Raw genomic sequence first — 115,343 nt, forward strand, 5'->3', positions numbered from 1 at the left:
GGACTGGCGCCGGGAAGCCGCAGGTGCCCTGCATCCGCCCGGGCAGGAGCGGTCGCCTTACTGTGCTGGAACGGTGTCACTTTTTCGCCAAACCGATTTCGGCGCCATGACAGGCCCATTCGCGTTCAAAACACTTGCAGAAGATGAAAAGCCGCATAGTGTTAGCGTATGACAGAGCCCATTGATCCCAAGACATTCGCCCTGTTGCAACGCGTCATAGACGCGCGTTGCGATGACCCTTTCGCCATTCTGGGGCCGCACAAGGTCGGGCGCAGCCGCTGTGTCACCGCCTACGATCCCGGCGCGACGGCCATGTCCGCGGTGGTCGCCGGCAAGCCCCATGTGCTGGACCCGATCCAGCAGCTTCCCGGAATCTTTCGCGGCGTTGTGCCGGGCACCAAGCCCTATGTCCTGCGCGGCCAGAGCGAGGACGGCGCCACCTGGGAGGTTGAGGACACCTATCGGTTCGGGCCGGTTCTGGGGCAGATCGATGAATACCTGCTGGGCGAAGGCACGCACCGCAAACTGTGGCAGGTGCTGGGCGCGCATGTGCGGGAACATCAGGGCGCCAGGGGCACGTCATTTGCTGTCTGGGCACCGAATGCGCGCCGCGTTTCGGTGGTCGGCGATTTCAACCACTGGGACGGACGCCGCCATGTGATGCGGCGGCGCGGGTCGACCGGCGTCTGGGAAATCTTTGTGCCCGGGGTTGGCGACGGCACTGTCTACAAATACGAAATCGTCGGCGTGCATGGCGCGGTCATGCCGCTCAAGGCGGATCCCGTGGGCTTTGGATCGCAGCACCCGCCGGAGAATGCGTCGGTGGTGCGCGACATATCCGGCTATGGCTGGTCCGACACCGACTGGATGGCGACACGCGCCGCGAACAATTCGCGCACCGCGCCGATCTCGGTCTACGAGGTGCATCTGGGATCGTGGCGGCGCAAGGATCACGGTCGGCCAATCTCGTACATCGAAGCGGCCAGTGAACTGGTCGGTTACGTCAAGGACATGGGCTTTACCCATATCGAACTGATGCCGGTCAGCGAATATCCCTTTGACGGTTCCTGGGGGTATCAGCCGGTGGGCATGTTCGCGCCCACCATCCGCCACGGGCCGCCGCACGAATTCCGCGACCTGATCAACGCCGCCCACCAGGCCGGAATCGGTGTGCTGCTGGACTGGGTTCCGGGGCACTTTCCGACCGACGCCCACGGGCTCGGCCGCTTTGACGGCACGGCGCTTTATGAACATGCCGATCCGCGCGAAGGGTTCCACAACGACTGGAACACCCTGATCTACAATTACGGTCGGCGTGAGGTTGCGAACTACCTGACCTCGAACGCGCTGTACTGGCTGGACGAATACCATGTCGACGGCCTGCGCGTCGATGCCGTCGCGTCGATGCTCTACCGCGACTATTCCCGCAAGGACGGCGAATGGGTTCCCAACAAGGACGGCGGGCGCGAGAATTACGAAGCCATCTCGATGCTGCAGGAAATGAACGTCTTCACCTATGGCGAGATGCCCGGGATCATGACCGTGGCCGAAGAATCCACTTCGTTCCCCAAGGTGTCAGGCCCGGTTTATGACGGTGGGCTCGGGTTCGGGTTCAAATGGAACATGGGCTGGATGAACGACACGCTCGAGTACATGAAAAAGGATCCGCTCTACCGCAAGCATCATCACCACCAGATGACCTTTGGCCTGCACTATGCCTTTTCCGAAAACTTCATCCTGCCGATCAGCCATGACGAGGTCGTGCACGGCAAGGGGTCGATGCTGGACCGGATGCCGGGCACCGAATGGGAAAAGTTCGCCAACCTGCGCGCCTATTACGGCTTCATGTGGGGCCACCCGGGCAAGAAACTCCTTTTCATGGGCCAGGAATTCGCCCAGGCCCAGGAATGGAACCACGATGGCGAACTGGACTGGCGCGCGGCCCAGACGCCGATGCACAAGGGCATGCAATCGCTCGTGCGCGACCTCAACGCGCTTTACGCCGCGACTCCGGCCCTGCACGTCAAGGACTGCGATCCCGGCGGCTTCCAGTGGATTGAATCCAACGATGCCGATGCCTCGGTCTATGCCTGGATCCGGCGCGGCAATCCCGGTGATGCCGAGGTTGTGGTGCTGTGCAACATGACTCCGCAAGAGCAGAGCGCCTACAAGATCGGCCTGCCCTCTGCGGGAACATGGCGCGAGGCGTTGAATTCGGATGCCGGGCAATATGGCGGAGGGGACCGCGGGAACATGGGCGTGGTCACTGCCGTGGACGAACCAAGCCACGGTCAGGCGGCCAGCGCCTCGGTGGTTCTGCCGCCACTGACGACGATATTTCTGATCAGGGACTGAACGGACGACAGCTTTTCGGTCTTGCACGATAACAAGGTGGCCCTCCGGTGCCGCCGTATGAGGGAGGGGACCAACATGAGATTATCAACCACCCGGCTCGCCAGCCGGTCCATGGCCTTTGTGCTGGCCGGTGGGCGCGGGTCACGGCTCAAGGAACTGACCGACCTCAGGGTGAAACCGGCGGTCTATTTCGGCGGCAAGTTCCGGATCATCGACTTTGCGCTGTCAAACGCGCTGAATTCTGGCATCCGCAAGATGTCGGTCGCCACCCAGTACAAGGCACATTCGCTGATCCGTCACTGCCAGCGCGGCTGGAATTTCTTCCGGGCCGAACGCAACGAATTCCTCGATATCCTTCCTGCCAGCCAGCGCGGCGGTGATGAGGCGTGGTATCGCGGCACCGCCGATGCGGTGACCCAGAACATCGACATCGTCGACAGCTATGACGTCGATTATGTCCTGATCCTGGCGGGGGATCACATCTACAAGATGGATTACGAACTGATGATCCAGCACCACGTCGATTCCGGCTCGGATGTGACCATCGGTTGCCTCACAGTGCCCCGGTCCGAGGCCTCGGCCTTCGGCGTCATGGCGGTCGACGACAACGACGTGATCACCTCGTTTCTGGAAAAGCCGCAGGATCCGCCGGGCACCCCGGACAACCCGGATGTGACGCTGGCGTCGATGGGGATCTACGTCTTCAACTGGAAGTTCCTGCGCGACCTGCTCATCCGCGACTCCGAGGATCCGAATTCCAGTCATGATTTCGGCAACGACCTGATCCCGGACATCGTCAAGAACGGCAAGGCTCAGGCGCATCGCTTCACCAACAGCTGTGTTCGCACTACGCCGCAGTCTCCGGCCTACTGGCGCGACGTGGGCACGGTCGATGCCTTCTGGAAGGCCAATCTGGACCTCACCGACTTTACTCCCGAGCTGGACATGTGGGACACCGACTGGCCGATCTGGACCTATTCGGAATCCGTCCCGCCCGCCAAGTTCATCCACAACGAGGCCAAGCGCCGCGGCGTCGCCGTCAGTTCGCTGGTGTCGGGGGGCTGCATCATCTCGGGCACGGAAATCCGCAATTCGCTGCTGTTCACCCAGGTGCACACCAACTCCTACGCGTCGCTGGATCAGGCGGTGGTCCTGCCTTATGTGCGGGTCGCCCGCTCGGCACGGCTGAGCAAGGTGGTGATCGACCGTGGCGTGCACATCCCCGAAGGTCTGGTGGTGGGCGAGGACCGGGACGAAGACGCCAAGTGGTTCCGCGTCTCGGAGGGGGGCGTGACCCTGATCACCCAGCAGATGCTGAACAAGCGAGCCGCGGCGCAATGACCAGGGTCCTGTCGGTCGCATCCGAATGTGTTCCTCTGGTCAAGACCGGCGGCCTGGCGGATGTGGCGGGCGCTCTTCCGGGTGCGCTGGCGGCCTGCAATGTCGACATGCGCACCCTGTTGCCCGGCTATCCCGCTGTCATGGCGGGGAGCGCGGGCGCGCAGGTGGTCGCGGACCTTGGCGATCTGTTCGGCGGACCGGCCACCGTGCGCCGCGCCGGGCTGGGCGACCAGGTGCTGTACGTTCTGGACGCGCCGCACCTGTATGACCGGGCGGGGTCGATCTATCTTGGCCCGGACGGCAAGGACTGGCCCGACAACCCTGAACGCTTTGCCGCGCTGTCCTGGGCGGCCGCCCATATCGCGGCAGAAGGTATCGAGGGCTGGAGCCCCGAAGTGCTGCATCTGCACGACTGGCAGGCCGGGCTCGCCCCGGTGTATCTGCACGGAATGGGCGCGGCCGGTCGCGTCGGCACGCTGCTCACCATCCACAACATCGCCTTCCAGGGCCTCGCCCCGGAAAACCGGCTCGAGGCGCTGCGCCTGCCACGGTCCTGGTACAACCCCGGCGGCATTGAATATTACGGCCAGATATCGGCGCTCAAGGCCGGGCTCATTGCCGCGGACAAGATCAGCACCGTCAGCCCGACCTACGCGTCCGAACTGATGACACCCGAGTTCGGCATGGGTCTGGATGGCGTGCTGCGCGACCGCCAGGCGGACCTCAGCGGCATCCTGAACGGCATCGACCTCGATGTCTGGACACCGCCTTACAACAGCCCGGGCGGCAAGGCGCCGATGACCCGCGCCCTGCGCGAAGAGCTGGGACTGCCCGAATGTGACGGTCCGCTCTGCGTCGTGATCTCGCGGCTGACCGAGCAGAAGGGGCTGGACCTGCTGCTCAACGTCCTGCCGACCCTGCTGGCGGCGGGGGGACAGCTGGCGCTGCTTGGATCGGGGGATGCCCGGCTCGAAGCCGGGTTCCGCGATGCCGCCGAACGTCACTCCGGTGTCTCCGTGCGCATCGGCTATGACGAGGCGCTGGCGCATCGGCTGATAGCCGGCGGTGATGTCATTCTTGTGCCGTCCCGCTTTGAACCCTGCGGGCTGACCCAGCTTTACGGTCTGCGCTTTGGCACCCTGCCGCTGGTCGCGCTGACCGGCGGACTCGCGGACACGGTGATTCCCGCAAGCCCCGCAGGACTGGCCGCCAGAGTGGCGACAGGCTTTCAATTTGCCCCTGTGACAGCAAACTGCCTGCGCGGGGCCCTCATGCAGATGTGTGCACTCTGGCAATCCCCGCAGGATTGGCAGAAGATGATGGAGAACGCGATGGCACATCCGGTCGGCTGGGATCAGTCGGCCCGGACCTATGCCGCGCTCTATCAGACGCTCAAGAAGGTCACATGATCCAATCACCAGCACTGGCCGCCGGCCATTTTGCGCCTCTGGGGGCCACATTCGATGGCGAAGGCGTGAATTTCGCCGTCTTTTCCGAACACGCCACCCGGATGACGCTCTGTCTCTTTTCTGCGGATGGAATGACCGAAACCCACCGCATCGACCTGCCCGAACGTGATGGCGATGTCTGGCATGGCTATGTCGCCGGCCTGAAACCTGGCCAGCTGTACGGGCTGCGCGCCGATGGCCCCTACGCACCCGAAGAAGGCCACCGTTTCAATTACAACAAGCTGCTGACCGACCCATATGCCAAGCGGCTGACCGGTCATCCCAAGTGGCATGACGCCTTGATGGGCTATACCGTCGGGCACGAGGATGAAGATCTCAGCTTTGACACCCGTGACAGCGCCAAGTACATGCCGCGCTGCGTGGTCGAGGACCCGAGCTTTGCCTGGGGCAACGATGCGCCGCCCAACACTCCGATCCAGCGCAGCATCATCTACGAAGCCCATGTCCGCGGCCTGACCGAGCTGCACCCGGATGTGCTCAGCAAGGGGGGGTTCCTGGCGCTGGCCTCGGATCCGATCCTCGAACATCTGGTCGCACTGGGCGTCACCGCCATCGAACTGCTGCCGGTCCACGCCTTTATCAACGACCGCTTTCTGGTGGAAAAGAACCTCACCAACTACTGGGGCTACCAGACGCTCGGCTTCTTTGCGCCGGATCCGCGCTATCTGACCAAGAACGCGCTGTGGGAATTCCAGCACATGGTCGCGCGGCTGCACAGTGTCGGGATCGAGGTCATCCTTGACGTGGTCTACAACCACACCGGCGAGGGCAGCGAACAGGGCCCGACGCTGGCCTTTCGTGGCCTCGACAATGCCAGCTATTACCGTCTCGCCGACGACAAGCGGTTTTACATAAATGACACCGGCACCGGCAACACGGTGAACATGGATCACCCTATGGTGCTGCGCATGGTGATGGACTCCCTGCGTTACTGGGTCGAGGTGATGCATGTGGACGGTTTTCGCTTTGACCTCTGCTCGACCCTGGGGCGCACCGCCACCGGGTTTGATCGCAATGCCGCGTTCTTTCAGGCGCTGCGGCAGGATCCGACGCTGGCAAACGTCAAGCTGATCGCGGAACCCTGGGACATCGGGCCCGGCGGCTATCAGGTTGGCGCCTTCCCGCCGCCGTTTTCGGAATGGAACGACAAGTACCGCGATTGCGTGCGCAAATTCTGGCGCGGCGACGCAGGACAGGTGGCCGAACTTGCCGACCGTCTCACCGGGTCGGCACCGCAGTTCGACCATTCCGGACGCCCGGCCACCGCCTCGGTCAACCTCATCACCGCGCATGACGGCTTTACCCTTGCCGATGTCACATCCTACGTCGAGCGGCACAACGAAAAGAACGGCGAGGACAACCGCGACGGCCACGGATCGAACCACTCTGACAACTTCGGTGTCGAGGGTCCGACCGATGACGCGACAATCAACTCCGCCCGTGCCCGCCGCCGCCGCAACATGCTGGCCACGCTGCTGCTGTCACAGGGCACGCCGATGATCCTGGCCGGGGATGAGTTTGGCAATTCGCAACAGGGCAACAACAACGCCTATTGTCAGGACAATGAAACCGGCTGGCTCGACTGGGCCAATGCGGATCACGACCTGATGGCCTTTGCCACACGGCTCATCGCCTTTCGCAAGGCGCATCCGATCCTGCGGCAGAAACGGTTTCTGCACGCCCGGGAACGTATCGTCGACGGGATCGAGGATCTGTTCTGGTGGCGCGCCGATGGCGAGCACATGCAGCAGGACGACTGGAATTCCGCGGACTTGCGGTTTCTCGCGGTCGAGATGCGCACCGCAAGCGGAACCCCGAAATACGCTGTCCGCGAAGAGGCGATCCTGCTGGCCTTCAACGCCGGAGAGGCGGTGGACATGACGCTGCCCGAGGCGCCGGAGGGCAAGCGCTGGGTGCTGCACCTCGACACCGCCAATCCCGAACATCTGCCCGCACCGGCGAACGAGCCGACTTATGCGATGGCCGCTGAATCCGTGGTCGCCATGGTGCTTGAGGCACGGCGTGACTGATGCCTTCACAGAACTGGCCGCCAGTTTCGGAGTCGTCCCGCAGTTTGTCGATCTGACCGGCACCACGCGGACCACTTCGCCGGACACGGCGCGCGCTCTGATCGCGGCGATGGGCCACCGGGTGGAAAGCGCGACCGAGGCGCAGGAACTGGCCCGGCACATCGCCGCACAGGCGCAAGGCTTGCCGCGCTGGCAGGTCTGCCAGCCGGGAAAACCCGCCACCCTGCCCCTGCCCGAGGATGCCGACTGGCAGATAACCTGCGAGGACGGACGTGGCATCGAGGGGCGCGGTCCGGTTCTGCCCCCCCTGCCGATGGGGCGTCATGTCCTGCGCAATGGTGCGGCGCAGACCACCCTCCTGGTGGCCCCGGCGCGGCTGCCGCTGCCCCCCCGGCTCTGGGGTCTGATCGTGCCGCTGGCCGGTCTGCGCACCAGCGCGCGCGGCGGTATCGGCGACTATTGCGACCTCGGCGCGCTCGCGCGGGGACTGGGCGGTCACGGCGCGGCCTTTCTGGGCATAAATCCGGTGCACGCCGGTTTTGGCTGCGATCCTGCGGGGTTCAGCCCCTACACGCCGTCCCACCGCCGCCGGCTGTCGCCCCTGCACCTGCATGCCGAGGAAACGACGCTGCCGGGGCGCCCCCTGATCGACTTTGGCACCGAGATTCCGGCGCGCCTTTCGGCCCTCGAGGAGGCGTATGCCGACTTTGTCGAAAATGGCGACTGCGCCGCCTTTGAAGCCTATCTGCTGCGGGACGGCGCGTCCTTGCAGACCTTTGCCACCCATCAGGCCCTGTCCGAACGCCACGGCGCCTACTGGAACCTCTGGCCCGAGGACCTTCAGGACCCCGGCAGCACGGCAGTCCGTCAAGCCGCGCAAGAGCTGGCCCCCCGGGTGCGGTTCCATGCCTGGCTGCAGTGGCGGGCCGAAGACCAGCTGGGCGCCGCCGCGCAGGCGGCCCGCGATGGCGGCATGGCCCTTGGCCTTTATCTTGACCTGGCCGTCGGCACCCATCCGCACGGCGCCGAAACCTGGGAAGACCGGTCCAGTTTCGCCTTTGGCGCCGCGCTGGGGGCACCGCCCGATGCCTTTTCCAAGGACGGGCAGAACTGGCAGCTTGCGCCGTTCAACCCGCAGGCGCTGATCGACGGGCACTTTGCCGCGCTCGCCGAAACGCTGCGCTGCCAGTTCCGCAGCGCCGGGATGCTGCGCATTGACCACATCCTGGGGTTTGACCGCGCCTTCTGGGTGCCTGACGGCGCACCGGGCGCCTATGTGCAGATGCCTCTGGACGCCATGCTCGCCGTGGTGCGGATCGAAGCCGCCCGCGCCGGTGCAGTGGTGGTCGGCGAGGATCTGGGCAACATCCCGGACGGCTTGCAAAAGGCGCTGGCGGCCTCTGGCATCCTGGGCTGCCGTCTGACGATCTTTGAGCAGAATGGCCGCAAATCGCCGCGGTTCCGCAGCCCCAGGGCCTATGCCCAGGCCAGCATCGCCAGCTTTTCCACCCACGACCTGCCCACCTGGGACGGCTGGCGGCAGGGGCACGAAATCACACTGCGCCACACCCTCGGCTCCATCGACGACGCCACCGCCGAGGCCGCGCGGGCCTGGCGCGCGGGCGAAGTCGCCGCCCTGGACCGCGACACCGGCGGACCCGGCGCCGGCTCGCCGGCGGACGTCAGCCGGATGCACGACCATCTGGGCCGCAGCGCCTCGCGGGTTGCAGCGTTGCAGATCGAGAATATCCTGGGCATCCGCGATCAACCCAACCTGCCCGGCACCGTGACCGAGTATCCAAACTGGCGCCAGCGTCTTCCGGCGGGACCGGATGCCATACTGCAAGACCCCCGGCTGGCAGACGCCGCCGCCGTGATGAAACGCCACGGGCGTTAGGAGGAGACGACCATGACCATTATGACCATCCCGACCAAGCCGATCGAAGGGCAGAAGCCAGGCACCTCGGGCCTGCGCAAGAAAACCCGCGTCTTCATGGGGCCGCACTACCTCGAGAATTACCTCCAGGCGACCTGGGACGGTATCGGCGGCGTTGCGGGCAAGACGCTTGTCCTGGGCGGCGACGGGCGCCACTTCAACGACCGCGCCGCTCAGGTGATGCTGCGCATGGCCGCCGCCTCGGGTGCGAAAAAGGTCATCGTCGGGCAAAACGCGCTGCTGTCCACGCCTGCCGCGTCCCACCTGATCCGCAAGCGCAAGGCGGATGGCGGCATCATCCTGTCTGCCAGCCACAACCCCGGCGGCCCGGACGGCGACTTTGGTGTGAAATACAACGTCGCCAACGGCGGCCCGGCCCCTGAAGGTGTCACCGAAAAGATCTTTGCCGCCACCACGACCATCACCGAATACAAGATCGTCGAAGCGCAGGACATAGACCTCGCCACCATCGGCACCTCGCACCTGCTCGACACCGAGATCGAGGTGGTCGACCCGGTGGCCGATTACCAGGATCTGATGGAGCAACTGTTTGATTTCCCGGCGATCAAGGCACTGTTTGCGGGTGGTTTTCGGGTCAGTTTCGACGCCATGCACGCGATCACCGGCCCCTACGCCAAGGCCATCCTCGAAGACACCCTCGGTGCCGCGCCGGGCAGCGTGACCAACGGCGTGCCCCTGCCCGACTTTGGCCAGGGCCACCCCGACCCGAACCCGATCTGGGCCAGGGACCTCATGCAGACGATGTTCGCCGACGACGCGCCGGACTTTGGCGCCGCCTCGGACGGCGACGGCGACCGCAACATGATCGTCGGGCGGGGCATCTATGTCACCCCGTCGGATTCGCTCGCCGCGATTGCCGCCAATGCCAGCCATGTGAAGGCCTATGCCGGCGGGCTGAAGGGCGTCGCCCGCTCGATGCCGACCTCCCGGGCGCTCGACCGGGTCGCCGAAAGCCTTGGCATCGACTGCTACGAGACTCCCACCGGCTGGAAATTCTTCGGCAACCTGCTGGATGCCGGCCGCGCCACCATCTGCGGCGAGGAAAGCGCCGGCACCGGGTCGGACCATGTGCGCGAAAAGGACGGCCTCTGGGCGGTGCTGTTCTGGATCAACATGCTGGCGGCGCGCAAGATCTCGGTCGCCGCGTTGATGGCCGAACACTGGAAGACCTTTGGCCGCAACTACTATTCCCGGCACGACTACGAAGCGGTGGACAGCGTCGCGGCCCAAGCCCTGGTCGATGATCTGCGCAAACGTCTGCCGGACCTGCCGGGGACGACGGCGGCCGGGCTAAGCGTGGAGTCGGCGGACGAATTTGCCTATGACGACCCCGTTGACGGTTCGCGCAGCGAAGGCCAGGGCCTGCGTTTCACGCTGGACGGCGGCGGGCGCATCGTGTTGCGGCTTTCGGGCACCGGCACCGAAGGCGCCACCCTGCGGGTGTACCTTGAACGGGTCGAAACCGATGCGGACCGGATGCACGATGACCCGCAGGAGGCGCTGGCCGGGATCATTGCCGCCGCAGAGGCGCTGGCCGGGATCAAGCAACGTACCGGGCGAGACAAGCCTGACGTGATCACCTGAACACCAATGACAGGAGGGTGCATGCCCCTCAACGACCGTATCTCCTTTGACGAAACCGCGGCCCAGGCCCGGGCCGACGCCTGTCACAAGATCCTGATGACAGCGGAAACCCGGTTCGACGGCGAACAGCAGATCGCCCGCCACCTTGGCGGGCAGATCGACGGCGGGACCGCCTGTTTCGGCTTCTGGGTGCCGGAGCTGGCGGAACACCGGGTGCCGGGGGGGGATGTGTTTCTTGAGGTGCTGGCGCCGTTGACGCCGCTGGACCTGACCGTCGCACATCAGGATGTGGCGTTCGAGCGGGCATACATACCCGTCATCCGGCTGGACGAGCACTGCTTTACCGCCGTGCGTGGCATGGTGGCCGGCAGTCGCGGCCGGATCGGCGATTTCTACGCCCTGACCTGGCGCGACAGCAACGACGTCTGGCATCGCATCCTCGACCCGCTGGCGATGTCCCTGCCCTTTGGCGTGATGGCGCCGGCAGAGCTTTACGACGTCGCCGCCATGCAGTCCGCCCGCACCGACGCCGCCTATTTTCAGGCGCTGAAAGGCGCGGTGCCGCACAAGTTCGGCCCCCCCACCAACATCCTGCAGATCCACGTGCCCTCGGCCACGGCCGGCGGCACCATCGCCGCGCTTACCCGACAGTTCGAACGCCTGGCAGAACGTGTGTCACGCGGTCTGCCGCTGGATCCCGCCGACCAGTTGTTCACCGGCTATGACTCGGTGCAGCTGCTGCCGGTCGAGCCGACCACCGTCTATGAAACCGGTCCCGATTTCTGGCAGGAATCCCAGGACACCGACACCGGTGTCACCGTGTCGCTGCTGCGGCCCGACACCACCAACTGGGGCTATGACATCGTGATTTCGGGCATGGCCACGGTGAACCCGGTGCTGCTGGAAAGCGGTCGCCCGGACGAGCTGGTCGACCTTGCCTGTGTTCTGCACAACTTTCCCGGCAAGCCGAAGAAACTGGTGTTCGACGTGGTGTTCGGCCATTCGGACAATCAGGGTCTGAACGCGCTCAACCCGCATTTCTTTGCCGGGCCGAACATGTACGGCCAGAACCTCGACTACCAGAACCCGGCGGTGCGGGCGATCCTGCTGGAAATGCAGCGGCGCAAGGTGAATTTTGGTGCCGACGGCGTGCGTGTCGACGGGGCACAGGATTTCAAGTTCTGGGATCCGCAGGGACAGCGCATGGTGCATGACGACGACTATCTGCAAAGCATGGCCGATATCGTGCAGCAGGTCGCGGGCACGGAATACCGTCCGTGGTTCATCTTCGAGGACGGTCGTCCCTGGCCGGACGAGGACTGGGAGCTGAGTTCGACCTACCGATCGGTGATCGAGACGCAGCGCGACGACGATGTGTTCCAGTGGGGGCCGCTGACCTTTGCCCACAACACGCCGTTTCTCTACACCTTCTGGCTGGGCAAGTTCTGGCGCATCCGCGAATGCCTGTCGGTCGGGTCGAACTGGATTTCCGGCACTTCGAACCACGACACCCTGCGCCGGGGCACCCAGGTCAGCCCCGAGATGAACATCAACACCGGGCTCGGGCATTCGCGGATGGAAATTCTCGACAAGGCGTATGACAACCCGGCTGTGCACACCCTGACCTATGCCGCCCTGCCCGGTGTGCCGATGGATTTCCTCAACGCGATGGCGCGCGGGTCATGGGGGTTCATCCGCAATCAGGACGACAAATACGGCGTCAAGGTCGTGGCCGAAGAGGCGATCAGCCTCAAGTGGCAGGTCGATGAGTACAGCTATTCCATCCCCTCGAACTTTCGCCGTCTCAAGGAATTCGGCTTTGAAACCCGCGCCGATCTGGCCCGGTTCTGCGAATTCCTGCCGGCGCTGGTGGTGGTGACGGAATACGACCTCGAGGACATCGCGCGCCTGCTCAACGCCACCGACCCCAGGCTTGCCGGGCCGCACTACACGGTCGCCACCCTGAAACAGGTGGCGCGGGCCTGGATGGACGACATGCACGACTACTGCAACATCTCGCATTCCCTGCCTGGGCTGGACCCGGTGCAGTCGGCCTACACGCTGTCTTTGCGCGAATTCCGCCGGGCGCGGCCGTGGCTGCGCGACAATTACGGGCCAAAGGACCATTTCGGCTATGTCGAGCCACTGAACGGCCGCACCCTGTTCACGGCACTGCGGCATGGCCCCGATGGCGAGCAGGTCTACAGCGTCCTGCACATGGAGGGCAAACCCACCACCGACATCGACCCGCTGCGGCTGGGCGTGCCCGGCACCGAAGGCTTCGGCTGGCAGTGTGCCTTGCGCGCGCCCGGGATCGGATCCGACTACCTGAGCGGGCCGATCGTGCTGCGCGACTCGATGGCGCTGGTGTTCACCCGCAAGGGCTGAGGATGCTGACCGGCCCGCCCGGGTCTGGTCGTCTCAGATCGCGACACGCCGCACCCCGGCCACCGGCAGCGTCCCCGCGACGGTGTCGACCGGATGCGGAGCGTGGTTGAACCAGAACCTTTCGGTTCCGGTGTCGCGGACGCGCACGCCCTCCGGCAGGTCCAGGGTTTCCAGCCCGGCCAGATCACACAACTCTGACAGCAGCCGGTGCAGCGCCGCCGCGTCGCCCCATCCGCCCATGTAGGTCACATGCCCGGCCCGCTGTGCCACAACGGCCCCGTCCTCGCTGGTCAGCACCGCCGGGGCCGTGCCTTCCAGCTGTTCCAGCCAGCCGGTCACCGCACCTCCGCCTGCCAGAGTCACCGGCATATCGGGCCGCAAGCTTTCCAGCCGGGACACCGTCACCCCCAGCCCCGGCCAGTCCGGCGGCAGCGGCACGGGCAGAGTGAAGTCAGCGTCCCGCGCGGCGGTGCGCGGGCCGATCAGCACCTGCGCATTGCAGGCGTTCAGTGCGGATTTCAGATCCTCCGGGACAACGATCAGACCCGGCGCCAGAACAAGCGCATAGCCAGCGAAGTCCCGGGTTGTCGGCGGCAGGATATCCACCGACAGCCCCAGCCGCCGCAGTGCCCGGTAATGCGCCAGCACGAGATCGAAATAGCTCAGCCCGGCGCCGTGCGGCTGGATCTGCCACATCCATTCCGACCCATAGTCGAACACCAGCGCCACCGGCGCCTGCGTCTGTGCCACGTCCGGGGCGTCGGCCAGCTCTGCCGCCACCGCTTCCGCCTCGTGGAACGCCTGCGCCGCAACGCCATCCGGGCGCAGCATCCCGGCATGCAGCTGCTCTTGTGCAAAGGGCGCCTGCCGCCAGCGGAAATAACACACCGCCTCGGCGCCGTGGGCAAATGCCTCCCAGGTCCAGAGCCGCACCATTCCCGGCAGCGGCGCCGGGTTGTAGGGGGCCCAGTTCACCGGCCCGGGCTGCTGCTCCATCACCCACCAGCGACCATGGCCCTGCCGGTGCGCGCCCTGCGCCCGCCCGACCGCACGATAGAGGTCATGGTGAAAGGCCTGGAAATCCGGATCGCCCTGACGGGCGTAATGGCGCTGCTGCGCCGGAGTCGCGCCGACCCGGTCTTCGAGAAAGCCCAGCGGATAACTGTCCCAGGTCGCGATATCGAGATCGGCGCCGGTGGCAAAGTGGTCAAACTCGGTCACCCGCCCCATGTAGTTGTGACTGACCGGCGCGTCGGACAGACTGCGGATGATGTCGACCTGTGCGCGGTTGAATGCCACCACCTGATCCGACGAGAACCGCCTGAACGCCAGCACATGCGCCGGGTTTGGTTCGGTCACCGTCAGGTTGGGCAGGTCGATCTCGTCAAATCCGGCATAGTCCATCGACCAGAACACATTGCCCCACGCCCGGTTCAGGGCTGCGATGTCGCCGTCGTTGCCCGCCCCGGGATAGGCCCGGCGCAGCCAGCCCCGGAACGCCGCACGCGCCGCGTCCGAATAGCTGATCGCGGTGTCATGACAGCCATATTCGTTGTCGGTCTGCCAGGCCGCCACATGCGGATTCCGGCCGTATCGTTCTGCCAGCAGGGTGACGATGCGCCGACACTCCCCCAGATAACCGGGATGGGAAAAGCAGTAGTGCCGCCGCGATCCGAACCGGCGCGCGCGCCCCTCGGCATCCATCGCCAGCATGTCGGGGTGGCGCGTCAGCATCCAGCGCGGCGGGGTCGCCGTCGGCGTGCCCAGCACCACCCGCAGCCCCGCAGCGCCCAGCACCGCGATCGCCTCGTCCAGCCAGTCAAAGCGCAGCTCGCCGGGTGTCGGCTCCAGACGGGTCCAGGCGAATTCGCCGATCCGCACCCAGGTCAGGCCGAGGTCCGCCATACGCGCGGCATCGTCCTCCCAGATGGCGCGCGGCCACTGTTCGGGATAATAACAGGTGCCCAGCGTCCGCTTCATGCCGGTCACAGCACCACGCGATGCGCGGCCAGCCCCCGGACACTGGTCGGCACGCAAAAGGTCTGACCGGCCAGCGGATCGTTCCCGGCTGCGCCCTGCGCCGCCGATGTGACGAACAGCGTGCTCAGATCCGCGCCGCCAAAGGCCGGACAGGTGGTCTGGGCCGCCGCGACTCCCAGCGCCGTCAGGAACCGTCCGTCCGGCGAATAGCAGGCCACGCGCCCGGCGCCATACTGCGCATTCCAGACATTTCCCTGCCCGTCACAGACCGCGCCGTCCGGGCGCAGTTGTTCGTCGCGCAGGTCCAGCCAATCCTCGGGGTCGGCAGCGGGCCAGCCCTCCTGATCCAGCGTCACCCGCCGGATGATGCCGGTCGGCGTGTCGGCGAAATAGGCATAGGCACCGCCGGGGGCAAAGCAGATCGCGTTCGAGATCGTTATATCCGGATAAAGCAGGCGCAGCGTGCCCTTGTAGAACCGGTAGATTGCCCCCGCTCCGGGCTGCGCGGCCTTGCCCATCGTGCCGATCCAGAAACCGCCCCAGGGATCGGCCCGCCCGTCATTCGAGCGCGTCACCTGGTTGTCCGCCTCCAGCGGGCAGATGTGGGTCTGCGTCGCGGTCGCGGTGTCGAAACTGAACAGATCGCTTTCAGAGGCGATCAGCAACCGGGTGTCATCAATCCACCCCGCGGCCGAGACCATGCGGTCGAAATCCCAGTGCCGCTGGCCCTGTGCGTCGCGGGCATAAAGCCGTTTGCCAAGGATATCGCACCAGTAAAGCACTTGGGTTTCGGGGTGCCAAAGAGCGCCTTCGCCCAGCTGACACGCGGTATCGCTGTAGATCAGGTGGGTCATGCGCCTGCTCCGGCATCATAGGCGGCGACGATGTCCCGGGCCCGCGCCGCGATATCAGCCACGGTGCGGCCCGGCACGTACAGACCTGTGCCGATGCCAAAGCCGGTGGCCCCCGCCGCAAACCAGTCGGCAAAGTTCGCCGCCGCCACGCCGCCCACCGCATAGGTCCTGGTGCCCTTCGGCAGCACCGCCGCCATCGCCTTCAACCCTTCGGGCCCGATCAGCGAGCCGGGGAAAAGCTTGATCCCGTCGGCACCATTGCGCAGCGCCATAAAGGCTTCGGTCGGGGTCATCACCCCGGGATAGGACAGCAGTCCGGCGGATTTGGTGGCCACGATCACCCGCTGATTGCAGTCGGGCGAGACCACCATATGGGCGCCGATCTGCGCCAGGCGCAGCACTTCCTCGGGGGCGAGGACGGTGCCGGCTCCGATGGTCGCGTGGTCTGCGAAACCGTCCAGCATCGCCGTGATGCTGTCGAACGGATCCGGAGAATTCAGCGGCACCTCGATTTTGGTTATTCCGGCGTCGATCAGGGCCTCGGTCACGGCGGCCGCCTCGGGCGCGGTGATACCGCGCAGGATGGCGATGATTTCACGGCTCATGTGGTTTCCTCTTTTGCCTGGGCGGCCTTCAGCCCCTCCAGCGTCATACGTTCGGCGTCGGCCAGGGTCACGGGCACGGATTGCGCCATCAGCGCCGCGCGATAGGGGGCGGCGATGGCCGTATCCCCAAGCAGCGCCACCTGCTGGCCCAGCCAGTAGGGTTTTGCCGCCGCGAGTTCCGCGCCAATCAGCAATCCCGAGAGCCGCGACCGGGCTGCCGTCCCGTCAAGATCGTGCAGCAATGCCTCGGCGCGCAGGCCAAACAGGCTGGCGGCCAGGGACTCGGGGCGCGACATCACCCTGTCCACGGCGTCGGCAAATGCACCCTCGTCCCAGCCGCTGGCTGGCACCGAATGGCGCAGAACCGACTGGCGCGACAACAGCGCGAACAGCTCGCCGGTCATGAAGGTGCGAAAGCTGACGATCTCTCCGGCCGAGACATGTGCCCATTTGCAATGGGTGCCCGGCAGGCAGATGATGCCGTCATACCCTGGATTGAGCGCCAGGAACCCCGCGATCTGCGTCTCTTCGCCCCGCATCACATCTGCGGGGTGCTCTTGCTTCACGCCGGGCAGAATGCGCACCCGCAGGCGCGGATCGGATGTGCCCACCAGCCGTGTCTGTCCCGCCGAAGGCGGTTTGCAGGGAACAGTCGCGTAAGGGGCTTCGGCCCAGCCCTGCCGCGACCCCGCCATACCGCAGATCATCACCGGGGTGCTCTGCCCCTCGGGCAGAGCCTCGCCGATCAGAGCCAGCAGGGCCGGTTCGAATCCGTCCGGCTCGAGCTTGCCCATGCCGTCGCCGCTGTCGCGGCGCGCAATCACCTCGCCGCCCGCGCCCATGAGCCAGACCCGCAGATGCGAGGTGCCCCAGTCCGCCGCAATCCATGTCACCGCGCCGCTCATCCCGTCACCACCACGCCGCCATCGACGGCCATCAGCTGGCCGGTCATCATCCGGCTGGCCTGCGAGGCCAGAAACAGCGTCGCCCCCACGATGTCTTCGGGCAGGATCTCCTGCTTGAGACACTGCCGGTCCAGCTGGGCCGCCAGCGCCTCGGGGGTGACCCAGAGGTCGCGCTGCTTTTGTGTCATCACCCATCCCGGGGCCAGCGCGTTGACGCGGATGCCGTCTGCGCCGAATTCCCGTGCCAGCGACCGGGTCATCGCGGTGATGCCGCCATTGGCCGTGGTGTAGGCGGGGTAACCCGCGTTGCCCATCATGTAGCTGATCGAAGAAAAGTTCACGATCGCGCCATGCCCCGCCGCCTGCATCCCGGGCAGCACCGCCTGTGCGGCAAAGAAGTAGGCCTTGAGATTGATCGCCTGCGACCAGTCCCAGAATGCCTCGTCCACGTCCAGTGTCGCATGCCGTCGGTCGTTGGCGGCATTGTTGATCAGGATCGTGATCGGGCCCTGGGCTTTGGCGACATGGTCGATGGCGCCGCGCAACGCTGCCATGTCGGTGATGTCGCAGGGCACAAAGACCGGCGCGGTGCCGTGCCTGGCCTCCATTTCGGCGACGAACTCGGAGGCATCCGAACGCTGCACAAAGCCGACCCTGGCGCCCTGCGCCAGGAACCCGTCGGTCAGGGCCGCGCCGATCCCGGAACCGCCACCGGTGATGAACACCGACGCGCCCTTGAGATCATGAAAGGTGGCCTGTGACATCAGTGGCTCTCCCGCGTGACAAGGCGGGTATCCTTGCCCACCAGAAAATCCAGATCCGCGCCCTTGTCGGCTTGCAGCACGGTATCGACATACATCTTTGCGTAGCCGCGGGTGTAATGCGCGGGCTCCGGCGTCCAGGCGGCGCGACGGGCGGCAAGCTCGGCGTCGGAGACCAGCAGGTCCAGGCTGCCCCTGGCTGCGCTGACGCGGATCCTGTCGCCGGTCCTGACCAGCGCCAGCGGTCCGCCGGCCTGCGCTTCGGGCGCGACGTGCAGGATCACCGTGCCAAAGGCGGTGCCCGACATGCGGGCATCGGAGATCCGCACCATGTCGCGCACCCCCTGCTCGACCAGGACCCGCGGGATCGGCATGTTCCCCACCTCGGGCATCCCCGGATAGCCGCGCGGCCCGCAGCCCTTGAGCACGAGGATGGTATCGGCGGTCACCGGCAGGTCGGGGCGGTCGATATTGGCCTTCAGGTCCTCGATGCTCTCGAATACATGGACGGCCGCCTCGTGTTCCAACAGGGCTTCGGTCGCCGCCGAGGGCTTCACGATGGCGCCGTCTGGGGCCAGATTGCCCCGCAGCACCCGCAGCCCGGCGGCAGGTTTGAGAGGGGCATCAAAGGCCCGGATCACATCGCGGTTCCAGCATTCGGCGCCGTCATGATAGGCGGCAATGTCGCCGCCAAGAACCGTGCGCGCCGGACGCAGAAGATGGCTGAGTTCCTTCAGCACCACCGGCATCCCTCCGGCATAGCAGAAATCCTCCATCAGATACTGGCCTGACGGCATGCAGTTCACCAGCAGCGGCACCCCGGAACCGATCTCGAAATCCTGCAGGGAGAGGTCAATGCCGACACGGCCCGCCAGCGCCAGCAGATGCACCACCGCGTTGGTCGATCCGCCAACCGCCGCATTGGCCAGAATGGCGTTTTCGAACGCTTCCTTCGTCAGGATGTCCGATGGCTTCAGATCCTCGTCCACCATTTCGACGATGCGCTTGCCGGTGAGATGCGCGAGCGCCATCCGCCGGGAATCCACCGCCGGGAGGGCGGCGTTTGTCGGCAGGCTCATGCCCATCGCCTCGACCAGCGATGACATCGTCGACGCGGTCCCCATCGTCATGCACACACCCTTCGAGCGGGACATGCCGCTTTCGGCGTTCATGAAATCCTGCAAGGTCATCTCGCCCGCGCGCACCGCTTCGGAGAATTTCCACACATCCGTGCCCGAGCCGATGTCCCTGCCCTGCCATTTGCCGTTCAGCATCGGACCGGAACTGACCACAATGGCCGGCAGGTCAACCGAGGCCGCGCCCATCAACTGCCCCGGCGTGGTCTTGTCACAGCCCCCGAGCAGCACGACGCCGTCGATGCCATAGGCGCGGATGCTCTCTTCGACATCCATCGCCAGAAGATTGCGGAACAGCATCGCCGTCGGCTTCATCTGCGTCTCGCCAAGGCTCATCACCGGGAACTCCACCGGCACGCCACCGGCCTCCCAGACGCCGCGCTTGACGCCTTCGGCCAGATCGCGCAGCCCCGAATTGCAGGGTGTGAGTTCTGACCAGGTGTTGCAGATTCCAATGATCGAGCGGCCGTCAAAGGCGTGGTCCGGATAGCCCTGGTTCTTCATCCAGGACCGGTGGATGAACCCGTCCTTGTCCAGCTTGCCATACCATGCGGCGCTGCGCCGTTTCTTCGTCATTCTGCTTTCCTGCCTTCAACGACCCACATGGTGAGAGGATAGCACCACGGCAGGGTCAGACCGTGTTGCATGAGGTACGCCCCGGACAGCGTCACATCAAAGGATTTCAGCAGCGGCGTGCCACGCGACAGCGCCACCGCCTCGGCCCGGTTCACCAGCGTGATGTCATACCGCGCCTGTGGCTCCAGCCCCGCCAGCGGCAGCGGTCGCGGTCCGATCTGCTCGGACGCCGCGATCTGCGCCGCAAAGACCACAAAGCGGCCGCGGTCCCGCGCGATCTGGATTTCCGCCAGCACCGCCGGATCGGCACTGTCGAGCCGCAGGATGTCGGCCGCCATGCGCCAGTCGCGGTTGTCCTTCCACCAGCGCGTCACCTGTGTCAGCACCGTCGCCTCTGCGGGCGTCAGTTCGCGGGGGTCCATTTCGAACCCCATCTGCCGCTGCGCCGCCACCCAGGCGCGGAACCGCATGTCGATCACCCGGCCCGAGGTGTGGCAGAGCCGTGGCCCCACGTGGCTGCCGGTCACCGCCGCGGGCAGGAACAAGGCGGCCTCATGCTGGATGCGCGCCCGCTCAAGTGCATCGTTGCTGTCGGACAGCCAGACCCGGGCGCACCGTTCCATGATGCCGAAATCGATCCGCCCGCCACCGCTGGCGCAGGTTTCGATCTCGACGTGGGGAAACGCCGCGCGCAGCCGGTCCATCAGCGCATAGGTGCCGCGCGCCTGCGCCGCATCCGGCATCGGCAGCACCCGGTTGTGATCCCACTTGACATAATCGATCGGATAACGCGCCAGCAACGCAGCGATCCGATCGTACAGATAATCCCGCACCTCGGCACGCGCCATGTCCAGAACGCGCTGCTGCCGCCCTTCGATCTGATCGTCCGGACCGAGGATCCAGTCGGGATGGGCCCGCGCCAGATCGCTTTGGCGATTGACCATTTCCGGCTCGAACCAGAGGCCGAACGACAGGCCCAGGGTCTCGAGATGCGCGATGAACGGCTCAAAGCCCTCTGGCCACTTGCGCGGATCGATCTGCCAGTCCCCCAGGGAACTGGTGTCGTCGTCGCGCATTCCGAACCAGCCATCATCCAGAACAAAGCGTTGCGCCCCCAGATCGGCGGCGCGGCTGGCAATGTCCTTCAGCTGCGCCAGATCGTGGTCAAAATACACTGCCTCCCAGCAGTTGTAATGGACCTTGCGGGGCCTGTCCGGCGCGGGCCAGGTCACCACCCTGTCGCGCAGATGCCGCTGGAACGCCGTCCCGACCCCGTTGAGCCCGCTGTCCGACACCGTCAGGAACAGCCCCGCGGTCTCGAAGCTCTGCCCCGGGGCCGTGTCGGTGCCCGCCGCATGGCCAAACTGCACCTGACGGCGCCCGTCCGGCAGTTCTTCGGCCAGCATCCGGTGTCCGCCGGACCAGCCATAGTGCAGACCGTGCACCGTTCCGCGCGTGTTGGTGGCACCGTCACCGGTGAGCAGCAGCCCGGGGAAATGCGCATGATCGCCGCGTCCCAGACGGCTTTCCCGCAGGTGCACACCGGGGCGCCAGGCCAGGCGGTTCAGGCGGAACTCGCCGATCCAGCGCCCCGAGACGTCGATCATCGACCCGTTCTGCGGCGCCGGCAGCACCGGTGCGGCGAGCCAGTCGAGCCGCAGCGGCCGGTCGGCGTGCAGTGCCGCGCTGGCGCGGATCACATGGGTGTCGGCAAACACATCAAACCGCGCCTCATGCAGCAGCCCTGCCGCGTCGTCCCGGTGCCGCAGGACAAGGCCGTCCGCGATGTGTTCGGCACTGTGAAACACGAACCGCGGGTGGATCGCTGCCCCGTCCAGCCTACGCACCACCATCCCCGGCTGTCCCGGGAAACTGCGCGCCGCCTCGGGGCACAGGCTCAGCGGCGGCAGCGCGTCGATCATGCCGCCGGTGACATCTCCGACCGCCAGTCCGGCCACTGCGCCAAGATCCTCGTCCGCGGGCAATGCGCGCCCCCAGTAGACGATCCCCACCATCTCGCCGTCGGGCGCCGCCAGAACCAGGGTCTGGCGGCCGTCATCCAGCCTCCAGCTCTGCATCACTTGACGGCTCCCAGCGTCAGACCGGCGATGAAATGCTTTTGCATCAGGAAGAACATCGCCACCGGAGGCAGGGCCGCGACGATGCTGCCCGCCGACATCAGGTGGTAGGCGGCGCGGTACTGCGCGTTGAAGCTGGTGATGCCGGCCGTGACGGGCTGGGATTCCGCGCCCTGTGTCAGCACCACGGCCCAGAAGTAGTCGTTCCAGATGAAGGTGAAGATCAGCACTGCCAGCGCCGCGATCGCCGGCTTCATCAGCGGCAGGACCACGTACCAGAAGATCCGCCACTCGGCCACGCCCTCGACCCGTGCCGCCTCGATCAGTTCGAACGGCAGGGCGCGGATGAAGTTGCGCATGAACAGGGTACAGAAGCCCGTCTGGAAGGCGACATGGAACAGCACCAGGCCGAGTTTGGTGTTGTAGAGCCCGAGGTCCAGCGTCAGATCCCGCACCGGGACCATCAGGATCTGGAACGGGACAAAGTTGCCGGCGACAAACATGAAGAAGATCCACAGGTTGCTGCGGAAGCGGTAGATGCCCAGCGCAAAGCCGGTCATGCAGGACAGGGCCACGGCCCCGATCACCGTCGGCACGGTGATCAGCACCGAGTTCATCAGATAGCGCGGCATGTCGCTCTCAAAGAACACCTTGCCGTAATTCTCGAACCCGGCAAAGCGCGACGGCACCCCCCAGTAATCGCCGTTCGTGAAATCCACATCCGGCTTGATCGAGAACATGGCCACCGCGATCAGCGGCAGCAGCCAGGCCACCAGCATGACCGGCAGCAGCCCCTGGTAGCCCAGTTGCCAGCTGCGCGGGGCCTTTTCGATGGGTGTCGGAAACATGTCTCAGACCTCGTGCAGGGTGTCGGTGTTGCGGAAGTGAGTATTTGGAAAGAGAAGAAATGCAGGTGCCGTGACCCAGGTGCCGACCGGCGCATGTGCGATCCGCCCGCGGCGGTGGGGCCGACAGGTCATCGTCCCGTCTCTTCGCGGTACATCGACCAGAGGAAGTAGGCGATGAAGACCAGCATGATCAGGAACAGCACCACGGCGATGGCGGCGCCATAGCCCATGCGGAAGCCGTATTCCGACAGGGCTTTTTCGAACATGTAGAACGAGAGCACCCGGCTGGATCCGAACGGGCCGCCATTGGTCATGATCGAGATCAGGTCAAAGCTGCGCAGGGCGCCGATGATCGTCACGACGAAGGCGATGAAGGTCGCGGGACGCAGTTGCGGGATGATCACGAACCACAGCATCCGCCAGCTGCGGGCTCCGTCCAGGCGCGCCGCCTCGACCTGTTCGGGATCGACGGCGTTCAGGCCGGTGAGGTACAGGATCATGCAATAGGCGGTCTGCGGCCACAGGCCGGCGGCGATGATGCCGTAGGTCACCAGTGTCGGATCTCCCAGCACATTGATCGGTCCCAGACCGACCCAGCCCAGCAGGATGTTCAGCAGTCCGAAGGTCGGATCGTAAAACCAGGTGAACACCAGGCCCACGACGACCTGAGAAATCACGAAGGGAAAGAAGAACAGCGATTTGTAGAGCCGGATGCCGGTCACCGTCTGGTTCAGGAACAGCGCGATGAACAGCCCCCCGGGGATTGCCAGAAGGTAGAGGACCAGCCATTTGAAGTTGTTCCACAGAGAGGTTTCAAACGCCCGGTCGCTGCCCAGATCGCGGTAGTTCTTCAGGCCGACATATTCCGGCGCCCCCAGCCCGTCCCATTTGTAGAGTGACAGGTTGAAGCTCTGGAACACCGGAAAGATCACGTAGAACAGAAAGAACAGCAGTCCCGGGGCAAGGAACAGCCAGGGCGCGATCGCCTGGGCATTGCGTCTGCGCGGCAGAGGCGCCGAGGTTGTGGGAAGGGTCGCATGGGTCATGGCTGGAGTCCTGTGACGGAGTCGGGGTCCGGGCAGCGGCGGTCCGGCGGGCAATACCCGCCCGGACACATCCGGCCCGGACGCGCCGCAGGGCGGGGGTGCCCCGCCCCACCTGATCAGTAGATGCTGGAGCGCGCGCTTTCGAGCCGCTGCAGGATGTCCTCGAGGTTGTCCGGGATCACCATGAACTCCTGAAAGCCTTCCATCGCCACCGCGGCCATTTCCGCCGGGGCATCGCGGTCGAAGAACTGCGCCACGCCGCCCGGGCTGTTGGACGAGAGCATTTCGAAGCCCTGCTTGAGGAACTTGTCGTCATCCACCGACGACGCCGCATTCACCGGCAGCTGGCCCAGCGCATCCCCCGCGTTGATGATGGTCTGGTTTTCGGCTGACACCACAAAGCGCAGGAAGGCACGCGCGGCCTCCTTGTTCCTGGCATTGGTCGGGATGTGGAACGTGTCGGTGGGGGCATCCTCGGCCAGCGCCACGTCGGGGTTGATGCGCACGAACTGGTAGAAATCCAGCTTGTCGTCATCAAGCCCGGCCTCGCGCAGCGGTGCGACGGCGAAATTGCCCATCAGGTAGGCCGCGGCATCGCCGTTGACCATGAACGGCAGCGCCTCCTGCCAGGAATAGGACTGGTGGTTGTCGATGAAGGCGCCCATGTCGATCAGCTCGCGCCAGTTGGCAAAGGTCGCGCGCACTTGGTCCGAGGTCCAGCTTTCCTCGCCATTGGTGAGCGCCGCGTGGAAGTCGTAGCCGTTGGTGCGCATGTTGAGGTAGTCAAACCAGCCGCCCGCCGTCCACAGGAACTTGGTGCCAATGGTGTAACACTTCACACCATTGTCGAGCAGGGTCTGGCAGTTGGCCTTTTCCTCGGCCCAGGTGGCGGGCTCGGTCAGGCCGTACTGATCAAAGATGTCTTTGCGATAGTAAACGCCCCACTGGTAGTAGGTATAGGGCACGCCCCACTGCTTGCCATCCAGCGTCATCGCGCCCTTTGTCGAGGCCAGGTTGTCCGCGATTTCAGGCTCGGCCCACAGGTCCGAGATATCGTCAAACAGGTCCGCGCTCACATAGGGCCGCATGCGGTTTGCCGCGTACCAGTTGGTCACATCCGGCGCGTTGGCGGTGAGGAAGTTGCGGATCTGCGTCTTGAACGCCTCGCGGTCGATCACCGTCAGCTCGACATTGAGGTCGGGGTGCATTTCGCCAAAGCGGGCCACCATCCCCTCCATGACCGCGCGCGGCGCCGGGTTGGACATATCCGAAAAGATCACAAGGTCGCCCGACAGGGCATGTGCCTCGGCGAAGGCCATCGGCGCTGTGGCAAAGCCGAGCGCCAGCGCGGCGGCTGTGGTTCTGAACATGGGTGTCATTGGGTCTCCTCCCCAGAGTTTCCAAAATCGTTTTTGTTCCATTTATTGAAACCTTGTTTTGTATATTGAAAACATAACCCCGACTCGCCTATGCTTGTCAACAGCCGAGTCACCCAGGGCCCGGAAACGGAGGAACGTCATGACAGTGGAAACCGCGCAGACCACGGCGGGTGATGGCACGGTCGGCAAGGCGCTCGAAGTGCTGGACCGCGTGGCCTCTTACGGGCGACCGGTGCGGTTCTCCGAACTGCTGGCTGACGCGCCCTACCCCAAGGCGACGCTCTACCGTTTCCTGCAGACGCTCACCAATCAGCGCATGCTGGCCTATGATCCGGATCGCGGAACCTATGTCCCCGGGATCCGCCTGGTGCGGCTGGCACATGCCGCCTGGGCGCAGTCCTCGCTGGCGCCGATCGCGCGCACCCATCTGGACCAGCTCAGCGCCAGCGTCGGGGAAACCGTGCATCTGGCGCAGTTCGACCATGCCCAGGTGCTGTATGTCGACAAACGCAATGCCCGCCAGCCAGTCGAGATGTTCAGCCAGGCCGGCAAGGTCGGCCCGGCCTATTGCACCGGCGTCGGCAAGGTGATGCTGGCACATCTGCCGGGCGACGAGCTGGACCGCGCGCTTAAGCAGCAGTCCTGGCACCGGTTTACCGAACACACCTTCTGTGACGCCGAAACGCTGCGGGTTGAGCTGACGGCGATCCGCGCCCGCGGCTATGGCTTTGACAACGAGGAACACGAGCCGGGAATCATCTGTGTCGCCGTGCCTGTCCTGACCGCAGGCGGGCGGGTGCTGGGCGCCCTGTCGGTCACCTCGACCACGGCACGCACCGACATTGCCCGGCTGGGCGAACTGGCGCCACAGCTGACGACAACGGCCCGGAACATCGCGCAGGAGGCGCAGACCTGGGCCTTTCCGCAATCCGACACACGACATCAGGGAGGAGCCTGAAACATGTCTCAAGTGACACTGAGCGGCGCGACCAAGCGCTATGGCGAAGTTGAGGTGATCCACGGCATCGACCTCGCCATCGACGACGGAGAATTCTGCGTCTTCGTCGGCCCGTCGGGCTGCGGCAAGTCGACCTTGCTGCGCATGGTCGCCGGTCTCGAAGAGACAACCGCCGGCCGGATCGCCATCGGCGCCCGTGATGTGACCCGGCTGGATCCGGCAGAGCGCGGCGTGGCGATGGTGTTCCAGACCTACGCGCTCTATCCGCACATGACGGTCGAAGAGAACATGGGCTTCGGGCTCAGGATGAACAAACACCCCAAGGCCGAGATCCGCGAAAAGGTGGCCGAGGCCAGCCGTATCCTCAAGCTGGATCCCTACCTCAACCGCAAGCCCGCCGCGTTGTCCGGTGGCCAGCGCCAGCGCGTCAGCATCGGGCGGGCCATCGTGCGCGGCCCCGAGGTGTTCCTGTTCGACGAGCCGCTGTCGAACCTCGACGCCGAGTTGCGGGTGGAAATGCGGGTCGAGATCGCGCGTCTGCACAAGGAAATCGGCGCCACCATGATCTATGTGACGCACGATCAGGTCGAAGCGATGACCCTGGCGGACAAGATCGTGGTGCTGCGCGGCGGCCATATCGAACAGGTCGGCGCGCCGATGGATCTTTACCGCGATCCCGACAACCGGTTCGTCGCCGGGTTCATCGGCTCACCGGCGATGAATTTCCTGTCCGGAACGGTGACGTCCGCAGGGGTCAGCCTGCCCGGCCTGGATCTGACCCTGCCCGCGCCCGCCTCGGCCCGCAGCGGCCAGCAGATCGAGGTCGGCCTGCGCCCCGAACATCTTTCGGTGTCCCGGGATGGGCCGCTGACGGTGGACCTGACAGAGAGCCTGGGCGGTGTGTCCTATGCCCATCTTCTGACGCCGGGCGGCGAAAAGCTTCTTGTCGAGGAACGGGGCGACACCCGGTCGCGGACAGGTGACAGCCTTGGGGTGACGGTGGACCCCGGCAAGGTGCTGTTTTTCGACGCCAACAGCGGCAAGCGCCTGCGCTGACCCTCCGGCCGCCGCCCGGCAGCGCGGCGGCCGTTTCTCGGCGCCCCTGAGCGACACCACGGGCTCCGGCCCGGCACCCGCCCTTTTCCGGGGGCTATCCAGTCAGGTATTCCAAGCACATAGAACCGCAATCGCCCTGGTCCAAGCTGTCCTGTTTCCCGGCAGGCGCAAGGCCTTGCCAAGGGTCCGGTTCGGCATGGCCCGAAGATGCTTCACATCGGTGTTTCACATCGGGCGGAATGGCAGCCGGGTCCCTGGTGCGCCCACGACCCGAGACCGCGGCTGTCCCCGTCGGCGGCACCGGGCCGTTGCCGCGATGCTCACTCCGCCAGAGGCACCATGTCCACGGCATGGCGGCTTTTCTGCCCGCCGGACGAGCGCACCGCCCCCTTGAGCGGTGCCACGTCGGAGTAATCCCGGCCGACGGCCACGCTCACGTGGTCAGCGCCGACCATCAGGTCGTTGGTCGGGTCATACTCGACCCAGCCCAGTTCCGCGCCGCACCAGACCCGGACCCAGGCGTGCATCGCATCCGCCCCTTCCAGCCGGGGTTGCCCCCGGGGCGGCTCGGTGCGCAGGAAACCACTGACATAGCCCGCCGGGATGCCATGCGCCCGCAGCCCGGCGATCATGATATGACTGAAGTCCTGGCAGACACCATGACGGTTGCGAAACGAGTCCGACGGCGCCGTGTTCACATCCGTCGCCTCGGCATCAAAGCGCATCTCCCGGTGCAGTGCGCGCCCGACGTCGCACATCGCCGCCAGCACGGTGCCGCCCTCGCGCAGAATGCTGCCGACGAACCGGGTGATCGAAGCGTCGAAACTCACCCGGGGGGACGGCGCGAGATAGTGGTGCGGGCTGTCGGGCGCAAGTCCGGGCATGGCGGCCAGTTCCTCGGCCAGACGCCGCCGGTTCGGCGACAGGTCCAGCTGGGGGGGCCGCGCCATCCGCTCGACCCGGGATTTCAAATGCACGGTCAGCCGGGTCAGCGGTTGCTGAAACCCGATTTCGGTGATGGCGTTGCCAAAGAAATCGGTCCAGTCGGCCCGCTCCTGCGGCCGCGGCTCAAAACTCACCTCGCCGGACAGCCGCCGCTGTTCGTTGGGGCGGTTCAGCGGCAGCACCCGCAGCACGTTGCGCGCCTGCACCGAGGGGGCGGCATAGGTGTAGCTGATCGAAAGGCTTATGTCATACAACATGGCGTCACGTCAGATAGGTCCGGGTCAGAAGGTCCGAGATCCGCCCAAGCGAACGGGCTGTCGCATTCAGCCGGTCGGTGTCCAGCCGCGCCGGATCGGCGACGGAAAGACGGGTTTCGATCCGCAGGATCGCGCGGGCCAGTTCCGACAGCTCGCCGTTGACTTCGGCCCCGGGCAGTTCGGCGACCAGGCGCCGGACCGAACTGACCTGATAGCGTACCGACCGGGGGTTGCGGTGGTCCAGCGCCAGCAAGTCGATGACGGTGTTGCGGTTGGTCTCGATCAGATAGCGGCGGCGGTGCGTCATCACCGAATCCCCGACCTCGATCGCAATGTCAAAACTGCCTTCCGGCGCGGTGGGTGCGGCAAAATCCGCCAGCATCCAGGCCATGGCCTGCGCCCGTTCCAGCGCCCGCCCGATGCTCAGAAACCGCCAGCCGACAAACCGGTACATGTTGTCATGCACCAGACCGCCGAAGCCGGCCGTACCGCGCAGCATGAAGCTCATCGCCCGCGCCGCCTCGTCGCCGGCCATCGGCACCCGGGCGCCGGCGATATCCGCCTCGAGCGAACGCAGCGCCAGCCAGCCGTCAATCGAGAACCGGTCGCGCACCTTGGCGGCGCAGCGGATGGCGCTGCGCAGCTGCTCGAGGATCTCGCCCGGGACCGGCTGGTCCAGACTGATCCCGGTGCGTTTCAGATAGCTGGCGATGCGCGCCACACGCGGATCATCGGGCACCCCGGTTTCGGCCAGCCGCATGTGGTACGAGCGCACCAGACGGATCAGCCCTTCGGCGCGCTCCACATAACGCCCCATCCAGTACAGGTTGTCGGCCGCCCGGCTGGGCAGCAGGCTCGGGGTGGCACGCTGGAACTGCCGGTCGACAGTGGAAAACCGGTCTGCCGGCACAGCGCGGTCCGAGACGATCCAGACATCGGCCACCGAGCCGCCGCGCCGCAGGGCCAGCGCCGTGGCGTCCCCACTGGGGCCGATGCGGGCGTAGCCTCCCGGCATGACCGACCAGCCCTGCGCGGTGCGCGCCGCAAACACCCGCAGCATCACCGGTCGCGGCACCAGCTGGCCATGCTCGTACACCGGTGTTGTCGACAGGCTCACCGCCTCCTGCCCGACCAGCCCGCCGCCCTGCGCCGCCAGTTGTTCAGAGATATCGGCAAACCGCCCGTCCGGAAACCGGCCGGCGATGATGGTGCGGTCTTCGACCTCGAACGGCAGGTCCTGTGCCAATGCATTGCCGATGGTCATGCGGTGCGATTGTGCCTGCACATAGGCGCGCTCCTTCGGCGCACCGCACCACCAGGTGGCGATGTTGGGAATCGCGAGCGGCTGGCCCAGAAGTTCCCGCGCGATCCGCGGCAGGAATGCCAGAAACGCCCGCGTCTGCAACACGCCGGTGCCCAGCGCATTGACCGTCGACAAATGGCCCGAGCGGATCGAGTTCACCAGCCCGGGTGTGCCGATCTGGCTCTTGTCGTTCAGTTCCAGCGGATCGACAAACGCCGCGTCCATCCGCCGCCAGAGCACGGACACCGGTTTGTTGCCCGCCACCGTGCGCACCATGGTGCGCCCCTGCTCGACCACCAGATCCTCGCCCTCTAGCAGCATCATCCCGAGAAACCGGGCGATATAGGCATGTTCGAAATAGGTCTCGGTGCCGATGCCGGCAGTCAGGATTGCGGCACGGCTTTCGGGTTGCGAGTCAAACCCCTGCAACACCTCGCGGAATTCACGAAAGAATTCCGACAACCGGTGGATGGTGCCATGCGGAAACGGATCCGAAAAGGCGCGCATCGTCGCCACCCGGTTTTCCAGCGCGAACCCCGCCCCCGACGGTGCTTCGGTCCGGTCCCCGAGAACAAACCACGACCCATCCGGGTTGCGGCCCAGTTCAAAGGCGACAAAGTTCAGGAAATGCCCCGAAGGCGGGTTGATGCCGACCATCGGGCGCAGCCAGGCCGGGTTGCCCGCCACCAGTTCGGTGGGCAACATGCCGCGCCGGACCAGATCGCCGGGGCCATAAAGATCCGCAACCACCCGTTCCAGCAGATCCGCCCGTTGCCGCAGCCCGGCGCTGATCTGTTTCCATTCGGCTTCGGCCAGCAGCACCGGAACATGGCTCAGCGGCCAGTCCCGTTCGGTCGAGCCTTCCTCGCGGTAGTGACGAAAGAACACGCCGGCGTCGCGCAGATACCGGTCGCCCCGGTTGAACCGGCGGGCAATGTCTTCGGCCGAGAGCCGGGCAAAGCGCTGGAGGAAGGGGCGCCAGACCGGGCGCGGCTGCCCGTCCGCGCCGATCATCTCGTCCGAGACGCCGGGTGGCACGCGATACCCGCGGATCAGCGCGGCGACAGGGTCGTGTTCGCTTGCCACACCGACGGTCACCGGTTCAGATGCCCGGTGCCCGACGCAGGTCCAGCGTCATCGGGAACTCGGGATGGGTCTGATCCTGCGGCGGCCAGTAGGCGCCCGGCGTATGGCCCAGCGGCTCGAAGCGGGCCAGCCGACGGGCCTCGGCCTCGTTGCCATTGACCGGAAAGGTCTCATAGTTGCGCCCACCCGGGTGCGCCACATGATAGACACAGCCACCCAGGGCGCGGCCCGACCATTTGTCAAAGATGTCAAAGGTGAGCGGCGCATCGACAGGCAGCGTCGGGTGCAGCGCCTCGGCTGGCTGCCAGGCCTTGAACCGCACGCCCGCCACCGACACACCGCTGGTGTCGGTCCGGCGCAGCGGCACCGCGCGACCGTTGCAGGTCACGCCATACCGTTCGGGATTGGAACACGTCAGCTTCACCTGCATCCTTTCGACAGATGAATCGGTATAGCGCACTGTGCCGCCGATTGCACCGGTTTCCCCCAGCACGTGCCAGGGCTCCAGCGCCTGCCGGATTTCCAGATGCGCACCTTCATATTCAACCTGTCCGCAGAACGGAAACCGGAACTCGGACTGCGCCACGAACCACTCCGGGTCCAGCTTGAATCCGTGGGTGTCGAGATCCTTCAGCAGATCCATGAAATCCTGCCAAAGGAAGTGCGGCAGCATGTAGCGGTCATGCAGTTCCGTGCCCCAGCGCACCGGCGTGCCATGGATCGGCGCATTCCAGCAGCGCGCGATGATCGCCCGGATCAGCACCTGCTGCGCAAGGCTCATCTTCGGATCCGGCGGCATCTCGAAGCCGCGGAATTCGACGAGACCCAACCGCCCTGTGGGCCCATCGGGCGAGAACAGCTTGTCGATGCAGATCTCGGCGCGATGGGTGTTGCCGGTGACATCCGTCAACATGTTGCGCAGCAGCCGGTCCACCAGCCAGGGCGGCGGCGGCGTGCCGGTGCTCGGGTCCGGAATCTGGCTCAGCGCGATCTCGAGCTCATAAAGCGTGTCATGCCGCGCCTCGTCGATCCGGGGCGCCTGACTGGTCGGACCGATGAACAGGCCGGCAAACAGATAGGACAGCGACGGATGCCGCTGCCAGGTCAGGATCAGCGATTTCAGCAGATCGGGGCGGCGCAGGAACGGGCTGTCGTTGGGCGTCGCGCCACCGACAACCACGTGGTTGCCACCGCCGGTGCCGGTGTGGCGGCCGTCGATCATGAACTTGTCGGCACCCAGACGGCACTGGCGCGCTTCTTCATAGATGGCTTCGGTGGTGGCGACGACATCGTCCCAGTTGTCCGCCGGGTGGATGTTCACCTCGATCACCCCGGGGTCCGGGGCGACGCGGATCACGTTGATGCGCGGATCGTGCGGCGGCGCATAGCCTTCGATATGGATCGGCAGGCCCATCTTCCTGGCCGTGCGCTCGGCGGCGGCGATGAGGTCGAGATAATCCTCGACGTCTTCGACCGGCGGCATGAACACGCAGAGCTTGCCATCGCGCGGTTCGACCGTCATCGCGGTGCGCACTGCCCCGCCGACCGGGCCAAGCTCCTGCTCGATCACGTCCTGCACCGCCTTCTGTTCCGCCGGAGCCGACACCGGCTGCTTGCGGTCCGCCGAAACTTCGGGGGTGCCGGGGTCGCCCTGATCATAGTCGGGCAGCGGGTCGCGCGGACTGCTGGGATCGGTGATGTAGGTATAGGGATAGGCGGCGGGCGGCACATGGGGCAGCGCCCCCAGCGGAATACGGTAGCCAACGGGACTGTCCCCGGGGACGAGGTAGATATGCCCGCGCCGCAGGTTCCACTTTTCGCTGCGCCACTTGCGTCCCGACGCCCTGGACTGCCAGCGCTGGATCGGCAGCACAAAGCCCGACGGTTCGGTCAGACCGCGCGCAAACACCCGCGCGATGCGATAGCGCTCCTCGGGGTCCTTCAGCTTTGAATTTTCCGGCGTGACGTTCTCGGGCAGGTTGCCTTCCTTGATGATCCATTCGGCGGGATCCTCGTAGGCGGGCACGGCCATGTCCGGCGCGATGCCCAGCTCTTCGGCAAACTGGGCAATGAACTGCCCGGCCTTTTCCGCATCCGCCCCGGTCTCGGCATTTTCCAGCGCCACCAGATCGGCATCGGCCCAGATCGGCTTGTTGTCCTTGCGCCAGTACAGCGAGAAGGTCCAGCGCGGCAGCGTCTCGCCCGGGTACCATTTGCCCTGCCCGTAATGCAGGAAACCGCCGGGCGCAAAGCGGTCGCGCAGACGGCGGATCAGCTGATCGGCGAGCCCGCGTTTGGTCGGGCCGACGGCGGCAGTGTTCCACTCGGCGCTCTCGTAGTCGTCGATTGACACAAACGTCGGCTCGCCCCCCATGGTGAGGCGCACATCGCCGGTCTCGAGCGCGGTGTCGACCTGCTTGCCCAGCGCATTCAGGCGCTGCCAGCTTTGCTCGGAGAACGGTTTGGTGATGCGAGGATGTTCGGCGACGCGGGTCACCGACATGTCAAATTCGAACTCCACCTGCGGCGTGCCCGCGGCCTGATAACCGCCCGAGATCGGCGCGGCATTCTGGTAGTGCGGCGTCGCGGCGAGCGGAATGTGCGATTCGCCGGCAAACAGGCCCGACGTCGGATCCAGCCCGATCCAGCCCGCGCCGGGCAGATAGACTTCGACCCAGGCGTGCAGGTCGGTAAAGTCGTGATCCGTTCCCGACGGCCCGTCCAGCGCATCCAGGTCCGGTTTCAGCTGGATGAGGTAGCCCGACACGAACCGCGCCGCGAGGCCCAGATGGCGCAGCACATTGACCAGAAGCCAGCTTGAATCGCGGCACGACCCCAGCGCCTTTTGCAGAGTCTCCTCGGGTGTCTGTACCCCCGCCTCCATCCGGATGGTGTATTCGATGTCGCCGGCGACCTTGGCGTTCAGCATCACCAGCCAGTCGACGATGCGGGTCTTTTCTGTCGGGATCTGCTTGATGAAATCGGCCAGCATCGGGGTCGCGGGCTCGGCCCGCCGGTAGATGGACAGATCGTCCACCAGTTCCGCGGGATAGGCGAAGGGATAGAATTCCGCCTTATCCTCGACGAAAAAGTCGAAGGGGTTGTACACCGACATATCGGCCACCACGTCGACCTCGATCTTGAACTCCCGCACCGGTTCGGGAAAGACATACCGCGCCAGCCAGTTGCCATAGGGGTCCTGCTGATGGTTCACGAAATGCGGCTGCGGCGACACCTTGAGGGAATGCGAAATGACCCGCGTCCGGCTGTAGGGCGCCGGGCGCAGCCGGATGATCTGCGGCCCCATGGTGACATTGCGGTCGTATTTGTAGTGGGTAAGGTGGTGGATGCTTGCGTAAATGGCCATCTGAATCGGCTTCCCCTGATCATTGCGGTCACCATTTCAGGTAGATCGGGCATTTGCATCCCCCCATTGTGACACAATGCCGGTTTTGCAGGCTTTTGCCGGTTTGCCGCCCTTCGCTTTGCCGGATTATTGGTCAGCGCGACCCGCCCGGAGGCACGGCGTCCCGAAGCCTGGCAGACTTCCCCTTCAGGGTCCGGCCGGTCCCGGGCGTCGGCAAAGACACCGTGACCGACGCCGGGACGCTCCCGCCGTGTCAGATCTTCGGCGGGTCGGACAGCTCATCGGCAAAGTGACTGAGCAGCTTGTGCTTGAGGATCTTGCCCGACGCCGAGGCGGGCAGCGACGCAACCAGAAGAATGCGGCTGGGACGCTTGTAGTTCGACAGCCGACCGGCCACGAACGCCTTCAACTCCGTCACTTCGACTGCGCCCGGCCGGGTCACCTGGACAAACGCCAGGATGTCTTCGTTTCCACCCTCGGTGACGCGCCCGATCACCGCCGACTGCACCACCGCCGGATGGTCGTTCAGCGCGGCCTCGACCTCGGGCGGGTAAACGTTGAACCCACCCCGGATGATCAGTTCCTTGCAGCGCCCGACGATATGCAGATGCTGGTTTTCGTCAATCTTTCCAAGGTCTCCGGTGCGCAGCCAGCCGTCGGCGTCAACCACTTTGGTGGTTTCAGCGGGGTTGCGGAAATAGCCCTTCATCACATGCGGGCCCCGGGTCAGGACCTCGCCCACGCCCGGCTCACCGCCCATCGACGGGTCCAGCGCAATCTCGACGCCGGGCAAGGCCGGGCCCACGCTGATATCTGCCAGCCCGGGCGGGTTGCGTGTCCCGGACACGCCAGCCGTGCTTTCGGTCATGCCATAACCGTTCTGCAACGCGATCCCGTAGAAGCTTTCGGCCCGACGCTTCCAGGCCGGATCCAGCGGCGCCGCCCCCGAGGACACATAGCGCAGGGCCGGGCTGTCCAGTGTGTCGTGCCCGTTCTCAACCGCATAGGCCATGAGCAGCGCGTGCATCTGCGGGACCGCCGGCAGAACCGTCACCCCGTCACGCAGCGCCTGATAAAGCGCCCCCGGGCTGAACCGCGCCGCAAGCTGCACCGTCGCCCCCGCATGTGCCGAGGCCATCAGCATCGACGCGACGCCGAACACATGGCTCAGCGGCAGGGCGCCATAGACCCGGTCGCCGGGCCCCAGATCGCGCAACACCGCCGACGCCTGCGCCGCGAACAGCAGGTTGCCGTGGCTCAACATCACCCCCTTGGGATCACCGGTGGTGCCGGTGGTATAGAGCAGCACCGCTATGCCGTCGGGTCCGGCGGCCGTCACTTCGCGGCTCGCCCCCTGCCGCGCCAGCAGATGCACCCGCCCGGCGCCGGTCTGCGCCACCTCGGCGCCCAGACGCTCCGCATGGTCCAGCGCCTCCTGCGACACGGCGCTGGTGAACATCACCAGTGCCGGATCCGCATGCGCCACGATCTTTTCCAGCTCGTGCGCAGCCATGCGGGCATTCACCGGCACCACCCAGGCACCGAGGCGACTGGCAGCATAGATCGCCACCGCCACCGCAAGACAGTTCTCGGCCACCACCAGCACCCGGTCGCCGCCTCTGACCCCGAGCAGAGTCATGAGGTCAGCACAGGCGACGGTCTGTTGCGCGTAGTCCGCCCAGTCCACCCGGCGGCCATCGCCGTCGATCACGGCTGTCTGTGCCGGGTACGCCCTCGCGTTGCGGTCCAGCAGTTCATGTATCCGGTTCATCGCCGTCATTGTGCAGCCTCCTGTCGGGAAATCCGGGCCTGCGGGCGCAGCCGGGCCAGTGCCGCGAGCGCCTCTTGCTCCAGTTGTGCGATGATATCCGCCAGCGGTGCGGTGCGCTCCAGCAGCCCCAGCGCCTGCCCGGCCGACAACATGCCGTGGGATGTATCGCCGGTCTCATAAGCCCGCCGACCGATTGTACCGGCGACATGCGGCAGCAGCGCCTCGATCCCGATATCCGGAGTCTCTGCCTCCAGAGCGGTGACAATGGCGGTGGTCTGGTTCTTCAAGGTGCGGATGGTGTTGCGCACCGACCCCATGGTCAGCGCCGTGTCACGCTCTCCGGCCGCCACCAGCGCCGCCTTGTAGTCGTCATGCGCGGCAATCTCGTCCGCGCCCAGCAACCGGGTGCCGATGACCACGCCGGCAGCCCCGCCCGCCAGTGCCGCGACAATCTGACTGCCCGCGCCGATGCCGCCGCCCAGCAGGAACGGGATGGTGAGCCGTCGCTCGGCCAGACCGACATTGACCATGGTGCCGACCAGATCCATGCCCGGATGGCCACCACATTCGGCGCCGACGATCGCCACCATATCGACGCCGATCGCCTGTGCCTTCTGTGCGAACCGCAGCGAAGGCACCTTGTGGATCACGGTGATGCCTGCGTCCTTCAGAACCGGCAGGTATTCCTCGGGATTGCGCCCCGATGTCTCGACCACCGTCACGCCCTCGTCGGCGATCAGGCGGAACACATCCGCGGTCTTTTCCCCCGGCACCAGCTTGGGCAGCATCGACACGTTGACGCCAAAGGCATGGCCCCCGGCCAGATCGCGGCAGCGCCGGATCTGCGCCCGCAGCGCCGCCGGTTCCGGAAAGCTTGCGGCGGTCAGGAACGACAGCACCCCGGCCCGCGCGCCCGCCGCGACATAGTCTGCATCCGACAACCACATCAGGCCTCCGGCCACCAGCGGCAGCCGCAGGTCAAACGTCCGGGTCAGCGGCGTCTCGAAGGCGGGATCGGCGGGGATCATGGCCGCGCCCTCAGCGACTTGAAATCGGGGCGGCGCTTTTCCAGAAAGGCGCGGATGCCTTCGGATGCCTCCTCCGAGCCCAGCGCCGCGGCCATGGCATCGCGCTCATGGTTCATCTGCGTCGGCAGATCGACATGCCGGGCGGTCGACAACAACCGCTTGATCCGCTGCATTGCAACGCCGGGTCCGGCGGCGATCCGGTCCGCCAGCGCCAGGGCCGCCGCCCGGGATCCAGACGGCGGGGCAAGGTCCGACACCGCGCCCAGATCAAACAGCCGCTGAGCCGCGACCGGTTCGCCGAGCAGTGTCATGCGGGCCACGACCGCACGCGGCAGGGCATCCGACAACGTGCCGGTCAGACCACCATCCGGCACCAGTCCCGCCTTGACGTAAGCGGCTGTAAACCATGCGTCTTCGGCCGCCAGGATGAAATCGCAGGCAAAGGCCAGCGACACTCCGGCGCCCGCGGCACCGCCGTCCACCGCCGCGATCACCGGCTTGGGACAGTCGCGCAGCGCATGGATCACGGCGTGCAACGCGTCGATATGCCCGCGGCGCTCGGCCTCGCTCAGCGTGCTGCGTTCGGACAGCACGTTGAGATCGCCGCCCGCGCAGAAGAACCCGCCCTGCCCCCACAGGATGACCGACGTGATCCGGTCCTCGGCCCCGGCGCGCGCCGTCGCGTCCAGGATCGCGGCATACAACTCCGGGCTCAGGGGATTGCGCCGCTCCGGAAAGGCGTTGACCACCACCAGACGGTCGCCCAGATCCTGCACAAAGGCACGTGGAGTCATGTTGCCGCCTCTCTCAACTTGTCCTGTGGCACGCGCTTGAACACGCCGGTGGCGGTTGCGATCAGGGTGCCGTCGTCGGCCACCAGTTCGCCGGCGATGAACAGCAGCGACCGCCCGCCGCCGGTCACCGTGCCGGTGGCCGTCACGCGCTGCCCGGCCCGCGCGGCGGCCAGAAACTGCGTGGTCATCGACACCGTCAGAAACGGCGCGCGGCCCGCCGGGTCTACCGTCAGACTGCCGGTCGCGCCCATCGCACTGTCCAGCAGCAGGCTGGCGATGCCGCCATGCAGCACCAGATGCCGGTTGGTATGGTCCTCGTCCAGATCCAGCCAGACGCGTGCGCAGCCATCCGGCTGGCCGACGTCGATGACATAGCCCAGTGATCGCTGGGTGCCGGTTTCGCCCTCGATCAGCGTCATGTCAGGCTGCAGACAGACGGATAAAGCGTTCCAGATGATAATCGGCGTCCCCAAGGCGGTGGTCCACCATGGTCAGGCGTTTGGCCAGATGCGCCAGCGCGTATTCCTCGGTCATGCCGATGCCGCCGTGCATCTGGATCGATTCCTCGACCACCAGGCGCCCGGCCCGGCCGATCAGGTTCTTGGTGGCGCTGACATGGCGTTCGCGGGTGACGCGGTCTGCATCCAGATGCCCGGCAAGGTTGATCACCGCCGAGCGAGCCTGTTCGATCTCGATCAGCACATCCGCCATGCGGTGCTGCAACGCCTGAAACTTGCCGATCGGTTTGCCGAACTGCTTGCGGGTCTGCAGATAGTCTGTGGTCAGGGTCCGGATGCTTTCCATCAGGCCCAGCGCCTCGGCGCTGATCGCCGCCACGGCGCGGGCGTTGGCACGCTCCAGCGCCTCCCAGGCACCGCCTTCGGGACCGACAAGCGCGTCTTGCGGCACCTCGGTGCCATTCAGATCCAGCTCTGCCGCCCGGCCTCCGCCGTTGAGCGGATAATCCCGCGCCTGCACCTTGTCCACCGGCAGCAGGAACAGCGAAATGCCAGAGGTGTCGCGCACCGCGCCGCCGGTCCGCGCGCTGAGCAGCACGTGGGTCGCAAACGGCAGCGCCGCCACCAACGCCTTGCGCCCCTGCAGGGTCCAGCCGGTGTCGCTGGCGGTCGCAGTGGTCGTCACATGGCACGGGTCATAGCGTCCGCCCGGCTCGGCATGGGCAAAGGCCACGCGGGCATCGCCGGCGATGATCTGCCCGATCAGGTCGTCCCGGCCCAGCGCCGCCAGCAATCCGCCCGACAGCACCCCCATTTCCAGCAGTGGCTCGAAGGTTCCGGCGCGGCCCAGCTCTTCGAACACCAGCGCGATGTCGAAACCGGCGCCGCCAAAGCCGCCCTGTTCTTCGGAAAACAGCGCGCCGATCACGCCCATTTCAGCCAGACCGGACCAGAGCCTGTCCGACTGGCCGGTGGCGGACTGGCTGGCCGATGCCAGCAGATCCGCAGTGACCGTTTCGCGCAGATAGCGGCGCAGGCCGTCCTGCAGCATCTGGCGTTCGTCGGTAAGGTCAAAGTTCATCGCTCAGAGCTCCAGAATGGCTTTGCTGATGATCGTGCGCTGGACCTCGGAAGATCCGCCGTAGATCGACAGCTTGCGGTTGTTGAAATAGGCCTGCGTTGCGGGCATGGCGTATTCCGGCCCGACCGGTTCGACATTGGCGCCTTCGTCCAGCGCCTCGGACACAAACGGCATTGCGTAGGGCCCGACCGCCTGCCGGGTCAGGGCGTTGATTTCCTGGCGGATCTGCGTGCCCTTGATCTTGAGCATCGAACTTTCGGCCCCCGGCGCCTGCCCCGCCGCAGCCGCGGCCAGAATGCGCAGGTTTGTGGTCGCCATCGCCATCAGGTCGATCTCGACCTGCGCCACCTTGGCGGCAAACAGCGGGTTCTCGATCAGCGTCCTGTCACCGTCGCGCTCGAGTCCGGCGATGCGTTTCAGGCTGGCCAGTCCGGCCTTTGCGAAACCGACCCCGGCGATGTTGGTGCGCTCGTGCGTGAGCAGGTACTTGGCGTAGGTCCAGCCCTTGTTTTCCTCGCCCACAAGGTTGGCCACCGGCACCCGGACATCGTCAAGGAACACCTCGTTCACCTCGGGCTCCCCGTCCAGCAGGACGATGGGGCGCACCGTGATGCCGGGCGTGTCCATGTCGATCAGCAGGAACGAGATGCCCTCCTGCGGTTTGCCGGTCGTCGCGGTGCGCACAAGGCAGAAGATCATGTTGGCGTACTGGCCCAACGTGGTCCAGGTTTTCTGGCCGTTGACGACATAGTGGTCGCCGTCGCGCACCGCCGTGGTCTTGACGCTGGCCAGATCCGACCCGGCGCCGGGTTCGGAATAACCCTGACACCACCAGTCGTCGCCGTTCAGGATCCGCGGCAAGTACTGCGCCTTCTGCGCCTCACTGCCGAATTTCTGCAACACCGGCCCCAGCATTGCCAGACCGAAGGGCACGATGCGCGGCGCATGCGCCCGGGTGGTTTCCTCTTCGAAGATGTGCCGCTGCACGGCGTTCCAGCCGGTGCCGCCATGCTGTTCGGGCCAGTTGCCCGCCAGCCAGCCGCGGGCGTTCAGAATGGCGTGCCATTCCTCGTAGTCGGCCTTGGTCAGGCGCTTGCCGCCTGCCACCTTGTCCGACAGCCGCGTGGGCAGGTTCGCGTCGAGAAAGCTGCGCACCTCGGCGCGAAAGGCCTTTTGTTCATCCGTGTAGTTCAGGTCCACGATCCGGCCTCCTTCAGAAGATTTCAAACAGGCCGGCCGCACCCTGGCCGCCACCGATACACATGGTCACGACACCCAGTTTTGCCCCGCGCCGCTTACCTTCGATCAGCAGGTGGCCGGTCATCCGCGCACCGGTCATGCCAAACGGGTGCCCGACCGAGATCGAGCCGCCGTCGACGTTCAGCTTGTCGTTGTCGATGCCCAGAAAATCGCGGCAATAGAGCGCCTGACTGGCAAAGGCCTCGTTCAGCTCCCACAGGTCGATGTCGTCGACCGTCAGCCCGGCCCGCTCGAGCAGGCGCGGGATGGCGTATACCGGGCCGATGCCCATCTCGTCCGGCTCGCAGCCCGCAACGGCAAAGCCGCGGAACCGGCCCAGAGGCTCGAGCCCGGCCTTCGCCGCCTCGCCCGCCTCCATCATCACCAGCGCCGCCGCGCCATCCGACAGTTGCGACGCATTGCCCGCGGTGATGAACTTGCCCGGCCCCTTGACCGGTTCCAGTTTTTCCAACCCCTCCAGCGTGGTGGACGGGCGGTTGCATTCGTCCCGGCTCAGGGTTTCCTCGACTTCGCTGACTGCGCCTGTCGCCTTGTCCGTGACCGCCTTGGTCACGGTGATCGGTGCGATCTCGGCATCAAAGCGGCCCGCCGCCTGTGCCGCGGCGGTGCGCTGCTGACTTTGCAGGCTCAGCGCGTCCTGCGCGGCACGGGTGATGCCATACCGTTCGGCAACGATGTCCGCGGTGTCGATCATCGCCATGTACAGGTCGGGCTTGTGCGCCTCGATCCAGGATTCGCGTGAATGCCGGACGGGCGGCTGCACCATCGAGATGCTTTCGACCCCGCCGACCAGCACCGCCCGGGCCCCTTCCTGCGCGATCATGTGTCCGCCCATCGCAACCGCCTGCAACCCGCTGGCGCAGAACCGGTTGACCGTGGTTCCGGCGATGGATACCGGCAGCCCGGCGCGGATCACCGCCTGCCGGGCGATGTTGCCGCCGGTGACATATTCCGGATAGCCGCACCCCCAGATGCTGTCCTCGATCAGGCCCGGGTCGATGTCGGCCCGCGCCACGGCCGCCGCCGCCGCATGTCCAGCCAGCACCGCGCCGTGGGTCATGTTGAAGGCGCCGCGCCCGGCCTTGCCGATCGGGGTGCGCGCGATCGAAACGATAACGGGATCTTTCATGTGTGTTCTCCTTCAGCCCGCATTCAGGCTGTCAAATGTCCGGTTCTGCGCCACCAGCCGCATCAGCAGCGGCGCCGGGTGCCAGAAGAACGGATCCTCCTGTGCGAAGCCTTCGATATCCGCCAGCAGTGACTCCAGCCCCTGCATGTCGGCCCATTTCATCGGCCCGCCGCGATGGCGGGGAAAACCGTAGCCCGAGAGCAGGGTCACATCGACATCCAGCGGCCGCTGCGCGATGCCCTCGTCGACCACCCGCGCCGCCTCGTTGACCATGGCCGCCATGTAGCGCCGCACGATCTCGGCCTTGTCAAAGCTGCGCGGCGTGATGCCCGCATCGGCCCGCGCCTCTGCGATCAGCCTGTCGACCTCGGGGTCGGGTGTGCCCTGACGCCCTTCGTAGATGTAGTAGCCGCGGCCGGTTTTCTGCCCCAGACGTCCCAGATGATACAGCGCGTCGGCCCAGACCGGCACAACGTCCTGTGGATCGCGGGTCGCGGCCTTGCGCTGTCGGGTCAGGAAACCGATGTCGAGACCGGCCAGATCGGCCACCGCATAGGGCCCCATGGCAAAGCCGAAGTCAGTCAGCGCCGCGTCGATCTGGAACGGGCTGGCCCCGGCCAGAACCATCCGGTCGGCAGCGGCGCGGTAGTGCGACAGGATGCGGTTGCCGATGAACCCGTCACAGACCCCGGCGCGCACAGCCACCTTGCCCAGCGTCTTTGCCAGCGCGAATGCCGTGGCCGTCACCTCCGGCGCGGTCTTGTCAGCGACGACCACCTCGAGCAGCTTCATCACATGCGCGGGCGAGAAAAAATGCAGCCCGACCACATCCTGTGGCCGCGAAATGCTGGCCGCAATTTCGTTGATGTCGAGATAAGAGGTGTTGGTGGCCAGCACAGCGCCGGGTTTGCAGACCCGGTCCAGCTCGGCAAAGACCTTTTTCTTGACCGACATGTCCTCGAACACGGCTTCGATCACCAGATCGACATCGCTCAGGGCGTCATACGAGATGGCGGTGGTCAGCGCCTGAGACAAAGCCGTGTCCCGCATCGCCTCGCTCAGCTTGCCACGCTTGACGGCGGCGGCAAGATTGCCGCCGATGGTGTCCCGGGCCTTGGCCGCCGCAGCCGCGTCGCGTTCGATCAGTGTCACCGACAACCCGCGCAACAGTGCGGCCGTGGCGATGCCCGCCCCCATGGTGCCGCCGCCAATCACCCCGACCCGCGCCACCGGGCGTGGCGCCACGCCCGCGATCTCGGGCAGATGTGCGACCCTGCGCTCGGTAAAGAAGGCGTGAATCAGGCCTTCGCGCTGTGGCGTCTCCATCATCTCGCGGAATTTCTGACGCTCGATGGCCAACCCGTCGCGCAGGTCTGTGTCGCAGGCCGCCTCGACCGCCTCGACCGCGGCGAGCGGCGAGACAAGCCCCTTGGCCGTGCGGGCCAGCCTGCTCCGGATCGCGGCACTCGCTTCGGCATCCGGCGCCGGACGCGGCATCGCGGACACGGGCCGCGCCGGGGCGCCCTGCTCGAGCAGGTCGGTGGCATAGGCCTTGGCCTCAGCCACAAGCGCGCCGGCACCGATCCGGTCGATCAATCCGCAGGCCAGCGCGTCCTCCGGGCTGACCGGTGTGCCTGACGACACCATTTCCATGGCCTTGGCCAGCCCGGTGAGCCGCGGGGTTCGCTGTGTCCCGCCCGCGCCGGGAATCAGACCCAGCGTGACCTCGGGCAGACCCAGTTTGGTACCCGGCATGGCAAGGCGATAGTGACAGCCCAGCGCCACCTCGAGCCCGCCGCCCAGCGCCGCGCCATGCAGTGCGGCGATGACCGGCTTGGGGCAGGCTTCGATCCGGTCGATCACCTCGGGCAGCCAGGGGTCTTGCGGCGGCTTGCCGAATTCGGTGATGTCCGCACCGCCGATGAACAGACGCCCCGCACCGTGGACGATGGCAATATCCGCCGCTGCGTCCTGTTCAAAGGCATCAAGCGCGCTCACGATACCGATGCGCACAGCATGGCTGAGCGCGTTCACCGGGCCGTTGTCGATACGGATCAGGCCGATGCGGCCGTCGCGTTCATACGTCACGGGTTGCGTCATGGATCCCCATTTCCTCAACGTTTCACCGATGCATTGACCGGCATAATTTCAACATGCTGCACAGCGTTCCACCGCACAGCCAAACTCCGGATCAGCTCCGCATCGCGATGGACGATCCCTGCCCCATCATCCGCTCGAGTTCGCGCACCGCCTCGTTCAGTGCCGGGCCGACCTCTGCGCGCATCCGCTCCAGGCTGAGATCTGCCGGCATGGCGCCGCAGGTAAAGATCACCGGCTCGCTCAGGTCGCGCGAATGGAACGGGCGGGCGACCGCATGAATGCTGGTGGCGAAGTACTCGGCCGGGTCAGCGATCACCGTGCCGCTGGCCAGCAGCTGCGCATACCCGTCGCGGCGGATCACCGCGGCGCGCTCGGGTGTCAGTCCGCGGTCGCCGTCGGCTTCGGCCACGGCGCGCTCGAACATCTCTTCGGACAGGGCCGACAGCATCGCGTGTCCCGAAGACGACCCGTTGAACGGCAGCCGGTGCCCGACCTCCAGCCAGAGCGAGGCCAGGTTGCGCGGCCGCCAGGTCTTGACGATCAGCAGCTTGTTCTGGTCCCGCACCAGCAGCAGCGCCAGCGTGCCGGTCTCGTCCGCCAGCCGCTGCATTATGCTGCCCGACAGATCGACAAAGGAAATCGACGAGGCCGCCACATTGCCCAGCGCCAGCAGCGCCGGACCGGGGCGATAGCGGTCGTGACGGCGTGCGTGATTGAGATAGCCCAGCGATTGCAGGGTGAAGGTCAGCCGCGACACCGTCGACTTGGGCAGGCCGGTGCGTTCGGAAATTTCGGCATTGCCCAGCCCGTCATCGGACGGACGGAAGGCGCGCAACACCGCCAGCCCCCGGGCCAGTGTGGTGGCAAAACGGCGGTCGGTTTCCTGTTCGGTGCGCATCTGCATCTCCTTGTGCGGTGCGTCCATGATCTACATCGACCCCGGAATGAGAAGCGAAATCACCGGAAAGGCCATGATCAGGATCAGCACGATGACATCCACCGTCAGGAACCGCAGGATACCCGCAAAGATCCGGTCGATCGCAACCTCCTTGCCCACCACCCCGGCGATGACAAAGACGTTGAGGCCGACCGGCGGGGTGATCAGTCCGATTTCAAGCAGCTTGATCACCACCACCCCGAACCAGATCAGGTCAAAGCCGTAGGTTTCCACCAGCGGCACCATCAGCGGCAGGGTCAGCACCATGATGCCGATCGGATCGAGGAACATGCCCAGCAAAAGATAGATCACCGCGATGGCCGCCAGCAGCATCACCGGCGACAGCTGTGCGTTGGTGACTGCCTGCACGATGTCACCGGCGACACCGGTCAGGGCGATGAACGCGACAAAGATCTTGGCCCCCGCCGCGATCAGAAAGATCGCCGTGGTTTGCACGCAGGTCTCGCGCAGGGCTTCGATCAGGGCGCGAACCGTCAGTTTGCGCTGGGCAAAGCCGATGGCGATGGCCGCCGTGACACAGACCGCCGCCGCTTCGGTGGCGGTGAAGAACCCGCCGTAGATGCCGCCGACGATGATGGTGAACAGTGCGATTGCGGGCCAGGCGTCCAGCGCGGCTGCAAACTTTTCCCGGGTGGTGATGACGCCGACAAAGCGTGGCGCCGCCGAAGGGTCGCGCAGCACCCAGACGTAGATGACGAGGATAAAGCCCAGCAACGACAGGATACCGGGCAGGATGCCGGCCAGAAACAGGGACGAGATCGAGGTTTCGGTAAAGATCCCGTAAATGATGAACAGCACCGATGGCGGGATCAGCGATCCCAGCGTGCCTCCGGCCGCAACCGACGCCGTCGCCAGCCGCTTGTCATAGCCCATGCGCAGCATTTCGGGCGAACAGATCCGCCCCATGGTCGAAGCGCAGGCAATGCTGGACCCGGTGATCGCCGAAAAGCCGCCGCAGCCGACAACCGAGGCAATGGCGACGCCGCCGGGAATCTGTGCCAGCCAGACCCGGGCCGCATGATAGATCTTGGTGGTGATGTCGGCACGGTAGGCAATGTGACCCAGTGCCACGAACAGCGGGATCATCGACAGATCATAAGAATGGATCAGATCGAAGGAATTGGAGAATACCAGCGAGGTGGTGGGTCGCATCGCCCGCTCTGGCGCAAACGCCCCGGTGCGGAAGGCGAACATCACAAAGGTACCCACCGTCGCCACAGCCGCGAGCGCAAAGGCAATCGGAACGCGCAGTCCCAGCAACAGGATGACGGCGGCAAAGGCGCAGAGCCCGACAAGTGTTCCGTCCATCCGATTATTCCCCTGTTCCGTAGCCGGTTTCGCTCAACGGCGCACCGCGTCGCATTGCCCGGAAATCTGCCAGCACCATCAGCAGCAGCCGCAGCCAGCAGAACGACATCCCGAGCAGAAAGATCACCCGCCCCGGCCATTTCGGCAGCATCAGCTCGCCAAAGAAAAATCCACCCGAGGTCATCGCATGCGCGGCCTCGCGCCAGCCGGCATAGATCAGCGGCGCCAGGGCCAGCAGTCCAAAGACCGAGCCAAGCACCACCAGCGCCTTCTGCCCGGTCGGGGGCAGCCGATTGGCGACAAATTCCACTGCGATATGGGCCCGCTGGGCCGTGGTCACCGCCAGCGGCAGAACGATGGCCGCCACCATCAGTTCGCGCACCATGACAATTGCGTCCGGCACGCCCGAATTCAGGAACACCCGCAACAGCACCGTGGTGGTGATCAACGCGCCGAGCCCCATGACCGCAACGACGGCCAGATCAAGCAACAGCTGTTCAATGCGTCGCAGCATGGACACCTCTGATCGCAAAATGTGGACATGGCGGGCCCGCCGCAGGGCGGGCCCGGTTCACTTCAGCCGCGTGCCCAGGGATAGCCCTGCGTGTCACGGATGCCCTGATACTTTTCGATCAGGCCGCGGTACTCTTCCAGCAGGGCGGCACCGTCCAGCCCCGCCTGCCCGGCGCGTGTCACCCAGTCATCGAGGAACTGCTTGCTGGTCTCGACCAGTTTGCCGCGCTCTGCTTCCGGCAGCTCGATGATCTCGACGCCGGCCGCCTTCATGGTTTCGACGGCCTTGTCGTTGTCGGCGGTGATCAGTTCGCCCAGCGTATCCGCCATGCCTTCACCAGCCGTCAGCAACGCCTCCTGCACCGGGGCGTCCAGAGCGTCGAACGACTCCTTGTTGATGAACACGCCCAGCGCCCCGACCTGACCCCAGTTCAACATGGTGTAGCTGTCGATGACCTCCTGCTGCTTGAGCGCGGCCATGGCATAGGAATACCCCTGCGAGCAGTCGATCAATCCGGTGTCCAGACCCTGATAGGCGTCATAGATCGACATCGGCACCATGTTGGCGCCGAATTCGCGGAACGTGTCGCCATAGGCGCCAACGCCGCGCACCTTCAGACCCTTGATGTCGTCGACCGTGCGGATCGTCGCCCCCTTGCAGCCGATGTGTACGGCCGAGGTGGTGAAGGTGCCGAGGTAGACCAGGTTCATGTCCGCCAGGTTTGCCTTGATGGCGTCGTTGTTGCGCATCAGCTCGTCCGTGGCCTTCATCCCGACCCAGGCGTCCGGGTTCTGTACCGGCAGGTCCGCGATGCCATAGGCCACCATTTCCTGCGGAAAATAGACCGCGATGATGGTGCCGAGATCTGCGACGCCATCGGCGATGCCGTTCAGTGCGGCGTCCGCCTTGAACAAGGCGCCCCCCCACTGGATGTCGAGATCGAGCGCACCGCCCGACAGTTCGACCGCCTTGTCAGCAAAGGCCTGCAGCGCCACGGCGCGGGCGCCGCGGTTCGGACCTGCTTCGCCGACGAACAAGGATTGTGCCTGTGCGGCGCCGGTCATCGCGATCAAAGCAGATGCCGTCGCGCCAAGTAGAAAACGCTTCATAGTGCCCTCCAATTTCCACTATGCAGAATTTATTTCTGACATGCAGTCTTGTAGCCGTGATTTCCCGATGAATCAACTGGTCTGTGCAAAATCCCCGAGCACTCTGCAAAAGCCTGCGCGAACCGAACCTTACGTCAGCTTTCCGGGACCGGCGTGCCCCGGAATCCCCCGGGACGGCGATTCGCCGGGATCGGTGCCGGGCCGGGAGTGATCCCGCCGGTCCTGCCCGGGCTAGCGGCGACGAACCGCCCATGTCGGTGCGCACCCGGAACCGCCAGGGCGGGCTGCAAGTTCTGCAATCACCGACTTGAATGTGGAGGATGAAATGAAAACGTTTGTGCTTGTCTCTGCGCTGGTACTGTCAGCCGAGGTCGTGTCCGCGCAGGACACCGACCCCGAGGTGGCATACAACAATCACTGCCGCACCTGTCACACGCAGAACGAGGGTGACAATCGGCTTGGACCCAATCTGCACCAGATCATCGGCCGCGAGGCGGGTTCGATCGAGGGATATGCCTTCAGCGACGCGCTGGCGGCGTCAGGCATCACCTGGGACGAAGAAACCCTCGGGTCCTGGATCGAAGACCCGGACAGCGTCGTCGTCGGGCACAAGATGAAGCCCTATCCCGGTGTCACCGACCCTGAGACCCGCGCCGCCATCCTCAGGGCGCTGCAACCTCAGGAAACTCTGCCGGCGCAACCGGAAGGTTCGGCGGATCAGACCGATAGATAGGCATCGCGGATTTCCGGCTGCGCCTGAAGCGCGGCCAGCGACCCGGCGAACTTCTGCGTGCCGCTTTCGATGATGACCACGGAATCCGCAACCGCCTGGGCAAAATGCAGGTTCTGTTCGGACAGCAGCACAGTCAGCCCCTCCTGCTTGAGCTGCAGGATCACACGGGCCATCTGTTCGACAATCACCGGCGCGATGCCTTCGCTGGGTTCGTCCAGCAGCACCAGCGCCGGATTGCCCATGAGGGTGCGCGCGATGGTCAGCATCTGCTGCTCGCCCCCGGACAGCGCCTTGCCACGGTTTCCGCGCCGCTCGGCAAGGTTGGGGAACAGCTCGAACAGCATCTCTTCGCTCCAGGTCACGCAGCCATCGCGCGGGGGCTGCCGGCCAACCTCGAGATTTTCCAGCACCGTCAGCTGGGTAAAGATCCGCCGTTCCTCGGGCACATAGCCCAGCCCCGCCTTGGCCACCCGATGCGGCGCCCAGCCGGTGATGTTCTGGCCCTGATAGCTGACACTGCCGCCGCGTGGCTGCACCATCTGCATGATCGACTTCATCGTCGTGGTCTTGCCCGCACCATTGCGCCCGAGCAGGGCCACGACCTTGCCGCGCCCGACCTCGAAGCTCAGATCGTTCAGGACATGCGCCTTGCCGTAGAAGGCGTTGACATTTGACAGCTCAAGCATGGCCCGTCTCCCTTTCCGGCGTGCCTGCCGGCCCGTCCGCTGGATTGAACAGCATCCCGCCGCCCAGATAGACCTCCTGCACCTGCGGGTTGTTGCGGATCTCGTCGACCGTTCCGTTGGCGATAAGCTGGCCGCGGTTCAGCACCATGATCCGGTGCGCATGGGCAAAGACCACGTCCATGTCGTGTTCGGTGAACAGACAGCTCACGCCCTGATCGCGCACGATATCCGCCGTCAACTGCATCAGCGCGATGCGTTCGCGCGGCGCCATGCCGGCGGTCGGTTCGTCCATCAGCAGCAGCTTGGGTTCATGCGCCAGCGCCACGGCCAGTTCCAACCGCTTGAGATCGCCATAGGCCAGCACGGCGCAGTGGCGGTCGGCCTGATCGGCCATGCCGACGGTGTCGAGCAGCGCCAGCGCCCGCGCGCGGTAAAGTCTGTGCGCATAGGGCAGCATCGAATAGATCCGCCGGTGATGGGAAATCAGCGACATCTGCACATTCTCGACCACCGTCATCGAACTGTAGGTCGCGGTGATCTGGAAGGTCCGCCCCACGCCCTTGCGCCAGATCTGGCGCGGCGCGAGACCGGTGATTTTTTCCCCGTTCAGCCGGACCAGTCCGCCGGTGGGTTTCAACTGTCCCATGAGCATGTTGAAACAGGTGCTCTTGCCCGCGCCGTTGGGACCGATCAGGGCCAGAAGCTCGCCCTGCTCCAGCGAAAAGCTGACATCATCCACCGCCTTGATGGCCCCGAAAGCGCGGCTCAGATGCTCGACCGTCAGAACCGCGCTCATCGCTTGTCCTCCGCTGCGTTGAGAAACCCGATGCGTTCACCCAGCTTGCGCAGGGATCCGACGATGCCCTCGGGCGCAAGGATCACCACGCCGATGATCAGCAGGCCCAGCGCCAGGCGCCAGTATTCGAACCGGGTGAGGTAGTCCTTGACCGCCTCGAAGGACGCGCCGCCGACCCAGCCACCCGACAGGGTCTTTACCCCGCCCAGGAACACCACGATCAGCGCGTCGAACGAGCGGGCAATCTCCAGTTCGTTCGGAAAGACGCTGCCCTTGGAGAACACGAACAGCCCACCCGCGATACCGGCCATCGCGCCGGCAAAGGCAAAGGCAACCCACTGGATGCGCTTTGTATGGATGCCCATCGCCTCGGCCTGCCGGGCCGAATCCCGCGCGGCGCGCAGGGCGTAGCCAAAGGGGGAATGCGCGGCGTGGCGCAGCAGGAGGATGCCCCCGACACAGATCACCAGCGCCAGATAGAAGAACACGGTGTTGGACGATGCCCAGGCCGAGGGCCAGATGTTGACCAATCCGTCATCACCGCCGGTGATGTCGCCCCACTGGAACACCAGGCTCCACAGCAGCTGCGCAAAGGCCAGTGTCAGCATGGCGAAATAGACGCCGGTACTGCGCAGGCAGACCCAGCCGATCACCACTGCCGCAAGACCGGCGCCAAGCGGTGCGAGGACCATCGCCAGCTCCATCGGGGTGTCGGCGTAGGTCACCAGCAGCGCCGCGACATAGGCGCCGCCGCCAAAGAACGCCGCATGGCCAAAGCTGACCAGCCCGCCCTGCCCCAGCATGAAATGCAGCGAGGCCGCGAACAGGCAGAAGATCAGGATGTCGGTGGCCAGCACCTCGGCAAAGTTCGACCCCAGCACCGGGATCAGCCCCAGCAGCACCAGACCGGCCAGCACCAGCATCCGCACCCGCAGACCGGCGGGTTTGATCGGGCGCTCGGGCTCGCCGACCTGACCGTGTTCACCTGCGACCTCTTCCTTGCCGAACAGGCCGAACGGGCGGAAGATAAGCACCACGACCATCACCACGAACATCAGCACCAGCGTCGACTGCGGCATGTAGGACACGCCAAAGACGTTGAGCACCGAAATGATCACGGCGGCGAGGTAGGCGCCCGGCAGCGACCCCATGCCGCCGATCACCACGACCACGAAGACCGACGTGAGAATGTTGAAATCCATCAGCAGATCCGCGCCGCCCTTGGGCAGTTGCACGGCCCCGCCCAGACCCGCCAGGGCGCAGCCGAGGAAAAAGACGCCGGTGAACAGCCAGCTCTGGTTCACGCCCAGGGCGCCGACCATCTCGCGGTCCTGCGTCGCGGCGCGGACCAGAATGCCGACCCGGGTCTTGCTGATCAGATACCAGAGTGCAAAGGCGACAAAGGGCGTGATGGCGATCAGCGCCAGATCATACTGCGGCACGGGCTCGTCAAGGATGCGCACGACACCTTTCAGGCCCGGCGCCCGCGGCCCCAGAAGATCCTCGGCGCCCCAGATCATCAGCGTCAGGTCCTGGATCACCAGGATAACGCCAAAGGTCGCCACCAGCTGGAACAGCTCGGGTGCGGAATAGACCGGACGCAGCACACAGATCTCGACGATCACGCCAATCAGCCCGACGATGATCCCGGCCAGCAGGATCGCCCCCCAGAAACCCACCATGCCGGGCAGCACCTGCATCAGCGTATAGCCGACATAGGCGCCCAGCATGTAGAATGAGCCATGTGCAAAGTTCACGATCCGGGTGACGCCAAAGATCAGCGACAGGCCCGAGGCGACCATGAACAAGGCGCCCGCATTGGCCAGCCCGGTCAGAAGCTGTGCAAGAAACAGACCCATCGCAGGTCTCCTGTAGTTCTAGGGAAAAATTGGGCAAAGTGGCCCGGACACCTGGTCCGGGCCGCCGTGGCTCACTCGGACGGACGCAGCTTCTTCACTTCTTCGTCCGATGGCAGGTAGTCGGCGCCATCCAGGTAGGTCCAGTCGACCATGACCCCGGCGCCATCCTGAAGCGCCGTGGTGCCGACAAAGGCACCCATGGTGGCCTGGTTGTCGATCTCGCGATAGGTGATCTGGCCCACCGGTGTCTCGACAGGCAGCCCTTCGAAGGCGGCCCGGATTGCCTCGGTCTCGGTCGAGCCGGCCTTGGCAATCGCGGCGGCAATCGATTCGGCCGCCATGTAACCCACCAGCGAGCCGATCTTGGGCGTCTCGCCCCAGCGGTCCTGGTAGGCATCGACAAAGGTCTTGTTGGCCCCGTCATCCTCGTTGAAATCATACCACGGATAGCCGGTCACGACCCATCCCTCGGGCGCCTCGTCGCCCAGCGGTTCCAGATACTCCGGCTCACCCGACAGCAGCCCATAGACGGTGCGGCCCTGGAACAGGCCACGGGTGTTGCCGTCGCGGACAAACTTGGCAAGGTCGGTGCCGAAGGTCACGTTGTAGATCGCGTCGGGCTTGGCCCGCTCCAGCGCCTGCACTTCGGCACCCGAGTCGATCTTGAACAGGGCGGGCCACTGCTCGGCGACGAACTCGACGTCGGGCTTGAGCTTGGTCAGCACCTCCTTGAAGGCCGCGACCGCGTCCTTGCCGTAGGCATAGTTTGGCGCGATCGTGGCGTATTTCACCGCGTCCGTCTTGGCCGCCGCTTCGGCCAGCATCGCCGCCTGCATGTAGGTCGAAGCGCGCAGCCGGAAGGTATAGGGGTTGCCGGCGCTCCAGGTCACCGCGTCGGCCAGCGGCTCGGCCGCGAGGTAAACCCACTTCTTCTCGCCCGCAAGCGAGGCAATGGCGAGACCGACATTGGACAGGATCGTACCGGTGAGCATCACCGCGCCATCCCGGGTCATCAGCTCTTCGGCGATCTTGATCGCCTCGCCGGGGTCGCCCTGGTCGTCGCGAAAGATGAACTCCAGCGGGCGGCCCAGGACTCCGCCTTCTGCATTGATCTCTTCCAGCGCCAGTTCGATGCCTTTCTTGTAGGGTTCGGCAAAGGCCGCCATGCGCTTGTAGTGGTTGATCTCGCCGATCTTGATCGGCTCGCCACTCTGGGCAAAGGCGGCGGGGGACGTGCCGGCCAGCAGCGCGGCTCCGATCAGGCCTCTCAGGAATGTCTTGCGTTGCATAGTAGATCCTCTCTGTCAGACGCCCCTTTTTATTGGGTCACGGGGCTTTTATGGGAAGGGGTAAGTTCAGTCGTGCTGGACGAACACCGGGCGCACCGGCTCGCCCAGGTCTTCGGTCGCCTCTGCCTCGACCAGATCGCGGATGCGCTTGCGATAGACATTCGGCCCCTTGTCGATGGCGATGCGGATCGGCTTGCGCCGGTGCGGGCGCTGCTCTTCCTCGTGTACCGCCTCGAGGATCTCCTTGTCCTCGGCAAAGGCCACGCGGAACATCCGGTCCATCTGGGCCGAAGCCTCGGCATCGCCCTGGGCAGTGTTGCGCAGATGCGCCCAATGGTCGATGGTGTACTCTTCGGTCACCGGGGTGACAAAGTGCAGAGCAAAGATCCGCACGCCCTGATTGCGGTCTTCTTCGGCCAGTTTCGCGCCCGCGTCCGCGCTGCCAAAGTCGATCACCGCAGTACTGGGCAGGTGCAGATAGTAGTAATGCCAGCGGTCGACATTGCCGGTGAAGCCGCCAAAGGCCTTGAAGAACCCGATCGGTTCCGCATCGCGGATCCAGCGCCAGGCAACGATCGCCTCGCCACTGGTCTTGACGTGAACCGGCACATTCTCGGACGCGGCATTGCCCAGCGTGGTGGGATGCACAAAGCTCACATGCGCCGGGTCGACAAGGTTCTCGGCCACGTTCAGGTAGTTCGCCCGGATGTGCAGCTTGTCGCCGTGGTGCAGGTGCCAGTCGGGGTTGCCCAGTTCGGGCAGGCTGAAGATCCTCGACACATCCGCCAGCGCCGGATCCCCCATCCAGACCCAGACGATGCCATGTGCCTCATGCACCGGAAATGCGTCCACATAGGCCGAAGCCGGCAGGTTGTCCTGACCGGGAACCCGCACGCATTTGCCCAGGCTGTTGAAGGTCATCCCGTGATAGCCGCACTGGATCGTGTCCCCGATCCGTTTGCCACGGCTCAGCGGCAACTGCCGGTGCGGACAGCGATCCTCGAGCGCCGCGACCTCGCCTTCCGAGTCACGGAACAGGACAAGATTCTGATTGAGGATCGTCAGCGCGACGAGGCTTTCGGCAAAATCCGTCGACCACCCCGCCACATACCAGGCGTTTTTCACGAAGGTCATGGTCCAGGCTCCCCTGCTTTTTCGCGGCACCGCATCGGTCGGGTGCCTGCCACCAGGCCATGTGGCCTCAAAAACTTGTTAGTTGTCAAACAAAATATTGCATCAAACTCCATGTTTACCCCGGGTGCAATTCATGGAAAGATGCTGCACAATTCCCGTGCGGTTTGCAAATGACCGGGCGCTCATCATGGGTTGGGTACCGCTGTCAATTCCGCGCGCACCGATCCGCAGGACATGGACACACCCGGTGCTAAAAAACCTGAATTCGGACAGCGCAGGCCCTGAGTACCGCCTCGAAGCCCAGATCGGCTTCAAGCTGCGGCTGGCAAATCAGAAACACCTCGAGGTCTTTGCCCGGCTGATGCCGGATGTCACCCCGACCCAGTTCGCCGTGATGGCCAAGCTGCGGGACGAAGGCACGATCAGCCAGAACCAGCTTGGACGGCTGGTCGGCATGGACGCGGCAACCACCAAGGGGGTCGTCGACCGGCTGCGCAAAAAGGGCCTGCTGCAAAGCGCGCCGTCGCAGACCGACCTGCGCCGCCTGGACATTTCGCTCACCGAAGAGGGCCGTGCCTTTGCCGATCAGGCGGTGATCACCGCGCGGCGCATCTCGCAGGAAACCGTCACCAACCTGACCGCCCGCGAAGTCGACCGGCTGCTGGATCTGCTCGACAAGCTCTGAGCCCAGCCCGCTTTCGTCCCGTCATCTCCGGGCTGCGAATATTCCGGGGGAAGTCCGCGGGACGGGGGCGGTGCCCCCCTGCACCGCCTGTCGCCTGCCCTAGCGCAGACCGTCCTCGCCCACGGCATCCGAATGTGACAGCCCGCCGACCCGCGGCAAGGGCCGCCCGGAATCGGTGACGGCGACCGCCACCAGAATCTCGTTGGCGCGGGGCGCATCGTTCAGCCGTACCTCGATCCCGTCGAAATGCGAGCGGACATAGGCGGCATCCTTGTGGCCCAGCGGCACGTCCAGCACCTGCCCCGGGCCGCCCATCTTCTTGGATGACGGCACCAGGGCCGCGCCCTTTTCCACCGCGCGGCGCAGGGGCGCGCCCAGCTTGGGATGCAGGACCGCGGCGGCATGTTCCAGCTCGCCGTTCTCGCCCACCATTGCCGCCTTGCCGTAGCTCTCGGCCTGCGCCGGGGTGATGCCAAGCGCGGCAACACATCTGTCGCCCAGCAGCCCCCCCAGTTCGGCACCAATGTCCATCAGATCGCTCAGATCCTCGGCATAGACCCCGGCAAAAGGGTTCCGGATCACCGCCACCGCCACCGCCTTGCGGGTGGGTGGCGTGATCGCCCTGCCGATTTCGCGGTGGGTTTCCTCGACCCAGACCGCCAGTTTGCGAATGTCCGCGCTCATCTCAATCCGTCCTCGCCCTTGATGTCGGCGGCGGCCAGCCCGCCTGCCCGGTTGTGCACCCGCGCGCCGGTGGTCATCACCAGCACAAACAGCAGCTCGTTCGCGCGTGGGCTGTCATTGCAGCCGACTTCGATGGAATCGAAATGACTGCGCACATAGGAGGCATCCAGATGGGTGACCGGCACATCCAGCCGGGCGCCGACGCCACCGACCTTCTTTGTTGACGGCACGATCGCCTTGGAGCCCCCCAGCACCTCGCGCATGGCATAGCCCCCCGGCGCATGCCAGAGCGCGCCATGTTCCAGCTCACCGGCGGCGCCGACGATGGCGCCCTTGCCGTAGCCCTCGATCAGCTTGGCGTCGCCCCCCAGCGCCGCCAGCAGACGCTGCGCCAGATCCAGCCCCAGCGGCTTGAGATCCTCCATGAAGCCCTGGATGTCTTCGACATAGGTCCCGGCAAAGGGGTTCTTGATCACCGCGAAGATCGCGCCGCGTCTCTGCGGCGTGTTGGCGCGCGGCCCGCCTTCGTGGAACACCTCTTCGACAGAGGTGACAATCTTGCGAATCTCGACGTCATGCATGTGTCAGGATCTTTCCTTGTGAAATGTCGGTCCCCGGCAGTCCGGTCGTCCGGACGCCGCCCCTCAGAAACAGCGCGGCGCCCTGGATCAGGCCCCGCGCCGCCATGTTCTGCGCCATGGCCAGCCCCCGGTCCAGCGCGGCCTCGATGTCCGCGCAGCCCAGGGGGCCGATGCGGACCACCACCGGATGGTCGCACAGGTCCGAATCGGGTTGCACTTCGCGGGCCGGGGCGCGCCGGATCGCCGCATGGCCCGGCAGGTCGACCGCGTTGCCGATCAGGGTTGCGGCGACATCCGCCTGCGCCGCGGTGGCCGCCAGCACCGTGACCGCATCGGCGATGCCCAGCGACAGGCTGCGTCCGCCCTGCCCGCTGGTGGCGATGCCGCGCACGCGGTCACGCGCCGAGATGTCCACCCGGCCGAGGTCGGTGCTGTCGGGTGCGGCGACCGCCAGGCGGAAGGTCTCGTCCCCGGTCAGGTGCAAAGCTATGTCGCCGCCGTTGTTGACATAGGCCCGGCGCAGCGGCGTCGCGGCGACCATCGCCGCCAGCACCGCCTCGGCCACCGATCCGGCGACCGCCGCCATCGGGGTCACGATGCCGTCGGCATGGGGCGCAACCGCGTCCTGCATGCAGCGGGCTATCGCCCCCTGCGGCACCGCGCCGACCGGCCGCCGCAGCAGGGCGAGTTCGGTCACCAGTTCGTCCAGCACCGTGGCGAAACGCGCACGAGCGGCAGCAAAGGCCGCGTCCCGGTCACCGTCCGCGCCGATCACCAGATCAATGGGACCGTGCTGCAGATGCAGACGGTTCCCGGACAAGAGCGCGGCGACCGGGCCGCTCACGGCTTGCCCCTGGTCCAGCGGTAATTGCGGCTGTCCTGCGGATCGGGTTGCGACGCGTTCGGCGCCACGCGCCGGTTGTCCTTGCGGATCACCGTCTCGACCGGCTGGATGTGGTTCACGTGCCCGCCCAGCGCGCCGTAGTCCTCGCGCCGCAGGGTGAACTCGATCGGCGCCACCAGCGCCGGCGTCGGCACATAGCCAAAGGAATTGGTCGGCATGTCCATCACATCCACCATCACCGTGATGCCGCCGCCGGGCCAGACATAGGCCTCGGCGCCGCCGCAGGACACGTAGGTCAGCGCATCCTTGACCGAGCGGGTCAGCCGCACCGGGTTTTCCGTCACCCCCGCGCGCAGCGAGCCGCCCGCGCCGCCCATGAACAGCACCGAACACAGCGAGGGTTCGCAGTTTTCCGCGATCCGTTCGGCCACGGCCAGCAGCGGCGGCGTGATCTCGGCCGGTTGCGGGACAAGCGCGTCGTCCAGGACATAATAGGCCCATTGCTCGCCGGTTGTCGAAATCATCAGCAGCCGCAGCCCCGGCCAGGCCTTTTTGGCATCGGCGGGCTTGAGGATGCTCAGAGGGTCCTGAACATCGGTGCCGCCCCAGCCGGTGCCGGGATCGGCCACCTGAAAGTACCGCCCCGGGGTCGAGCGTCGCCCGTTCACCCGTATGCCCGACGGTGTCATGTCGAGCCCCCTGCCGGCCTCGTGCTCGCTCAGAATGCCGGTGATGTGGTCATCGACCACCACCACCTCGTCGACATGGCCGTGCCACTGCTTGGCAAACATGCCGATGGTGGCCGAGCCGCAGCCGACCCGCATCAGTTTCTCGGTGACACCGTTGATGACCGGCGCATGGCCCGCCTGCACCACCATGGTCACGCCGTCGTCGACACTCATTTCCACCGCGGCGCGGTTGCACAGGCGCAACAGGGCGTCGCAGGTCACGCGGCCCTCTTTCTTGGAGCCGCCGGTCAGGTGTTCAACACCGCCCAGCGACAGCATCTTGGAGCCGTATTCCGAGGTCATCACGTGGCCGATGGCCTCGCCGTCGACCCGGACAATGGCGCGTTCCTCACCGATGTGCCGGTCGGTATCCAGCTTTACCTTGACGCCGCAGTAGGAAAAGATGCCCTCGGTCACCACCGTGACCATGTCGACGCCTTCGACCTCCTGGCTGACGATGAACGGCGCCGGTTTGTAGTCGGGATAGGTGGTGCCCGCCCCCACAGCGGTCACAAACGTGCGGCTGCCCTGAATCACATCGCCATCCCAGTCCTGGGCGTTTTCGCCCTGGTCCAGAAAGGCCACTGCCTGCGCGCCCGACTGGATCACCGTCAGCGGATCAAGCCGTAAAAGTTCGCCCGCGTGGTTGGCGTAGCGGTCGCAGGCGCCGGACTTGCCTTCGGCGATGTAGCACATCACCGGGCAGGCATCGCAACGGATCTTTTCTGCAGGCACCGCGTCCGCGGGTTTCAGGTCATCAGGCATATCCAGCCTCCTTCAGGGCCGCGCGGACGCGGGCGGGCGTGGCAGGCGCGTGCATCAGGCGCACACCGGTCGCGTTGTAGACTGCATTGAAGATCGCCGGGGCCGTCGGGATCAGCACATGCTCGCCCAGCCCCTTGGCGCCATAGGGGCCATGCGCATCCTCGATCTCGAGGATCAGCGTCTCGATCGGGGGGACATCGCCGATGGTCGGGATCAGATAGTCGTGCAGGTTCTCGGTGCGGCCTGGAATGAACTCTTCCATCAGCGCCATGCCCAGCCCCTGGGCGATGCCGCCCTGCACCTGGCCTTCGACCAGCAGCGGATTTATCGCCCGCCCGACGTCATGCGCGGCGGTAAAGCTGACCGGCGTCACCTGTCCCAGCTTCAGGTCGATCTCGGCCACACACAGATGCGCGGCATAGCCGAACTGGGCATAGGGGACGCCTTGCCCGTTCCCGTCCATCGGTGCGACCGGGGGGTCATAGGTCTTGACCGCCTTCAGCGCATAGCCCTCGGGGTCCGCTTCCAGCCGGGACAGATCGACATGCTGCACCCGGTCGGCGTCGCGCACATGCAGGTGGCCATCGTTGAGTATGATCTCGGCGCCGTCGGACGCGTTGGCCAGTTGCAAGACATGGGCCCGCAACGCCTCGCCCGTCAGGCGCGCGGCATTGCCGGAAACAAAGGTCTGCCGCGAGGCCGACGTCTTGCCCGCATCCGGGGTGATGTCGGTGTCGGCCCCCAGCACGGTGACATCCGCCACCGGGACGCCAAAGGCCCGGGCAAAGATCTGCACGATCACCGTATTGCTGCCCTGCCCGATGTCCATCGCGCCCTGATGCAACACCAGGGTGCCGTCGGGGCGCAGTCCCGCCTTGAAAGTCGAGGGGTTGGGAAGCGAGGTGTTGCCGCAGCCATACCAGCCTCCGGCCACGCCGACGCCGCGTCTGACCCCGTCGTTTTCCGCGTTGAACACCGCGCAGGCGCGTTTTGCCGCCTGATAAGCCGGTTTCAGCGCCTCAAGGCAGGCATGGATGCCGACACCCTGTTCGAACACCTGCCCGCACACCGTGGGCTGGCCGTCGCGCAGGGCATTTTTCAGCCGGAACTCCAGCGGGTCCATCCCCAGTCTGTCAGCCAGCACATCAAAGGCGGTCTCCTGGGCGATGGCCGACTGCGGCACGCCAAAGCCCCGAAACGCGCCCGAAGGCGGGCAATGGGTGTGCACCGCCCGGCTTTGTGCCCGGTAGTCGCGGATGAAATACGGCCCCGAGGCATGTACCGGAACGCGGTTGGCAACCGTCGGACCCCAGCTGGCGTAGGATCCGGTGTTGAAATCGCCATGAAAGCTCAGCCCGGCAAGGGTGCCGTCGGCCTTTGCGCCGACCCGGATGTCGATCCGCGCCGGATGCCGTTTGGTCGTCGACTGCATCGATTCGACGCGGGTGTAACACATGCGCACCGCCCGGCCGGTCCTGAGCGCCGCCAGCGCCAGAAAGGGCTGCACCGACACGTCGATCTTGGACCCGAACCCCCCGCCCACCGCCGTTGGCAGGATGCGGATATCGGCGCGGTCTATGCCCAGCACCTGCGCCAGCGTCTCGCGGTCCATGCCGGTGGCCTGGGTACAGGCCTGCACCACGACACGGCCCTCGACCACCTCGGCCCAGCCGGCTTCGGGTTCAATATAGGCATGTTCGACAAAGCTGGTTTCATAAAAGCCATCGACCACCACATCCGCCGCCGCCAGCGCCGCCTCGGCATCGCCGCAGGCGACAAAGCCGCCGCACATGATGTTGCCGGGCCGGTCGGAATGCAGCAGCGGCGCGCCTTCGGCCAGCGCTTGCGGCACCGTCATCAGCGCATCCAGCGGCTCCCAGCTCACCGGGAAATCGGCGGGATCCAGCGCCAGCATCGTCTCGGCGTCACCGACGACACAGGCCACCGCCTCGCCGCGGAACAGCACGGTGTCGACCGCGAACACCGGCTGGTCGATGAAGCCCGGGATCACGCCATAGGCATTGAGCCCCTTGACGTCCGCCGCTGTCAGCACCGCTTCGACGCCGGCGCGCGCCGCAAAGGCCGAGAGATCCCCGAACGAAAACCGCGCATGCGGATAGGGAGAGCGGATCACCCTTGCGACCAGCGCGCCCTCGGGTGCCACATCGTCACCGAACAGATCGCGACCCTCGACCTTGGCCTTGCCGTCGAACCGCCGTGCCGGCGCGCCCAGTTCCTGTGCCGCCTCCTGCAGCGTGTCGGCGGCATGGGCACCGACCACCGCATCGATGATCTTGCGGTATCCGGTGCAGCGGCACAGCACGCCACCCAACGCATCCTGCACCTGAGCCACGTCGGGCTGCGGTTCGGCGCGCAGCAAGGCGACGGCAGAGACCATCATCCCCGGCGTGCAGATGCCGCATTGCGCCGCCTGGTGGTGCTGAAAGCTTTCCTTGAGCCGCAGCGCATCCGGGTCGCCCTGGGCCAGACCGGCCAGAGTCTCGACCCTGCGGCCCGCCGCCTGCTGAACCGGCATCAGGCAGGCACAGACCGGCGCGCCATCCACCAGCACCGTGCAGGCGCCGCAATCGCCGGCGTTGCAGCCGATCTTGACGTCCCTGGCCCCCAGCCGTTCACGCAGGGCCTGCGACAGCCGCTCACCCGGGCGCGCCGCGACCTGCACCGGGGCATTGTTCAGGGTAAAACCTGTGACCTGGGACGTTGCGACCTTATCCATGGGACGGACCCTCCATGATCAGCTTCAGGGTACGGCGGATCGCCTCTGCGACCGCTTCGCCGCGATATTCCGCCGAGCCCCGGACATCCGAGATCGGCGACAGGGTGCTCAGCCGCGCAGGTGTCACCTGGTCCAGCGCGCCGGCAAGATCGGCGCCGACCAGCGCCTGTTCCAGCACCTCCAGACGCTGCGCCACCGGCGAGGCCGCCCCCACCGCAACACGCGCCGACGCGATCCGGCCCGATGACAGCTCCAGAACCGCGCCCACCATCGCCACCGAGATCACAAGATACTTGCGGCCGCCGATCTTGGTGAAGCCGCCGCGCGCCCCCGCAGGCAGCGGCGGGATGTACAGCGCCGTCACCAGCTCATCCGGCGCGCGCAGGGTCTGGCGGACGCCGGCAATGAATGCGCCCAGCGCGACTCGGCGCACGCCACGGAGGCTGCTCAGCTCGACCTCGGTGTCCAGACACAGCAGCGGCGGCACCCCGTCGGCGGCAGGTGACGCGTTGCAGAGGTTGCCCGCGACCGTGCCCGCATTCTGGATTTGAACCGAACCGACCTCGCGCGCGGCCTGTTTGAGCCCGTCAAAGGCACGCGGCAGATCGGCGTGCAGGACATCGCTCCAGGTGGTTGCAGCACCGATCCGCCAGCCGTCATGATGTGGGGTTATGCCCCGCAGCCCTGCCACGCGGGTGACATCCAGCAGCGTGCCGCCATATGCCCGTTCGCCCTGCGCCGGAAACCAGTCGGTGCCCCCGGCAATGACGGCAACCGGCACCGGACCGGACAGCGCGTCCAGCGCGTCCTCCAGCGTGGTGGGAATGAGGTAGCTCATGACGCCTCCTGAACTCAGCGAAAGACGAACCGGAACCCGATGCCTGCAAACCAGCGGCATCCGCTCCGAATTTTTGTTCGCATACGAATAAGAAATCCCGCAGGCCGCCCTGTCAAACGATTTCCGTTCAGCACTGCAATTTCCGCCCACATGCGCCTAGTCCACAAACGCCTTTTCGACCACAAAGGTGGCGGGTCTGTTGTTGGCGCCCTCTTCGAGGCCAAACCCTTCCAGCGCGGCCCTGGTGTCGTGCAGCATCGCGATCGAGCCGCAGATCATGCCGCGGTCGTCGTCGGGATTGATTGTCGGCACCCCCAGATCGGCAAAGATCTTGCCACTGGCCATCAGGTCAGTCTGCCGACCGGTGCGCGGCCAGTCTTCGCGGGTGAGCGTGTCGTAAAGCGTCAGGTTCCCAGCCATCTCGCCAACCAGAGGATCCGCCTTGAGCGCGGTGACAAGGTCGCGGCCATAGGTCAGCTCGCCCGCGGTGCGGCAGGTGTGGCACAGGATCAGCTGGTCGAACTTCTCATAGGTTTCAGGGTCGCGGATGATGCTGGCAAACGGCGCGATGCCGGTGCCGGTGGCGAACATCCACAGCCGTTTTCCCGGCAGCAGCGCGTCGTTGACCAATGTGCCGGTCGGCTTGCGCCGCATCAGCACCGTGTCGCCGACCTGGATTTTCTGCAGATGCTCGGTCAGTGGCCCGCCCGCCACCTTGATCGAATAGAATTCGATCTCTTCGTCCCAGGACGGCGAAGCGATGGAATAGGCCCGGAACACCGGCTTTTCGGCGTTGGGCAGGCCGATCATCACGAACTCGCCGGACCTGAAGCGGAACGCCGCCGGGCGGGTGATCCGGAACCGGAACAGAGAATCGGTGTAGTGCTGCACTTCGGTGACCGTTTCGGCAAAGACGCCTGCGGGGATGGGAAAACCGGTTTGCGGCGCGGTATCAAGCGTCATGTCTGCCTCCTGTTTCATCTTTCGTCATATTTGTTAGTACACATACAACTTTTCTGTCAAGCGTTTCGCCGCTTGGTTCTTGACCGGGGCGCATTTTCCGTTAGCGTTCAAATGAAATTGCCGCTTTATCCCGCATCTTCGCAAAAGGATCCCCGCCATGACTGACACGCCGGCCAAACTGGTCATCCGCAACATCGGCCTGCTGTTGTCGGGCCGTATCGAAGACCCAGTGCTGGACGCCGACTGCCTGATCGCGCTGGACGGCAGGATCAGCGCCTGGGGCAAGGAGGCGGATCTGGACACCTCCGGTGCCACCTACGAGATCGACGCCCATGGCGTGACGCTGTGCCCCGGGCTGATCGACAGCCACATCCACCCGGTGGTCGGCGATTACACCCCGCGTCAGCAACAGCTGCACTGGATCGATTCCACCCTGCACGGCGGCGTCACCACGCTGATTTCAGCGGGCGAAGTGCATATGCCGGGCCGTCCAAAGGACATTGTCGGGCTAAAGGCGATGGCGATCGCCTCGCAGCGCTGGTACGAGAATTTCCGCCCCTCGGGGGTCAAGGTGCGGGCGGGCGCGCCGGTGATCGAACACGGCATGGAAGAGCACGATTTCAAGGAACTGGCCGAGGCGGGCGTGACCCTGATGGGCGAGGTCGGGCTCGGCTCGGTCAAGGACGGCAAGACCGCGCGCCAGATGGTGGACTGGGCCCGCAAATACGGCATCCAGTCGACCATTCACACCGGTGGCCCGTCGATCCCCGGCTCGGGGCTGATTGACGCCGACATGGTGCTGGAAACCGGGACCGACGTCGTCGGCCACATCAACGGCGGCCATTCCGCCCTGCCCGACGACCAGATCATCTGCCTGTGCGAAAACTGCACCGCCGCGCTCGAGATCGTGCACAACGGCAACGAACGGGCGGCGGTGCTGACCCTGAACACCGCGCGCGAACTCGACAAGCTAGACCAGATCATTCTGGGCACCGACGGGCCTGCAGGTTCGGGTGTGCAGCCGCTGGGCATCCTGCGGATGATCGCGATGCTCTCGGCCTTTGGCAATGTCCCGGCCGAGACGGCGTTCTGCTTTGGCACCGGCAACACTTCGCGGCGGCGGGAACTGGACACCGGAATCATCGAGGTCGGCAAGGCGGCGGATTTTGTGCTGATGGATCAGGCCCAGCACGCGCCGGGGAAATCGCTGCTGGAATCGGTGCAGCTTGGCAACCTGCCCGGCGTCGGCATGACCGTCATCGACGGCGTTCCGCGTTCCGGACGCTCGCGCAACACGCCGCCCGCCACACGCCTGCCGGAGCTGCTCAAAGGCAGCCTGGCCAATGGTGCGGGCGGCCATTAGGGCGGCGGCGGCGGCAAAGGCGCGGCAATTGCCGCCGCCGCCGCCTGCGAAATTGCCAATGGCATCGCGTCGCGGCATTTTGCGCCGCAGCGCGCCACCGGCAGGCCCCTTGTCTTGACCCTCCCGCCTGCATCCTAGATACCGCAGGCATCAGGCCAAGGAACCGTCACGGCATGACCGAACCAAACATCACAGACAGCCACTGTCATCTCGATTTCCCCGATTTCGACGGCCAGCACGACGAAATCATCGCCCGCGCAGCCCGGGCCGGGGTGCACCGCATGGTGACGATCTGCACCCGCCTGCGCAACGAACCCCAGGTCCGCGCCCTGGCCGAGGCGCACCCCGAGGTGTTCTATGCAGCGGGCACCCACCCGATGAGCGCCGCCGAGGAGCCGATGGCCACGGTGGCGGAACTGGTCGCGCTGGCACGGCACCCCAAGTTTGTGGCCATCGGCGAAACCGGGCTGGATTACCATTACACCGCCGACAGCGCCGAGGTGCAGAAACAAAGCCTGAGGATCCACATCCAGGCCGCACAGGAAACCGGCCTGCCGCTGATCATCCATGCCCGCGCGGCCGATGACGACATGGCGCGGATCCTGACCGATGGCTTCCGCACCAGGCCATATTCCTGTGTGATGCACTGTTTTTCGTCCTCGGCCGACCTGGCACGGGCCGCGCTGGATCTGGGGTTCTACCTGTCGATGTCCGGCATCGCCGCCTTTCCCAAGAGCCAGGACCTGCGCGACATCTTCGCCGCCGCCCCGCTCGATCGGATCCTGGTGGAAACCGACAGCCCCTATCTGGCGCCCCCCCCGCATCGCGGGCGGCGCAACGAACCGGCCTATACCGCCCATACCGCCCGGCGCGGGGCAGAGATCTTCGGCCTCGACTACGCCGGTTTCGCGGCGCAGACAGAGGCGAACTTTGAACGGCTGTTTCCCAAGGTTGTCGCCTGCAGGGCCGACTCATGACAGCCGAACTGCGTCTCACCATCCTCGGCTGCGGCTCGTCCGGCGGCGTGCCGCGCCTGGGCGGCCACTGGGGCGACTGCGACCCGGAAAACCCCAGGAACACCCGGCTGCGATGCTCGGTTCTGGTCGAACGCGAGACCACGGACGGCATCACCCGGGTGCTGATCGACACCTCACCCGACCTGCGCGCCCAATTGCTGGGCAAAAACATCGGCGCGCTGGACGCGGTGGTGTACACCCATGCCCATGCCGACCATGTGCACGGCATCGACGACCTGCGGATGATCGTGTTCAACATGCGCGCCCGCCTGCCGGTCTGGGCCGACGCCCCGACCAAGGCCAGCCTGCTCGAGCGTTTCGGCTATGCCTTTGTCCAGCCCGAGGGCAGCACCTATCCGCCGATCCTCGACATGCACGACATCGACGGTCCGTTCACCATCGGCGGGCGCGGCGGCGACATCTCGCTGACACCCTTTGCTGTCAACCACGGCAGCATCGATGCCCTGGGCTTCCGGATCGCGGATATCGCCTATCTGCCCGATGTCAAAGAGATCCCCGACGATGTCTGGCCGCATTTGCAGGGCCTGGACTGCTGGATTCTCGATGCGCTGCGCCGCACGCCGCATCCCACCCATGCCCACCTCGCGCAGTCGCTGGACTGGATCGCACGCGCACAGCCCAGACGCGCCGTGCTCACCAACATGCATATCGACCTCGATCATGCGACGCTTGACGCCGAAACCCCAGACCACATCACACCGGCCTTTGACGGCATGGTGATCCGCGCGCCCGACTGACATTGATCCAGGCTTCTTCTCTTTCATAAATACTCCCGTTCCGGCCCGCGCCAGAGGTGCCGCGCCGACAATTCCGGATACCGCCACCATGCAAGCGCTCCTTGACGTCGTTCTCCCGGTCTTTCTGGTCATCGGCTTCGGTTATGTCGCGGGGTGGCGCAGGTTGATCCCGGAAAGCGGCATCGACGGCTTGATGAGTTTTGCCCAGAGCTTTGCCATGCCATGCCTGCTGTTCCGCGCCATCTGGACGCTGGACCTTGGCCATAACTTCGATCCCTACCTGCTGATCAGCTTTTACAGCGGATCGGTCACCGGTTTCGTGCTCGGATTGCTGGTGGCGCGGTTCGGGTTCAAGCGGGATTGGGAGGATGCCGTCGCCATCGGCTTCTGCTGCCTGTTCGCCAATTCGCTGATGCTGGGTCTCCCGATCACCGAACGCGCCTACGGCAGCGACAGTCTGGCGGCCAACTATGCGATCGTCGCCATGCATTCGCCCTTCTGTTACGGCATCGGCATCACCGCGATGGAAATCGCCCGCGCCCGTGGGTCCAGCCCCGGCCAGCTGCCGTTCAAGGTGCTGAAGGCCATGTTCCGCAATGCGCTGGTCATCGGCATCGCCCTGGGCCTGGTGTTCAACCTGGCTGGGCTGACCCTGCCCGATCCGGTCACCGGCGCGCTGGACATGATGATCCGCAGCGCCCTGCCGGTCGCACTCTTCGCCATGGGCGGGGTGCTGTGCCGCTACCGCCCCGAAGGCGATTTGCGGGTGATCAGCTTTATCTGCGCGGTCAGCCTGATCCTGCACCCGACAATCACCTGGAGCCTGGGCACATACTTTGAATTGCCACGCGACGCCTTCCGCTCGGCGGTGATCACCGCGGCGGTGGCCCCCGGAATCAATGCCTATGTCTTTGCCAACATGTACGGCCGGGCCAAGCGGGTGGCCGCCTCGTCGCTCCTGCTTGCGACCGCCCTGTCGCTGGGCACGGTCTGGGTCTGGCTGGCGATCCTGCCATGACGCCACCGGGTCACGGCCGGAGCCGTCCGCCGGGGGCCGTTATCTGCCCCGCCACACCGGGTTGCGCTTTTCGGCAAAGGCCCGCGCGCCTTCCTTCTGGTCCTGCGAGGCATACAGCGCATCGACGGTCGGAAACTGCCGTTTGGTGATCCGGTTCAGTGCGTCCTGAAAGGTCATGTCCTCGGCCTCGCGCACGATTTCCTTGATCGCCGCGTAAACCAGCGGCGGCCCCGAGGCCAGAAGATCGGCCATTGCGCGGGCGCGCGCCATCAGGTCGGCTGCCGGGTGCACATGGTTCACCAGCCCCCAGCGCGCCGCCTCTTCGGCGTCGATCCAGCGCCCGGTCAACAGCATCTCCATCGCGATGTGATAGGGAATGCGCTTTGGCAGACGGATGCTCGCCGCATCCGCCACGGTGCCCGAGCGAATTTCGGGCAGGGCAAAGGTCGCGTGATCCGCCGCCAGGATGATATCCGCCGACAGCGCCAGTTCCAGACCGCCGCCACAACAGATTCCGTTCACCGCCGCGATGACCGGCTTGCCCAGACCGCGCAGTTCCTGCAGGCCGCCGAAGCCGCCGACACCATAGTCGCCGTCCACCGCGTCACCGTCGGCAGCAGCCTTCAGATCCCAGCCGGGGCAAAAGAATTTCTCACCCGCGCCGGTGACAATCGCCACCCGCAGATCCGGGTCATCGCGAAAATCGCGGAACACCTCGCCCATGATCACGCTGGTCGCAAGGTCGATGGCATTGGCCTTGGGACGGTCGAGCGTGACTTCGAGCACGGCGCCGCGGCGCTGCTGTCTGACAGGTGTATCGCTCATCGTCCCTCTCCTCTGCGGATCAGCGCATCCACCGCCACGGCCCGGTCCGGCAAGGCGATCAGCGGGTTGATCTCGACTTCGGCAACCTGGCCCTGTGCCGCAATCACATAAGACTGCACCGCCAGCACCGCCGCGACAACCGCTTCGATGTCGACCGCCGCGCCGCCGCGGTAGCCCGCCAGCCGCGGCGCGATGCGCAGGCAGTTCAGCGCCGAGCGGATGTCGTCGGCATCCACCGGCAGCAGCCGTGACACGGTGTCGGCCCAAAGTTCGGTCAGAACGCCCCCGGCGCCCAGCGTCAGCACATAGCCATGTGCCGGGTCGGCCAGCACACCGATCAGCAGTTCCACCCCGTCCGCGATCTGTTCCTCGACCAGATACCCCGGCGCCGCCATCGCCTGCGCGGCCTCCTGCACCGCCTGCGCACCCTCCAGCCCCAGGACCACGCCTCCCTGTCCGCTCTTGTGTGCCATCCCCAGCGCCTTTAGCACCACCCTGCCCATGTTCCCGGCCGCGCGCGCCGCTGCTTCAGCGTCCCGCACCCGGTGGCTCACCGGCAGGTCCAGCCCCTCTGCGCCCAGTGCCGCCTTGGCCTCGCCCTCGTCCAGCAACCGCAGGTCCGCCTGATCCACAGGCAGGAACAGCGGCGCCGGGCGGGGCCAGACCGCGCCCAGGGTCACCGCCGCGCGCACGGCTTCCAGTCCGGCCTCAAGACCGCACAGCGGGATCAGCCCCAGCTTGATCAGGGACTGCGCCCGCGCCTCTGACATCGTGTCCGGAATTGACGAGATCACCGCCAGCGGCATGCCCACCTGTTCGCGGGCCTGCGCCGCCGCCGCGACCAACTGGTCCCAGGATGGCGCCGGGCAGCGATCTTCGCGCGGGAAATCCGCCACCAGCAGACTGAGCACCGCCGAGCCGCGCATCATGTCGGCGAACACCTCGGCCATCTTTTCGGTCTCGCCCCAGATGAACGTGTGATAATCCAGCGGATTGGACAGATGCACCATCGGCCCCAGCAATGCCCCGAGCCGGTCGCGCTGCACTTCGCTCAGCGGGGCGAACACCAGCCCCTGTTGTGCGGCGGCATCCGCCACCAGGCTGGCTTCGCCGCCCGAACAGGACATGCAGGCAATCTGGTTGACCGGCAGGGGTCCGGTGAAATGCAACAGCTTCAAGGTTTCGATCAGCGCCTCGAGCGAGCTGACCCGTACCATGCCCAACCGCGCGATCAGCGCCTCTGCTCCGGCGTCGCTGCCCGCTAGAGACGCCGTGTGGGACACTGCCGCGACCTGCGCCGCCTCGGAGCGTCCGGTCTTGAGCACCACCACAGGCTTGCCCAGGCGCTGTGCCTGACGGGCCAGCGCCTGCAACGCGTCGAGGTCGCCGAAGCCTTCGACATGCAGACCCAGCGCCGTGACCCGCTCGTCCGCCAGCAGGGCCGCACCGATCGCGGCCAGACCGGTCTGCGCCTGGTTGCCGGCCGTCGCAACATAGCCGATCGGCAGGCCGCGCGACTGCATGGTCAGGTTCAGCGCGATGTTCGAGCTTTGGGTCAGGATGGCCACGCCACGTGTCACGTGGGTCAGACCGTGGATATCGGGCCAGAGCGCCGCCCGGTCCAGCGCATTGATGAACCCGTAGCAATTGGGACCGATCACCGGCATCTCTCCGGCTGCGGACAACAGGCCGGCGTTCAGCATCCTGCCATCGCCGGTCTCGGAAAAACCGGAAGCAAAGCACACGGCCCCGCCCGCCTGCATCGCGGCCAGAGCGCGGACGACGTCGATCGTTGCCATCCGGTTGACACCGACGAAAGCGGCATCCGGTGCCCGCGGCAGATCTTCGACCCGGGTATAGGCCCGGACCCCCGCCACCTGAGCTGCCCTGGGATGCACCGGCCAGACGTCCCAGACATAGCCCATGCGCCGCAGCCCCTCGATCACGGCTTCACACCAGGCGCCGCCGCCGATCACAGCGATGGAACGGGGCTTTAGCAGGCGGGTCAAGGGTTGGGTCATTGCGGGTGTACAGGCCTGAAATACGCGCTTCGAACCCGAGCGCATGAATAATAGACAAAGTGAAGCAAGGGGTTACACCCCGACGCGCATCAAGGCCCGAAAATCTGCCCGACGCAAGACCCCAATATGGTGCGCTCAGGCACCAAGCGGGCGCAGCAGTTCCCGGCTGATGATGTGGCGCTGGATCTCGCTGGTTCCGTCCCAGATCCGCTCGACCCGGGCATCGCGCCAGAACCGTTCGATCGGCAGGTCGGCCATCAGCCCGACGCCGCCATGAATCTGCAGGGTGGCATCGGTGACGCGCGCCAGCATCTCGCTGGCGTAGAGCTTGGCCGATGCGATCTCGCGGTTGGCAGGAAGGCCCTGATCCAGACGCCAGGCCGCGGCCAGCGACAGCCAGTCCGCCGCATCAATTTCGGTAATCATATCAGCAATTTGAAAGCTCACCCCCTGGAACTTTCCAATCGGCTGGCCGAACTGTCTGCGCTCGGCGGCATAGGTCAGCGCGTGATCGAACACCCGCCGTGCCCGGCCAACCGCCATGGTCGCCACGGTGATCCGCGTGGCATAAAGCCATTCGTTCATCACCGCAAATCCACCGTCGACCGTACCCAGGACCTGGGCATCGGCCAGCCGACAGTCACTGAAATCCAGGATGCAATTCTTGTACCCGCGATGGCTCACACTGTGATAGCCGTCGCGCACTTCAAAGCCCGGCTGGCCACGGTCAACCAGAAAGCAGGTGAGGCGTTTCTTTGGTCCCTGTGGCGTTTCGTCCACACCTGTGGCGACAAAAACGATAAAAAAATCAGCATGATCCGCGCCAGAGATAAAGTGCTTGGACCCGTTTAGAACCCAGTCGCCCCCCAGACGCCGCGCTGTGCACTTCATGCCGCGCACATCCGACCCGGCCTCTGGTTCGGTCATGGCCAGCGCATCCATTTTCTCGCCGCGCACGGCCGGCAGCAAATAGCGTTCGCGCTGGTCCCCGGTGCAGGCCATCAGAATGTTCTGAGGACGGCCAAAGAAATGCGTCAGCGCCATCGACCCGCGCCCCAGTTCGCGCTCGACCAGGGCAAAATCGACATGTCCCAATCCGGCGCCGCCGACCTCTTCGGGAAAGTTCGCGGCATAAAAGCCCAGGTTCAACACCTTGCGCTTGATCTCGTGCGCGATTTCGGCCGGGACCTCGCCGGTACGCTCGACCAACTCTTCGTGCGGATAGATCTCGCGTTCGACAAAGTCCCGCACCGTCGAGACAATCAACTCCTGTTCGTCACTCAGTCCGAAATGCATGCGCTTGACCTTATGTGTGTGCGGCGGACAGCGCCGCAAGCCGCGCCGCCACCTCTGGCAATGGCGGGCAGGATTTGCGGGTCTCAAGGTTTACGTGCAGCAGGAACTGATCGCAGGTGGCCAGAAGTTCCGCATCAGAAACACGCCGCATCTCGTGGAAAAGACGCAGTTTCTTACCCTCGCCCAGGGTCACGCGGGTTGCAACGGCAAAGGCTTGCCCGGCAAGGGTTTCATTCAAGTAGCGGATCGTCGACTCGGCGGTGAAATAGCTGTTCCCGGCGGCGATGTAGGCGCGGTCCGCGCCGATATGGGTCATCACCTCTTCGGAAGCGTCCGAGAAAACCTGCCCGTAACGTCCCTCGTTCATGTGCCCGTTCACATCGGTCCAGTCGACAGGCACACTGCGGTTCTGGGTGATCAGCGGCACCGAATCCGCCAGCGGCGACCGAAGCGAATTTTCGTGATCAATGAGCAACTTGCCTGCGGCGGCGCCCTGTTGTTTCAGGGCGCGCATCATCGCGACAAGGTTGTCGTCACGCAAGGTTTCCAGATCACGGATCGACTTTCCACCGGCCTGCGCGTCGGATTGTTCCGCGATCAGCTCGACCAGATCCTCGGTAAATTCCGGAACGTCCGTCAACCTGCTCCAGGGCCACGCCAGACAGGGGCCGAATTGCGCCATGAAGTGTTTCATCCCGGCCTCGCCACCGGCCACACGGTAGGTTTCAAACAGGCCCATCTGCGCCCACCTCAGACCAAAGCCGTAACGGATTGCATTGTCTATCTCTTCTGTCGTCGCAATGCCGTCGCGCACCAGCCAGAGCGCCTCGCGCCAGACGGATTCGAGCAAGCGATCGGCAATATGGGCGTCGATCTCGGCCCGCACATGCAGCGGCGACATGCCGATAGATTTCAGTATTTCCTTAGCTTTATCAATATTTTCCGGCGGATTCTTCACGCTTGGCACCAGTTCTACCAGCGGCAGCAGGTACACCGGATTGAATGGATGCGCGACCATCAGGCGCGCCGCCAGATCCGGGTGATTTTCCTGCAATTGCGATGGCTTGAAGCCCGAGGTCGAGGATCCGACCAGGGCCTCCGGTGCGGCGTGCTCCATGATCTCGGCCAGGGCCTGATCCTTGATGGACAGCCGTTCCGGCACCGATTCCTGAATCCAGTGCGCGCCGCGAACCGCCTCGGCTATGGTCGCATGGTAGCTGATCGCACCGCCCGTCGGCAGCGGAGTGTCATACAGCATCGGCAGGCTGCGGCGGGCATTGTTCAGGACCGCGCCGATCTTGCGCTCTGCTTCGGGGTCCGGGTCAAAGATGCGCACGTCCCAGCCCATGAGGGCAAAGCGCGCCGCCCAGCCGCCTCCGATGACGCCACCGCCGATAATCGCTGCTGTCTTCATGGCACAAGTGTCTCCGTATGTCCGTCGATGGCCAGGATCTGGCCGGAAATCATCCGCGCCTGCGGCGAGGCAAGGTACAGCACCATGTCGGTCACGTCGCCGGGCGTGACCCAGCTGCGCATGGAAACACCTTTGACGTATTGCGCGCGCACCGCATCGGGTGCGAGGCCCGAAGCGGCGGCCTCCATCGCAACCACCCGCTCCATGCGCGCGCCCGTGACCGCACCGGGACAGATTGCGTTGACCCGCACTCCGGCCGGGCCCAATTCCATGGCCAGGGTCTTTGTCAGGCCCACAAGGCCCCATTTCGCGGTGGCATAGGGCGAGCGCAGCGGATAGCCCATCAGGCCGGCGGTCGACGCGGTGATCACGATCGCACCACCGCCCTGCGCCCGCATCAGACGCGCCGCCCAGCGACAGGTCAGGAACGTGCCACAGAGGTTCACATCCAGACAGGCTTTCCAGCCCGCATAGTCCAGGTCTTCGATGCGCCCGGCAGGCCCGCCGGTCCCGGCGTTGGCACAGACCACGTCGACCCCGCCCCAGGCCGCTTCGACATCCCCGAGAAAGGCGGTCATGCCGGCTTCGTCCGTGACATCCACCCGGGCCACGATCTGTCCCGGCAATGCGGCGGTGGTCGCCGCGACGGCGTCGGCATCGGCATCACACAGCGCCACCCGATCTCCGGCGGCGACAAAGGCCTCGGCCATGGCGCGACCCAGACCGCCGCCACCGCCCGTGATCAGCACCCGCCTCACCGGCCGACCAGACGGGCCAGATCGTAGCCGTACCACTCGAGGATCTCGCGGGCAGCGCGTATCCGGTCAGGGCTGCTGGCGGCGGTGCGGTCCATGATCCAGACCCGTTGGCCCATGGGATCGCCGATGGCGGCCGTGCGGTTGCCGACATCCAGCCAATGCACCCAGAGCGCCCCCTCGTCCGTCGCGTACCGTCCGGCCCCGCGGGGCAAAAAGGCGCTGTCACGGCTCTGGCCGCCGTGCCCGATCTGCATTCGGTCCGGGCCGATCCGGACTGTCGCCCCCGCGGGCAGCCCGGCCCCCTGCACCACAACCCAGTCACCGCCCAACCGGTCGCTGGTGACATCCGCCTGAGACGCGACCTGAGAGGCCGGGTCGCGCAGGCTGACGACGCTTGGCGGCGCGACCGGCGCTGCGGCGCAGGCCGAGAGCAGCAGAACCAGCGCCAGGGCTCTCATCGCGCCACCGGCGCGCGTTTGCTGAGGCCAAGCTTGGCGCGCACCTGTTGCGGCGTCATGAGTCGGGCCCCCATGCGTTCGACGATGCCGGCCGCGCGCTCGACCAGCTGCGCATTGGTGGCAAGGTCGCCCTTGCCAAGCCAGAGATTGTCCTCGAGCCCGACGCGGACATGTCCCCCGGCCAGAACCGTCGCGGCGGCATAGGCCATCTGGTGACGCCCAAGGCCAAAGGCGGAAAAGGTCCAGTCCGGCGGCACGTTGCTCACCATCGCCATGAATGTAGAGAGGTCATCCGGCGCGCCCCAGGGCACGCCCATGCACAGCTGCACCAGTGCCGGACTGTCGAGGACGCCTTCGTTCACCAATTGTTTTGCGAACCACAGGTGGCCGGTGTCAAAGGCTTCGATTTCGGGTTTCACCCCAAGGTCGGTCATCATCCGCCCCATGGCGCGCAGCATCCCCGGGGTGTTGGTCATCACATAATCCGCTTCGGCAAAGTTCATCGTGCCACAGTCCAGCGTGCAGATCTCGGGCAGGCACTCGGCGATATGCGCGACACGTTCGGATGCGCCCACCATATCGGTGCCCGCACCGCTGAGCGGCAGCGGCGATTCGACCGGACCAAAGGTGATGTCACCGCCCATGCCGGCCGTCAGGTTCAGAACCACATCGGTACCGCTGTCGCGGATGCGCTCTGTCACCTCGCGGTACAGATCCAGATGACGCGCGGGCGCGCCGGTGTCGGGATCGCGCACATGGCAGTGCACGATGGCGGCCCCGGCCTTTGCAGCCTCGATCGCGCTGTCGGCGATCTGCTGTGGCGAGCGCGGCACATGCGGGCTTCGGTCCTGGGTGGCACCCGAGCCGGTCACGGCGCAGGTGATGAAAACCTCTTGGCTCATGTTCAGCGGCATCGGACCCTCCTGTTGACAGCTTTCAACCTTGCCGCTGGCGCCGCGCCGCACCATGCGGTAAATGCCATTCTCATGCAGAAATCGACAGAAACCCCGATCACCATCACCTTTCTGCTGTTCGAGCGGTTTTCCAATCTTTGTCTGGCCAACTGTCTCGAGCCGATGCGCGCCGCGAACGGGTTCTTGCCGCGACCTGCCTACCGCTGGCGCTTTGCGACCATGGATGGCGGCCCGGTGCGCACCAGTTCGGATCTGCCGGTCCTGCCCGATGGGGCGCTGGCGGGGTCCGGGGCAACCGACCGGCTGTTTGTACTGGCGAGTTATGACCACCTGCGCCACGACACGGCGGAAACGCGCCGTGCCCTGGCGCGGGCCGGGCAGCGCGCCGGAGAGGTGGTGGGACTGGATGCCGGGGCCTGGCTGATGGCGGGGGCCGGACTTCTGCGCGACCGGCGCGCAACGATTCACTGGGACCTTTCCGAAGCGTTTGCCGAGCGTTTCCTCGACATCACGGTCGAACAGGTGCCGCATCTGCGCGACGGCGACCGGGTGACCTGCGCCGGGGCGATGGCGGCATTCGACCTGACCCGCGCGATGATCCGGACGGATCTGGGACAGGCCATCGCGCTGGATGTGGATGGTCTGTTCCTGAGCGAGCGGCCCGCGCCACAGGCGGCGGCCGTGCGCGGCGATCCCCTGGTCACGCGGGCGACAGCCTTGATGCGCAAACACCTTGAAGCGCCGCTGGCCCTGGACGCGTTGGCGCGGGCGCTTGGCACGTCGTCGCGGACCTTGACGCGACGCTGTCAGGGGGCGCTGAACCTGACGCCGGGCGCGCTCTACCGGCATTTGCGGCTGTCTGCGGCCCGTCAACTGGTGGAATCCTCGACCCTGCCGGTGTCGGAAATTGCACTGCGCTGCGGTTATGACGATCCCTCGGCCCTGACCCGTGCCTTCCGGACCAGATTTGGCCGGTCGCCGCAACAGATGCGCCAGGCACTGCCGGGCTGACCCGGACGGCTGTTCATTGCAAAGCTGCAATCCCGGGCCAGTTTTGCCGCAATCCTCTGCCAGCGTGACGACGTGCCGTTTCGGCACAACAACGGCAGGAAAGAGCCAAGCCATGCACCATTATGCAGGTGTCACCCAGGGCCGGACCGATGTCTCCAGGCATGACCGGCTGTTCTCTCTGATGGCGCAGACCCAGGTACAGGGGCACATCCTGCGAGAGGCAGAAGAGTATCGCGTTGTCTCGCCCGCATTTGCCCGGCTGCTCCAGACCCGCGCCCTGGACTCGCTGCGTCCCTATTCCGACGCGGCATCCTCCCTGGCGGCGACGCCGCGAAACCCGGTCGCCACGACAAACTTTTCCGAACTGTCCGCACGCGAGGCCGGCGGCTTCACGTTGGCGACCTTGGCAAAGCGCTGCTTGAGGATCTTCTGAAGCTCACCCTCGGCGCCGCCGGCCAGCACCTTGGCGGCAAAGGTGCCGCCCTCTTCCAAGACATCAAAGGCAAAATAGGCCGCCGCCTCGCAAAGCGAGATGATGCGCAAATGGTCGGTCTGCTTGTGTCCGGACGAGGACGCCGCCATGTCCGACATCACCACGTCGGCCTTGCCGCCCAGCCACGCCTTGACCTGTTCGTCGGCGCCTTCCGCCAGGAAATCCAGCACATGCAGGTCGGCACCGGGGATCTGGTCGACCTCTTGCAGGTCGATGCCCAGAACCGTGCCAACCGCCTTGCCGCTTTTCTCGCCCAACGCGTTGACCCGCTTGACCGCGACCTGACACCAGCCCCCCGGCGCGCATCCCAGATCGACCACCCGGGCACCCGGCACCAGAAAGCGGAACTTTTCATCCAGCTCCAGTATCTTGAAGGCGGCGCGGCCGCGATAGCCTTCGGCCTGGGCGCGCTTTACATAGGGGTCGTTCAACTGCCGCTGCAGCCACCGGGTCGAGCTGAGCGTGCGGCCGCGCGCGGTCTTGACCTTGACCTTCAATTCGCGCTGTCCGCGCCCTGAGGTGTTCTTTCCCGTGGGGTCTTTTGCCATCTGTCCGATCCGTTCTGTCGCAGCCAGACATAGGCCGCGGCGGCGGGCGGCGCTAGGGGTCGTCGGCCCGCCACGGCCCCGGAAGGGGAAAAAAGCTGCAGAAATGCGCCAGAAGCGCCCGATCCCCCACGACGGCCAGGCCGGGCACCTCTGAGGGTGCGACACCGCCATAGACTGCCTGCGCCAGCGCCGTGGGATCGTCGGCGGTGAGGTGCAGGTCGGCATCGTCCGCGTCACCGGCCGTGACGGTCAGCCTGGCGTTCTCGATCCGGGCGACATGCGGGCGGCCGCCAAGGTTCAGTTGCAGGGTCATCTCGATCCCCCGGGCGCGGTCGGGCGCGAACATCGTCTCGAATGACATCAGCACCGAAGCCGCGCTCATCGGTTTGCCCGGCACAAGGCCGGGAGAGCGTGCGGCCCAGCGTCCTAGCTGCATGATCAGCGGCTTCAGTTCCGCCCCCCAGCCGGTCAGGGCATAGACCGTGACCGAGGCGGGCGGCGGCAGGCTGCGGCGGCACAGAACCTGCGCGGCTTCCAGCTCGGACAGGCGGGTGGTCAGGGTGTTGGAGCTGACTCCCGGCAGCGCTGCCTTGAGATCAGAGAATCGCAATGGCCCCGGCACCAGTTCCCGCACGATCAGAAGCGCCCAGCGTTCACCGATGATTTCCAGAGCGTGGGCCGTCGCACAGCCGTCGTCATAAGGTTTTTTGCGTGCCATTCCGCCTGCTTGGTTTCCGGGTGAAATCTTTTAGTTGCTTTTTTGAACCGCAAGGATGTTAATTTGAACATAGCATCCATCAGGGAGGTTCCAATGGCCTATTTTGACATTTTTCTCGCCCCGGTTGCGAACAGCAAGCGCGCGGATTATCAGGCGTTTCTCGAAAAGACCCACAAGCAGTTTCTGGGATACGGCGCGCTTGAGGTGGCGGATCTGTGGGGTGACGATGTGCCGGACGGCAAGGTCACGTCGCTGCCGATGGCGGTAAAGCTTGCCGACGGCGAAAGCGTGGCGGCCGGATACGTGACCTGGCCATCGAAAGAGGTCCGCGATGCCGGCTGGGCCAAGTTGATGGCCGAAGAGCCGGGCGGTGCGCTGCCGTTTGACGGCAAGCGCATGACATTCGGCGGTTTTTCCGAAATGCTGATCTCGCGCGCCTGAGTCGGGGGCCGTCAGTACGGTCCCTCTTCCAGTACACCGTCCGCGGTCATCTGCGCGTACAGCAGACCTTCGCGCAGGCCGCGGTCGGCCACGGAAAGCCGGTCGGTCGGCCAGCAGCGCAGCAGCGCCTGCAGAATCGCCGCCCCCGACATGATCAGCGCCTGCCGGTCCTGCCCGATGCGCGGGTCGCGGCGCCGTCCTGCGGGACCCAGCTCCAGGTAGCGGTTGATCACCGTCTCGATCTGATCGCTGGTCATGCGCAGCCCGTCGACCTTGGTCCGGTCATAGCGCCGCAGCCCGAGATGCGAGGCGGCGACGGTCGTGACCGTGCCGCTGGTGCCGACGATCTGAAAACCTTCGCGGGTCTGTTCGTCCTTGTAGGGTGCGAATTCGGCGAGGTTTTCCTCGAAGTACCAGGACATCAGCGCATACCGCGCGGCATCGTCGTCCACATCCGAGAACTGGTCGCGCAAGGTCGCCACCCCGAGCGGCACCGAAATCCAGTCCACCACCTTGGCCGCGGGGAACGGGCTGTCGAGTTGATGGAACCCGGCGTGCAACCGCATGATCGCCTTGGGACGTTCGGCATTGGGAACCGATGACAGGTCGATCCAGACCAGTTCGGTCGAGCCGCCGCCGATGTCGACCACAAGCAGCTGCTCGGTCTTGATCGAGACCAGCGGCGCACAGGAAATCACCGCCAGACGGGCCTCTTCCTCGGGCTGGATGATTTCAAGCTGCAACCCCGCCTCGCGCCGGACCTGACGGATAAAGTCATGTGCATTGACGGCGCGCCGACAGGCCTCGGTCGCGACCAGGCGCATACGTTTGACATTGTGGCGGTTGATCTTCTGCTGACACACCTTCAGCGCCGCCACCGTGCGCCCCATCGAGGCACGGCTGAGACGGCCGCTTTTCTCAAGCCCGGCCCCAAGCTGGACGGATTTGGAAAAGCTGTCGATCACATGGAACTGACTGCCCTTTGGCTGGGCAATCAACATGCGGCAACTGTTCGTTCCCAGATCCAGCGCGGCATACAGCTCGGCAGGATCCGGTTTGTCGGGCGCGGGGCTCTCGACCGGTTTCGGGAATGCGCCCGCACCCGTGGGACGCTCTGGCGCCATTATTGTGCGCCTTCCGATATACAAGTTGCACTCAGGATACGCAGGCGCGCGGCGGGCTGCAAGTTTCTTGGCAGGTTCCATCACAAAGGATTGTCATAGTACCCCGAGAGATAACGATACTCAGTGTTCAGAAAGTCGCGGATCGCCCGGACGGTGCCGTATTTCAGATCGTCCAGTTCCAGTTGTGCCATGCTCTTGTTCGCGCGGGCCAGCGTCACCTTGCGACCGGAAATGCGCGTCAGATCACGGGCCAGATCCCCCATTTCCTCGGTGCGGTAGATGCGGTCGTAGCGCATCGGTTTCGGCCCCAGGAACAACTCTGCGCCCAGACAGTGATGTTTGATCACCGAAGACGCCTCGCAATAGGCGGAGAGGTTGGAAAAAAAGAAATCCGGGTCGGGGTCTTTGGGCAGGTCGATCCGGCCCCGCAGGATCTTGCGGCAATTGTGCAGCTCTTTCAGATCCACCACCCGGTTGGTGTAGGCAGAGATCAGCCGTCTCACCGGATCCCGGACCACTGCAAACCGGAAATAGTCCGGATACTCCTGCCAGCGGTGCGGCCGGAAACGCTGTGTCGGATAGATGCCGTGCCAGGTATCGATGCCGATCTCGGATTTTGGCGGCAGGGTCACGTCCGGGTCGAGGCGCGCCAATGCAGCCTTGACCGACGAACACCCGGCCTTGGGAAGCGCCATATAGGCGATTTTATGTGCCGTGATCGCGATGACCATATGCCTGCCCGCTGCGTTTTCGACAGGCTACAGCCGAATGTCCGGCCTGACAATGAACCGGCCAAGATGAAAATCGTTCAACTTGACCCTGAACCGTTTTCCAGTCCGGCGCGGTGGTGCCGCTGCGCCAACTCGCTTAGGGTCCGGCGCATCACCTGCGTCGCGGAAAGCGTCGCATCCGTCGAAATCTGCCCCTTTGGTGCCGCATGTCGCGGCTACACAGGCTGCACCGGAACTATTGGGAATCATCCATGCCCGACGTCACCATTGTCTACTGGCGCGACATCCCGGCCCAGGTCATCGTTGGCCGCGGCCGCAGCGGCGCCAAGGTGCAGTTGGCCGAACGCTTCGAGCAGGCCATCGACCGCGCCGCGATGAAGACCGGCGCGGCGGGCACGGATGAATACCTCGCGGAATGGCGCAAGGCCGCTTCTTACCCGGTCGAGGGCACGCCCTCGGAAATCGCACGCTCCGAAGCCGACAGGCTTGAGGCGGAATATGATCAGGACCGTATCAAGGCACTGATCGCAAACAACGGGTGGGCCTGAGGGCCTTGCGACTGAAGGAGGCCGTGATGGCGCTGTTGAACTTCAAGAGACGGGACACTGTTCCGATGACCGCGAACGGTCAGGTGGAAAGCTTTCTGCAGGATTATTCCATCGAGGTGATGCCGCGCACTGCCGAAAAGGTCGCGGATTTCCGCGCACTGCTGCCGCAGGGCACCCGGGTCTACATCGCCCATATCGACGGCACTCCGATCGAGGACATGGTGGCGACCGCCCGGCGCCTGAACGCCGACGGGTATCAGGTGATGCCGCATTTCCCGGCGCGCATCATCAAGGACCGCGCCACTCTGGCCGACTGGATCGCGCGCTATCAGGGCGAGGCGGACGTGCGCCAGGCCCTGTTGCTGGCGGGCGGCGTCGCGACCCCGCAGGGCACCTTTGAAAATTCGATGCAGCTGATGGAATCCGGGTTGTTCGATGCGGCCGGCTTCACCCGCCTGCACGTCGCCGGCCACCCCGAGGGCAGCCGGGACATCGACCCGGACGGCGGCGACCGCGCCGTGATGCAGGCGCTGCACTGGAAACAGGCTTTTTCCGAGCGCACCGATGCCGAGATGGCGTTGGCCACACAGTTCTGTTTTGACGCGGACCCGGTCATCGCCTGGGCCGAGGGCCTGAAGGCCGCGGGCATCACCCTGCCTGTTCATGTCGGGATCGCCGGACCGGCGAAATTGCAGACCCTGATCCGGTTTGCCATTGCCTGCGGAGTCGGCCCCTCGCTGAAAGTGCTGCAGAAACGGGCGATGGACGTGACCAAGCTGCTGCTGCCCTACGAGCCGACCGAGGTTCTGTCCAGGCTGGCAGCGCACAAGGCGGCCTGTCCCGACAGCAATATCGCGCAGGTGCATTTCTTTCCGCTGGGCGGCATTGCAACCAATGCGGAATGGGCAATTGCCAACGGGGGTGCCGCCGGGGTACCTGCTGCGCGACAGGGCTGACGCAGGCCCCGGGAACGGATCGGACTTTCATGACGCTGGCATTGCTCTTCGACCTTGACGGCACACTTGTGCACACCGATCCGCTGCATGCCGCCGTCTTTGCCAGCTTGTTCGCCGACGCCGGGCGCGTGATCGACGAAGGGTTCTATCTGCGTGAAATACACGGTCGGCAGAACCTTGATATCTTTGCCGAACATTTTCCCGAGGAAGACGCGCAGGCAATGAGCGATGCCAAGGAAGCATCCTTCCGGGCCCTGCTGGGCGATTCCGCACAGCCGATGCCCGGAATCACCGCCCTGCTGGACCGGGCCGAAGCCGAAGGCTGGCCGGTCGCCGTGGTGACCAACGCACCGCGCGACAATGCCGACGCCATGCTGACTGCCATCGGGCTGGCCCCCCGCCTGCCCGTTCGCGTCATCGGCGACGAATGCGCGCGCGGCAAACCCGACCCGGCGCCCTATGCGGCGGCGATGGCTTTGCTGAAGGTCGCGCCCGACCAGTGCATCGCCTTCGAGGACAGCCCCTCGGGCCTGCGGTCCGCCCGGGGTGCCGGCGCCTTTGCCATAGGACTGCGGTCGTCGCTGACCGACGCGGCACTGCTGGACGCGGGCGCCCATGTCACCATCGCGGATTTTTCCGACCCCATCCTGCCGGCGCTTCTGGCCCGGCGTATCCCGTCCCAAGGAGCTTTCTCTGCATGACCCGCACCATCGTCGAGTCCAAGACCAAGACCGCCATCATCGGCTTTGACCAGCCCTTCTGCGTGATCGGAGAGCGGATCAACCCGACTGGCCGCAAGATCCTGGCCGCAGAGCTTGAGCAGGACGATTTTTCCCGGGTCGAGGCGGATGCCATCGCTCAGGTCGCCTGCGGCGCCACCATGCTGGACGTGAATTCCGGCGCGGTGTTCTCGAACAAGATGGCCGAAGATCCGCGCTATGCCGACAACAACTTTGTCGAACCGATGCTGATGCCCGAACTGATCCGCCGGGTGCAGGCGGTGGTCGACGTGCCGCTGTGCATCGACAGTTCGGTGCCGGGCGCGTTGCAGGCGGGTCTCGAGGCCTGCGAGGGTCGGCCGCTGCTGAATTCCGTCACCGGCGAGGAAGAGCGGCTGGAACTGGTGCTGCCGCTGGTCAAGAAATACAACGTTCCCGTCGTCGCGATCAGCAACGACGACACCGGCATCTCCGAAGATCCAGAGGTGCGTTTCGCCGTTGCCAAGAAGATCGTGCAGCGGGCGGCGGACTTCGGCATTCCGGCGCATGACATCGTGGTCGACCCGCTGGTGATGCCGATCGGTGCCATGGGCACCGCCGGGCTTCAGGTGTTCACGCTGGTACGCCGCCTTCGCGAGGAACTGGGCGTGAACACCACCTGCGGTGCGTCCAACATCAGCTTTGGCCTGCCCAACCGCCACGGCATCAACAACGCCTTCCTGCCGATGGCGATGGCCGCCGGCATGACCAGCGCCATCATGAACCCGGTCGGACTGCCGGTGCCGCCCACAAAAATCGCTGAAAAGCGCGCGGCGGTCGAGGCGGCAGGCATCATGCTGCCACCGGACATGGATGACGAGACATTCTGCCAGATGTTCGGGCTGGGCAGCACCAGACCCCGGCCGGGCAAGGAAATGGAGGCGATCCGCGCCGCCAACTTCCTGACCGACAACGACGCCTCGGGTGCGCAGTGGATCATGTTCAACCGCGACCCCAATGCCGCAGACGGTGGCGCGGGCGGGCGGCGTTCCGGCGGGCGGCGTCGGCGCGGCTGAGCGGTTTCAGCACCCCCTGAAGGCCGGGCCGCTCACAGCGGTCCGGTCGCGCGGTCCTTGGCCGGTACCGGACGCCACGGGGTAACCGGACACCACGGCGCGCGCCTCAGCACCGGGTCTTGCAGAGGTTTTCGCAGGGAATGCCATCCTTGTCGCCGTCCCGTTTGCTTTGCCCGCATTGCAGCAGCTTGTAACAGGCCTCGGCACAAGAGCTGAGCTGCTTGCAACTCAGATCCCGGCAATCGAATGCCTGTGCCAGACGGATCGCCGCCAGCCGGTCGGCAAAGTCCGCCTCCGGCGCGGCCAGGGCCGGGCATGCGGTCAGAGCGAGGCAGATCAGGGATAACCTCGGCATCGCGACTCCGTCCGGCCAATGTTAACGAATGGTTAAGATCTGCGCCCGCGCCCGACACAAGGCAAGCCTAATCAACGTCCGCCGGTTCGGCCTTCTGCGCCAGCGCCCAGGCACAGACCGGAAAATCCTCTTCGTTGTCCAGCCGGTCGGTTTCCGGATAGTAGACCGGCGGAAACGGCCCCACGACGTTGCGCATCCCGGCCCAGCGGTTGCCCCACTGATCCGCGACGATGTCCTCTTCGGCGAAACCGCATTCGATCAGGAGATTCTTCAATCCCCGGGCCGACCAGCGCGAGTTGTCGACCGGGGCGGCATGCAGCGGGACGAAGAACGGCACCGCCAGCCAGAAGAACCCGCCGGGCTTGAGCGAGGCAAGGACATGCTTTGTCGCCGCATAGGGCCGGTCGAGGTGCTCCCAGACCTGATCCGCCATGATCAGGTCGAACTGCCGTCCCGTGCCCTCCTGCTCGCCCAGCGGGGCGGCACAGATGTCATACTCGGGATAATGAAAGACCTTGTAGCTGCGGAACGGGAAGTTCTTGCCGGAGCTCCCGGAAATCTCGGCCGTGTCCAGCCCTTCCGGACCCAGCGCGCGAATCCAGGTGCGACTGCTCTTGGACATGACAATACGGTTGATGCTGGCCATCTGGGATTCCCTCTATACGTGCATGACACCCTGCCACGCCCGGAAGAGCATGGAAACCGCCCGAAATCACAAGCCGCCCACACCGGGCGCGAAAGCCGCACCCGCTTCACTCCGGCTGCGTTGTGGCTCACCTTATGGTGACGCCGCCGACACATCCCTTGCAGCCGGCCCGGCCAGGCCACATTCTGTACCCAACACCGCCGCTGCCCGGCGCTCCGCTGCAAGGATGTCTCATGCCGACCGAACGCCTCACCTTTCCGGGTCACTCCGGTGACCCCCTGTCGGCACGCCTGGATCTGCCGGACGGGCCGCATCTTGCGACCGCGCTCTTTGCGCACTGCTTCACCTGTTCCAAGGACATCCCGGCGGCCCGGCGGATCTCTGCCCGGCTGGCGGCGATGGGCATTGCCGTTCTGCGCTTCGACTTCACCGGCCTGGGCCATTCGCAGGGCGAGTTCGCCAACACCACCTTCACCTCGAATGTCGGCGATCTGCGCGCCGCCGCAGCCCTGCTTGTCGACCGCGGCATGGCGCCGACCTTGCTGATCGGCCATTCGCTGGGCGGTGCCGCAATCCTGCGTGCCGCCCCTGACATCCCGTCAGCCAGGGCGGTGGTCACCCTGGGCGCACCGTTCGATCCCGGACATGTCACCCACAATTTCGGCGAGGCTCTCGACACCATCCGCCGCGACGGCAGCGCCCCGGTGTCGCTGGGCGGCCGGTCTTTCACCATCACCGACAGTTTCCTCCGCGATGTCGAAGCCGCCGAGCTTGCGCCGGTCATTGCACATCTGAAGAAGGCGCTGCTGGTGCTGCATGCCCCGCGGGATGCAACCGTGGACATCTCGAACGCATCACAGATCTTTACCGCCGCGCGGCACCCCAAAAGCTTTGTCACGCTCGACGGTGCAGACCACCTGATCAGCGTCCCCCGGGATGCCGAATACGCTGCCAATGTCATCGCCGCCTGGGCCGGGCGCTATCTGGACCTGACACCGCCGGCACCGCCCATCGGCGCCCCCGAAGGCGTCATCCGGGTGTCCGAAGCCGACCCCGACGGCTTCCTGCAGGATGTGCAGTCGGGTCCGCATCACCATACGCTGGCGGACGAGCCCAAGGCCTATGGCGGCACCAACCGCGGCATGTCCCCCTACGGCTTTGTCGCCGCCGGTCTGGGGGCCTGTACCTCGATGACCATCCGGATGTACGCCCGGCGCAAGGGCTGGCCGTTGAAGCAGGTGCGTGTCGAAGTCTGCCACGACAAGGTGCATGCTCAGGATGCGGACCCCGGAGCCGAGGCGAAGATTGATGTCTTCCGCCGGCGGATCATGCTGGACGGCCCGCTTGACGGCGCACAGCGCCAGCGGCTGCTGGAAATCGCCGACAAATGTCCGGTCCACCGCACTCTGGAAACCAGCGCCCGGGTGGAAACCGAACTGGTCTGACCCCAAGCGGTTTCTTCTCTTTCCAAATACTCATCGCCGAGGCCGCCACCGCCGCCACGCCGCGGCGAACGGGCAACCGAGACACCGGCGCCTGAACCCTGCCCGCGGCAGGGCATCACTCTGCCTCACGCCTTCGGGTCATCGCCGGCAGCGGCGCCTGACGCCTGCGCGCCCCCCGTTTGCGGCACATATTCGGTCTCCATGCGATAGCACTTGCGTGGACCGGACACCTCCCAGGTGCTGCGCCAACAGGGCCAGTCGGAAAAATCATAGCCAACGTCATACTGGTCCGGGTCACACCAATGCGCCGCCGAGGCGACGCCGGAATCCGGAACAAACGCATGAAACGCCCGGCCATCGGCGAACAGCACGGCGATGCCGTCGGCGCTGGCCCGCCACAGATAACGCCGGTGGCCGTCCAGCGGGGCCTGTCCGGGCAGAAACAGACGGATCTGCTCGTCATAGACCAGACCCGTGGCCGCCGGTTTCAGAACCGCCTGCCCGTCTGCCTGCACAACCTGCCCGGCGCGCCGGTCATCAATCCGGCGGCGGATCCGCCACGACCCGACAAAATCCAGCAGTTCCAAAGCGCTCATACCGCGATCATCTCCACCTGTCCCACCGATACCGGCCCCTCGCCGTGCAACGCAATCCTGCCGTTGGCCCCGGGCCACGCAGTCCGCGCCCCCGTCCGCGTGCCCGTCCGCGCGCCTGTCTCCGCCCCCGCCCTTGTCGCTGAGGCAGGCGCAGTCTATGACCGCACGGAACGTCCTCACAAGCCACGAAAGGATCGCTGCCAATGATCCCCCGCTATTCCCGTCCCGACATGGTTGCCATCTGGGAACCCGCCACCAAGTTCCGCATCTGGTACGAAATCGAGGCACATGCCTGCGACGCCCAGGCCAATCTCGGCGTGATTCCCCAAGCCAGCGCCGACGCGGTGTGGAAAGCCCGCGACGTGGAATTCGATGTGGCCCGCATCGACGAGATCGAAGCCGTCACCAAACATGACGTCATCGCCTTTCTCACCCATCTCGCCGAACACATCGGCTCGACCGAGGCGCGCTTTGTCCACCAGGGCATGACGTCGTCGGATGTTCTGGACACCACCTTCAACGTCCAGCTGGTGCGCGCGACCGACATCCTGCTTGCGGGCGTCGACCGCGTTCTGGCGGCGTTGAAAACCCGCGCCCACGAGCACAAGGACACGGTCCGCATCGGGCGCAGCCACGGCATTCACGCCGAACCGACCACCATGGGCCTGACCTTCGCGCGGTTTTACGCCGAGATGGACCGCAACAAGAACCGGCTGGAAAAAGCCAGGTGGGAAATCGCAACCGGGGCCATCTCCGGCGCTGTCGGCACCTTTGCCAACATCGACCCGGCCGTCGAAGAGCATGTCTGCGACAAGCTGGGCCTGCGTCCCGAACCGATCAGCACCCAGGTGATTCCGCGCGACCGCCACGCAATGTTCTTTGCCACGCTCGGCGTCATCGCCTCGAGCATCGAAAACATCGCCACCGAGATCCGGCACATGCAGCGCACCGAGGTGCTGGAGGCCGAAGAGTTCTTTTCGGCCGGGCAGAAAGGCTCGTCGGCGATGCCGCACAAGCGCAACCCGGTGCTGACCGAGAACCTTACCGGACTGGCCCGCCTTGTGCGCATGTCCGTCGTCCCGGCGATGGAGAACGTGGCCCTCTGGCACGAGCGCGACATCTCGCATTCCTCGGTTGAGCGGGCCATCGGTCCCGACACGACCATCACCCTGGATTTTGCACTGCACCGTCTGGCGGGCGTGATCGAAAAGCTGGTGATCTATCCAGACAACATGCTGGCGAACATGAACAAGTTCCGCGGACTGGTGATGTCACAGCGGGTTCTGCTGGCGCTGACCCAGGCCGGTGTCAGCCGCGAGGACAGTTACAGGCTGGTGCAGCGCAACGCGATGAAGGTCTGGGAACAGGGCGCGGATTTCAAGACCGAACTGCTGGCCGACGCCGAGGTGACCGCGGCATTGAGCCCGGCGCAGATCGAGGAAAAATTCGATCTCGGCTACCACACCAAACACGTCGACACGATCTTTGCCCGGGTGTTCGGCAAGGCGTGAGCCAGCGTCCGGACGGGGCTGCGGCCCCGTCCCCGACAGTCTCCTGTTCCAGCGGCAAGGCTGCGAATGTTTCGGGAAATCAGCGCCTGCCCCCGGCCTCGCGGATTTGTGAATGACACTGCTGCCGGAAATTCATTTTCCGTGTTACGCTCGGGTTTCAACCACCGGAGGGAATTGATGAAGCTAAAAACACTTCTCACGGCATCACTCCTGGTCATCGCACCGACCCTTGCGGGTGCTTCATGTACGGGCCATTCACAATCGGCAATGTCCTGTGCGGACGGCATGGTGTATGACGGCGCTTCAAATAGCTGCAAGGCCGTAAGCGGCTGAAACCGCGCCATATTCTCAGATAGCGAAGGCGGCTGACCAGCCGCCTTTTGTTGTGCCGCGCACCACTGGCCCGGTCACGCGGACCGCCTGGACACAGGCGCGGTCAGATGGCTTTTTAGGCAATAATTCCAGCAAAAATTAACCGCTATGCGCTAGCCCTTGGTCCAAGGTCCAACGGAGCGTTACATGAACAGCCTCACCCCCATTGCCGCCCTGCCGAAACCCGGCAGCAGCGTCCGGATGACCCGCAAGGCCAAGGCCGCGATCATCGTTCAGTTCATCCTGAACGAAGGCGCGGATGTACCGCTGTCCGCGCTGCCCGAAGCCCTGCAGGAACAGCTGACGCAGCAGCTCGGGACCATGCGCTATGTGGATCGGGACACTCTGGCCCAGGTGGTGCAGGAATTTTCAAACGAACTTGAATCCGTCGGGCTGTCCTTTCCGGGCAATATGGCCGGCGCGCTGACGGCGCTCGACGGGCGCATCAGTGCCCGCACCGCAGCCCGGCTGCGCAAAGAGGCCGGGGTGCGGCAAACCGGCGATCCCTGGTCGCGAATCGGTGCCCTGGATCTGGACCGGCTCGAACGCATGGTGCTGTCGGAAAGCACCGAGATCGCCGCGGTCATGCTGTCCAAGATTGACGTGGCCAAGGCCGCCGCCCTGCTCGGACGTCTGCCCGGGGTCAAGGCGCGGCGCATCACCTATGCGGTGTCCATGACCGCCGGCGTCACCCCCGAAGCCGTGGACCGCATCGGGCTCAGTCTGGCCAGCCAGATGGACGCCGAACCGCCGCGCGCCTTCAACACGGCCCCGGTCGAACGTGTCGGCGCGATCCTGAATTATTCCGCTTCCGGGATCCGTGACGATGTGCTCGAAGGGTTGCAGGAAAGTGACAGTGACTTTGCCGACGCGGTACGCAAGGCCATCTTTACATTTCCCAACATTCCGCACCGGCTCAACGGGATCGACGTGCCGAAGGTCACCCGCGATGTGGACGCCGCAACCCTTGCCACCGCCATCGCCGGCGCGCGCAGCGAAGAGGAGGCCAGCGCCTGCGAATTCCTGCTGGAAAACATGTCCAAACGCATGGCGCAGGGCCTGCGCGACGAGGCCGCGGAAAAGGGCAGCGTCAAGTCCCGCGTCGCCGAAGAGGCGATGAATGCCGTTGTCTCGGCCATCCGCAACCTCGTCGCAGCCGGCGAGATCGAGCTGCTCTCCCCGGACGAGGCTGAGGACGACGGCTGAGACCGGCGATCCCGCCGCCACCGGTCGGTCACATGGCCGGGTCGACCGGGACGAAAATTCCGTCAGAGATGACACCGCGTTCCCCGGAAAACCGCGTCACCTGTCGCAGCGACGCGGGCGCCGCAGACTTGTGATCCGCACCACCGCGTCCTAGGTCTGGGACAATTCTATTGCGGGAGCATTGCGTGAGTCAGACCCCATCACGTGACAAGGACGACGGCAGTTGGCCGGACTGGCTTACCGATCGCGGACTGCGCGGCGTGATCTGGGTGATGCTGCGGATTCCGCTGCGGCTGCGGCTGTGGCTCATGGGGCGATTTGTGGCCCGTGTCATAGCTCCCCTCACCGGATACCGGGAGCGGGCTGTCGAGAACCTGACCCACGTCTGGCCGGATATGCCTGCGTCGGAAAAGCGCAAGATTGCGGACGGCGTTGCCGACAATGCCGGGCGCACCATGATTGAAAATTATGACGTCATCGGCCTGCGCGACCGGATGCGCGGGGCCACGCTGTCCGGCGACGGGCTCTCGGCCGTGGCCGCAGCCCGGGCCGAGGGTCGGCCGGTCCTGTTCGTCACCGGCCACTTCGGCAATTTCGAGGCGCCGCGGGCGGCGCTGGTGGCACAGGGATACGAGATCGGCGGCCTGTACCGCCCGATGTCGAACCCGTTCTTCAATGCCCATTATGCGCAGAACATGCACCGGCTGTCGGGGCCCGTGTTCGAACAGGGTCGACGCGGCACAATGGGCCTGCTGCGTCACATCAAGGACGGTGGCATGGGCGTGCTGCTGTTCGATGTCTATGACAGCGCCGGCACCCCCATCGACTTCCTGGGCCGCCCTGCCCCGACCCTGACCTCGGCGGCGGACATCGCGCTGCGCACAGGGGCGCTGATGGTGCCGTTCTTCGGTCTGCGCCTGCCGGATGGCCAGAGTTTCGAGGCGATCTTTGAGGCGCCGATCCCGCATGGCGATCCGGTGGCGATGATGCGCGAGGCGACGGCGCGGCTGGAAGCGCGGATTCGCGAAAACCCCGAGCAGTGGTTCTGGATTCACCGCCGTTGGAAGCCGCGGCGTCAGCGCAGGCGCGCGGCGGCGAAAATCGGTCCGTAATTTGCGCCCTGGACCAGCACGACAATCGGCTCGGTGCCTTTGACAGCGGTTGTGGCGGCAAAGCTGCCCTGACCGTTCCAGCGTTCGACAACTGCCCATCCGGTGACGATGTGGGAATAATCAATCGTGCGCCCGGCATTTTCGCCGCGTTGGATCACAACCGCCTCGTGCGGTTTGTAGCGTGCCACTGCAATCTCCATCGGGCCCGCATTCCTGCCGCTGCTGGCACGGATCGACAGCACATCGCCGCTGCGCGAAATCTGCAGACTGACCGGCGAAGGTTTGGATTTGTGCGCCTTGATCAGGGCGGCCACGTCTTTCGGCCTGTTGCCGACAACGTCGTGCCGACCGTTCACGATCATCTGCGGCGTATAGATCGACCGGTTGCCTAGCGCGGCGGCATATCCCTTTTGCCGCGTCGTGTAGGCCGGGCTGGCAAATTTGTCCTTCCAGCCGATATAATCCCAGTAATCCACATGCAGCGCCAGCGGGATGACATCTTCGCGCCCGTCGAGGTCCGCCAGAAGGGCATCGGCCGGCGGGCAGGAGGAACATCCCTGCGAGGTGAACAGTTCGACGACGACCGGGCTCTGCTGCGCCGACACCGCTCCGGCGGCCAGCATCAAAAGGCCCATGGCGCAACTGATGAGGTGTCGCATCAAACGTCCGATCCTGATTGGTCTGTTAACGATCCCTAGCCATCCGGCTCTGAAATAACCAATCAAGGTTTTGCGAGAGTCGGTGAACGGCGCAGCCCGGAATACCGGCAGCGCTCAGGAAATATGCGCCGCTGAGCGCAACTGCTTTTATCCATCCATTGTGTGCGACGGTATACCAAAATTGTCGCACCCCCCTTGATCGGGCCACAGGCTTGATGCAGATAGCGTACCAGACCCAACGAAATCCATTCGTACCTCAAGGGAGACCCCCATGCCCATTTCCGTCGGACAGGACACCGCCAAGACGCGCAAAACGCTGAGCGTCAACGGCAAGTCCTTCAGCTACTACTCGATCCCAGCCGCCGAAGCGGCCGGTTTGGGGGATTTCTCCAGGCTGCCAGTGGCCCTGAAGGTGGTGCTGGAAAACATGCTGCGGTTCGAGGATGGCAAGACTGTCACCGTGGACGACATCAAGGCGTTCGGTGACTGGGCGCAGAACAACGGCCAGTCCAACCGCGAGATTGCCTATCGTCCGGCCCGCGTGCTGATGCAGGATTTCACCGGCGTTCCCGCCGTGGTCGATCTCGCCGCGATGCGCGACGGCATCAAGGCACTGGGCGGCGATCCGCAAAAGATCAACCCGCTGAACCCGGTGGATCTGGTCATCGACCACTCGGTGATGATCGACGAGTTCGGCAACCCGCGCGCCTTCCAGATGAACGTCGACCGGGAATACGAGCGCAACATGGAGCGTTACGTTTTTCTGAAATGGGGTCAGAAGGCGTTCAACAACTTCCGCGTTGTGCCCCCTGGCACCGGCATCTGCCACCAGGTGAACCTTGAGTACCTGTCGCAGACCGTCTGGACCGATGTCGACCAGAACGGCGACGAGGTTGCCTATCCGGACACTCTGGTCGGCACCGACAGCCACACCACCATGGTCAACGGCGCCGCTGTCCTGGGCTGGGGCGTCGGCGGGATCGAGGCCGAGGCCGCGATGCTGGGGCAGCCGATCTCGATGCTGATCCCCGAGGTCGTCGGCTTCAAGCTGACCGGCAGGATGATGGAAGGCACGACCGGCACCGACCTCGTGCTGAAGGTCGTCGAAATGCTGCGCGCCAAAGGCGTGGTCAGCAAGTTCGTCGAATTCTACGGCGAAGGTCTGGACCATCTGCCGCTGGCCGACCGCGCGACGATTGCCAACATGGCACCGGAATACGGCGCGACCTGCGGTTTCTTCCCGATCGACCAGGAAACCCTGCGCTATCTGGAAATGACCGGCCGCGACACCGACCGCATCGCCCTCGTCGAAGCCTATGCCAAGGAGAACGGCTTCTGGCGCGACGCGAGCTATGATCCGGTGTACACCGATACGCTGGAGCTGGACATGGGCACCATCGTGCCCGCGATCTCTGGTCCCAAGCGGCCGCAGGATTATATTGCTCTGGACAAGGCGGCCTCTGCATTCGGCACCTATGTCAAAGGCGTGCGCGACACCAAGGGCGCCTCGGCCAACGCCGAAGTGCGCTGGGAAAGCGAAGGCGGCCAGCCCGAGCCTGCCGACATCCCGGGCGACGAAGGCCATCACAAGCGGGGCTTTGTGGCGACCGAGGACAACAAGTATCAGCTGCATGACGGCTCGATCGTGATCGCCTCGATCACCTCCTGCACCAACACCTCGAACCCTTATGTGATGATCGGCGCGGGCCTGGTCGCCCGCAAGGCGCGCGCGCTCGGGTTGAACCGCAAGCCCTGGGTCAAGACCTCGCTGGCGCCGGGTTCGCAGGTCGTGTCGGCCTACCTCGAGGCGGCGGAACTTCAGGAAGACCTGGACGCCATCGGCTTCAACCTCGTCGGTTATGGCTGCACCACCTGCATCGGCAACTCCGGCCCCCTTGCCCCGGAAATCAGCAAGTGCATCAGCGACAATGACCTGATCGCTACCTCGATCCTGTCGGGCAACCGCAACTTCGAAGGGCGGATCAGCCCGGACGTGCGCGCCAACTACCTGGCATCGCCGCCTCTGGTGGTCGCCTATTCGCTGGTGGGCGACATGAACGTCGACATCACCAGGGATGTGATCGGTCAGGACAAGGATGGCAACGATGTCTATCTGAAGGACATCTGGCCGACCAGCAAGGAAGTCGCCGAACTGGTCGAGCGCACCGTCACCCGCGCCTCGTTCCAGGAAAAATACGCCGACGTCTTCAAGGGCGACGAGAAATGGCAGGGGGTCGAAACCACCGATGCCCAGACCTACGACTGGCCGGTGTCCTCGACCTATGTGCAGAACCCGCCCTATTTCCAGGGCATGAGCAAGGAACCGGGTGTCATCACCAACCTTGAAAACGCCCGGGTTCTGGCGCTGCTGGGCGACATGATCACAACCGACCACATCTCGCCCGCCGGATCGTTCAAGGACACGACACCGGCAGGCAAGTACCTGATCGAACGTCAGGTGCCCCAGCGCGAATTCAACTCTTACGGTTCGCGTCGTGGCAACCACGAGATCATGATGCGCGGCACCTTTGCCAACATCCGCATCAAGAACGAGATGCTGGACGGCGTCGAGGGCGGCTATTCCAAGGGACCGGACGGCGCGCAGACCTCGATCTTCGACGCGGCGATGGCCTATCAGGCGCAGGGCACACCGCTGGTGATCTTTGGGGGCGAGCAATACGGCGCAGGCTCGAGCCGCGACTGGGCTGCCAAGGGCACGGCCCTGCTGGGGGTCAAGGCCGTGATCGCGGAATCCTTCGAGCGGATCCACCGGTCCAACCTCGTCGGCATGGGCGTCATCCCGTTCGAGTTCACCGGCGGCGACACCCGTAAATCGCTGGGTCTGACCGGCGAGGAAACCGTGTCGATCAGCGGTCTGGACACGATCAAGCCGCAGCAGGAGGTGCCCTGCACGATCAAGATGGCGGACGGGTCCGAAAAGACCATCCAGATCAAGTGCCGGATCGATACCGCGATCGAGATCGAATACATCGAACACGGTGGCGTGCTGCACTATGTGCTGCGCAACCTCGCAGCCGCCTGAGGCTCACGCGATCGAATGACATGACGAGACCGCCGGGGGCCATGCGCCTCCGGCGGTCTGCTTTTGCAAGGTCGGCGGCACGCGGCGAGCGCTGGCGGGATCCTGCGCAGCAACCCGCCCATAACCATTTCGTGAGCGGACGAATCGCGTCTTCGCTCGTTTAGTCTCTGCAGACGCTCCCCGCTCAAGAGGGGGCCCGGCAGAGGCGAGACAATGAAACTGACTTTTATGACAATCGTCCAGGCGGCCATTCTGGCAGTTCTGATGGTGGCGGGGGCCTATGCCTCGAACCACAGCCCAAAGGGCTGCCCCTCTCTGCATGCCGAATCGCAGTGCGAATTGTAGCCGCGGAACGGACCAGATCCGACACAGCAGCAGGCAGGGATCACTCTGCCTGCGCCGCCTTCAGAGCCGGCAAAAAGCGCTGTTCGTAATCGCTGCCCACCAGCGGGCCTGCGTAGCGGAACAGCACCACACCCTCACCACTGACGATGAAGGTCTCGGGCGGCGCGGTCACCCCCCAGTCGATGGCTGTGCGCCCCTTGGGATCGAATGCGACACCGGCAAACGGATTGCCGTCGTCGTCAAGATAGCTCAGCGCATCCTTGGCCTGATCCTTGAAATTCACGCCGATGATCGTCATGCCCTCGGCCTGCATCTGCAACAGCCTGGGGTGTTCGGCACGGCAGGGCGGGCACCAGCTCGCCCAGAAATTCACCAGGGTGACCTCGCCGCGCGTCAGCATGTCCGCCGTGACACCGGGATAATCGCCCAGCGTGTCCGAGGTGATGCCCGGGGCCGGCTGGCCGATCCGGGTCGAGGGCAGCCCCTGCGGGTCGTCGCGGAACATCCCGACATAGGCCAGCGCCGCAAAGGCCGCAAAGATCAGCGGCGGCGCGATCATCAGCGGGGAAATTCTAGCCATTGCGCTTGCTCCGCTTCTCGACCAGGTCCAGCGCCGCCTTGGTCCTGCGAGCCCGCAGGATGCTGACCGCAACAAGCAGGACGATCAGACCCAGCGAGACGGCATAGGACGACAGGACCGCGCCCGCGTATTTTCCCAGATCCGGCATCATCCCTGCTGCTCCCGTGCGATCAGGGCGCGGGTGCGCCGCGCCCGGATTTCCGTCTGGGTGCGCAGGAACACCAGCGCGACAAACAGCAGCACAAAGCCCGCGATGCTCAGCAGCAGCGGGTGATAGAACACATCGGCCACATTCTCTTCCTTGTCGAGGCTCAGCGACGCGCCCTGGTGCAGGCCCTGATTCCAGAAATTCACCGCATAGCGGCTGAGCAGCGCAAACACCGACCCCACCAGACACAGGATCGAAGTGAGATCCGCCGCCGTGTCGTCATCTTCGATCGCCGACCACAGGGCGATATAGCCCAGGTAGAACAGGAACAGGATCAGGAACGAAGTCAGCCGGGGATCCCAGACCCACCAGGTGCCCCACATCGGCTGCCCCCAAAGGGCGCCGGTCGCCAGGGCGATCACCGTCATGACGGCCCCCACCGGGGCCGCGGCCCGGGCCGCAAGCGCGCTGACATGGTGCCGCCGGATGATCCAGATCATCGAAGCGATCAACATCATGATCCAGGCATTGATCGCCATCAACGCCGCGGGCACGTGCAGGTAGATGATCTTGACCGTCGATCCCTGCCGGTAATCCTCGGGTGTGAAGAAGAACCCCCAGATCAGCCCCACGGTCAGGCACAGCACTGCCAGTCCCGAAACCCACGGCAGAACGACATCCGTCGTGCGGATGAACTTGACCGGATTTGCATATTCCCAAAGCGACATGTGCCTGACCTATCCCCCCTGTCCGCCGGTTACAAATCAAACCGCCGTGCGCTCCGTGCCAAGGTGACAGATCCGCACAGCGCCCCTAGCGCAGATTGATGCGCAGCACCGCGGCACTGGCAAAAGGCAACAACGCCATTGCCCCGAAACTGATTCCGGCCAGCAACATCAGCGGTGTGGCGACGTCGAGCCCGTCCGCCCCGCGCCGCGCCACCTCGGCGCCAAAGATCAGCGTCGGCACATAAAGCGGCAAAACCAGCAGCGACAGCAGCAGCCCGCCGCGTTTCAACCCGATGGTCAGTGCCGCGCCGAACGTTCCGATCACCGACAGGGCCGGCGTGCCGACGGCCAGTGACACCAGCACCCAGAGATATCCGTCCGGCGCCAGGTTCAGCAGCACACCCAGCAGCGGCGCCGCCAGCACCAGCGGCAATCCGGTGGTGATCCAGTGCGCCAGCGCCTTGATGCTGACCACTCCCTCGATCGGCAGGGGGGCCGTGGCCAGCAGGTCCAGGGACCCGTCCTCCCAGTCCAGCGCCAGGATGCGGTCCAGCGACAACAGACAGGCCAGCAGCGCCCCGATCCACAACACCCCCGGCGCAATCCGCGCCAGCAGCGCGGTCTCGGGTCCAACTCCGAACGGCACGAGCACGGTGACGATCAGAAAGAACGCCAGCCCCAGACCAAAGCCGCCCCCTGCCCGGACGCCAAGCCGCAGATCCCGCGCCAGAAGCGCCCTCACAGAAACGCCTCATCGGCCTGCGCGGCCCTGGGCGCGGCCCGAAAGGCACTCAGGTCCAGAACCGCTGCCTCCTCCAGCCCCAGATCTATATGCGTCGCCATCAACGCCGAACCGCCAGCCGCCAGATGCGCCCGTACCGCCGCAGCGAACAGCCCGACCGACGCCGCATCCAGCGACACCGTCGGTTCGTCCAGCACCCAGACGGGACGCCCGGTGACCATCAGCCGCGCCAGCCCCAACCGCCGCTTCTGTCCTGCAGACAGACTGCCCGCCAGACGGGCGGCAAGATCGCGCAGATCAAAGGCAGCAAGCGCCGCGTCGATGTCCTCCCGACCAAAGACCGCCGCCCAGAAGCTCAGGTTTTCCGCCACCGTCAGCATGGATTTCAACCCGTCGGAATGCCCGGCATAGGCCATACGGTCATCGGCGCCGGAAATGGACCCGGCCTGCGGCGGCTGCAATCCGGCGACGGTGCGCAGCAGAGTGGTCTTGCCGACGCCGTTGGGCCCGCGCAGGATCAGCGCCGCGCCCGGCGCCAGCACAAAGCTCACGCCCTCCAGCACCGCCCGTCCGCCGCGCGAAATTTCCAGATCCGTGACCGTCACCATCATGGCACATGACCTAACCCACCCCAGCGACGGACAAAAGCGGCAAAACACGCGACAACCACCGACCCTCGTCCCCGGCATCTCCGGGGTGCAGACATGCCAAGGGTGCGGGGGCTGGCCCTCACTCAGGCTTCCGCCACCGGCGCAGCGTGCAATGCAGCCGCGCCCCGCCCGATCAGACCGGCAGCACGGCCAGCGCCACGCGGCGGCCCTCGGACAACAGCACGTTGTAGGTGCGGCAGGCGGACGGCGAGTTCATCACCTCGACCCCGAGCCCCGCCGCCTCGAGCCGGTCGCGCAGCGTCCGCGGAAGATGGGCGATTTCGCTGCCGGTTCCGACGAAGATCACATCGACGTCCGCACTCAGACGCTCCAGCGTGGCCAGATCCTCCAGCCCGCCCCAGGGCTCGACTCCCCGCAGCGACACACAGACCGGGCCGCGCACCGGCTTGCCGTCGATCCGGAAGAATCCCGGGCCATATCCCTCGATCGGAAGCGCGTCCGTGTAGATGACTTCATTCATACGCATGGCGTCAAACCCCTAGTCCCACACCGGCAACCCGAGAATGATTGCCACAAGAATAATGAAATAGGCCACGCTTCTGTAAAATCTTTCAAGTCCGGGCCGGAACAAAACCGCCCCCAAACGTGCACCCGCGCCATAAGGTAGCAGCAGAATCAGGCCCAAAACAACCGCAGGCAGTGTCAGCAGACCCTGCATCGCCATTAGCGGCACCAACAACAGGCTGGTCAAGGTCAGGAACACCAGCGCCGTCGCCCGTGACGTGGCCACGGAATCACGCCCTGCCAGTTGGAACAGCACCATCACCGGCCCCAGCAGCCCTGTCGCCCCGCCCACGAACCCGGTGGCAAAGCCGATGGCCGAGCGGGCCGCGACGGTCGGGGAGGTCGCATAGCGCCACCCGGCACACAGTGCCAGCAATGTCGACGCGGTCACCGCGATCACCGTCCAGCGCAACACGATCAGGTCACTCACCCGCAGCACCCATAGCCCGAGCGAGGCTGACAGCGTGGCACAGACGATCATCACCGCGACGCCGCGCCGGTCGACCTGTCCCCAGGCCCGCGGCAACACGGTGACCAGCGACGATACCGCTGAAATGGCAAAGGCTGCCACCGCGACCTCGAAGGGCACCAGCGTCGAGGCCACCGGCATGAAGATAAGCGCCGCCCCGAAGCCGGCAAAGCCATAGACGGCACCGGCGACAAAGACGGTTGTGACCAGTGCCCAGAGTCCCGGCAAAGCCAGGGTCTGGGCCAGCAGGTCAGGCATCAATATTGGCGTATTGGTTGCCGGAATTGGCGTCAGGACGGGTCCAGTCCCGCTTGACCCCAAAGCGCAGCAGCAGCGCCGAGGCGATGAAGATCGACGAATAGGTGCCGACAAAGATGCCCCACATCATCGCAAAGACAAAGCCCCGGATCACGTCGCCGCCCAGCACGAACATGGCGATCAGCGCCAGCATCGTGGTGAGCGAGGTCATGATGGTCCGGCTCAGGGTCTCGTTGATCGAGATGTTGAGAATCTCTTTCAGCTCCATCTTCTTGTATTTGATCAGGTTTTCGCGCACGCGGTCGAACACGACAACGGTGTCGTTCAGCGAATAGCCGACGATAGTCAGCAGCGCCGCGATGATCGCGAGATCGAACTTGATCTGCACCTCGGAAAACACGCCGATTGTCAGAATCACGTCGTGCACCAGCGCCAGAACCGCACCGACGGCAAACTGCCATTCGAAGCGCAGCCAGATATAGATCAGCACCGCCCCGATCGCGAGCAGCACCGCGATCACCGCCGTCTGGATCAGCTCACCCGACACTTTGGGACCGACGGATTCGACCGAGGCAAAGCTGATGTCAGGCGCAACCGTGGCCAGAGCCTGGCGCACCTGTTCGGTGACATCGGCCGAGATCGATTCTTCGGCGTTCTGCGCCTCGATCCGCACCATCGACACGTTGTGATCCGCCTCAAAGCTTGGATCGAACACTTCGGAGATGCTGATGTCGCCCAGGTCCATCGGCTGCAGGGCAGCGCGGTAGGCGCCCACATCCACGGGCTGCGCGCTGACCGTGCGGATCGTCGTGCCGCCGCGGAAGTCGATGCCGTAGTTCAGCCCCTGCAGAAAGAACGAGGCCAGGGCGACCACCATCATCACAGCCGAAATCCCAAGCCAGAGCTTGGAGCGGCCAAAGAAGTCCCAGTTCGTATTGTCGGGCACCAGTCGCATGCGCATCAGGAGAGACCTTTCAGACTTCGATGGTTGCGGGGCGCGTGCGGCGGAACCACATCGCAATCAGCAGCCGGGTGACAAAGATGGCGGTAAAGACCGAGGTGATGATCCCCAGTCCCAGGGTGAGAGCAAAGCCGCGCACCGGACCCGACCCCATCGCGAACAGGATGATCGCGGTGATGATCGTGGTGAGGTTGGCATCGACGATCGCGCTCTGTGCCTTTTCGTACCCCAGTTCGATTGCCCGTGCCGGCCCGCGCGCGGTGCGCAGCTCTTCGCGGATCCTCTCGAAGATCAGCACGTTGGCATCCACGGCCATGCCGACCGTCAGGACGATCCCGGCGATGCCCGGCAGCGTCAGCGTGGCACCGATCATGCTGAGCAGGCCGAACAGCAACGCAATGTTGATCACCAGCGCGATGTTGGCGAACAGACCGAACAGCCCGTAGGTCAGGAACATGAACAGCAGCACGGCGCCAAACGCCACCACGGTCGCGACCCGGCCCGCGTCGATGCTGTCCTGCCCCAGTTCCGGGCCGATGGTGCGCTCTTCAAGGAAGTCCAGACCGGCAGGCAGGGCACCCGCCCGCAGCAGCACCGCCAGATTTGTCGATTCCTCGACCGAGAAATTGCCGGTGATGATGCCCGAGCCGCCGGGAATATGGCTCTGGATCACCGGGGCGGAAATCACCTCGCCATCGAGCACGATGGCAAAGGGAGAGCCGATGTTGTTCGCGGTATAATCGCCGAACTTGCGCGCGCCCGAAGGGTTGAAGCGGAAATTCACCGCCGGGCGACCGTTCTGGTCAAAGGCGGGCTGAGCGTCGACCAGTTCCTCACCGGTGACGACCGGTGCCTGCTCAAGCGTATAATACAGCCCCTCCTCGTCCGATGCGGGCAGGATTTCGTTGCCGACACCGGCGACGGCCTGCGCATCCGAACCACGGCCCACCACCGGCTGAAAGGTCAGTTGCGCCGTGGTGCCGATGATCGCCTTGAGCTCGGCGGTCGAGCCGATGCCCGGCACCTGGATCAGGATCCGGCTGGTGCCCTGACGCTGAATCGTCGGCTCTCGGGTGCCGACGGCGTCGATACGGCGGCGAATGATTTCAAGGCTCTGGCGCACGGTACGTTCGTCCGTCGCCTGGCGTTCCGCCTCGGACAGGGTGATGACGATGTCACTCTCCACGCCGTTGACCTCGAGGTCGGTCGACCCCGCGCCGGTCAGCGACACCACCGGTTGCGCCAGGCCCCGCACAACCTCCAGCGCGCGGGCCATGCCTTCGGGCCGCGAGATTCTGACCCGCAGCTCCATCGCTTCCGAGGGTTGCAGGCGCACGGTTCCGACAGCGTCCCGCTCGGGGCGCAGGGCGTCCCGCACCTCGGGCCAGAGCGCTTCCAGCCGCGCGGCGTAGACATCGGCCACCTTGACCTCGGCCAGAAGATGCGCGCCACCGCGCAGGTCCAGCCCGAGGTTCACAAGGCCCGAAGGCAGGAATGACGGCCACTGCGCCTCCTGCGCCGCAAGCTCGGCGGTCGTCCCCTGGGTCTCGATGGTTTTTACCGCATCATTGTGCATCTCGACACGGGTATAGAAAGCGTTCGGCAGGGCGAAGAACACGCCCAGGGCAACGAGCCCCCAGATGACGACACGTTTCCATAGATCAATCTGCAACATGGCATGGGCCTATTTGAGGTCGGTAAAAAGGGGGTCGTTCTGTCGGCGGACCGGATCAGGTGTTCGCGGCCGGCTCGGTCTTGGACAGCACCTGCGCGATGGTGGACTGCACCACACGCACCTTGACGCCTTCGGCCAATTCGACCTCTAGCTCGTTGTTTTCCTTGACCTTGACAACCTTACCGATCAGCCCGCCCTGGGTCACGACCTGATCGCCGCGCCGCAGTGCCGCGACCATCTTCTGGTGATCCTTGAGCTTTTTCTGCTGCGGACGGATCAGCAGGAAGTACATGATCGCAAAAATCAGGATCAGCGGGACGAACTGCGCGATGGCACTGGTATCCATGGGGGCTCCTTTGGCATGAGGCGGGGCACCCCCGCTCGAATTGCGCGGAACCTATGTGCTGCGGCGCGGCTTTGCAAGGCGGGTTCGGAACTCCCTGATCAGGTCACAATGGTGGCGCGCACAGGTCAGAGCGGCGGAACATCCGGGCAGGTGCGCCAAATGACCGGGGCACGCCGCGTGCGCCCGGTCAAAGACAAAGGTCGGCGCGATCAGGCTTCGAGTGCCCGCAGGCGCCGGATCAGGCTGGAGGTGTCCCAGCGGCCTCCGCCGAGTTTCTGGACATCCTTGTAGAACTGGTCCACCAGCGCCGTCACCGGCAGCGAGGCCCCGATGTCGTCAGCGGCCTGAAGACAGATGCCCAGATCCTTGCGCATCCAGTCGACGGCAAAGCCGTGTTCGAACTTGTCATCCAGCATGGTTTCATACCGGTTGGACATCTGCCACGAACCGGCGGCCCCCTGGCTGATCACCTCGACCACCGACCGTCCGTCCAGCCCGGCCTTTTCGGCAAAGTGCAGCGCTTCGGACAGGCCCTGCACCAGACCGGCGATGGCGATCTGGTTGCACATCTTGGTCATCTGGCCGGCACCGCTGTCGCCGATGCGGCGGCAGGTCCGGGCATAGGCGTCGATCACCGGCACCGCTGTCTCGAAGGCCGCGCCGTCACCGCCGCACATCACCGACAGGACGCCGTTTTCGGCCCCCGCCTGCCCGCCCGACACCGGCGCGTCGATGAACGAGACACCGGCACCGGCTGCCGTGGCATAAAGCTCGGCAGTCACATTGGCGGAAACCGTGGTGTGATCGACGAACACCGCGCCCTTGCCCATGCCGGCAAAGGCTCCGTCCTGCCCCAGACAGACCGAACGCAAATCCGCGTCGTTGCCGACACAGGCCATGACGAATTCCGCGCCCTGCGCGGCCTCGCGCGGGGTTGTCGCCATCGCGCCGCCGAATTCCTTTGCCCAGGCCTTGGCCTTGGCCGTGGTGCGGTTGTAGACGGTGACATCGTGCCCGGCCTTTGCCAGGTGCCCGGCCATCGGATAGCCCATCACGCCCAGACCCAGAAATGCGACTTTTGCCATGCTCGGCTCCCTCTGTTTCGCTGTCCCCTCAAGTCCTGACCGCAGGGGCGGCTCTTGGCAAGGGGCGGCTGTCGGGGTAACCCGGACCCCACGCGACCTGGCGCGGAAGACGGAGACGGACATGGGGTTTCTATTCAGATGGCTGCTGCGTCTGACGTCGGCAGCGATCCTGCTGACGGTGCTGGCAGTGCTGGTCGTCTACTATCTCGGCTCGCGGTCGCTGCCCGACTACGACAAGACGCTGGCGGTGCAGGGCCTGACGGCGGATGTCGAGATCGTGCGCGACAATTCCAACGTGCCGCACATCATGGCGCAATCCGACCGGGATGCCTTTTTCGGTCTGGGATATGCCCATGCGCAGGACCGGCTGTGGCAGATGACGCTGCTGCGCCGCACGGTGCAGGGGCGGCTGTCGGAAATATTTGGCACCCGCACCGTCGAGACCGACAAACTGCTGCGCCGCCTCGACCTCTATCCGCTCGCGGTGCAGTCGGTTTCCGCCCAGGACGCCCGCACCCGCGATGCGCTGGATGCCTATGCCGCCGGGGTGAATGCACGGATTGCCGAAATCAACCGGGATTCGCTGGGTCGCGGCGCGCCTGAGTTCTTTCTGTTCAACGCCCCGCTGTCGCCCTGGCAGCCCGCCGATTCCATCGCCATCGTCAAGCTGATGGCATTGCAGCTGTCGGGGCATCTGCGCGACGAAGTGCTGCGGGCGCGCACCTCTCTGCTGCTGCCCGACACCGCGCGCGTGGCGGATATCCTGCCGGACATGCCCGGCCAGGGGGTGGCGGCGCTGCCGGAATATGCCGCTCTGTTCCCCGGACTGCCGCGGTTCGCCGCAGCCGAATCGCCGGGTCAGGACATGCTGATGCCGGTGGCCCCGCGCGGGCTGTCCGGGGCGTCGAACGTCTGGGCCGCCGCGCCGTCACGCTCGGCCTCGGGGGGCACGCTGCTGGCGAACGATCCGCATCTTGGCTTCACCGCTCCGTCGATCTGGTATCTGGCGCGGTTGCAGCTCAGCTCGGGCGGGGTGATCGGCGGCACCATCCCCGGTGTCCCGGCGATCATGCTGGGCCGGTCGCAAAAACTGGGATGGGGCATCACCTCGTCGTATCTGGACGATCAGGACCTGTTCATCGAAGAACTGAACCCCGACGCCCCCGAACAGTACCGCACGCCCGAAGGCTGGAGCCGGTTCCGCACCCGCAAGTCCATCATCGACATCAAGGACAACCCGCCAGTCACCGTCACCCTGCGGTGGACCGACAACGGCCCGGTGCTGCCCGCCACGCAGTTCGACCTGAACACCGTGACACCCCCGGGTCATGTGGTGTCTCTTGGCTGGACGGCCCTGTCGGGACGCGACACGTCGATGACCGCGGCCATTGGCCTGATGCATGCAGGGTCGGTGGAGCAGGCGCTCGAGATATCCGAGAGCTATGTCGCGCCGTCGCAGAACCTGACGCTGATCGACAACGACAGCATTGCGCTCAAGACCGTGGGCGCGATGCCGCGCCGCGATGCCAATCACCAGAGTCTGGGCCGCCTGCCCGCCCCCGGCTGGCGCGCCGAAAACCGTTGGCAGGGGATTCTGCCGTTTTCCGCCAACCCCGAGTTCATCGCGCCGGCCGGCGGCATCGTCGGCAACACCAACAACAAGACGGTGGACCGTCCGTTTCCGCTGCACGTCAGTTTTGACTGGGGCGACTCGCAGAGGATCATGCGCTGGCAGGGTCTCATGCAGGGCCGCGAAGTGCACACCCGCGACAGCTTCATCGAAGCACAGCTCGACACGGTGTCGGTGACGGCGCGCACCCTGTTGCCGCTGATCGGCGCCGATCTGTGGTTCACCGGCGAGGCGGCGCCGGACGGCACCCCCGAGCGTCAGCGACAGCGGGCGCTGGAACTGCTGGCCAACTGGAACGGCGAGATGAACGAACACCTGCCCGAACCGCTGCTGTATGCGGCCTGGGTACGTGCCTTGCAGGCGCGGCTGATCCGCGACGATCTGGGGCCGCTGGCCGACGCGTTCGACCATGTCGAGCCGCTGTTCATCGAGCGGGTGTTCCGCGATGTGGATGGCGCCTCGGTCTGGTGTGACATCCTGCGCTCGGCCCCGGTCGAGACCTGCAGCGAGATTTCCCGCCTGGCGCTGGACGATGCGCTGATCTGGATCGCCGAGCGCTACGGCACCTCACTGGAATCGCTGCGCTGGGGCGATGCTCATCAGGCGACGCATGATCATCAGGTGCTGGGCAACGTGCCGGTGCTGCGGTATTTCGTGAACATCCGCCAAAGCACCTCTGGCGGCGACAATACCCTGCAACGCGGCCGCACTTCGGGGCGTGACCCCGACCCGTTCCAGAACGTGCACGGGGCGGGCTACCGCGGGGTTTATGACTTTGCCGATCCGGATTCGTCGGTCTTCGTCAATGCCACCGGGCAGTCGGGGCATTTCCTGTCGCGGCATTATGACGATCTGGGCCAGCTTTGGCGGCGGGGCGAATATATCCCGATGTCGCTGGATGTCGATCTGGCACGGGCTGCGGCGGTGGGGGTCACCCATCTGGTCAGAGAGTGAGCACCGTCAGGCGCACACCGTTAGGCGCACACCGTTAGGCACACTGAGGCAGACAGAGGTTGCAAAGGGCTGGCGGCGCGCCCAGGGCACAGCGCCTGCCCCCGACCACTCACTGGAATAGTCCGGGGGAAAGCGCAGGATCTGTGAGGTCGTGGGTCGGTCTGTCGCTGCCGGTCGGAGAACCGCGCAGACTCAGAGTTTCTCGAAGGTCCGCGCGTCCTGCGCCGTCCAGCGCACCGTGATGTCAAAGCCATCGTCACCCTGGGCTTCGTTTTCGATCAGGCCCTTCTGGTGCAGCCAGGCGCGGCGTCTGCCCTGATCAAACGGAATGTGCAGATCCTGCGTGGTCTTGGTCTCTTCCAGCAGGCCGGTCACAGTGGCCAGAAATCCGGACAACCCCTCGCCCGTCAGGGCCGAGACAGCATGGATGTTCGGATCCCGTCCCGCGCGGTTCAGCGCGGCATCATGCGCCTCGCCCTGCAGCAGGTCGACCTTGTTCCACAACTCCAGAACCGGGATGTCGTCGCTGGCACCCAGCGATTTCAGGATGGTGCGCACGTCCTGCGCCTGTTCCTCGGTGTTGTCATGGGCGATGTCGCGGACATGCACAATCAGATCGGCGGCCAGCACCTCTTCCAGAGTTGCACGAAAGGCGGCGACCAGTTCGGTCGGCAGATCCGAGATGAAACCCACGGTGTCCGACAGGATCACGTCCAGACCACCGTCAAGTTTCACCGAGCGCATGGTCGGATCCAGCGTGGCAAAGAGCATGTCCTTGGCCATGACGTCGGCGCCGGTCAACCGGTTGAACAGGGTGGATTTGCCGGCGTTGGTATAGCCGACCAGCGCCACAATCGGATAAGGCACCTTGGCCCGCGCCGCACGGTGCAGGGTGCGGGTTTTGGAAACCTTGTCGATCTGACGGCGGATGCGCACCAGCTGATCGTCAATCGCACGCCGGTCGGCCTCGATCTGGGTTTCGCCGGGGCCGCCGACAAAGCCGAGCCCGCCACGCTGGCGTTCGAGGTGGGTCCAGGCGCGGACCAGTCGGGTGCGTTGATAGGACAGCGCGGCCATTTCCACCTGCAACACGCCTTCGCGGGTGGCAGCGCGGTCGGAAAAGATTTCAAGGATCAGACCGGTCCGGTCCAGAAGCTTGACGTTCCATTCCTTTTCCAGGTTGCGCTGCTGCACCGGCGTCACCGGTCCGTCGACCAGCACAAGCTCGACTTCGGCCTCGGCCATCACGCCCTTCAGTTCGGCAATCTTGCCCTTGCCGAACAGCTTGCCCGCATGTGGCGTGGGAAGCGGCACGACATTGGAGCCCACCACCTCGAGGTTGGGCAGAGCGGCGGCCAGGGCCACGGCCTCGGCCAGCGCAGTGGCTGCGATGCGGCGGCTACGGTCGGACTTGATGTCGGGATGCAGAACCCAGGCGCGGGTTACATGGTCCGCATGTTCTTTCAATTGTTGTCTTCGCCGTCGTACAGATTGATCGGCTGGGCCGGCATGATGGTCGAAATCGCGTGTTTGTAGACCAGCTGTGACTGGCCGTCACGGCGCAGAAGCACGCAGAAATTGTCGAACCATGTGATCACGCCCTGCAATTTGACGCCATTGATCAGGAACACGGTGACCGGAACCTTGGTCTTGCGGACATGATTAAGGAACGCATCCTGAAGGTTCTGTTTGTCGGAAGCCATTGAAAGTGCCTTTTTTTATTGTTCGTGTCCCGGTATGACACGCCCTCGTTGCGTCAAGTATGTAATGCCGCCCCCAGAACTTCCAGCGGAAATTCGTTGATTGTTCCCATGTGCGGCAGAGTTGTCGCGCCGCAGCACTATTCATTCCACAGTTCAGGCGTCAGGATCACGATCAGCGCCAGCATCTCGAGCCGCCCCAGCATCATCGCGAGAGCCAGGAACAATTTGGCCTGCGGCGCCAGCGTGACAAGGTTCAGCGGTGCTTCGTCCGCGATCACGATCAGCGGTCCGGCGTTGGACAGGGTGGCGATGGCGAGGATCATCGCGGATTCGAATTCGACACCAAGCGCGGTCAACCCCATCGTCGCGGCCGCCAGCACCAGCGCAAACAGCATGAAGAACACCCAGGCGATAAACGCGCCTTCGCGCCGGACCCGGGCCGAGAGCAGGCCCGAGCGGCCAATCGAATGCGGATGTATGAGCTTTTCCAGCTCGCGCACGCCGTTGAGATACAACAGGAACACCCGAAGCAGCTTGACCCCGCCCGCCGTGGTCGCGACGCCGCCCCCGATCAGCGCCAGCGCCATCAGGATCAGTCCCGGCGTGCTGAGGCCGGACCATCCCTGCGCCGTGGCCCAGTCGACGCTGACAAAGCCCGTGGTGGTCAGGAATGACAGCGTGGTGAAGATCGCCCCCCAGAGGGCACTGAGCGCGGCGATCAGATTCTCTTCGTCCCCGATCTCGAACGAGGCCAGAAAATGCCTCAGGAACAGGATCGTCGGAATAAGCGCCACCAGCGCCAGCCCCATGCGGAATTCCGGGTCGTAATACAGGCGATGGTGGTTGGCATGGCCGGTGTCACCCGAAAAGGTCAGTCGCGACAGGGCAAAGAACATGAAGCAGAACAGAATCAACTCACCCGCGAGGCCGCTGTTCGTGCCGATCATCCCGCCCACCGGCGATATCCCCGAAGTCGACATCACCGACATGGCATGGCTGATCGCCACCAGCGGCTTGTCCCCCGCCACCTGCAGCAGGATCCAGACCGCCAGCGTCAGTCCGGTGTAAACCGGCACCAGCGCCTGGGTGGTGCGGGACAACCGCCGCGCCGCTTCGGACACGTCGTCCCGCTTGGTGCCGATGGGCGTTGCCTGGCCCGGTTCGCCGCTGGCCGTCACCTCGAACCCACCAAGGGTCAGAGGCGCCAGAATGGCCGCAGCCGATATCCACATCAGCAAACCGCCCATCCAGCCGACAAGTGCCCGCCACAGGTGTTCGGGACCGGACAGGCGCGCCGCTTCGAACAGCGTGGCTCCGGTGGTGGTGAGGCAGGACACCATCTCGAAATAGGCGTTGAGAAAGCTGGTGTTGCGCACCGCCTCGAAAAACGGCACCGCCAGGATCAGCGGCAGTACAGAAAAGGCCGCGAGCAGTGACAACAACTGCCGAAACGCGCTGTGATGGTGCGGGCGGGTGCTGACGGCGATGGCGATCATGGTGCACAGCACCAAGCCGACGATGGCCGGATAGAAAAAACTGCGCGCGTCGTGGTACTCGCCGATCGCCAGCGCATAGGCGGCCGGCAGCACCATGGAGGCGCAGGCGATCCCGGTGAGTTGTAAAAAGAACGGCAGGGCGAGCATTCGGTACATGGCTCAGAAAAAGTCGATCGAGACCTGGAGCAGACGCTCGACCTCGGCGACATCCTTGGCCATCGCAAAAATCACGATCTGGTCGCCCTCGTCGATCTGCAGCGAGCCGGACAGCTTCACCACCTTGCCCTGCTTCAGCACCGCGCCCACCAGCACCCCCTCGGGAAAGTCGATGTCGCGCAGCTTCCGGCCCGCGATCGGCGAGGTGGACAGCACTTCGGCCTCGATCACCTCGGCCTCGGCGTCGCCGATGGAATAGACGGCCCGCACCCGACCGTGACGGATGTGGCGCAGGATCGAACTGACGGTGGTGGCGCGCGGGTTGATGTAGGCATCGACCCCGAGCGGTTCCAGCAACGGGATCAGGGTCGGGTCGTTGATCAGCACGATGGCCATGTGGCACCCGGCCGCCTTGGCACGCACGGCGGCCAGCATGTTGGTCTTGTCGTCATCGGTGACACAGAGGACGGCATCGGCCTTTTCGATGTTGGCTTCGGACAACAGCCCGGCATCCAGTCCGTCGCCGTGCAGCACGATGGTCTTTTCCAGTGCCTCGGCGGCCCGCTCGGCGATCACGCGGTTCTTTTCGATCACCTTTGCGCGTATGCGTTCCGCCCGGGATTCAAGCTCCCGGGCCACGGCAAGGCCGACATTGCCGCCGCCGATCAGCACGACGCGTTCCTGTTTGCGGTGCGATTTTCCGAAAATCTCCATCGTGCGGCGGATGTCGTCGGCATGCGAGATGACATAGGCCGCGTCGCCGACGAACAGCTGATCGCGCGCTTCGGGGGCGAACAGCGTGCCGTCACGCCGGATTCCCACAACCACCGAACGCAGGGTCGAAAACAGATCCGTCAGCTGGCGCAGCGGCGTGTTCACGATGGCGCAGTCCTCTTCGATGGTCAGGCCCAGCAACTTGGCCTTGCCGTCGAAAAAGCTCTCGGTGTCAAAGGCGCTGGGGATGGCCAGACGCTGCAGGGCCGCTTCGGCCACTTCGCGTTCGGGGCTGATCACCACGTCAATCGGCATGTGGTCGCGCCGGTAGAGGTCGGAATAGATCGCCGTCAGGTAGCTCTGCGCCCGCAGGCGGGCAATCTTGCGCGGAATGGAAAACACCGAGTGCGCGACCTGACAGGTCACCATGTTGACCTCGTCCGAATAGGTGGCGGCGATGATCATGTCGGCATCGCGCGCCCCGGCCCGGTCCAGAACGTCCGGATACGAGGCAAATCCAGAGATCCCCTGCACATCCAGGGTGTCCGTCGCCCGGCGCACCAGATCGGGGTTGTTGTCGACCACGGTGACATCGTTGCGTTCACCCGAAAGATGCCGCGCGATCTGCCAGCCGACCTGCCCCGCGCCGCAGATGATGACTTTCATGTCCAGTTCCCTGATCGGTTGCCAGACGTGCATCGCATGACGCGCGCAGAGGGTCAATTCGGCACGACACGCGACGTCGGTGCCGGTGCGATTCCACTGCGGTGCCGGAAAATCGCGCAATCGTCTGGCCGAATCCAGCCGATCACGGTCGGTGCCCGCAAATTGCCCCGGCCCGGCCCAAGCGATCCCACATTCCCGAGGTCAGGTGAATGCAACCGATGGAAGAGTACTGCCAATGTCAGACAAGTCCCTGTGGCCGATAATCCTTGGAGCGGCGTTGCGGAATCGCGTGGCTGCCAACGCAACGACCGCGCCGCACGAAACCTTGCCCCCCGGGCAGATGGCGGCGCTGGGCGAGGTGATACAATCGGTGCAGCCGACGGAACTCGAGACGGTGACGGACGGCCCCTTGCAGGACTGGCTGGCGCAGAACCGTGACCCGGGGCTGTGGCACGAGCTGGCGGATGGGCTGGATTGCAGCAGCGCGGAAAACCTTGATGTGCTGGCCTGGATGCTGGCCCAGTCCGACTGTGAAAATGCGGTGGCGGTGCGCATCTTCGTGACTGCGGCGCTACACGAATTGTGCGCGGTCAGCGAACCCTTGCCGGTCGCCCACGGCGGCCCGGTCCTGTCGCACCTGATTGCCCACCGTGAATCCACGGGGGGCTTCCCCTCTGAGCGGCTGAGCGATGCGCAGGGTCTGGACCGGGCCGACCTTCTGCGGCGGTGCAAAGCGGCCAACCATCGCCTGCAGGATGCCGGTCGCCGTCCCTTCCTTCAGGCGCCCGACCGGATGCTGGGCGCCCGCCCCTCCGGCCCCCTGCCGTACACCGACTACGTGATCGAAGCGGGCCGGATCCTGCGCCCGCGCCGGAAATCATGAGGGTGCACGGTCCTGCCGGCAGCGGCGGTGTCAGTCGGCGGTTTCTTCTTCGAACTGGGCAATGCGCGGCCCACCCTTGGCACTGGTCACCACTCCCAGTGACTTCAGCTTGCGGTGCAGGGCCGACCGCTCCATGCCAACAAAGCTTGCGGTCCGGGAGATGTTGCCGCCGAAGCGGTTGATCTGGGTCAGCAGGTATTCGCGCTCGAAGGCCTCGCGGGCTTCGCGCAGCGGCAGGGTCGCCAGTATGCCCGACAGCACGACGCGGCCTTCTTCGCCGCCGCCCGGACTGTTGTCCTGGGGTAGTTCGCGCGCCTCGATCAGACCGGTGCCATCGCCGAGAATCAGCACCCGTTCGACAAGGTTCTTGAGCTGGCGGACATTGCCCGGCCACACCATCGTCTGCAAGAGCGCCACCGCATCCTCGGACAATTCCCGTTGCGCAAGTCCCTGGGTCTTGTGGCACTGTTCGATGAAATAGCCTGCGAGCAACGGAATGTCTTCGCGCCGGTCCTCGAGACTCGGGACGGAAATCGGCACCACGTTCAGCCGGTGGTACAATTCCTGGCGAAAACGCCCGGCCTCGATTTCCATTCCGAGGTCGCGGTTCGTCGACGAGATCACCCGCAGGTCCACCCGCACCTTGTCGGCACCGCCAACCCGGGTGAACTGCTGATCCACCAGAACCCGCAGGATCTTGGACTGGGTGCCCAGCGGCATGTCGGCGACTTCGTCGAAATAGATCACACCGCCATGCGCCTGTTCCAGCAATCCCGGCTCGACGCCGCGATCGGCGCTTTCGCGACCAAACAGCGTCTCTTCCATCGATTCCGGCGCGACACCGGCACAGTTGACGGTGACAAACGGTGCGTTTGCCCGGGCGGAATGGGCATGGATGTAGCGCGCTGCCAGTTCCTTGCCCGCGCCGGCGGGCCCCGACAGCATCACCCGGCCGTTGGATTTGGTCACCTTGTCCAGCTGGCCCAGCAACACCCGGAACGACGCGCTGTCGCCCATCATTTCCGCAGTTGTCGTCTCTTTCCGCTTGAGCTTCTGGTTCTCGCGCCGCAGGCGGCTGGTTTCCATCGCACGCCGGATCACCACCAGCAACTGGTCAATATTAAAGGGCTTTTCGATAAAGTCATATGCCCCCTGCTTGATCGCCGCCACGGCGATTTCGATGTTGCCGTGCCCCGAGATGATCACCACCGGCACATCCGGGTTGTCGCGCTTGACAGACTTGAGGATGTCGATGCCGTCCATCTTGCTGTCCTTGAGCCAGATGTCGAGGATCAGCAGCGAGGGTGGTTCGGAATTGATTTCCGCCATTGCCTCGTTCGAGTTGCCGGCAAGGCGCGTGGTATAGCCTTCGTCTTCCAGAATATCCCCGATCAGTTCGCGGATGTCACGTTCGTCGTCGACGATCAGAATGTCACTCATTGTGCTCTCCTCACCTCTTCATGCCGTTTCTTGTTCAAGAATCTGCAGGGTCGGGCCTGCGTCGGTCAGGGGCAGACGGATCACCGCCATCGCCCCTGCGTGGGTCGCTCCGTCAAACAGCGGGGCGTCTTCCAGAGTCAGGCTGCCGCCATGCTCTTCGATGATCTTCTTGACGATCGGCAGGCCCAGTCCGGTGCCTGACGACCGCGTTGTCACATAGGGTTCGAACAGCCGGGCGCGGTCCTCCGGCAATCCGGTGCCATTGTCCATGATGCGGATCTCGGCCTTGCCGTCGATGCTGGCGGCGCTGACGCGGATCTCGGGCTTGAAGCTGTCCCCGGGTTCGGCGTCGCGCCGGGTTTCGATCGCTTCGCCGGCATTCTTGATCAGGTTGGTCAGCGCCTGACCGATCATCACCTCATCCACGCTGGTGCCAAGAGCACCGTTCCCGAGATCGGTGACAAAGTGCACCCCGGGCTGGCCGCTTTCCTGAAGCGACACCGCGTCGCGCACCACATCAATCAGGTTCTGGTGCTTGCGGTCCGGTTCCGGCATCCGCGCGAATTTCGAAAACTCATCGACGATGCGGCGCAGAATGTCGGTCTGGCGGACGATGACCTCGGTCATATGGGTCAGGCTGGCTGCCTGTTCCGCATCCAGCTGCTTGCCGAACTTGCGGGTGATGCGTTCCGCAGACAGCTTGATCGGCTGGAGCGGATTCTTGATCTCGTGCGCGATGCGGCGGGCGACATCCCCCCAGGCTGCCATACGCTGGGCGCTGACCAGATCGGTCACGTCATCAAAGGCCACCACATAGCCCTCGAGGCTGGCGTCATCGCGGCGGCGGGTGGCGACCCGCACCAGCAGGTTTTCAAGCCGCCCTTCCCGGCTGACCTTGATTTCTTCCTGCACCGTTTCCACTCCGGTGGCACGCAGCCGGTCGAACAACGCGGCGAACTCCGGCACGGCGACCGAAATCGGAACCGACCGGCGAATGTCCTGCGAGCCCAGAAGCTTTTCTGCCGAGCGGTTGACAAAGGTCACCTGCCCCTCGGCATCCAGCCCGACCACACCTGACGTCACCGACCCGAGCACCGAGTCAAACAGCCGCTGGCGCCGTTCGATCTGGCGGGTGTTGTCCAGAAGCGTCTGCCGCTGTCCCTTCAGTTGTCGGGTCATCTGATTGAAGTAGCGTCCGAGCATGGCGATTTCATCGTCACCCTCATCCTCGATCACCTGCACATCCAGATCCCCGGCCCCGACCCGTTGTGCCGCCCCGGTCAAACGCCCCACGGGCTGGCTCAGCCGTTCTGCGAACCACAGTCCCAGCCAGGTCGCGGCAAGGATCAGCAGAACCGCAAACCCCAGGTACAGCAGCGCAAAATCGAACAGCCGCCGCCCCCGTTCGCTTTCCTGCTGCTGATAGAATTTTGCCGTCTGCTGCGTATCGTCGAGCAGGTTCAGGATGCCGCCGTCCACTTCGCGACTGACATAAAGATAGCGGTCGACAAACGCATCCAGTGGCAGCAGGGCGCGAAATTCGTCGTTGTCCCAGTCTTCGATGACAACGATGCCGGTGACGTCGGTCTCGGCGATCCGGGCCGCGCCCGGGTTTTCAAAGTCGAACAGGTAGGACCGCTCGCCACGGGCGCGGATCTCGCCCGCCCCGTCGATCACATAGGCTTCTCTCAGGCCGCGCTGGATCTGCGCCTGGCCCTGGCTCAGGACCTGCCGCAATTCGCCGTCGTCCATGATAAAGGTCGCGCGGCGGTTGGCGTCGAGATAGTCCCGCAGCGCCTGCGCGTCCTGCACCAGACCCTCGCGGTGTTCGGCCTCATAAGCTTCGGCGGCGCTGAGCGACGCGCCGACCACATTGCGGACCCGTTCGGAAAACCAGGTCTCAAGCCCGATGTTGATGGTCAGCACCGCAAAGACCGCGACGGTGATCGTCGGCAGCAGCGCCATCAGCGCAAATACCCCGGTCAGCCGCAGGTGCAGGCGTGAACCGGCGGATTTGGCACGGCGCGCCGCAACCATCCGGGCAACCCGCTGCAACACCAGCGCCGCCAGCAACAGCACGTAGACAAGATCTGCCAGCAGCACGAGCCGCAGGTTCAGCTGTTGCCCGCGTCCCTGGTCAAACGGTCCCAGCACCAGAAAGGTCGCGACGGCCAGCAGGGGACCAAGAAGGACCAACCCGAGTGTGGCCGCATTCTGCAGTCTGCGCCGTCGCCGTAAACGAACCAGTCGCGACCAGTTCCAAGAACGTGCCCAGGTGGCCACAGCCCAACCTCACTCCGATGTGCTGCAATACGCAGCTGACCGCCATATGTTGTGGTCTCTTCACCGCGAGATGCGGCGCGGCCACAGTTATGTGGCCCTTTTACATCAATTTGCGGCGGCGTGTCACGCGGATATCGAGATCTGTAATTTTCTTACGCAGGGTATTGCGGTTGATTCCCAGCAGGTCGGCGCATTTCGCTTGGTTGCCGCCGGTGGCGTCCAGCGCAATCTCGATCAGCGGCGCCTCGATCTCGCGCAGGATGCGGGTGTACAGGCCCGGCGGCGGCAGCATGTTGCCATGCAGGTCAAAATAGCGCCGCAGGTGGCGCGCCACCGAGGTGCCCAGTTTTTCGCCATCTCCCCCGCGCAGCACCGGGCCGGTTTCGGGCTGGTTGCCCAGCACCGCCTCGACTTCGGGGCGGGTGATCTCTTCGGCGCGGCTGGTCAGGCTCAGACGGCGCACGGCGTTTTCCAGCTGACGGACGTTGCCGGGCCAGCTGTAGGCGCGGAACAGCTCGTTTGCCTCCTTGCTGAGCCAGCGCTTGGGGCTGCCCTCACGCTCGGACCGTGTCAGGAAGTGTTCGGTCAGCAGCACGATATCTTCGACCCGTTCGCGCAGCGACGGCACAAAGATCGTCGCCCCGCTCATACGGTAGAACAGATCCTGACGGACCTGCCCC

The 115,343-nt window shown here is 65.1% G+C and carries 99 protein-coding genes (1 of these 99 only partly in view); 29 read left to right on the forward strand and 70 right to left on the reverse strand.

Going from position 1 to position 115,343, the window contains the following annotated elements; translation table 11 throughout:
• Positions 1–168 precede the first annotated feature (168 nt).
• The 7 genes from glgB to gghA all read left to right on the forward strand — a co-directional run bounded on the left by glgB (position 169) and on the right by gghA (position 13,124).
• Complete coding sequence (gene glgB, locus FOY53_RS03220; protein ID WP_146585668.1) at positions 169–2,355, forward strand: 1,4-alpha-glucan branching protein GlgB; 2,187 nt, start codon at positions 169–171, stop codon at positions 2,353–2,355.
• A 75-nt stretch (positions 2,356–2,430) separates the two neighbouring features.
• The gene (glgC, locus tag FOY53_RS03225; RefSeq protein ID WP_146585670.1) at positions 2,431–3,696 is read left to right on the forward strand and encodes a glucose-1-phosphate adenylyltransferase; all 1,266 of its coding nucleotides are present in this window, start codon (positions 2,431–2,433) and stop codon (positions 3,694–3,696) included.
• The gene (gene glgA, locus FOY53_RS03230; RefSeq protein WP_146585672.1) at positions 3,693–5,105 is read left to right on the forward strand and encodes a glycogen synthase GlgA; all 1,413 of its coding nucleotides are present in this window, start codon (positions 3,693–3,695) and stop codon (positions 5,103–5,105) included. The genes glgC and glgA overlap by 4 nt, the downstream gene beginning before the upstream one ends.
• Positions 5,102–7,195 (forward strand): glycogen debranching protein GlgX, encoded by a 2,094-nt coding sequence (gene glgX, locus FOY53_RS03235; protein WP_146585674.1) that lies wholly within the window; start codon positions 5,102–5,104, stop codon positions 7,193–7,195. The genes glgA and glgX overlap by 4 nt, the downstream gene beginning before the upstream one ends.
• Positions 7,188–9,092 (forward strand): 4-alpha-glucanotransferase, encoded by a 1,905-nt coding sequence (gene malQ / locus FOY53_RS03240; protein WP_246107264.1) that lies wholly within the window; start codon positions 7,188–7,190, stop codon positions 9,090–9,092. Before glgX ends, malQ begins: the two co-directional genes overlap by 8 nt.
• Positions 9,093–9,104: 12 nt before the next feature.
• Complete coding sequence (locus tag FOY53_RS03245) at positions 9,105–10,736, forward strand: alpha-D-glucose phosphate-specific phosphoglucomutase (RefSeq protein WP_146585680.1); 1,632 nt, start codon at positions 9,105–9,107, stop codon at positions 10,734–10,736.
• A gap of 21 nt (positions 10,737–10,757) precedes the next feature.
• A complete protein-coding gene (gene gghA / locus FOY53_RS03250; RefSeq protein ID WP_146585682.1) occupies positions 10,758–13,124 on the forward strand; it encodes a glucosylglycerol hydrolase in 2,367 nt (788 codons plus the stop codon).
• Between the two features lie 33 nt (positions 13,125–13,157).
• Here gghA and FOY53_RS03255 read toward each other — a convergent pair whose 3' ends face one another.
• The 10 genes from FOY53_RS03255 to FOY53_RS03300 form a co-directional block, all read right to left on the reverse strand.
• Complete coding sequence (locus FOY53_RS03255) at positions 13,158–15,104, reverse strand: beta-galactosidase (RefSeq protein WP_146585684.1); 1,947 nt, start codon at positions 15,102–15,104, stop codon at positions 13,158–13,160.
• 5 nt (positions 15,105–15,109) lie between these two features.
• A complete protein-coding gene (locus FOY53_RS03260) occupies positions 15,110–15,958 on the reverse strand; it encodes an SMP-30/gluconolactonase/LRE family protein (RefSeq protein WP_146585686.1) in 849 nt (282 codons plus the stop codon).
• Positions 15,955–16,563: a 2-dehydro-3-deoxy-6-phosphogalactonate aldolase gene (locus FOY53_RS03265; RefSeq protein ID WP_146585688.1), complete on the reverse strand. Its 609-nt coding sequence runs from the start codon at positions 16,561–16,563 to the stop codon at positions 15,955–15,957. The genes FOY53_RS03260 and FOY53_RS03265 overlap by 4 nt, the downstream gene beginning before the upstream one ends.
• A complete protein-coding gene (locus FOY53_RS03270; RefSeq protein ID WP_439332534.1) occupies positions 16,560–17,456 on the reverse strand; it encodes a 2-dehydro-3-deoxygalactonokinase in 897 nt (298 codons plus the stop codon). Before FOY53_RS03270 ends, FOY53_RS03265 begins: the two co-directional genes overlap by 4 nt.
• Before the next feature lie 8 nt (positions 17,457–17,464).
• Positions 17,465–18,232 carry an SDR family NAD(P)-dependent oxidoreductase gene (locus tag FOY53_RS03275; RefSeq protein WP_222435214.1) on the reverse strand — a complete coding sequence of 256 codons (768 nt, stop codon included), beginning with the start codon at positions 18,230–18,232 and terminating at the stop codon, positions 17,465–17,467.
• On the reverse strand, positions 18,232–19,941 hold the full coding sequence (locus tag FOY53_RS03280) for an IlvD/Edd family dehydratase (RefSeq protein ID WP_146585694.1): 1,710 nt from the start codon (positions 19,939–19,941) through the stop codon (positions 18,232–18,234). Before FOY53_RS03280 ends, FOY53_RS03275 begins: the two co-directional genes overlap by 1 nt.
• Entirely contained in the window at positions 19,938–22,019 is a 2,082-nt protein-coding gene (locus FOY53_RS03285) for an alpha-galactosidase (protein ID WP_246107265.1), read from the reverse strand. The genes FOY53_RS03280 and FOY53_RS03285 overlap by 4 nt, the downstream gene beginning before the upstream one ends.
• Positions 22,019–22,867 (reverse strand): carbohydrate ABC transporter permease, encoded by an 849-nt coding sequence (locus FOY53_RS03290; RefSeq protein WP_146585697.1) that lies wholly within the window; start codon positions 22,865–22,867, stop codon positions 22,019–22,021. The genes FOY53_RS03285 and FOY53_RS03290 overlap by 1 nt, the downstream gene beginning before the upstream one ends.
• 128 nt (positions 22,868–22,995) lie before the next feature.
• On the reverse strand, positions 22,996–23,913 hold the full coding sequence (locus FOY53_RS03295) for a carbohydrate ABC transporter permease (protein WP_146585699.1): 918 nt from the start codon (positions 23,911–23,913) through the stop codon (positions 22,996–22,998).
• A gap of 116 nt (positions 23,914–24,029) precedes the next feature.
• Positions 24,030–25,283 carry an ABC transporter substrate-binding protein gene (locus FOY53_RS03300; protein WP_439332535.1) on the reverse strand — a complete coding sequence of 418 codons (1,254 nt, stop codon included), beginning with the start codon at positions 25,281–25,283 and terminating at the stop codon, positions 24,030–24,032.
• Between the two features lie 148 nt (positions 25,284–25,431).
• Here FOY53_RS03300 and FOY53_RS03305 point away from each other — a divergent pair, with 148 nt between their 5' ends.
• Positions 25,432–26,250: an IclR family transcriptional regulator gene (locus FOY53_RS03305; RefSeq protein ID WP_146585703.1), complete on the forward strand. Its 819-nt coding sequence runs from the start codon at positions 25,432–25,434 to the stop codon at positions 26,248–26,250.
• Between the two features lie 3 nt (positions 26,251–26,253).
• Positions 26,254–27,306 carry an ABC transporter ATP-binding protein gene (locus tag FOY53_RS03310; protein WP_146585705.1) on the forward strand — a complete coding sequence of 351 codons (1,053 nt, stop codon included), beginning with the start codon at positions 26,254–26,256 and terminating at the stop codon, positions 27,304–27,306.
• Between the two features lie 320 nt (positions 27,307–27,626).
• Here FOY53_RS03310 and FOY53_RS03315 read toward each other — a convergent pair whose 3' ends face one another.
• The 15 genes from FOY53_RS03315 to FOY53_RS03385 form a co-directional block, all read right to left on the reverse strand.
• On the reverse strand, positions 27,627–28,508 hold the full coding sequence (locus FOY53_RS03315; protein WP_146585707.1) for a transglutaminase family protein: 882 nt from the start codon (positions 28,506–28,508) through the stop codon (positions 27,627–27,629).
• Between the two features lie 4 nt (positions 28,509–28,512).
• Positions 28,513–30,897, reverse strand: coding sequence for a circularly permuted type 2 ATP-grasp protein (locus FOY53_RS03320; protein WP_246107266.1), 2,385 nt, complete (start codon positions 30,895–30,897; stop codon positions 28,513–28,515).
• 16 nt (positions 30,898–30,913) lie between these two features.
• On the reverse strand, positions 30,914–34,264 hold the full coding sequence (locus FOY53_RS03325) for a transglutaminase family protein (RefSeq protein ID WP_146585709.1): 3,351 nt from the start codon (positions 34,262–34,264) through the stop codon (positions 30,914–30,916).
• Between the two features lie 253 nt (positions 34,265–34,517).
• Complete coding sequence (locus FOY53_RS03330) at positions 34,518–36,044, reverse strand: class I adenylate-forming enzyme family protein (RefSeq protein ID WP_342783955.1); 1,527 nt, start codon at positions 36,042–36,044, stop codon at positions 34,518–34,520.
• Positions 36,041–37,063 (reverse strand): NAD(P)H-dependent flavin oxidoreductase, encoded by a 1,023-nt coding sequence (locus tag FOY53_RS03335; RefSeq protein WP_146585711.1) that lies wholly within the window; start codon positions 37,061–37,063, stop codon positions 36,041–36,043. The genes FOY53_RS03330 and FOY53_RS03335 overlap by 4 nt, the downstream gene beginning before the upstream one ends.
• The gene (locus FOY53_RS03340) at positions 37,060–37,857 is read right to left on the reverse strand and encodes an oxepin-CoA hydrolase, alternative type (protein ID WP_146585713.1); all 798 of its coding nucleotides are present in this window, start codon (positions 37,855–37,857) and stop codon (positions 37,060–37,062) included. The genes FOY53_RS03335 and FOY53_RS03340 overlap by 4 nt, the downstream gene beginning before the upstream one ends.
• Positions 37,854–38,276 carry a PaaI family thioesterase gene (locus FOY53_RS03345; RefSeq protein WP_146585715.1) on the reverse strand — a complete coding sequence of 141 codons (423 nt, stop codon included), beginning with the start codon at positions 38,274–38,276 and terminating at the stop codon, positions 37,854–37,856. The genes FOY53_RS03340 and FOY53_RS03345 overlap by 4 nt, the downstream gene beginning before the upstream one ends.
• Before the next feature lies 1 nt (position 38,277).
• Positions 38,278–39,396, reverse strand: coding sequence for an acyl-CoA dehydrogenase family protein (locus FOY53_RS03350; protein WP_146585717.1), 1,119 nt, complete (start codon positions 39,394–39,396; stop codon positions 38,278–38,280).
• Between the two features lie 3 nt (positions 39,397–39,399).
• Positions 39,400–40,596, reverse strand: coding sequence for an acyl-CoA dehydrogenase family protein (locus FOY53_RS03355; protein WP_146585719.1), 1,197 nt, complete (start codon positions 40,594–40,596; stop codon positions 39,400–39,402).
• A 13-nt stretch (positions 40,597–40,609) separates the two neighbouring features.
• Positions 40,610–41,785 carry an acetyl-CoA C-acyltransferase gene (locus FOY53_RS03360; protein ID WP_146585721.1) on the reverse strand — a complete coding sequence of 392 codons (1,176 nt, stop codon included), beginning with the start codon at positions 41,783–41,785 and terminating at the stop codon, positions 40,610–40,612.
• A 12-nt stretch (positions 41,786–41,797) separates the two neighbouring features.
• A complete protein-coding gene (locus tag FOY53_RS03365) occupies positions 41,798–43,885 on the reverse strand; it encodes a 3-hydroxyacyl-CoA dehydrogenase NAD-binding domain-containing protein (RefSeq protein WP_146585723.1) in 2,088 nt (695 codons plus the stop codon).
• 91 nt (positions 43,886–43,976) lie between these two features.
• Positions 43,977–44,783: an IclR family transcriptional regulator gene (locus tag FOY53_RS03370; protein ID WP_146585725.1), complete on the reverse strand. Its 807-nt coding sequence runs from the start codon at positions 44,781–44,783 to the stop codon at positions 43,977–43,979.
• A 30-nt stretch (positions 44,784–44,813) separates the two neighbouring features.
• Positions 44,814–46,151 carry a TRAP transporter large permease gene (locus FOY53_RS03375; RefSeq protein WP_146585727.1) on the reverse strand — a complete coding sequence of 446 codons (1,338 nt, stop codon included), beginning with the start codon at positions 46,149–46,151 and terminating at the stop codon, positions 44,814–44,816.
• 4 nt (positions 46,152–46,155) lie between these two features.
• A complete protein-coding gene (locus FOY53_RS03380; protein WP_146585729.1) occupies positions 46,156–46,665 on the reverse strand; it encodes a TRAP transporter small permease in 510 nt (169 codons plus the stop codon).
• 62 nt (positions 46,666–46,727) lie between these two features.
• Positions 46,728–47,774 carry a C4-dicarboxylate TRAP transporter substrate-binding protein gene (locus tag FOY53_RS03385; RefSeq protein WP_146585731.1) on the reverse strand — a complete coding sequence of 349 codons (1,047 nt, stop codon included), beginning with the start codon at positions 47,772–47,774 and terminating at the stop codon, positions 46,728–46,730.
• Positions 47,775–48,099: 325 nt separating this feature from the next.
• Here FOY53_RS03385 and FOY53_RS03390 point away from each other — a divergent pair, with 325 nt between their 5' ends.
• Positions 48,100–48,507 carry a c-type cytochrome gene (locus tag FOY53_RS03390; RefSeq protein WP_146585733.1) on the forward strand — a complete coding sequence of 136 codons (408 nt, stop codon included), beginning with the start codon at positions 48,100–48,102 and terminating at the stop codon, positions 48,505–48,507.
• Here FOY53_RS03390 and FOY53_RS03395 read toward each other — a convergent pair.
• The 5 genes from FOY53_RS03395 to FOY53_RS03415 form a co-directional block, all read right to left on the reverse strand.
• The gene (locus FOY53_RS03395) at positions 48,492–49,193 is read right to left on the reverse strand and encodes an ABC transporter ATP-binding protein (protein ID WP_146585735.1); all 702 of its coding nucleotides are present in this window, start codon (positions 49,191–49,193) and stop codon (positions 48,492–48,494) included. The two genes, FOY53_RS03390 and FOY53_RS03395, sit on opposite strands and share 16 nt — an antisense overlap.
• The gene (locus FOY53_RS03400; protein ID WP_146585737.1) at positions 49,186–49,989 is read right to left on the reverse strand and encodes an ABC transporter ATP-binding protein; all 804 of its coding nucleotides are present in this window, start codon (positions 49,987–49,989) and stop codon (positions 49,186–49,188) included. Before FOY53_RS03400 ends, FOY53_RS03395 begins: the two co-directional genes overlap by 8 nt.
• The gene (locus FOY53_RS03405) at positions 49,986–51,848 is read right to left on the reverse strand and encodes an ABC transporter permease (RefSeq protein ID WP_146585739.1); all 1,863 of its coding nucleotides are present in this window, start codon (positions 51,846–51,848) and stop codon (positions 49,986–49,988) included. The genes FOY53_RS03400 and FOY53_RS03405 overlap by 4 nt, the downstream gene beginning before the upstream one ends.
• Before the next feature lie 71 nt (positions 51,849–51,919).
• Positions 51,920–53,137 (reverse strand): ABC transporter substrate-binding protein, encoded by a 1,218-nt coding sequence (locus tag FOY53_RS03410; protein ID WP_146585741.1) that lies wholly within the window; start codon positions 53,135–53,137, stop codon positions 51,920–51,922.
• Between the two features lie 66 nt (positions 53,138–53,203).
• On the reverse strand, positions 53,204–54,271 hold the full coding sequence (locus FOY53_RS03415; RefSeq protein WP_146585743.1) for an aromatic ring-hydroxylating dioxygenase subunit alpha: 1,068 nt from the start codon (positions 54,269–54,271) through the stop codon (positions 53,204–53,206).
• A gap of 247 nt (positions 54,272–54,518) precedes the next feature.
• Here FOY53_RS03415 and FOY53_RS03420 point away from each other — a divergent pair, with 247 nt between their 5' ends.
• Entirely contained in the window at positions 54,519–54,956 is a 438-nt protein-coding gene (locus FOY53_RS03420) for a MarR family winged helix-turn-helix transcriptional regulator (protein ID WP_246107267.1), read from the forward strand.
• Between the two features lie 99 nt (positions 54,957–55,055).
• On the opposite strand, the gene FOY53_RS03425 is transcribed toward FOY53_RS03420, so the two are convergent.
• The 7 genes from FOY53_RS03425 to FOY53_RS03455 all read right to left on the reverse strand — a co-directional run bounded on the left by FOY53_RS03425 (position 55,056) and on the right by FOY53_RS03455 (position 63,096).
• Positions 55,056–55,640 carry an amino acid synthesis family protein gene (locus tag FOY53_RS03425; RefSeq protein WP_146585747.1) on the reverse strand — a complete coding sequence of 195 codons (585 nt, stop codon included), beginning with the start codon at positions 55,638–55,640 and terminating at the stop codon, positions 55,056–55,058.
• Positions 55,637–56,221, reverse strand: a complete 585-nt coding sequence (locus FOY53_RS03430) for an amino acid synthesis family protein (protein WP_146585749.1) — start codon at positions 56,219–56,221, stop codon at positions 55,637–55,639. The genes FOY53_RS03425 and FOY53_RS03430 overlap by 4 nt, the downstream gene beginning before the upstream one ends.
• Positions 56,214–57,065, reverse strand: a complete 852-nt coding sequence (locus FOY53_RS03435; protein ID WP_146585751.1) for a UPF0280 family protein — start codon at positions 57,063–57,065, stop codon at positions 56,214–56,216. Before FOY53_RS03435 ends, FOY53_RS03430 begins: the two co-directional genes overlap by 8 nt.
• Positions 57,062–58,558, reverse strand: coding sequence for a 6-hydroxynicotinate reductase (locus FOY53_RS03440; protein WP_146585753.1), 1,497 nt, complete (start codon positions 58,556–58,558; stop codon positions 57,062–57,064). The genes FOY53_RS03435 and FOY53_RS03440 overlap by 4 nt, the downstream gene beginning before the upstream one ends.
• A complete protein-coding gene (locus tag FOY53_RS03445) occupies positions 58,551–61,295 on the reverse strand; it encodes a molybdopterin-dependent oxidoreductase (RefSeq protein ID WP_146585755.1) in 2,745 nt (914 codons plus the stop codon). The genes FOY53_RS03440 and FOY53_RS03445 overlap by 8 nt, the downstream gene beginning before the upstream one ends.
• Positions 61,288–62,133, reverse strand: coding sequence for an FAD binding domain-containing protein (locus FOY53_RS03450; RefSeq protein ID WP_146585757.1), 846 nt, complete (start codon positions 62,131–62,133; stop codon positions 61,288–61,290). Before FOY53_RS03450 ends, FOY53_RS03445 begins: the two co-directional genes overlap by 8 nt.
• 156 nt (positions 62,134–62,289) lie before the next feature.
• Positions 62,290–63,096, reverse strand: a complete 807-nt coding sequence (locus FOY53_RS03455; RefSeq protein WP_146585759.1) for a ferredoxin--NADP reductase — start codon at positions 63,094–63,096, stop codon at positions 62,290–62,292.
• A 157-nt stretch (positions 63,097–63,253) separates the two neighbouring features.
• On the opposite strand from FOY53_RS03455, the gene FOY53_RS03460 reads away from it, so the two are divergent.
• From FOY53_RS03460 to FOY53_RS03475, 4 genes are all read left to right on the forward strand, one after another.
• On the forward strand, positions 63,254–64,459 hold the full coding sequence (locus FOY53_RS03460; RefSeq protein WP_146585761.1) for an amidohydrolase family protein: 1,206 nt from the start codon (positions 63,254–63,256) through the stop codon (positions 64,457–64,459).
• Between the two features lie 173 nt (positions 64,460–64,632).
• A complete protein-coding gene (locus FOY53_RS03465) occupies positions 64,633–65,436 on the forward strand; it encodes a TatD family hydrolase (RefSeq protein WP_146585763.1) in 804 nt (267 codons plus the stop codon).
• Positions 65,433–66,233 carry an MBL fold metallo-hydrolase gene (locus FOY53_RS03470; RefSeq protein ID WP_146585766.1) on the forward strand — a complete coding sequence of 267 codons (801 nt, stop codon included), beginning with the start codon at positions 65,433–65,435 and terminating at the stop codon, positions 66,231–66,233. The genes FOY53_RS03465 and FOY53_RS03470 overlap by 4 nt, the downstream gene beginning before the upstream one ends.
• An 88-nt stretch (positions 66,234–66,321) precedes the next feature.
• Positions 66,322–67,251 (forward strand): AEC family transporter, encoded by a 930-nt coding sequence (locus FOY53_RS03475; RefSeq protein ID WP_146585768.1) that lies wholly within the window; start codon positions 66,322–66,324, stop codon positions 67,249–67,251.
• Positions 67,252–67,290: 39 nt separating this feature from the next.
• Here FOY53_RS03475 and FOY53_RS03480 read toward each other — a convergent pair whose 3' ends face one another.
• From FOY53_RS03480 to bcoG, 7 genes are all read right to left on the reverse strand, one after another.
• Positions 67,291–68,076, reverse strand: coding sequence for a carnitinyl-CoA dehydratase (locus tag FOY53_RS03480; protein WP_146585770.1), 786 nt, complete (start codon positions 68,074–68,076; stop codon positions 67,291–67,293).
• Positions 68,073–70,085: an acetate--CoA ligase family protein gene (locus FOY53_RS03485; protein WP_342783956.1), complete on the reverse strand. Its 2,013-nt coding sequence runs from the start codon at positions 70,083–70,085 to the stop codon at positions 68,073–68,075. The genes FOY53_RS03480 and FOY53_RS03485 overlap by 4 nt, the downstream gene beginning before the upstream one ends.
• A 147-nt stretch (positions 70,086–70,232) precedes the next feature.
• Complete coding sequence (locus tag FOY53_RS03490; protein WP_146585775.1) at positions 70,233–71,393, reverse strand: acyl-CoA dehydrogenase family protein; 1,161 nt, start codon at positions 71,391–71,393, stop codon at positions 70,233–70,235.
• 10 nt (positions 71,394–71,403) lie between these two features.
• Positions 71,404–72,807 carry a carnitine 3-dehydrogenase gene (locus FOY53_RS03495; protein ID WP_146585777.1) on the reverse strand — a complete coding sequence of 468 codons (1,404 nt, stop codon included), beginning with the start codon at positions 72,805–72,807 and terminating at the stop codon, positions 71,404–71,406.
• Positions 72,804–73,565, reverse strand: a complete 762-nt coding sequence (locus FOY53_RS03500; RefSeq protein ID WP_146585780.1) for an SDR family oxidoreductase — start codon at positions 73,563–73,565, stop codon at positions 72,804–72,806. Before FOY53_RS03500 ends, FOY53_RS03495 begins: the two co-directional genes overlap by 4 nt.
• Entirely contained in the window at positions 73,562–74,023 is a 462-nt protein-coding gene (locus FOY53_RS03505) for a lipocalin family protein (RefSeq protein WP_146585782.1), read from the reverse strand. Before FOY53_RS03505 ends, FOY53_RS03500 begins: the two co-directional genes overlap by 4 nt.
• The gene (bcoG, locus tag FOY53_RS03510) at positions 74,020–74,937 is read right to left on the reverse strand and encodes a 3-dehydrocarnitine:acetyl-CoA trimethylamine transferase BcoG (protein ID WP_146585784.1); all 918 of its coding nucleotides are present in this window, start codon (positions 74,935–74,937) and stop codon (positions 74,020–74,022) included. Before bcoG ends, FOY53_RS03505 begins: the two co-directional genes overlap by 4 nt.
• Before the next feature lie 12 nt (positions 74,938–74,949).
• Here bcoG and FOY53_RS03515 point away from each other — a divergent pair, with 12 nt between their 5' ends.
• On the forward strand, positions 74,950–75,948 hold the full coding sequence (locus FOY53_RS03515; protein WP_246107268.1) for a GlxA family transcriptional regulator: 999 nt from the start codon (positions 74,950–74,952) through the stop codon (positions 75,946–75,948).
• A gap of 294 nt (positions 75,949–76,242) precedes the next feature.
• On the opposite strand, the gene FOY53_RS03520 is transcribed toward FOY53_RS03515, so the two are convergent.
• Both FOY53_RS03520 and FOY53_RS03525 read right to left on the reverse strand, forming a co-directional pair.
• Entirely contained in the window at positions 76,243–76,989 is a 747-nt protein-coding gene (locus tag FOY53_RS03520) for an RlmE family RNA methyltransferase (RefSeq protein ID WP_146585787.1), read from the reverse strand.
• A 52-nt stretch (positions 76,990–77,041) separates the two neighbouring features.
• Entirely contained in the window at positions 77,042–77,707 is a 666-nt protein-coding gene (locus FOY53_RS03525; protein WP_146585789.1) for a winged helix-turn-helix transcriptional regulator, read from the reverse strand.
• A gap of 93 nt (positions 77,708–77,800) precedes the next feature.
• Here FOY53_RS03525 and FOY53_RS03530 point away from each other — a divergent pair, with 93 nt between their 5' ends.
• Complete coding sequence (locus FOY53_RS03530; RefSeq protein WP_146585791.1) at positions 77,801–78,148, forward strand: DUF1428 domain-containing protein; 348 nt, start codon at positions 77,801–77,803, stop codon at positions 78,146–78,148.
• Between the two features lie 11 nt (positions 78,149–78,159).
• Here FOY53_RS03530 and FOY53_RS03535 read toward each other — a convergent pair whose 3' ends face one another.
• Together FOY53_RS03535 and FOY53_RS03540 are read right to left on the reverse strand one after the other, a co-directional pair.
• Positions 78,160–79,272: a Ppx/GppA phosphatase family protein gene (locus FOY53_RS03535; RefSeq protein ID WP_146585793.1), complete on the reverse strand. Its 1,113-nt coding sequence runs from the start codon at positions 79,270–79,272 to the stop codon at positions 78,160–78,162.
• 80 nt (positions 79,273–79,352) lie between these two features.
• The gene (locus tag FOY53_RS03540; RefSeq protein ID WP_146585795.1) at positions 79,353–80,003 is read right to left on the reverse strand and encodes a sulfotransferase family 2 domain-containing protein; all 651 of its coding nucleotides are present in this window, start codon (positions 80,001–80,003) and stop codon (positions 79,353–79,355) included.
• Between the two features lie 251 nt (positions 80,004–80,254).
• Between FOY53_RS03540 and FOY53_RS03545 the strand changes: the two genes are divergently transcribed.
• The 4 genes from FOY53_RS03545 to FOY53_RS03560 are packed head-to-tail and all read left to right on the forward strand — an operon-like array spanning position 80,255 to position 83,281.
• The gene (locus tag FOY53_RS03545; protein WP_146585797.1) at positions 80,255–80,551 is read left to right on the forward strand and encodes a virulence factor; all 297 of its coding nucleotides are present in this window, start codon (positions 80,255–80,257) and stop codon (positions 80,549–80,551) included.
• A 26-nt stretch (positions 80,552–80,577) separates the two neighbouring features.
• Positions 80,578–81,507 (forward strand): methylenetetrahydrofolate reductase, encoded by a 930-nt coding sequence (locus FOY53_RS03550; protein ID WP_146585798.1) that lies wholly within the window; start codon positions 80,578–80,580, stop codon positions 81,505–81,507.
• Between the two features lie 29 nt (positions 81,508–81,536).
• Positions 81,537–82,208, forward strand: a complete 672-nt coding sequence (locus tag FOY53_RS03555; RefSeq protein ID WP_146585800.1) for an HAD family hydrolase — start codon at positions 81,537–81,539, stop codon at positions 82,206–82,208.
• On the forward strand, positions 82,205–83,281 hold the full coding sequence (locus FOY53_RS03560) for a methyltetrahydrofolate cobalamin methyltransferase (protein WP_146585802.1): 1,077 nt from the start codon (positions 82,205–82,207) through the stop codon (positions 83,279–83,281). Before FOY53_RS03555 ends, FOY53_RS03560 begins: the two co-directional genes overlap by 4 nt.
• A gap of 106 nt (positions 83,282–83,387) precedes the next feature.
• Here FOY53_RS03560 and FOY53_RS03565 read toward each other — a convergent pair whose 3' ends face one another.
• Together FOY53_RS03565 and FOY53_RS03570 are read right to left on the reverse strand one after the other, a co-directional pair.
• Positions 83,388–83,636 (reverse strand): excalibur calcium-binding domain-containing protein, encoded by a 249-nt coding sequence (locus FOY53_RS03565; RefSeq protein ID WP_146585804.1) that lies wholly within the window; start codon positions 83,634–83,636, stop codon positions 83,388–83,390.
• 67 nt (positions 83,637–83,703) lie between these two features.
• Complete coding sequence (locus FOY53_RS03570) at positions 83,704–84,282, reverse strand: methyltransferase domain-containing protein (RefSeq protein WP_146585806.1); 579 nt, start codon at positions 84,280–84,282, stop codon at positions 83,704–83,706.
• A 233-nt stretch (positions 84,283–84,515) separates the two neighbouring features.
• Here FOY53_RS03570 and FOY53_RS03575 point away from each other — a divergent pair, with 233 nt between their 5' ends.
• Positions 84,516–85,727, forward strand: a complete 1,212-nt coding sequence (locus FOY53_RS03575) for a bifunctional alpha/beta hydrolase/OsmC family protein (protein WP_146585808.1) — start codon at positions 84,516–84,518, stop codon at positions 85,725–85,727.
• 125 nt (positions 85,728–85,852) lie between these two features.
• Here FOY53_RS03575 and FOY53_RS03580 read toward each other — a convergent pair whose 3' ends face one another.
• Complete coding sequence (locus FOY53_RS03580; protein ID WP_146585810.1) at positions 85,853–86,323, reverse strand: DUF6314 family protein; 471 nt, start codon at positions 86,321–86,323, stop codon at positions 85,853–85,855.
• Positions 86,324–86,526: 203 nt separating this feature from the next.
• Here FOY53_RS03580 and purB point away from each other — a divergent pair, with 203 nt between their 5' ends.
• From purB to FOY53_RS03600, 3 genes are all read left to right on the forward strand, one after another.
• Positions 86,527–87,834: an adenylosuccinate lyase gene (gene purB, locus FOY53_RS03585; protein ID WP_146585812.1), complete on the forward strand. Its 1,308-nt coding sequence runs from the start codon at positions 86,527–86,529 to the stop codon at positions 87,832–87,834.
• 519 nt (positions 87,835–88,353) lie between these two features.
• Positions 88,354–89,412, forward strand: a complete 1,059-nt coding sequence (locus FOY53_RS03595; RefSeq protein ID WP_146585816.1) for a flagellar motor switch protein FliG — start codon at positions 88,354–88,356, stop codon at positions 89,410–89,412.
• A gap of 185 nt (positions 89,413–89,597) precedes the next feature.
• Positions 89,598–90,524, forward strand: a complete 927-nt coding sequence (locus FOY53_RS03600; protein ID WP_246107269.1) for a lysophospholipid acyltransferase family protein — start codon at positions 89,598–89,600, stop codon at positions 90,522–90,524.
• Here FOY53_RS03600 and FOY53_RS03605 read toward each other — a convergent pair.
• Entirely contained in the window at positions 90,488–91,183 is a 696-nt protein-coding gene (locus FOY53_RS03605) for a DUF1223 domain-containing protein (RefSeq protein ID WP_246107270.1), read from the reverse strand. The genes FOY53_RS03600 and FOY53_RS03605 overlap by 37 nt on opposite strands.
• 271 nt (positions 91,184–91,454) lie before the next feature.
• Between FOY53_RS03605 and acnA the strand changes: the two genes are divergently transcribed.
• Positions 91,455–94,226 carry an aconitate hydratase AcnA gene (acnA, locus tag FOY53_RS03610; protein ID WP_146585818.1) on the forward strand — a complete coding sequence of 924 codons (2,772 nt, stop codon included), beginning with the start codon at positions 91,455–91,457 and terminating at the stop codon, positions 94,224–94,226.
• 213 nt (positions 94,227–94,439) lie between these two features.
• On the forward strand, positions 94,440–94,571 hold the full coding sequence (locus FOY53_RS23945) for a hypothetical protein (protein WP_281289546.1): 132 nt from the start codon (positions 94,440–94,442) through the stop codon (positions 94,569–94,571).
• 40 nt (positions 94,572–94,611) lie between these two features.
• Here FOY53_RS23945 and FOY53_RS03615 read toward each other — a convergent pair whose 3' ends face one another.
• The 11 genes from FOY53_RS03615 to FOY53_RS03665 all read right to left on the reverse strand — a co-directional run bounded on the left by FOY53_RS03615 (position 94,612) and on the right by FOY53_RS03665 (position 102,738).
• Entirely contained in the window at positions 94,612–95,151 is a 540-nt protein-coding gene (locus FOY53_RS03615) for a DsbE family thiol:disulfide interchange protein (RefSeq protein ID WP_146585821.1), read from the reverse strand.
• Positions 95,144–95,302, reverse strand: coding sequence for a heme exporter protein CcmD (gene ccmD, locus FOY53_RS03620; RefSeq protein WP_146585823.1), 159 nt, complete (start codon positions 95,300–95,302; stop codon positions 95,144–95,146). Before ccmD ends, FOY53_RS03615 begins: the two co-directional genes overlap by 8 nt.
• On the reverse strand, positions 95,299–96,027 hold the full coding sequence (locus FOY53_RS03625; protein WP_146585825.1) for a heme ABC transporter permease: 729 nt from the start codon (positions 96,025–96,027) through the stop codon (positions 95,299–95,301). Before FOY53_RS03625 ends, ccmD begins: the two co-directional genes overlap by 4 nt.
• Before the next feature lie 85 nt (positions 96,028–96,112).
• Positions 96,113–96,769: a heme exporter protein CcmB gene (gene ccmB / locus FOY53_RS03630; RefSeq protein WP_146585827.1), complete on the reverse strand. Its 657-nt coding sequence runs from the start codon at positions 96,767–96,769 to the stop codon at positions 96,113–96,115.
• Positions 96,766–97,380 carry a heme ABC exporter ATP-binding protein CcmA gene (gene ccmA, locus FOY53_RS03635; protein ID WP_146585829.1) on the reverse strand — a complete coding sequence of 205 codons (615 nt, stop codon included), beginning with the start codon at positions 97,378–97,380 and terminating at the stop codon, positions 96,766–96,768. Before ccmA ends, ccmB begins: the two co-directional genes overlap by 4 nt.
• A 172-nt stretch (positions 97,381–97,552) precedes the next feature.
• The gene (locus FOY53_RS03640) at positions 97,553–97,906 is read right to left on the reverse strand and encodes an Mth938-like domain-containing protein (protein ID WP_146585832.1); all 354 of its coding nucleotides are present in this window, start codon (positions 97,904–97,906) and stop codon (positions 97,553–97,555) included.
• A 12-nt stretch (positions 97,907–97,918) separates the two neighbouring features.
• Positions 97,919–98,671, reverse strand: a complete 753-nt coding sequence (locus tag FOY53_RS03645) for a sulfite exporter TauE/SafE family protein (protein ID WP_146585834.1) — start codon at positions 98,669–98,671, stop codon at positions 97,919–97,921.
• Positions 98,664–99,632, reverse strand: coding sequence for a protein translocase subunit SecF (secF, locus tag FOY53_RS03650; protein ID WP_146585836.1), 969 nt, complete (start codon positions 99,630–99,632; stop codon positions 98,664–98,666). Before secF ends, FOY53_RS03645 begins: the two co-directional genes overlap by 8 nt.
• Positions 99,633–99,645: 13 nt before the next feature.
• On the reverse strand, positions 99,646–101,307 hold the full coding sequence (secD, locus tag FOY53_RS03655) for a protein translocase subunit SecD (RefSeq protein ID WP_146585838.1): 1,662 nt from the start codon (positions 101,305–101,307) through the stop codon (positions 99,646–99,648).
• A gap of 55 nt (positions 101,308–101,362) precedes the next feature.
• On the reverse strand, positions 101,363–101,653 hold the full coding sequence (gene yajC, locus FOY53_RS03660) for a preprotein translocase subunit YajC (protein WP_146585840.1): 291 nt from the start codon (positions 101,651–101,653) through the stop codon (positions 101,363–101,365).
• A 209-nt stretch (positions 101,654–101,862) separates the two neighbouring features.
• Entirely contained in the window at positions 101,863–102,738 is an 876-nt protein-coding gene (locus FOY53_RS03665) for an NAD(P)-dependent oxidoreductase (RefSeq protein WP_146585842.1), read from the reverse strand.
• Positions 102,739–102,859: 121 nt separating this feature from the next.
• On the opposite strand from FOY53_RS03665, the gene FOY53_RS03670 reads away from it, so the two are divergent.
• A complete protein-coding gene (locus FOY53_RS03670) occupies positions 102,860–105,322 on the forward strand; it encodes a penicillin acylase family protein (RefSeq protein ID WP_146585844.1) in 2,463 nt (820 codons plus the stop codon).
• Between the two features lie 192 nt (positions 105,323–105,514).
• Here FOY53_RS03670 and hflX read toward each other — a convergent pair whose 3' ends face one another.
• The 4 genes from hflX to trkA all read right to left on the reverse strand — a co-directional run bounded on the left by hflX (position 105,515) and on the right by trkA (position 110,057).
• A complete protein-coding gene (gene hflX / locus FOY53_RS03675) occupies positions 105,515–106,789 on the reverse strand; it encodes a GTPase HflX (RefSeq protein WP_146585846.1) in 1,275 nt (424 codons plus the stop codon).
• Entirely contained in the window at positions 106,786–107,025 is a 240-nt protein-coding gene (gene hfq, locus FOY53_RS03680; protein WP_089272563.1) for an RNA chaperone Hfq, read from the reverse strand. Before hfq ends, hflX begins: the two co-directional genes overlap by 4 nt.
• 137 nt (positions 107,026–107,162) lie before the next feature.
• Positions 107,163–108,677 (reverse strand): TrkH family potassium uptake protein, encoded by a 1,515-nt coding sequence (locus FOY53_RS03685; RefSeq protein WP_146585848.1) that lies wholly within the window; start codon positions 108,675–108,677, stop codon positions 107,163–107,165.
• A 3-nt stretch (positions 108,678–108,680) separates the two neighbouring features.
• Complete coding sequence (gene trkA / locus FOY53_RS03690) at positions 108,681–110,057, reverse strand: Trk system potassium transporter TrkA (protein WP_146585850.1); 1,377 nt, start codon at positions 110,055–110,057, stop codon at positions 108,681–108,683.
• A 289-nt stretch (positions 110,058–110,346) separates the two neighbouring features.
• Between trkA and FOY53_RS03695 the strand changes: the two genes are divergently transcribed.
• A complete protein-coding gene (locus FOY53_RS03695; protein ID WP_146585852.1) occupies positions 110,347–110,940 on the forward strand; it encodes a hypothetical protein in 594 nt (197 codons plus the stop codon).
• Positions 110,941–110,970: 30 nt separating this feature from the next.
• Here FOY53_RS03695 and ntrX read toward each other — a convergent pair whose 3' ends face one another.
• From ntrX to FOY53_RS03710, 3 genes are all read right to left on the reverse strand, one after another.
• Entirely contained in the window at positions 110,971–112,380 is a 1,410-nt protein-coding gene (gene ntrX, locus FOY53_RS03700) for a nitrogen assimilation response regulator NtrX (RefSeq protein WP_146585854.1), read from the reverse strand.
• 18 nt (positions 112,381–112,398) lie between these two features.
• Positions 112,399–114,663 (reverse strand): sensor histidine kinase NtrY-like, encoded by a 2,265-nt coding sequence (locus FOY53_RS03705; protein ID WP_146585856.1) that lies wholly within the window; start codon positions 114,661–114,663, stop codon positions 112,399–112,401.
• A gap of 100 nt (positions 114,664–114,763) precedes the next feature.
• Positions 114,764–115,343: the 3' portion of a response regulator gene (locus FOY53_RS03710; protein ID WP_146585858.1), read on the reverse strand. The gene runs 791 nt beyond the window's last position; 580 of the gene's 1,371 nt are visible here — the last part of the coding sequence; the start codon falls outside the window, past its right edge; the stop codon is at positions 114,764–114,766.

The sequence above is a fragment of the Puniceibacterium confluentis genome (assembly GCF_007923445.1).
Taxonomy (GTDB): Bacteria; Pseudomonadota; Alphaproteobacteria; order Rhodobacterales; family Rhodobacteraceae; genus Puniceibacterium; species Puniceibacterium confluentis.

Bases quoted from the DNA above. Each gene is read 5' to 3' on its own strand.
- glgB (WP_146585668.1), top strand. From the start codon at position 169: ATGACAGAGCCCATTGATCCCAAGACATTCGCCCTGTTGCAACGCGTC.
- glgC (WP_146585670.1), top strand. From the start codon at position 2,431: ATGAGATTATCAACCACCCGGCTCGCCAGCCGGTCCATGGCCTTTGTG.
- glgA (WP_146585672.1), top strand. From the start codon at position 3,693: ATGACCAGGGTCCTGTCGGTCGCATCCGAATGTGTTCCTCTGGTCAAG.
- glgX (WP_146585674.1), top strand. From the start codon at position 5,102: ATGATCCAATCACCAGCACTGGCCGCCGGCCATTTTGCGCCTCTGGGG.
- FOY53_RS03245 (WP_146585680.1), top strand. From the start codon at position 9,105: ATGACCATTATGACCATCCCGACCAAGCCGATCGAAGGGCAGAAGCCA.
- gghA (WP_146585682.1), top strand. From the start codon at position 10,758: ATGCCCCTCAACGACCGTATCTCCTTTGACGAAACCGCGGCCCAGGCC.
- FOY53_RS03255 (WP_146585684.1), bottom strand. From the start codon at position 15,104: ATGAAGCGGACGCTGGGCACCTGTTATTATCCCGAACAGTGGCCGCGC.
- FOY53_RS03260 (WP_146585686.1), bottom strand. From the start codon at position 15,958: ATGACCCACCTGATCTACAGCGATACCGCGTGTCAGCTGGGCGAAGGC.
- FOY53_RS03265 (WP_146585688.1), bottom strand. From the start codon at position 16,563: ATGAGCCGTGAAATCATCGCCATCCTGCGCGGTATCACCGCGCCCGAG.
- FOY53_RS03275 (WP_222435214.1), bottom strand. From the start codon at position 18,232: ATGTCACAGGCCACCTTTCATGATCTCAAGGGCGCGTCGGTGTTCATC.
- FOY53_RS03280 (WP_146585694.1), bottom strand. From the start codon at position 19,941: ATGACGAAGAAACGGCGCAGCGCCGCATGGTATGGCAAGCTGGACAAG.
- FOY53_RS03285 (WP_246107265.1), bottom strand. From the start codon at position 22,019: ATGCAGAGCTGGAGGCTGGATGACGGCCGCCAGACCCTGGTTCTGGCG.
- FOY53_RS03290 (WP_146585697.1), bottom strand. From the start codon at position 22,867: ATGTTTCCGACACCCATCGAAAAGGCCCCGCGCAGCTGGCAACTGGGC.
- FOY53_RS03295 (WP_146585699.1), bottom strand. From the start codon at position 23,913: ATGACCCATGCGACCCTTCCCACAACCTCGGCGCCTCTGCCGCGCAGA.
- FOY53_RS03300 (WP_439332535.1), bottom strand. From the start codon at position 25,283: ATGTTCAGAACCACAGCCGCCGCGCTGGCGCTCGGCTTTGCCACAGCG.
- FOY53_RS03305 (WP_146585703.1), top strand. From the start codon at position 25,432: ATGACAGTGGAAACCGCGCAGACCACGGCGGGTGATGGCACGGTCGGC.
- FOY53_RS03310 (WP_146585705.1), top strand. From the start codon at position 26,254: ATGTCTCAAGTGACACTGAGCGGCGCGACCAAGCGCTATGGCGAAGTT.
- FOY53_RS03315 (WP_146585707.1), bottom strand. From the start codon at position 28,508: ATGTTGTATGACATAAGCCTTTCGATCAGCTACACCTATGCCGCCCCC.
- FOY53_RS03325 (WP_146585709.1), bottom strand. From the start codon at position 34,264: ATGGCCATTTACGCAAGCATCCACCACCTTACCCACTACAAATACGAC.
- FOY53_RS03330 (WP_342783955.1), bottom strand. From the start codon at position 36,044: ATGACGGCGATGAACCGGATACATGAACTGCTGGACCGCAACGCGAGG.
- FOY53_RS03335 (WP_146585711.1), bottom strand. From the start codon at position 37,063: ATGATCCCCGCCGATCCCGCCTTCGAGACGCCGCTGACCCGGACGTTT.
- FOY53_RS03340 (WP_146585713.1), bottom strand. From the start codon at position 37,857: ATGACTCCACGTGCCTTTGTGCAGGATCTGGGCGACCGTCTGGTGGTG.
- FOY53_RS03345 (WP_146585715.1), bottom strand. From the start codon at position 38,276: ATGACGCTGATCGAGGGCGAAACCGGCACCCAGCGATCACTGGGCTAT.
- FOY53_RS03350 (WP_146585717.1), bottom strand. From the start codon at position 39,396: ATGAACTTTGACCTTACCGACGAACGCCAGATGCTGCAGGACGGCCTG.
- FOY53_RS03360 (WP_146585721.1), bottom strand. From the start codon at position 41,785: ATGAAAGATCCCGTTATCGTTTCGATCGCGCGCACCCCGATCGGCAAG.
- FOY53_RS03365 (WP_146585723.1), bottom strand. From the start codon at position 43,885: ATGACGCAACCCGTGACGTATGAACGCGACGGCCGCATCGGCCTGATC.
- FOY53_RS03370 (WP_146585725.1), bottom strand. From the start codon at position 44,783: ATGCGCACCGAACAGGAAACCGACCGCCGTTTTGCCACCACACTGGCC.
- FOY53_RS03375 (WP_146585727.1), bottom strand. From the start codon at position 46,151: ATGGACGGAACACTTGTCGGGCTCTGCGCCTTTGCCGCCGTCATCCTG.
- FOY53_RS03380 (WP_146585729.1), bottom strand. From the start codon at position 46,665: ATGCTGCGACGCATTGAACAGCTGTTGCTTGATCTGGCCGTCGTTGCG.
- FOY53_RS03385 (WP_146585731.1), bottom strand. From the start codon at position 47,774: ATGAAGCGTTTTCTACTTGGCGCGACGGCATCTGCTTTGATCGCGATG.
- FOY53_RS03390 (WP_146585733.1), top strand. From the start codon at position 48,100: ATGAAAACGTTTGTGCTTGTCTCTGCGCTGGTACTGTCAGCCGAGGTC.
- FOY53_RS03395 (WP_146585735.1), bottom strand. From the start codon at position 49,193: ATGCTTGAGCTGTCAAATGTCAACGCCTTCTACGGCAAGGCGCATGTC.
- FOY53_RS03400 (WP_146585737.1), bottom strand. From the start codon at position 49,989: ATGAGCGCGGTTCTGACGGTCGAGCATCTGAGCCGCGCTTTCGGGGCC.
- FOY53_RS03405 (WP_146585739.1), bottom strand. From the start codon at position 51,848: ATGGGTCTGTTTCTTGCACAGCTTCTGACCGGGCTGGCCAATGCGGGC.
- FOY53_RS03410 (WP_146585741.1), bottom strand. From the start codon at position 53,137: ATGCAACGCAAGACATTCCTGAGAGGCCTGATCGGAGCCGCGCTGCTG.
- FOY53_RS03415 (WP_146585743.1), bottom strand. From the start codon at position 54,271: ATGACCTTCGTGAAAAACGCCTGGTATGTGGCGGGGTGGTCGACGGAT.
- FOY53_RS03425 (WP_146585747.1), bottom strand. From the start codon at position 55,640: ATGAGCGCGGACATTCGCAAACTGGCGGTCTGGGTCGAGGAAACCCAC.
- FOY53_RS03430 (WP_146585749.1), bottom strand. From the start codon at position 56,221: ATGCATGACGTCGAGATTCGCAAGATTGTCACCTCTGTCGAAGAGGTG.
- FOY53_RS03440 (WP_146585753.1), bottom strand. From the start codon at position 58,558: ATGCCTGATGACCTGAAACCCGCGGACGCGGTGCCTGCAGAAAAGATC.
- FOY53_RS03445 (WP_146585755.1), bottom strand. From the start codon at position 61,295: ATGGATAAGGTCGCAACGTCCCAGGTCACAGGTTTTACCCTGAACAAT.
- FOY53_RS03450 (WP_146585757.1), bottom strand. From the start codon at position 62,133: ATGAGCTACCTCATTCCCACCACGCTGGAGGACGCGCTGGACGCGCTG.
- FOY53_RS03455 (WP_146585759.1), bottom strand. From the start codon at position 63,096: ATGACGCTTGATACCGCGCCGCAAACCGGTTTTCCCATCCCCGCAGGC.
- FOY53_RS03460 (WP_146585761.1), top strand. From the start codon at position 63,254: ATGACTGACACGCCGGCCAAACTGGTCATCCGCAACATCGGCCTGCTG.
- FOY53_RS03465 (WP_146585763.1), top strand. From the start codon at position 64,633: ATGACCGAACCAAACATCACAGACAGCCACTGTCATCTCGATTTCCCC.
- FOY53_RS03470 (WP_146585766.1), top strand. From the start codon at position 65,433: ATGACAGCCGAACTGCGTCTCACCATCCTCGGCTGCGGCTCGTCCGGC.
- FOY53_RS03475 (WP_146585768.1), top strand. From the start codon at position 66,322: ATGCAAGCGCTCCTTGACGTCGTTCTCCCGGTCTTTCTGGTCATCGGC.
- FOY53_RS03480 (WP_146585770.1), bottom strand. From the start codon at position 68,076: ATGAGCGATACACCTGTCAGACAGCAGCGCCGCGGCGCCGTGCTCGAA.
- FOY53_RS03490 (WP_146585775.1), bottom strand. From the start codon at position 71,393: ATGCATTTCGGACTGAGTGACGAACAGGAGTTGATTGTCTCGACGGTG.
- FOY53_RS03495 (WP_146585777.1), bottom strand. From the start codon at position 72,807: ATGAAGACAGCAGCGATTATCGGCGGTGGCGTCATCGGAGGCGGCTGG.
- FOY53_RS03505 (WP_146585782.1), bottom strand. From the start codon at position 74,023: ATGAGAGCCCTGGCGCTGGTTCTGCTGCTCTCGGCCTGCGCCGCAGCG.
- bcoG (WP_146585784.1), bottom strand. From the start codon at position 74,937: ATGCCGCTGAACATGAGCCAAGAGGTTTTCATCACCTGCGCCGTGACC.
- FOY53_RS03520 (WP_146585787.1), bottom strand. From the start codon at position 76,989: ATGGCAAAAGACCCCACGGGAAAGAACACCTCAGGGCGCGGACAGCGC.
- FOY53_RS03525 (WP_146585789.1), bottom strand. From the start codon at position 77,707: ATGGCACGCAAAAAACCTTATGACGACGGCTGTGCGACGGCCCACGCT.
- FOY53_RS03530 (WP_146585791.1), top strand. From the start codon at position 77,801: ATGGCCTATTTTGACATTTTTCTCGCCCCGGTTGCGAACAGCAAGCGC.
- FOY53_RS03535 (WP_146585793.1), bottom strand. From the start codon at position 79,272: ATGGCGCCAGAGCGTCCCACGGGTGCGGGCGCATTCCCGAAACCGGTC.
- FOY53_RS03540 (WP_146585795.1), bottom strand. From the start codon at position 80,003: ATGGTCATCGCGATCACGGCACATAAAATCGCCTATATGGCGCTTCCC.
- FOY53_RS03545 (WP_146585797.1), top strand. From the start codon at position 80,255: ATGCCCGACGTCACCATTGTCTACTGGCGCGACATCCCGGCCCAGGTC.
- FOY53_RS03550 (WP_146585798.1), top strand. From the start codon at position 80,578: ATGGCGCTGTTGAACTTCAAGAGACGGGACACTGTTCCGATGACCGCG.
- FOY53_RS03555 (WP_146585800.1), top strand. From the start codon at position 81,537: ATGACGCTGGCATTGCTCTTCGACCTTGACGGCACACTTGTGCACACC.
- FOY53_RS03560 (WP_146585802.1), top strand. From the start codon at position 82,205: ATGACCCGCACCATCGTCGAGTCCAAGACCAAGACCGCCATCATCGGC.
- FOY53_RS03565 (WP_146585804.1), bottom strand. From the start codon at position 83,636: ATGCCGAGGTTATCCCTGATCTGCCTCGCTCTGACCGCATGCCCGGCC.
- FOY53_RS03570 (WP_146585806.1), bottom strand. From the start codon at position 84,282: ATGGCCAGCATCAACCGTATTGTCATGTCCAAGAGCAGTCGCACCTGG.
- FOY53_RS03575 (WP_146585808.1), top strand. From the start codon at position 84,516: ATGCCGACCGAACGCCTCACCTTTCCGGGTCACTCCGGTGACCCCCTG.
- FOY53_RS03580 (WP_146585810.1), bottom strand. From the start codon at position 86,323: ATGAGCGCTTTGGAACTGCTGGATTTTGTCGGGTCGTGGCGGATCCGC.
- purB (WP_146585812.1), top strand. From the start codon at position 86,527: ATGATCCCCCGCTATTCCCGTCCCGACATGGTTGCCATCTGGGAACCC.
- FOY53_RS03595 (WP_146585816.1), top strand. From the start codon at position 88,354: ATGAACAGCCTCACCCCCATTGCCGCCCTGCCGAAACCCGGCAGCAGC.
- FOY53_RS03605 (WP_246107270.1), bottom strand. From the start codon at position 91,183: ATGCGACACCTCATCAGTTGCGCCATGGGCCTTTTGATGCTGGCCGCC.
- acnA (WP_146585818.1), top strand. From the start codon at position 91,455: ATGCCCATTTCCGTCGGACAGGACACCGCCAAGACGCGCAAAACGCTG.
- FOY53_RS23945 (WP_281289546.1), top strand. From the start codon at position 94,440: ATGAAACTGACTTTTATGACAATCGTCCAGGCGGCCATTCTGGCAGTT.
- FOY53_RS03615 (WP_146585821.1), bottom strand. From the start codon at position 95,151: ATGGCTAGAATTTCCCCGCTGATGATCGCGCCGCCGCTGATCTTTGCG.
- ccmD (WP_146585823.1), bottom strand. From the start codon at position 95,302: ATGATGCCGGATCTGGGAAAATACGCGGGCGCGGTCCTGTCGTCCTAT.
- FOY53_RS03625 (WP_146585825.1), bottom strand. From the start codon at position 96,027: ATGTCGCTTTGGGAATATGCAAATCCGGTCAAGTTCATCCGCACGACG.
- ccmA (WP_146585829.1), bottom strand. From the start codon at position 97,380: ATGATGGTGACGGTCACGGATCTGGAAATTTCGCGCGGCGGACGGGCG.
- FOY53_RS03640 (WP_146585832.1), bottom strand. From the start codon at position 97,906: ATGCGTATGAATGAAGTCATCTACACGGACGCGCTTCCGATCGAGGGA.
- FOY53_RS03645 (WP_146585834.1), bottom strand. From the start codon at position 98,671: ATGCCTGACCTGCTGGCCCAGACCCTGGCTTTGCCGGGACTCTGGGCA.
- secF (WP_146585836.1), bottom strand. From the start codon at position 99,632: ATGCGCATGCGACTGGTGCCCGACAATACGAACTGGGACTTCTTTGGC.
- secD (WP_146585838.1), bottom strand. From the start codon at position 101,307: ATGTTGCAGATTGATCTATGGAAACGTGTCGTCATCTGGGGGCTCGTT.
- yajC (WP_146585840.1), bottom strand. From the start codon at position 101,653: ATGGATACCAGTGCCATCGCGCAGTTCGTCCCGCTGATCCTGATTTTT.
- FOY53_RS03665 (WP_146585842.1), bottom strand. From the start codon at position 102,738: ATGGCAAAAGTCGCATTTCTGGGTCTGGGCGTGATGGGCTATCCGATG.
- FOY53_RS03670 (WP_146585844.1), top strand. From the start codon at position 102,860: ATGGGGTTTCTATTCAGATGGCTGCTGCGTCTGACGTCGGCAGCGATC.
- hfq (WP_089272563.1), bottom strand. From the start codon at position 107,025: ATGGCTTCCGACAAACAGAACCTTCAGGATGCGTTCCTTAATCATGTC.
- FOY53_RS03685 (WP_146585848.1), bottom strand. From the start codon at position 108,677: ATGTACCGAATGCTCGCCCTGCCGTTCTTTTTACAACTCACCGGGATC.
- trkA (WP_146585850.1), bottom strand. From the start codon at position 110,057: ATGAAAGTCATCATCTGCGGCGCGGGGCAGGTCGGCTGGCAGATCGCG.
- ntrX (WP_146585854.1), bottom strand. From the start codon at position 112,380: ATGAGTGACATTCTGATCGTCGACGACGAACGTGACATCCGCGAACTG.